The organism is Oricola nitratireducens (genome assembly GCF_014904745.1).
In the GTDB taxonomy this organism is placed as follows: Bacteria; Pseudomonadota; Alphaproteobacteria; order Rhizobiales; family Rhizobiaceae; genus Oricola; species Oricola nitratireducens.
Window position 1 is genome coordinate 1 of the sequence record NZ_JACZCS010000037.1, and the last position, 81,000, is coordinate 81,000.

Sequence of the window (81,000 nt, forward strand, 5' to 3'; positions counted from 1 at the left end):
ACCGCGATCGAAGCCACCGATATCTATGATGCGATCCTTCCGGCCGCGGCCGAACAGCTGAAAACCCGTCTGATCGCCAACAACGTGGATCTGGAAGACCAGATCACGAAGACGGTTGACGAACAGGCGCTGGCGCTGGTCTCGCGCCGCGCAGACCTGGAACAGGAAGCCGCACGCATCTATGCGGCCGCGTTTACCGAAGACGAGTTGAAGGCGATTGCCGCGTTCTACAACACCGAAGCCGGCAAGAAGCTGTTGCAGAACGGGCCGATCGTGTCGCGCGAAGTCAACAGTTCGGCCGCGATCTGGAAGCGCGGTATCGAGCGCGACCTGCTGGAAAACGTGACCAAGGCGCTGAACGACGCTGGCGTGCGCACGCCCGCGCCTCCGGCCGATACGCCGGCGGAAGCGCCTGCCGAAGGCGGCGACCAGGGCGCGGCGACCGACGCGCCAGCGCAGAACTGAACGAACACTTCAATGTGATCCCGATGGCAGGCCCGGTCCACGACCGGGCCTTTCGTTTTTGCGGTGCATTCACTATGTGGGCGGTGACCTGACCGGCGCTGTCCGGCGCGCAAGCGGAGATTTTTCATGACGCAATTCGACTACGACCTCTTCGTCATCGGCGGCGGTTCCGGCGGTGTTCGCGCTGCGCGGCTTGCCGGCGCCATGGGCAAGCGGGTCGGCCTGGCCGAGGAATTCCGGATGGGCGGCACTTGCGTGATCCGCGGCTGCGTGCCGAAGAAGCTGTTCGTCTACGCCTCGCAATATTCCGAGCATTTCGAGGACGCGTCGGGCTACGGCTGGTCTGTCGGCGAGACGTCTTTCGACTGGCCGACGCTGATCGCGGCGAAGGACAAGGAGATCGCCCGTCTCGAGGGGCTTTACCGCAAGGGGCTCGAAAGCAACAATGTCCGCGTCCACGACACGCGCGCGCGGTTGGTCTCCAGAAACGAGATCCTGCTGGAAGCGACGGGGGAGACCGTGACAGCCGACCAGATCCTGATCGCGGTCGGCGGGCGGCCGAACCTGCATGACGCGCTGCCCGGTCACGAATATTGCATCACCTCGAACGGCGCCTTTCATCTCGAGGCGTTGCCGAAGGCGATCGTCGTCGAGGGCGGGGGCTATATCGCGGTCGAGTTCGCCAACATCTTCCATGGACTCGGCGTCGATACGACACTCGTCTATCGCGGCCAGAAGATCCTGGGCGGGTTCGATGAGGATCTGCGCGACCACCTGCAGGAAACCATGATCGCCAAGGGCATCAAGGTGATCTGCCACCAGGTACTGGAAAAGGTCGAGAAACGCGCGGACGGCCGCCTCGAAGGGCATCTGTCCGGAGGCGACGCGCTGGTTGCCGACCAGGTGATGCTGGCACTTGGCCGCGTGCCGAACACGGAGAGCCTCGGGCTTCATCACGCCGGCGTCGAGATGGACCAGCGCGGCGCGGTGATCGTCGACGATTATTCGCGCAGCAGTGTCGACAATATCTGGGCCGTGGGTGACGTGACCAACCGCGTCCAGCTGACACCGGTCGCCATTCACGAGGCGATGTGTTTCCTGGAAACCGCCTTCAAGGACAATCCGACGAAGCCCGACTACGACACCATTCCGACGGCGGTCTTTTCGCAGCCGGAAATCGGTACCGTCGGTCTGACGGAGCATCAGGCGGCGGGGAAATACGCCGAACTGGATGTCTATCGGGCGAGCTTCCGGCCGATGCACAACATCCTGCCGGACCGGCAGGAAAAGATGATAATGAAACTGATCGTCGATGTTGCGAGCCGTGTCGTCGTCGGCGCGCATGTGATCGGGCCGGGGGCCGGCGAAATGGCTCAGTTGCTCGGCATTTCGCTTAAGGCGCGCTGCACCAAGGAGGATTTCGACGCGACCATGGCCGTACACCCGACGGCGTCGGAAGAGCTGGTGACGATGTATGCGCCGACCTACCGCCTGAAGGACGGGGAGAGGATCGACTGACTGCACGTCTTGAACCGGGCCGGGTGGACGCCCTATGTCAGGGTAATGGAAGCAATTTACCAATCGCAGACGCATGACACCCGAGCAGCTTGAAAAAGTCATGGAGGCGGCGGCGCGGGGCGAGCTTTTCGCCTATTTCGGCTATGGTTCGCTGGTGAACCGCGATACGCACCGCACCGACACGTTCGGCGCCGTGCGTGCGTCGGTGCGCGGCTGGCGGCGGTACTGGCAAGGCCGGTCGCGGCCGGTCGGAATTCCGATTTCGTTTCTGAGCGTCAAGGCGGAGACGGATCCCGAGCACGAATTGCCGGGTCTGCTTGTATTTGACCGGGTGGAGAACCTGCCGGCTCTCGACGAGCGCGAGGGCAACTATGACCGGCGGACCGTCGATCCGGAAAGGATCGCTGTTTCAAACGATCTCGCCGTGGACGTGCCGATCTATATCTACGAGGGCAAGCGCGAACACGCATCCGAAACCGGCCATGCGATCCTGCAGAGCTATCTGGATGCCGTGCTGCAGGGCTATCTCTACGAATACGGCGTCGAGGCGGTTCGCCGGTTTGTCGCCGACACGCACGCCTTCGACGACACGCCGGTCATCCGGGACCGGCACGCGCCGCGCTATCCTCGCCACGTGACGCTGACGCAAGAAGAGAGTAGGCTTTTCGATGATGCGCTCGACGCGCATGGCGTGACTTACAGGGATCCGGCCTAGTTCCGCAGCGATTTGCCCGCAATACGGGCTGGAATCACCGGGTGCTTTCCCGTATAGGGGCGCGACGGCCCGGGCGAGGAAGACGAAAGCCCCGCCGTTACCGAACCCTTCGATGCGAATGCGAGTAGTGACAATGGCACAGACGTGGACACCTGAGAGTTGGAGAAAGAAGCCAATCCTGCAGGTCCCGACCTATCCGGACCAGAAGGTCCTGGACGAGGTCGAGGGCCGTCTGCGCACCTATCCGCCGCTCGTTTTTGCAGGTGAGGCGCGCGCGCTCAAGAAACAGTTGGCCGATGTCAGCGAAGGCAAGGGTTTCCTGTTGCAGGGCGGTGATTGCGCCGAAAGCTTCGCCGAACACGGCGCCGACACGATCCGCGATTTCTTCCGCGTGTTCCTGCAGATGGCTGTCGTCCTGACCTTCGGCGGTTCCAAGCCGGTGGTGAAGGTCGGCCGCATTGCCGGCCAGTTCGCCAAGCCGCGCTCGTCCGACAACGAGACCAAGGACGGCGTGACGCTGCCGTCCTACCGTGGCGATATCATCAACGGCATCGATTTCACCGAGGCGTCGCGCACGCCCGATCCGAACCGGCAGGAAATGGCCTACCGGCAGTCGGCCGCGACGCTGAACCTGCTGCGCGCCTTCGCTCAGGGCGGTTATGCCAACCTCGAAAACGTCCACCAGTGGATGATGGGCTTCGTTTCCGACAGCCCGCAGGGCGAACGTTACGAGGCGCTGGCCGACCGGATTTCGGAAACGATGGACTTCATGCGGTCGATCGGGATCACGGCCGACAATTACGCGCGGCTGCGCGAAACCGATTTCTACACCAGCCATGAGGCGCTGCTGCTCGGCTACGAGGAGGCGCTGACCCGCGTCGATTCCACGTCCGGCGACTGGTATGCCACGTCCGGCCACATGATCTGGATCGGCGACCGCACGCGCCAGGCCGACCACGCCCATGTCGAATACTGCCGCGGCGTGAAGAACCCGATCGGGCTGAAATGCGGCCCGTCCATGGAAGCCGACGACCTGGTCAACCTGATCGAAATCCTCAACCCGGCCAACGAGCCGGGCCGGCTGACGTTGATCGCGCGCTTCGGCCACGACAAGGTGGAAGAACACCTGCCGCGGCTGATCCGCGCCGTCGAGCGCGAGGGCAAGAAGGTCGTCTGGTCGTGCGATCCGATGCACGGCAACACGATCACCGCCAATGGCTACAAGACGCGGCCGTTCGAGCGGGTGCTGGGAGAAGTGGAAAGCTTCTTCGAGATCCACCGCGCCGAAGGGACCTACCCGGGCGGCATCCATGTCGAGATGACCGGCAAGAACGTGACGGAATGCACCGGCGGCGCGCGCGCCGTTAGCGCCGAGGAGCTGAGCGATCGCTACCACACCCATTGCGATCCGCGTCTCAATGCCGACCAGGCGCTGGAGCTGGCGTTCCTGATCGCGGAAAACCTGAAACAGGGTCGCAGCAACGGCGAGAACAAGATCGCCGTCAACGCCTGAGGCGTTTGTCTGCCGAAGTGGTTCAAAGGCGCCGGGGCTTTACCGGCGCCTTTGACGTTTTCGTGAGCGAAAAACCGCCTTCCAACACGATGGCGTGAGATGACGCGGAGGTGATTGGCCGGTTAGCGGGCGGATATGCACCACTGGTTTCTGGCGCAACAGGCGCTGTCAATCAGAGGGAGAATTATCATGAAGCTCATCGTTCCGGTCGCCCTTGCGGCGACATTTGCCTTCGCCGGCGCGGCTTACGCGCAGGACATGATGAATTGTGACCAGGAAACCTTCGACAAGGTGATGATGGAGGTCGACAATTCCTCCGACGCCGCGATGAAGGAAAAGGGCATGATGGAACTGGACATGGCAAAGACCGCCATGGAAGCCGACAAGAGCGACGAGTGCGCCGAGCATCTCGACATGGCTGCCAAGGCCGTCATGATGGAGTAGCTCCGGCTGAAGTCCCGGTCTGGCGCCGGAGATTTTCCGGCGCCGTTTTTTCTTCGATGGCACGCGACCGGCAGGCTTGCGACGGACTGCGTCGCGCGGCAACCTATCCGGATGCGCGGGGACGGCTCATGATCGTCCCCGTCATGTTTATTCGGAGGGGATTATGGAAAAGCGGACGGGCGGGTGCCTTTGCGGGGCAGTGCGCTTTGCTGTGACAGGACCGGTGCGGCGCGTGGTCTACTGCCATTGCTCGCAATGCCGCAGGCAGACCGGGCATTTCGTCGCCGCGACGGCCTGCGACGACGCGCAGTTGCAGCTGGAGGGTGGCGGGAACCTGTCCTGGTATGCCGCGTCCGGCGAGGCGAAACGCGGTTTCTGCCGGATTTGCGGATCGCTTCTCTTCTGGAAGGGTAACGGCAGCGGTACGACGTCGATCATGGCCGGGTCCTTCGACCTTCCGTCCGGTCTGACCGAAAGCGGGCATATTCATGTCGCCGACAAGGGCGATTATTACCAGATCACCGACGGCCTGCCACACGAGTAACAAACGGTCGTTTCAAATTATTGAACGCAAAGTCGCCAATTGTCTTCTCGCGCGGCGGGTCCGGTCGTACTATCTGCCTGTGCAAGGAGAAAGTTCATGACCTCAATGCCCAGCGTCTTCGTTTCCCACGGCGGTCCGAACGTCGTTATCGAACCTTCGGAAGCGCATGATTTCCTTGCAACGCTCGCCAAGCGCCTGCCTCGTCCGAAGGCGATCGTCATCGTGTCCGCGCATTTCGAGACGGACGGACCGGTCGTCGTCACCGACCCGCATCCCGGCATGATCTACGATTTCGGCGGGTTCTCGCCGGAACTCTATGAAAAGATCTATCCGGCGCCGGGCGAACCGGAACTCGCGACACGGATTGCCCATATGCTCCAGGATGCCGGCCTGCAGCCGCGCATCGCGCCGGAGCGCGGTTACGATCACGGCGCCTGGAATCCGCTGATCCTCGCCTATCCCGATGCGGACATTCCGGTGGTGCAACTGTCGATCGACCCGCATCGCGACGCCGAATACCACTATGCGCTCGGCAAGGCGCTGGCGCCGCTGCGCGAGGAAGGCATCCTGCTGATCGGGTCCGGCCATATCACGCACAATCTGCGCGCCATCTTCGCCTCGATACGGCACGGAACCGATCCCGATCCGGAATTGCCCGGCAAGATCGAGGCGTTCACGGGCTGGTTCGCCGAGCAGTTCGAGAAGGGCGACAAGGACGCGATCCTCGACTGGCGTTCGCGTGCGCCTTTCATTGCCGAGAACCATCCGACCGACGAGCATCTGCTGCCGCTGTTCTTCGCCTATGGCGCGGCCGGCGAGGATCCGAAGCCGGAACGGGCGCATCATTCGCGCCAATACGGCTTCTTTGCCTGGGATTCCTGGTTCTTCCATTGAGTGCGCCCTTGAAAGGTTGGTTCAACCGGTCACATTGGCGTCCATGAGCGACATAGATCCGCAATTTGCCCTGGCCTCGCGCAATGGGTTGCCCGACGATCTGCGTTACCTCGTGGAGCGTTATCCGCGCGAGGACTGGGCGGGACACGCCAATCTCGGCGGCATGGCGCAGTTCTGGCTTGAACGTCACGCGATGTTCCGCGAGATCGGGGGGATGCTGACGCAAAGCCTCGGCGACTACCGGGAAGGGCGCTTGGAGGCTCAGCCGTTTGCCTCGTTTTTCGTGCCGCGGCTGCAATTTTTCCTGCAACAGCTGCACGGCCATCACCAGATCGAGGACATGCATTATTTTCCGGTCTTCGTGCAGGCCGAAGCCGGTCTGCGGCGCGGCTTCGCGCTGCTCGACAACGATCACCACGTCATCCATGAGGCGCTGGAGCGCAATGCGCACGGCGCCAACGCGTTTCTCGGCAAACTGCGCGAGGGGCGAGATGCCGCACGCTTCGCCGCCGACAGCTATGGCGACGACACCGAAAAGCTGGTGGCGATGCTGATGCGGCATCTGGAGGACGAGGAAGATCTGATCGTTCCGGTGATCCTCGACCGGGGCGAGGAGACGCTCGGGCTGATGTGATTGGGCTCAGTAGCGGATTTCGAATTCCGTAAAAGCATCCTCCGTATCGCGGTCCTCGATCTCGACGCCGGTGACCCGCGCGGCGGGAGGCCCACTCCACAGGAGCCGGACCATCGCGTCGACGGCGGCTACCGGGCCCGACAACAGGGCGGTGACCGCGCCGTCCGGTTCGTTTCGCACCCAGCCCGAAATCCCAAGATGCCTGGCTTGCTGGCGTGTCCAGGCGCGAAACGACACGCCCTGCACGCGGCCGGTCATCCGGACGAGAACGGTTTTGCGTGTTTCGTTCATGGTGTCTCCGCCTCGCTGGCTTACACGATAACACCGATTTCGACCGCAACGCGCCATGCCGCATCCCGTCCGGGCCAATCGAGGCGCGAGGGTCGCGGATCGTCCGGGGACATCGAATCGGCGGACGTCATATTTCTTTCATCGAAAGCTGAGTGGCGTAAGAAGACGCGCTTTCGATCACGCGAGAGAGCCGGAACGATCATGCGTCCCGAATGCGCCGGATCAATCAGAACGCGCCAGATCACGTTTAGAAAACTCTTTTAACTCATTGTTATAAAATACTTCACTTGGATATCAGTTCCCGAAAATCTTTTCGGAAAATCACCTCTCTTGCGGTTTCTCAGCCTGAAACGCTTTGTGGATTTCCATTAGCCGGCTTTGTTTCTGTTCTTGTGGATAACCCGGTCCCGCGTTACTTTTTGTCATGTTCGGGCGCGCTTGTTTCCAGCCGGACGAAAGCTCCATGGCTGTTCCGTGCGCATCGAAATCGCGAGTCGAAAGGAGCTTGGAGCGGACATGACGCATACAGGTCGAACGATTCTTGGCGCTGCCTGCGCGATCCTGCTGGCATCGGTTGCGGCCGAGGCGGACAGCTATCTCGTGCTCTCCCATGCGAAGGCGCTGGACGGAAAGACCATCGAGGACAAGGACGGCAAGCGGTACCGGCTGCAGGGAATCGACGCACCGGAACTGGGCCAGGTCTGCCTTGGATCCGACGGCGCGGAATATGCCTGCGGCGAGGCTTCGCGCGACGCGCTCGCCGAAATGCTGAACGGCGTCGTCACATGCGATATCCTCGAAAGCGGCGCGGGCGAACGGCAGCCGGTGCGCTGCTACAATTTCCTCGATCTCGACATCGGCGCAGAACTCGTCGCGGCCGGCTGGGCAGTGCCGGACCGGCCGAACGGCATGGACTACGTCTTCAACGAGATGGAGGCCGAGGCGCGCGATCTCGGCTTGTGGAAGGGCAAGTTCGTTCCGCCGAACCGCTGGCGCGCCGGCACCCGGCTCTAGCACGGCGCGCGTCGCTTTGGGTCACGCTTGGGCGCGCACGAAATGGCTTGCCAGGAACAGCAGACCTGTCACCAGGAAGGGGCCGCCGAGCATAAGGTTGACCCATCCCGGATTGGACAGAAGCAAAAACGGCAACAGGCCGGCCGCCACGAACAGGATGCCGCCGAGCCACTCGACGCGCCACGCAAGCACCAGAACCGCTGACAGCATGAAACCCGGCACGAAGTGCATGAACAGCGCCACCGCGATTTCCGGCCATGGTTTCCCCGGCTCGATCGCGTCCAGCGCGAAGATCGAGATGAACAGGATTGCGGCGACCCCGAGAAGGCGCGGCGTCCAGTAGATCAGTCTCGTCACATGTTCCCTCCGCGGTCGCCGCTTGCCGGATTTTGAGCCGGAAGTGGCCTTTTGGAACTTTTGCCTCTATACAGGCACTGTCCGGTTCGGCCGATGCGCGGAACCGGACTGTCGCGCAGGACGCCGGAAAAGCTTCCGGTTGCCGGTTACCGCCTCCGCGAAACGGCCCAGCCTATTTCGTATTTCCCGCGCGGCAAAGCGCCAAGCGCTTGTCGTCAAGCCAGACGATTTTGATGCTGCCAGCAAGTGCCGCCATACAGGCGGCCGGCAGCAATTCCCCGGCGCTGCGCACACGCCTGCGGCGCTTCAACACGAACCGAATGAGGAACCCATTGCGAGTTCTCGTCAGAGAAAACAATGTCGATCAGGCCCTCCGGGTCTTGAAGAAGAAAATGCAACGCGAAGGCCTGTTCCGCGAGATGAAGTCGCGGCGCGCTTATGAAAAGCCCTCCGAACGCCGCAATCGCGAAAAGGGCGAGGCCATCCGCCGCGACCGCAAGGCGGCGCGAAAGCGCGCCCAGCGCGAGGGCCTGCTTCCGGGCCGCAAACGAAGCGGCCGCCGGTAAAACTATAAACCGTCGAACGCAACGCATTCGATGCTGCTTGCGTTCGGCGCTCTTCGCCAGCTTCCCGCTTTCGCATTCTCCATCTCGCCGCGCCTGCAAGCGTCTGCGCAATTGCCTCCCTCGCTGGCGCGCGCTAATGCTCGCGCATGAGCCACGCACCTGACGTTCTGCGCATCGCTGTCGCGCAACTCAATCCGATTGTCGGCGATATCGCCGGCAACCTCGCCATGGCGCGCGAGGCGCGCGCCGACGCGGCGCGCCACGGCGCCGATCTCGTCTTCTTCACCGAGCTGTTCATATCCGGCTATCCGCCGGAGGACCTCGTCATGAAACCGGCCTTTCTGGCGGCATGCGAGAAGGCCGTGCGCGATCTCGCCGAAGACACGGCCGACGGCGGTCCGGGCGTCGTCATCGGCGTGCCGCTGGCGCGCGGAGAGTTGCGTCACAACTCCATCATGGTGCTCGACGGCGGCAAGGTCACGGCGGAGCGCCACAAGGTCGACCTGCCGAATTACGGCGAATTCGACGAAAAGCGCGTGTTCCATGCCGGGCCGATGCCGGGACCGGTCGATTTTCGCGGCGTGCGCCTCGGCATTCCGGTCTGCGAGGATATCTGGGGCGATCTCGGCGTCTGCGAGACGCTGGCCGAAAGCGGCGCTGAACTGCTGCTGGTGCCGAACGGATCGCCCTATTACCGCGGCAAGACGGATATCCGCCATCAGGTCGTCATCAGGCAGGTGATCGAGAGCGATCTGCCGGTCCTCTACGCCAATCAGCTCGGCGGGCAGGACGAACTCGTCTTCGACGGGGCCTCGTTCGCCTTTAATGCCGATCGCAAGCTCGCCTTCCAGATGAGCCAGTTCGAGGAACAGGTGACGGTGACGACGTGGAAGCGGGGCGAGGAGTCCTGGTTCTGCGAGGACGGGCCGATGTCGCGCATCCCGGAAGCCGAGGAAGCGGATTACCGCGCCTGCATGCTGGGGCTGCGCGACTACGTCAACAAGAACGGCTTCAAGAATGTCGTGCTCGGCCTGTCGGGCGGCATCGACTCGGCAATCTGCGCCGCGCTGGCCGTCGACGCGCTTGGCGAGGAGCGTCTGCGCGCAATCATGCTGCCCTACGCCTATACATCCGAGGAATCCCTGACCGATGCCGAGGAATGCGCCCGGCTGCTCGGCTGCCGCTACGATGTGGTGCCGATCTTCAAGCCGGTCGAGGGCTTCATGGACTCGCTGTCGGAACTGTTCGAGGGCACCAATGAAGGGATCACCGAGGAGAACCTGCAGAGCCGCACGCGCGGCACGATCCTGATGGCGATCTCGAACAAGTTCGGCTCGATGGTGGTGACGACCGGCAACAAGTCGGAGATGAGCGTCGGCTATGCCACGCTCTATGGCGACATGAATGGCGGCTTCAATCCGATCAAGGATCTCTACAAGATGCAGGTCTATGCGCTGTCGCGCTGGCGCAACGCGCACACGCCGCCGGGCGCGCTCGGGCCGACCGGCATGGTGATCCCGCAGAACATCATCGACAAAGCGCCGTCGGCCGAACTACGTCCCGACCAGACCGACCAGGATTCGCTGCCGCCCTATCCGGTGCTCGACGACATCCTCGAATGCCTTGTCGAGCACGAGATGGCCGTCGATGACATCGTCGCGCGCGGACACGACCGCGAACTCGTCCACCGCGTTGAGCACCTGCTCTATATAGCCGAATACAAGCGCCGCCAGTCGGCGCCGGGCGTGAAGATCACGCGCAAGAATTTCGGCCGCGACCGGCGCTACCCGATCACCAACCGTTTCCGGGATCGGACGTAAGGTGCTGACGTCACGTTAGCGATGCGCTAACCAACCACTGCAACCTGATGTTGAATTTCCCCGTCTAGACAGATCAGCCGGGCAGGGGACTTCACATGGACAGCGAAAGCCGCAGGGCGCATCCGGACAGGCTGAAGCGTGACATCTATGTCGCGGCGGGGCTGACCGTGGCGGCCTTCGTCGTTGCGCTGTTCTTCATCGTCGACCGGGCGAGCAACGTCGCCAACGGCCTTGCGCTCGATGACGATTTCAATCTTCTCACCGCCGAACTTGCCGATCAGCGGCATAACGCCGAATACTACATGAACGAGGGCACGACGACGCTGGACGGCTTCATGACGCTGAACCGGCGCCAACCCGACATGGGTTACATGGCCGACGAACTGAAGCGCTGGATGGCCAACAGCTATGGCCTGCAGCAGGTCGTCGTCGTCGACGCCGACGGCTCGATCCGGCTCGGACTGAAGGACGGCGTCGAGTTGGAAGATCCGGCGAGCCTCGACATCGCGCCGCTTGCGGCGCCGCTGGCGGAAAAGGCCCGGGATTATTTCAGGCAAGTGCTGCGGAGCCTGCCGGAACACTGGGAAGACGGAAACGCGGCACAGAACGTCCGCGACCGCTACGTGGTCAGCGATCCGGTGTGGATCGACGGCCAGTTCGGCTTCCTGATGGCGCAGCAGGTTTTGCCGTGGAACTACGACGGCAAGTTCGATTTCGGCGACGGCCATGTCCACGTCGCCTTCCGCAATCTCGACCAGGGCGGCATCGAAGACGCCGTCCAGCGGCTCGACCTCGCCAATTTCCGGATCAGCAAAATCGAGGACGCGCCGGACCAGGCCGCCCGCCTCGACGTCACCAATCTCGTCGGCGAGCCGGCCTACGCCCTGCTCTGGGACAAGCCCGATCCGCGCACGCCGATCCTGCTCGCCGTCCTGCCGCTCGGCGTCGCACTTATCTGCGCGATTACCGCGCTGCTGGCGATCATGCTGCGGCGCTATCGCATGGCGCTGCACGAACTCGCCGACAGCGAGGAGCGCAACCGGCGCATGGCCAATCACGACGCGCTGACGGGACTGGCCAACCGGGCGCAGTTCGACGCCCGCCTCGACTGGCTGATCGAACGGGCGCCGCGCGAGGGCTTTGCCGTGATGTGCATCGATCTCGACAAGTTCAAGGCGGTCAACGACACCTACGGCCACCATGCGGGCGACGCGGTGCTGGTCGCCGCCGCAGACCGGTTTGCCGAAAGGATCGGCGACAAGGGGCTCGTCGCCCGGGTCGGCGGCGACGAATTCGTCGTGCTGGTCAGCTCCGGCATCGATCCCCTGGTGCTCAAAATGCTGGGTGAATGCCTGATCGCGGACGCCACGATACCGGTCGCGTTCGAGGGCGTTGACCTGCAGATCGGGGCGTCGATCGGCGTTTCGATCTGGCCGGCGAACGGGCGCACGGCCAAGGACATCATCAATGCGGCCGACCAGGTGCTCTACGATTCCAAGCGGGCGGGGCGCGGGCGCTGCACGCTTGCCGAACCGCCGGATGCCGGAGGCGTCACCGCCGCCGCCTGACGGGAAGTCAGGCCGGTCGCATTTGAGAATGCTTCGGATTTCTGCGAGTTAGTGGGCTTGAGTCCCATGGATACACGAAGCATCTGCCACCGATGAGAATGCCCGTCTTTCTGCGCGATAACGCCCGCTGGCCTGCCGGCGGATTTCTGCTGACGCTGTTTTCCAGCTATGGCGAATTTCCGACCGGGCGATGAAACCGGAACCGGCGGCAATCGGCTGAAATCCTGCGCTATTTCCGGCGCCAACTTTCCGTGCCGACCTTGTCGGAGCCGCCATAGGTCCACACGCCGTCCCAGGTTCCGTCTTTCTGTTCGACGTAAAACGCGAGGCCGAAGCTTTTCCCCGACACGTAGCCGACGGCGAGCGTATCATCGCTCGAGTCGGCCGGGCCCATGATGGTGACGCCCTTGACCGGCGCGGCGCCGAGCGCCGATCCGACATAACGCGTGCCGGCAATGTTCCAGATCACCTTGTAGGTTTCGCCGGTGCGCGTCACCGATACCGTGCCCTTGTAGGTGCCGCTGCCGCCCGGATTGGTGCCGGTGACGGCATAGGTGCCCTCGGGGCCAGCGATTGCGCTCGCAACGCCCGCAAGGAGAATGACGCACGTGCCCAGTATCGATTTCATCCGGCGTTCCTCCGTCCCGCGTCCGATTTCGTCGAGCATGTTGGCATCGGCCGCCGGTTCCCGAAAGGGGCAATCGGCGTTTTGGCAAGCCGGTGCGCGAGCGGCTCAGCGCCTAGGCGGCGCCCCAGTCGCGCAGCAGGTAGCCGATCGCGAAGGCGGAGCCGGCCGCCAGCAGCCCGATGACGAGGGTTTCCAGTCCCGATGCCCACCAGCGCGTCAGCGCCCAGCGGCTTTTCAGCGAACCGATGGCGAAGAACACGATCGACGTCATCGTCAGCGCGATCGGCATCGCCATGCCGTTCGGCGCGATTACATAGGGCAGGAGCGGCACCGATCCGCAGATGACGAAGGCGGCAAAGGTCGACAGCGCCGATCGCATGGGATCGCGGACCGTGGTGCTTTGTCCGTGTTCCTCGGTCAGCATCATGGCGACCCAGCGTTCGCGGTCCGAGGTGATCGCCTCGACGGAGTGCTCGAGCGTGTCGCCGTCGAGGCCCTTCATGGCCATGATCTGGCGGATTTCCTCGCGCTCTCCTTCCGGGTCCTGCGCGATGTGTCGGTATTCCATGTCGCGCAGGCGCTCGCGATCGTCGACCTCGGTCTTGGTGCCGGAATAGTTGCTTGCCGCCATGGAGATGCCGTCGGCGAGCAGGTTCGCGAGACCGAGAATGATGACGACATGGGCCGACAGCGATGCGCCGACGACGCCCGCGACGATGGCGAAGGTCGTAACCGCGCCATCGATTCCGCCATAGACGAAATCGCGCAGATAATTCGGTTTCGCGCCCGTGGTCAGCCGCAGACGGATTGCCTCGACGGTGTGTTTGTGCTCAAGCGTCATGACGCGTTTCCGGTTCTCGTTCCGCCATTCATATCGTCCGGCGCGCATGCGAACAACGACCGCCGGGCCGCCGTTACCCGGAAATCCCCTGTCCAGGATCCATGATGCCGTTCCTCAATTTCATCATCGGCAATGCGCGCTGGCTTTTCGGCGGTTTCCTGCTGACGCTGTTCTCGGCCTTCGGACAGACCTATTTCATCTCGCTGTCGGCCGGGGAAATTCGCTCCGAATACGATCTCTCCAACGGCCAGTTCGGCGTGATCTACATGGCGGCCACGCTCGCGAGCGCGCTTTCGTTGACCTGGGTCGGTCGGATGGTCGACCGGTTCTCTCCATCAATGGTCACCATGATCATCGTGCCGCTGCTGGCGGCGGGATCCGTAGCGATGGCGCTGTCGCATCATGTTGTGATGCTGGTTGCGGTGATCTATCTCCTCCGCTTGTTCGGGCAGGGCATGATGACGCAGAACGCGATGACCGCGACCGGGAGTTGGTTCGCGGCCAATCGCGGGCGGGCGATCTCGGTGGTCGCGCTCGGCCAGAATGCAGGCGAGGCGGTCTTCCCCTTCATTTTCGTGCTGGTTGCCGGGCTGATCGGCTGGCGCATGACCTGGGTCGCCGGCGCCGTATTGCTCGTCGTCGTCGCGATGCCGGTGATCGTGGCGCTGTATTGGCAGGAGCGCGCGCCGAAAGCCTCCGATCCCGCGCCGAAGGTAACCGCGCCGCGCGAATGGACGCGCGGCGAGGTGCTCCGCGATCCATTGTTCTGGCTGATGCTCATTGGCATCATGGCGCCGCCCTTCATCGGCACGACGATCTTCTTCCACCAGGTCTATCTGGTCGAGTTGCGCGGCTGGTCGCTGGACCTGTTCGCAGCCTCCTTCGCGCTGATGTCGGCGATGACGATCGCCTTCGCGCTTATCTGCGGCGCATTGATCGACAGATTTTCCGCGGTACGGATGTTGCCGAGCTTTCTCCTGCCGCTCGCAGGCGCCTGCATCGTTCTCGCGCTGTCTCCGGCCGTGTGGGCGCCGTTCGTCTTCATGGGGCTGCTCGGGGTTTCCTACGGATTTTCAACCACGCTGTTCGGTGCGCTTTGGCCGGAAGTCTACGGTATCCGGCATCTGGGCTCGATCCGGTCGCTGATCGTTGCCGTGATGGTGTTTTCGACCGCCGTCGGGCCGGGCCTGACAGGGACGCTGATCGATCTCGGCGTATCCTATCCCGGCCAGATATTCGTCATGGGCATCTACTGCCTCGCGGCAAGCGCCGTGCTGCTGATCGCCAGCCGAAAGCTGGAGGCGCGCAACGCGGATATGGTGGCGGCTGCGGCGCGCAGCTTGCAATGACGCGGGGCGGGCGCTAACCGCTGCCCATATCTTTTAGCTTTGAAAGCCGATCCTCATGCCTGTCACCGTCCGTTTCGCGCCATCGCCCACCGGCAACATCCATATCGGCAATGTGCGCACCGCGCTGTTCAACTGGCTTTATGCCCTGAAGCATGACGGGCAGTTCATCCTGCGTTTCGACGATACCGACACGGCGCGCTCGAAGCAGGAATATGCCGACCAGATCGCCGCCGATCTCGACTGGCTGGGTGTGAAGCCGCATCGCGTCGAGTACCAGTCGAAACGTGGCATTGCCCATGACGCGGCAGTCGAGAAGCTGAAACAGTCGGGCCGGCTCTATCCCTGCTACGAGACTGCGGAGGAACTGGACCGCCGGCGCAAGATCCGCCTGACGCGGAAACTCCCGCCTGTCTACGGGCGCGAGGCGCTGAAGCTGACGGCCGAGGAGAAGGCGGCCTACGAAGCCGAGGGCCGCAAGCCGCATTGGCGCTTCCTGCTGCCGAACTACGCCGAGACGCCATTCGAGACTAAGCGTACGGAAGTCCATTGGGACGATGTCGTGCGCGGGCGCCAGACGGTCGATCTCGCCTCGATGTCCGATCCCGTGCTGATCCGCGAGGACGGAACCTATCTCTATACGCTGCCTTCGGTCGTCGACGACATCGACATGGGCGTGACGCATGTCATTCGTGGCGACGACCACGTCACAAATACCGGCGCGCAGATCGCGCTTTTCGAGGCGCTCGGTGCGGACGCACCGGCCTTCGGCCACCACAATCTGCTGACGACGACGACCGGCGAGGGGCTGTCGAAGCGATCGGGCGCATTGTCGATCTCGGCGCTGCGCGAAGCCGGCTACGAGCCGATGGCGGTCGCGTCTCTCGCCGTACTGATCGGGACGTCGGAGGCCGTCGCGGCGGCGTCCTCCCTGGAGGCAATGGCTGCGACATTCGAGCCGTCGTCGAGCTCGAAATCGGCAGCGAAATTCGATCCGGCGGAACTGGATGTCCTGAACAGGCAGATCGTGCACGGGCTGCCCTACGAGGCCGTCGCCGTCCGGCTTGCCGATGCCGGGATCGACACGAACGATCCGCGTACGGCAGCCTTCTGGCTTGTGGTTCGCGGCAACGTCGAAAAGGTTGCCGACGCGGCGGCTTGGTGGGCGATCGTCACGCAGGGGCCGGCGGACGAGGCGGCGCTGGAAGGCGACGATCTCGATTATGCGCGAACAGCGTTCTCGCTGCTGCCGGAAGGCGATGTCGACGCCTCGACCTGGAGCACGTGGACCGGCGCGGTCAAGGAGGCGACCGGCCGCAAGGGCCGGGCGCTGTTCATGCCGCTGCGCGTCGCGCTTACGGGAAAGACGTCGGGGCCGGAGATCGCAGATCTATTGCCTCTTCTGGGTCGGGAAGGAATTCTGGCCCGACAACCCTGACCTTGCGCGATGTATCCGCCGCATGGGCCTCTCCGGCGTTGACCGCGCCGGTCATCTCGCGAATGCGGTCTTTGGTCAGTCCCGTTGCGGCATTCATCTGGCTTTCCGGGTCGGCAAGCCCGTCGGGCCTGCGGCTCGGTGTCGGTATCTTTCCGGCCGCCAGCGGCTTCGGCTGATCGGCATCCTCGTCGGCGCGAAAGTTGGCCTCGGTCCGCGGCTTGCCACACGTGCAGGACGGATCTGCCTGGTCGGTCGGGCGCTGGCGATAGAGAAACGCGGTCGGCAACGCCGTATAGGGTTCGCCCTTCAACGAGATCATCGCCTCGCTTTCCTGATCGGGAACTCGATGGAAATAGAGCTTCGTTTCGGCGGCCGGGCACATGGCGGCGCAGGCCTTCGCGTCGCGCTCGAAGAAATCGCTGGTCGTCGAAAACGAGACCGGGAAGTAATATCCGTCGCATGTGCGCACGCACAGCGTCCGGAACGTGCCGGACATCTGCGGCACGGTAATCGCATCGGGATTGTCGAAGACTGCCGGGCCGTCCTGCGGCGCTTCGTGGATGCGCTTGCGGCCGATGCCGTCGCGCACGATCACGCGCGTGACACGGCGCGGATCGACATCATCCGGCTGAACCATCGTGACTTGCGGGCCATTGATCTGCTGGCGGACGACCCTTTGCGGTTCGTCGCATCGATTGGCCTTCAACCGCGCCTGAATGGCGCGCAGGCGTTGCTCGTTGTTGCGATTGCCGGCCAGTCGGTCGCGCTGGCGTTCCAGTTGGTCCAGGTTCGACTGCATCTGCTGGATCGTGCGGTTGAGTGCCTGGCAACCGGCCGTGGGATTGCGAAAGCATCCCTGCGCTTCCTGTATGGCGCGGGTTTTTTCGATTTCCGCCGCCTGGCGCGTTGCCGCGTCGGCATAGCGGGCGGCTTTCGCCGAAAACCCGTTATCGGTCCGCGACGCGGCACTGAGCTGTGCCTCCAGATCGGAACAGGTATCGGCGGTGGCCGGGATGACGGAGAGGGCGAGGAGGGACGCCGCACAGACGATGATGCGCGCGCGCATCCGCGCGGCTCGAACCGTCATGCGGCCGTTGCGGAATGGATCCGGCACGTTTGCATGCTCCCAATGCGTAGTCCCAACCACGCAACTATACACTGCAAATGTGGCGTCGGGCGCCTAACAGGCGGTATCCCGACACTAATTCGGGTTTAACCTTAATGCCCCGGCCCGCCGTGAAACACGGTCACTTGGCGGCGATCGCATCCTCGCGCTGGGCGGCTTCGACGACGGAGAGGGCGGTCATGTTGACGACACCGCGCGAGGTGACGGATGGCGTCAGGATATGCGCCGGCTTTGCCGTGCCCACCAGAATCGGCCCGACGTGGAGGGCATCCGTCATCGACTTGACCGCGTTCAGCGTGATGTTGGCTGAATCGAGATTCGGGAAGACGAGAAGATTGGCTTCTCCATTGAGCACAGAATCCGGATAGACACGGTCGCGCAGACGCGCGTCGAGCGCTGAATCGGCGTGCATTTCGCCGTCGACGCAGAGGTCGGGCGCGATGCGGTGCAGGATCGCGGTGGCCTTGCGCATCTTCAGGGCGGAATCGGAATCGCGCGAACCGAAATTGGAATGTGACAGCAGCGCGGCTTTTGGCTCGATGCCGAATCGGGCGATCTCGCGGGCGGCGAGCACGGTCATCTCGGCGATTTCCTCGGCGTCCGGATCGACTGTCACATAGGTGTCGGTAAAAAAGGTGACGCCGCGTTGCGAGATCAGCATCGACAAGGCGGAGAGGTCGCGGATTCCCGGTTCGAGGCCGACGATGAGGCGGACATGGCGCAATTGCCGGTCGTATCGCCCTTCCAGCCCGCAGATCATCGCATCGGCCTCGCCGCGCTCGAGCGCAAGCGCGGCGATCACCGTGTTGTTGGTGCGCACCAGGATACGCGCGGCATCGGGCGTGACCCCGCGTCGACCGACGACGCGGACGAGGTGATCAACATAATCGCGGTAGCGGGGGTCGTTTTCCGGATTGATCAGTTCAAAGTCTTCTCCGGGCCTGATGCGGAGGCCGAAGCGCTTCAGCCGGGTCTCGATGACCTCGGGACGCCCGATCAGGATCGGCTGGGCAATCCGGTCCTCCAACACGACCTGTGCGGCCCGTAATACGCGTTCGTCCTCGCCGTCGGCATAGACGACCCGCTTCGTCGTCCCGCTCTGGGCCGCTGCGAAAACCGGTTTCATGACGAGCCCGGATCGGAAGACGAAGCGGTTCAGCCGGTCGAGATAGGCGTCCATGTCCTCGATCGGGCGGAGCGCGACGCCGCTGTCGGCGGCAGCTTTGGCAACCGCCGGCGCGATGCGCAGGATCAGGCGCGGGTCGAACGGCGACGGGATGAGATAATCGGGTCCGAAGACCGGTGTGTCGCCGGAATAGGCGCGCGCGGCGACATCGGAAGGCTCCTCGCGGGCCAGTTGCGCGATGGCGCGGACGGCGGCGGCTTTCATCTCCTCGTTGATTGTCGTCGCTCCGGCATCCAGCGCGCCGCGAAAAATGTAAGGAAAGCACAATACATTGTTGACCTGATTGGGAAAATCGGATCGGCCGGTACAGATCATCGCGTCCGGACGGGCTTCGCGCGCGACGTCGGGCATGATCTCGGGCACTGGGTTGGCGAGCGCCATGACCAGCGGCCGGTCGGCCATTTCCTTCAGGCATTCCGGCTTCAAAACGCCTGCGGCGGACAGGCCGAGAAACACGTCGGCGCCGGGAATGACATCGGTGAGCTTCCGTTTGTCGGTCTTCTGCGCATAGACCGACTTCCACTGGTCCATCAGTTTCTCGCGGCCCTCATAGACGAGGCCCTCGATATCGTTCACCCAGATGTTTTCGCGTTTTGCTCCAAGAGAGACCAGCAGGTTGAGGCAGGCGAGTGCGGCAGCGCCCGCACCCGAGGTGACGATCTTGGCGGTCTCGATCGATTTTCCGGCCAGTTCTAGTCCGTTCAGGATCGCGGCGGTGACGATGATGGCCGTGCCGTGCTGGTCGTCGTGAAAGACCGGGATGTTCATCTTTTCGCGCAATTGCGCCTCGACCTCGAAACATTCCGGGGCCTTGATGTCCTCCAGGTTGACGCCGCCGAAGGTCGGTTCCAGCGCCGAGACCACCGAGACCATCGTGTCGATCTCCGGCGCGTCCATCTCGATATCGAAAACGTCGATGCCGGCGAATTTCTTGAACAGGACGGCCTTGCCCTCCATCACCGGCTTCGAGGCGAGCGGGCCGATATTGCCGAGACCAAGCACGGCGGTGCCATTGGAGATGACGGCGACGAGGTTGCTGCGGGCCGTGTAGTCGGCCGCCTTGCCGGGATCGGCCTCGATGGCGAGGCAGGGCGCGGCGACGCCGGGCGAATAGGCAAGCGCCAGGTCACGCTGGTTGCCGAGCGGTTTCGTCGCCTGGATCTCCAGTTTTCCGGGGCGCGGATACTGGTGGTAGAAGAGGGCGGCCTCCTCGAGGCTTGCCGTCGGGGGGCTGGCCTGTTCCGGTGCGTCGTCCTGCTGCATGTCGCTTCCCCCGATTTTCTTTCCGCACGGCGCGCGGGCGCACACGAGCCTAGTATGTCCCGGAACTGTTTGAAACCGTTCTCCCGGCATCACTGTTATTCCGTGACGGACGTGACGCCGGGAGGCATAGGCGCCGGATCAGAATGCGCTCGGATAAAGACCGCCGTCGAGGCGGATGTTCTGTCCGGTGATGTAACCCGCATGCGCCGAGCAGAGAAAGGCGCAGGTTTTGCCGAATTCCTCCGGCGTGCCGAGGCGTCCGGCAGGGATCAGTTTTTCCTGGCGGGCGCGTTCCTGGTCCAAAGAAATGCCGGCCTTGTCCGCACCGAACTTGAACGTGTCGCGGATGCGGTCCGTGTCGAGCTTGCCGGGCAGCAACTGGTTGATCGTCACGTTCTTGTCGGCGACGGAGCGGGCGATGCCGGCAAGGAACGAGGTCAGGCCGGCCCGCGCGCCGGACGAGAGGTCGAGGCCGAGGATTGGCTGATAGACGGACAGCGACGTAATGTTGACGATGCGGCCGAAGCCGCGCTCGGACATGCCGTCGATCACTTTCTGGATGAGTTCGATCGGCGTTACCATGTTCTGCGTCACGCCGGCGAGGATGGCCTCGCGGTCGAGTTCGCGAAAGTCACGCAGCTTCGGGCCGGCGTTGTTGTTGACCAGGATGTCGGGATCCGGGCAAGCCTCTATGAGCTTGGCCTGGGTGTCGGGATCGGAGACATCGCCGAGGATCACGGTGACGTTGACGCCGTGCTTGCGCAATTCGTCGGCGGTTGCGTTGGTGACATCGGGGTTACGGCCGTTGATGACGAGATCGACGCCTTCCCCGGCGAGCGCCATGGCGCAGCCCTTGCCCAGTCCGCGGCTCGAAGCGCAGATGATTGCCTTGCGGCCCTTCAGTCCCAGATCCATGGTGATCTCCTTTTTGGGGCCCTTATAGGATGCAAGATTGTTTCCCGGAAGGGTGAATTCCGTCTGTTTTCGCTAAGATTTTCAGCCCCAGAGTTCCGCGCGGGGCGGCGAGACAATGGTGCCGCTATATTCGAGCGACGGCGAGCGGTCATGCGCAAGGAGCAAGGGCCCGTCGAGATCGATATAATCCGCGTCCTGGGCAAGCAACACCGCCGGCGCCATGCCGAGCGAAGTGCCGACCATGCAGCCGATCATGATGCCGAAGCCGTGGTCGCGGGCGCGGTCGCGCATGCGCAGTGCCTCGGTCAGCCCGCCGGTCTTGTCGAGTTTGATGTTGATCGTGTCATAACGGCCGCGCAGGGACTCGAGATCTTCGGTCGTATGGGCGCTTTCGTCGGCGCAAATCGGTACGGGATGCGGCATCTCGGCGAGGATATCGTCCTTTCCGGCGGGAAGCGGCTGCTCGATCAGCGCGATACGGAGGCGCGCGGCCTCGCGCATCAGTTCCGGCAGGCGGTCGGGCGTCCAACCCTCGTTGGCGTCGACGATGATGCGGCTGCGCGGCGCGGCGGCGGCGACAGCGTGCATCGCCGCGATGTCATTCGTGCCGCCGAGCTTGATCTTCAGGACCGGCCGCCGCATCGCGCTGCGGGCGGCGTCAGCCATGACGTTGGGGTCGTCGAGCGAGATGGTGAACGCGGTCTCGACGGGCCGCGGCGGCTGCCGGCAGACGAGGTTGTGGACATGGTTGCCGGTCAGTTTGGCTTCGAGATCCCAGAGCGCGCAATCGAGCGCGTTGCGTGCGGCGCCCGGCGCCAGTGCACGGCCAAGCCGGTCGTGGCTAAAAGTTCCGCCGAGCGCCGACGCGGTGTCGTTGATCGCCTGAAGCACCGAATCGACGGTTTCGCCATAGCGCACATAGGGAACGCATTCGGCAATTCCGTGCCGGTTCTCGGACCTGATTCGGCAGACGACGACCTCGGCCTCGGTCTTGCTCGATCGCGAAATGCGGAACTGTCCGTCGATCGGATAGCGCTCGCTCCAGGCCTCTACGCTGCAACCGGCGAATTCCATCGCGTGTTCAACTCCAAATTCGCCACGAAATATCGGTTGATGTGGCCGGTATGTCGCAGACTTGCCACCCGAGCGGCGGTATTAATAGCCCGATGGCGGATGCAATGCATATGGAAATCGACGGGGACGGCGTGGCGTCGCCACAACCTCCACAGGTGAATGCCGAGGTTGTCGGCGATCAGTTCCGGCTGGTATTGTCGGGATCGTGGGCGACACATACCATCGCCGCCGTGGATGCGGTCATGCGCGATCACGAGCGTAAAATCGGCGGCCACTCCGTCGTCATCGACATGTCCGGCGTGACCTATTTCGATACCGCGGGCGCATGGGTCGTCTACCGTTTCACCCGGGCGGCCGAGAAAGCGGGAAACGCCGCCGCGCTGGAGGCGGTCCGTCCTTCGCACAAGGTGCTTTTCGACGCCGTGAAACACGCGATGGAGGAACTGGCCGAACAGGAACCGGCCGAGGAAAAGGAAAACCTCCTGACCCGGATGATTGTCGGCGTCGGCAAGGCCGTTTACGACTTTCGCGATGACGCGCTGATGGCGCTGCATATCCTCGGCGCGGCAGTGCGCGGGTCGCAGATGAAGCTCGGCCATGGCAGCGGGCTTTCCATCGCCGCCGTCGTCAATCAACTCGATCGCACCGGCGTGCGCGCGATCCCGATCATCGCGCTGATGTCGACGATCATCGGGGCCATCATCGCCCAGCAGGGCGCGTTTCAGCTACGTTATTTCGGGGCGGAAATATTCGTTGTCGATCTCGTCGGCATTCTGGTCCTGCGCGAGATCGGCGTGCTGCTGACCGCGATCATGATCGCCGGCCGCTCGGGCAGCGCGATCACCGCCGAGATCGGCTCGATGAAGATGCGTGAGGAAATCGACGCGCTGACCGTCATCGGCCTCAACCCGGTCGGCGTGCTGGTGTTCCCGCGCCTTGTGGCGCTCGGCATTGCCTTGCCGCTCCTCACCGTGATTTCCGACATTGCCGCGCTTGGGGGGGCGATGTTCGTAGCCAACACCTATTCGGGTATTTCGCCGGACGCTTTCATCACCCGGGTGCATGACGCCATCGACCTGACGACGGTGTTCGCCGGCTTCATCAAGGCGCCGTTCATGGCGTTGATTATCGGCATTATCGCCTCGGTGGAAGGCATGAAGGTCGGCGGCAGTGCGGAATCGCTCGGAGAGCGCGTCACCGCGTCCGTCGTCAAATCGATCTTCGTCGTCATCGTCGTCGACGGGATGTTCGCCATTTTCTACGCGGCGATCGATTTCTGATGGCACAGGAAAACGTCATCATCAGCGTGCGCGATATTCACGTGCAGTTCGGCAGTCATGTCGTGCTGCACGATCTGGATCTCGACGTCTATCGCGGTGAAATTCTGGGTTTCGTCGGCGCGTCGGGCACCGGCAAATCGGTCCTGTTGCGCACGATCCTCGGCCTCAACAAGAAACAGGCCGGCAACATCGTTGTCCTCGGGCGCGATCTTGACCGGATCAGCGAGGAGGAGCGGATCCAGGTCGACATGCGCATGGGCGTCCTGTTCCAGCACGGCGCGCTGTTTTCCTCGCTGACAGTACTGGAAAACATCCAGGTGCCGATGCGCGAATATCTGTCGCTGCCGAAACAGCTGATGGACGAGCTGGCGATGCTCAAGATCGAACTCGTCGGCCTGACGCGCAGCGCGGCGGAGAAATATCCGTCGGAACTTTCCGGCGGCATGATCAAGCGCGCGGCGCTGGCGCGGGCACTCGCTCTCGACCCGGATATCGTCTTTCTGGACGAACCGACATCCGGGCTGGACCCGGTGGGCGCGGCGGAGTTCGACGATTTGATCTCCAAATTGCGCGACACGCTGGGATTGACCGTCTATATGGTGACGCACGACCTTGACTCTCTTTTCACCGTCGCCGACCGAATCGCTGTACTCGGAAACAGGCGGGTGCTGATCGAGGGAACGATCGGGGACATGCTGAAAAGCGAAGATCCCTGGGTGAAATCCTATTTCAGGGGCAAACGTGCCCGGCGCATAGAGACGATCGAACAGGAAACCGCCGGGGTGGGTGGCTGAACCATGGAAACAAAGGCAAATTACGTAACCGTCGGCGCGTTCACGCTGCTCGTGTTCCTGGCGGGTTTCGCAATCGTCTTTTGGGTGGCGCGCACGGGCACGGGCGGTCAATCGGTGCGTCTCGACGTCGTGATCGAGGGTTCGGTGACCGGGCTCGGCGTCGGCAGCCTGGTCAAGTTCAACGGTATCGATGTCGGCAAGGTGACCGGATTGAGTTTCGACGAGACCAATCCGCGCATCGTCATCGCGCGCACTATCGTCAGCCGCAATCTGCCGATCACCAAGTCGACCAAGGCCGTCCTTGGCTTTACCGGGCTGACGGGTATCGCCTATATCGAATTCGAGGGTGGTGACACGGCCGAGCCGAACATCTTCCAGCTCGCCGAGGAACAGGGCAAGGTGGCGACCATCAAGGCCGATCCGTCGGCCGTCAACAATCTTCTTGCGACCGCGCAGGACATCTTCGACCGCACTGACAGGGTACTGACCGAACTCGAAGGCTTCGTGAAGGAAGCGCGCGGGCCGCTGGCGCAATCGCTCGAGAACACCCAGGTGTTCACCGAGGCGCTGAAGAACAACGCCGACCAAATCGACAGCTTCCTAGCCGGGATCGGCGGCGTCGGCGACGCGCTCAAGGACATGTCAGGCAAGCTCGACGGCACGCTGAAGGGGATCGAGGATCTGCTCGCCGCCGTCGATCCGAAGAAGGTCACGGCGATCGTGGACAATGTCGACACGTTCACCGCCAATCTGAACGCTGTTTCGACCCAGTTTCAGGACGTGACCGACAAGGTCACGAAGATCGCTGCCGACCTCCAGGACGTTGGAACTCGCGTCAACGGGACCTTCGACAAGGTTGATGCGTTGCTCGACGCGGTTCCGCCCGGCCAGGTGAGCACGGCCCTCGACGATCTGGTCAAGGCGGGGGATTCCGCGAAAACCTCGCTCGCCGAGGTCGAGAAGCTGACGCAGGGTCTGGGCGAACGTCAGCAGGATATTCAGGACACCATCACCAACGCCAAGCAGATGGCCGAAAAGCTTAACGCCGCGTCGGAGCGTGTCGACGGTATCCTGGCGAAGGCGGACGGCCTGCTCGGGTCCGATAACGGGCAGTCGCTGATGGCGGAGACGCGCAAGACGCTGGAGTCTTTCCGCAAGGCGGCGGACACGCTCAACGACCGCATCAACACGATTTCGGCAGGACTGGAACGGTTTTCGGGTCCGGGATTGCGCGACGTTCAGAGCCTCGTCAACGAGACGCGGCGCTCCGTCACCCGGATCGAGCGTGCGATCACCGATCTCGAGCGCAATCCGCAGCGGCTAATCTTCGGTGGAGACGGCGGCGTGAAGACCTATGACGGCCGCGAGAGGCGTTGACACTCCATGGCGAGCCGGTATCAAACGGATAGGACTGCAATCGGGGCACCGGGATTACCATCTCGGCGCCCGCTAGATGGCCGGCGAGGGATAATGGGGATATTGCGCACCGGATGGATTGCCGTGTTGCCTTTCGCACTCGCGGGTTGCGCGGCGATTGGCGGCGTGCGTCCGACGGCCGATACCTATGAACTCGGCGTTCCCACCATCAGCGAAGCGTCGCCGGTGCGACGCGGCACGCAGATTCTCATTGCCGAGCCGCAGGCTCTGAAGGCGCTCGACTCCCAGAACATCGTCGTCCGGACCGATCCGCTGACGATCCGCTATCTGGATGAATCGCAGTGGAGTGACCGGCTGCCGCGCCTGGTGCAGATGCGGCTCGCTCAGGGCTTCCAGAACTCGGGCCGTTTCAAGGGCGTCGGTTTGCCAGGCCAAGGGCTTGCGATCGACTACCAGATCGTTACCGAGATCCGCTCCTTCGGCATCGAGGCGGCCAGCAACACCGCCGATGTCGCGATTGCGGTCAAGATCCTCAACGACCGCAACGGCATTGTCGCCAGCGAGCGTATTTTCGAGGCGCGCGCGGTTGCGGCGGGCTACGGCAATCCGGCCTATGTGGCTGCGATCGACCGCGCCTTCGAAAGTGTCGCGCGCGACGTCGTTGCCTGGGTGACAAGCCGCATCTGACACAAAAAAGCCGCCGGAATTTCCGGCGGCTTTCGTTTTTCAGTTCTTCTTTTCCGACTAATGCAGCTTGCCGCTCGCATGCGCCAGCATGGTGTAGACCTTGCCGGTATCCGAGGTCAGGTACGTCTGCGTCATGATGTTGTCGCGGTCGTTCTTCGCAATGTCACGCAGCAGGCGCTCGAAATCGTTCACGTAACGATCGACCGATGCACGGAAGGTGCTGTCGCTTTCGTATTTGCGCTTGATCTCGTCGAAAGTCTGCTGGCCCTTTAGCGTATAGAGACGCCGCGTGAAGACGTTGCGCTCGCCGCGACGGTAACGTTCCCACAGGTCGATCGACGCCTCGTGATCGATGGCTCGGGCGATGTCGACCGAAAGAGAGTTTAGCGATTCGACCGTGTGGAGCGCTTCGCGCGGCTGGTCGATACGCTGCGGCGCGCGCGGAGCGGGCTCATCTTCCTTGGAGGCGCGGCGCAGCAGGTCGCTGACCCAGCCACCGGAGGCCTGTTCCGGTTCTTCCTCGCGCTGCGGAGCGGGGTCGCTCATGTTCAGGCTGCCACGCAGCACGGGTTCGCGCTGTGCGGGGGCTGCAGCGGGAACGGGCGCAGCCGGCGCCGGCTGTGGGCGCGGCGCAACGGCCACTGCGTCGGCGACAGGCGCCTGCCGCGTCTCGACGGTCGCCTGCGGGGCGGGCCTGCGTGCCCGGTTGCTGCCGCCATTACCGATGTCGAAGGCCCGGCCGGAATTCTCGACGATGCGAGACAGGTCTTTGAGCGCGTTGATCTGTTCGGACACGGCGCGCCGCATCGCGCTGGTGGATTCGCGCGTTTCCTCCGGTAGTTCGAAGATGCCCTTGCGAACCTCTTCGCGCGTCTGGGTGAGTTCGTGGTTCATGTCGGTGGCGACGCGACGCATCTCGGATGTCGCACCCTCGAAACGCTTGAGAGCGGCGTCGATTGCCTGGCCGACATTCTGTGTGACCGACTCGGCGGAAGACCGCGCCGTGCCTTCGGCTTCCTTCGCGGTCTGGCGCAGCTTGACCGACATTTCGTCGGCCGTATGGCGCGTGCGCTCCTCGACGGTGTTGAAAGCGTCGGTGACCATGGATTCGAAGGAGCGCATGAGCCGGGCGATTTCCTCGGACTTTCCGACCAGCCCGGTCGACAGCGACTCCAGCGCCTCGCGCCGTTCCTCGAGTGTGTTGGCGAGGCCCGATTGTGCCGTGCCGAGCAGTTCGGACGCGGAGGCGAGCACCCGTCCATGATCCTCGAAGCGGGACGCGATGGAGGAGACTTCCTCCAGCGTGCGGCTGGACACCTCTCCGAGCCGCGACATGTTGCCGTCGAGCATGTTGACCGACGAGGCGATCGAATCGGCGGCGCGAGTGGTCTTGTCGGCGAATTCCGACGTCGTCTTTTCGAGGCGGTTATCCAGCTGGCCGAGGTTCGACGCGGCGTTGCGGATGAGTTCGCCGAGATTTGCGTTCGACGAAGACAGGCGTTCGATCAGGGCGTCGACATTTTCCGACAGTCCGTTTTGCGCCTGTTCGACGGCCGAAACAGTGTCGGCTGTGCGGCGCGCCATGGCCGTGATCAGGGCCGCGTTTTCCGCCTTGAGCCGCTCGGTCGCCGCGGTCGTGGCTTCCTCGAGTTGCTCGGCGAGCTTGCGTCCGTCGCCCGTAAGGCGCTCGATGAGCGGCCGGGTGGAGTTCTCGATCAGGTTCTCCATGTCGCGGGTGTGCGTCGACAGGAGACTGGAGAGTTCGCCCGTGCGCTCGACAAAGGCGTTGACGGCCTCCTGCGCCTTGCCGCCCATGAGGTCGGTTGCCTCGGACGTGCGGGCTTCGAAAGCCTCCAGCATATTGGTGGTCAGACGTCTGATTTCGTCGGTCTGTCCGGCCAGGCGCATTTCGTTGGTTGCGAGCTCCTCGGCAATGCGCTGCTGGTTCTGGCTCAACTGCTCGGAGAGATGCACGGCAAAATCCTTGCCGTGGACGCCGATGGTATCGCCGGCCTTCGCAGCTTCCTCTTCGAGTTCAATGCGGGCCGTGGCGACACTGTCGCGCAGCGTGCGTGCGACGATACCGGCGCTGTCCTCTAGCGTGCGGCGTACGTTTTCGATGCCGAGCGTAAGAGCCTTCTGCATCGTCTCGGCGCGTTCGTCGATGATGCTGGTGTTCTGGGAGAACAGGTTGTCCAGCGCTTCGGTGCTGCGCGAGAGCGCGACAATCGCTGTGTTGGTGCGATCCTCGATCGCTGCCTGCAGTCCGCCGGCCTTGTCGGTCAACAGTTCTTCAAGCCGCGCATTGGTCTGCGACATGGCGCTTTCGACCGCTCCGGACGCCCGTGAAATCTCGTCGACGAGAGCGCTTGCACGCTGGCTGAGAGTGGCGCTGAGCCGCATTGTCTTCTCGTCCAGCGTTTCGTCGAGATGCGCTGTCTTTTCTTCGAGCACCGAGACGAGTTTGCCGGAGTTTTCCGCCAGGTTCTGGGCAAGCGTGTCGGCTAGGGTGGTGACATTCTGGTCGAAGCGGGAGGTCCGCTCCTCGAACTCGGCGGCGCGCTGCTGCAGCCGTTCGGCGACCGATTCCACTTTGGCCTCGATGGAGTCCCTGAAGCTCGACGCGCTGCTGTCGAGCATTTGCGACTTTTCTTCCAGCGTCGCCGAAATGCGGGCGGAGTGGCCGCCGACGCGATCGATGAGCATCTCCGACTGGCTCTCGAATGTCTGGCCGAACTGGGTCGCCGTGCGGGCGAATTCGTCGGACCGCGAATCGAGCGTCGCGCCGAACTCCCCGACCTTCTTGCCGAGTTCCTCGGAAAGCGCTTGCGTGCGGGATTCGATCGTTTCGCCGATGCGCGATGCTCCGGCATCGATCGTCGAGGTAAGCTTGTCCGTCGTGTGGCCGACCGCGCCATAGATCGCGGACGTCTTTTCGTCGAGACGCTGCAGGAATTCGTCGGTCCTGCCTCCGATCGCATCGGCCGTGCCGGACGTGATATCGTTGAGCTTCGTCGTGAATGCCGAGGATTTCTCCTCGAGGATCGCGGCGAGCGACGTTTCCATCGAGCTGGTCTGCTCCTCGAAGGCCTGGCGCGCCTTGTCGGCGATGACGCCGGCCTGCGCATTGCCGTGCGCATAGGTCTCGGCGATTGCGCGGGTGCGTTCGAGAAGGGTTTCGTTGATCTGGCGGGCCCGCGCATCGAGCGCCGAATTGAGCTTTTCGGTGCCGTGGTTGATGGCCTGGACGCGGGTTTCGAAATCGCCGAGCAACTGCTGGCCGCGTTCGGAGAAGGTCTTCTCCAAGCTGGCCATGCGCTCGTCGAACTCGTCGGTCATGTTCGTCGCGGTGCTGCCCAGCAACGTGACGAGGCCGGTCGCCCTTGCTTCCAATGTCTCGGACAGTTTGCGGCTTGCCTCGTCGGTCTGTTCGCTGAGATTGGCGATGCGCATGTCGATCAGGCTGGCGAATGCCTCGCCCGAATTGGAGATGCGGCCGGATACCTCGTCGAGGCGGGCGGCGATCGTTTCGTTGACGGCATTGCTGCTCTGTTCGAGGCGGTCGATCAGCGACTGGCCTGATTCGTTCAGCGACATCGACAACTGCGTCGAGGCATTGCGCACGTTGTCACGGATGAAGTCGGCGGAGCCGGTCAGTTCGTCGCGGAGCTGCTCATGGGCGCCGGCGATCGAGGCGCGCAGGCGTTCGGCATGGGTGACGATGCCTTCGCGCTCGTTGCCGAGATCGGTCAGCAGCGAACGGACCCGCACTTCGTTGTCGGTATAGGCGCGCTCCAGTTCGGAAACCTCGGACTGCATCAAGGCTTCCAGCTCGCTGGCGCGTGCGATCGTGCGCTCGATGCCTTCGCCCATTGCGGCGACTTCGCGGCGTACCGCCTGGCCGACGGTGACGATACGTTCCTGTGCAAGGTTTTCCGGTTCGGCGAGGCGCAGGGCGATTTCGCTCATCGAATGCGCGGTCAACCGCATTTCCTGCGACCGGCGAACCATGGCCGCGATCGCGAAGAACAGGAAGATCGGGACGATAATGGAGACGAGGATCGCGATCACGCCGGGCTGGGCGCGCAATTTGTCGAGAGAACTGATCTGCCAGACAGCGGGAGCATAAAGCAGATGCATCAGCGCGATGCCGCCGATCGCCCACACGACGCTTGCCACAATTGCCGCGGTATACCCGCCGCGCACCGACGTGCGGTTCAGGCGCGAGAGGATCGCCTGGTAGTCGCGCTGCGTGTCGTCGTCATTGGCGGGTTTGAAGCTGACCGACTGCCGCGTCGGCGCCGCGGGCGCCTCCGGCTCGTGAACGGACGGTTTTGCGGCGGTTGCCGGTTCCGGTTTTGATGATGGCTTGCTGTTGCCCACAGGCGGTGCGGGCGGAGCGGCAACATGCGTTTCGGGCGATTTCTTGGCCTGATCGCTTTCCTCCGCGAGTTCGCTTGCGGCTGCGGCGACCTGGCTTTCGAAATCGTCGAGCGACAATTCGTCGTCCAGGCTGATGTCGTCGTCGAGACCGGCTTCTAACGCTTCCTCCAGCGCTGCTTCCATGTCGCGATCGATGTTCGCAGCGTTCTTGTTCACAGCCATTGCCGCCTCACTCAACAAACTCGGCCTGCCTTCGGCAGCCCTTTCCTCGAATACCTATGTGACACACCACAATATGGGCGCAACTGTGTTCTCTGTACGCCCAAACGGTGATGCGTATCGTAACGGGACACCTCTCGAAATGGAACTCGCGATTGTCCCGATCCGCAAAAGTTTAAAGATAAAGTTAACGCGCCGGCTTGTCGCCTGATTTTTCAAAAATGGCGCCGGCGGGCATCCGAATGGCGGTTAACTCCCCGGCGACCTTTAGATGCCATCATCTTGAATTGCTCAATAGGCAAACGGGATGGATTGGATATGAATGAGACTCCTGTGTTCGCACCACCGGATTCGTCGAGCGCGCTGCCCGGCGAAACACGCCCGGTAGACCTTGCATTTCTCGCCCGCCAGACGGGCGGAGACCGGGCGCTCGAGGAAGAAGTACTGCGGCTTTTCGCCAGGCAGGCCTCGATTCTGGGGAATGAATTGCGCAGCCAGACGGACTGCGAAATCCGCAAGCGCAGTGCGCATACGCTGAAAGGTGCGGCCCGTGCCGTCGGTGCCTTCAGCCTGGCGGATCAAGCCTTGCGTATCGAAGAAGAACCGGAAAATCCGGCGCCGGTGACCGCCTTGCTTCGCGAGGTTGAAACCGTGCGCGATTATATCGCCTCGCTTCTGCGCTAGCCCTTTTCGGGTCAAAACGGCGATCTTTCCGGGTGCGAGCCGGTTGACATTGCCCGTCTTAAGGGTAAGTCGCGGCTCGTAAGACCTGTTGCTCCATATCCATTCCCGGAGACCGAGATGCCGAAGCTGACTGTCGTCGCGTTTGACGGCACACGATTTGACCTTGATGCCGAAACCGGCTCGACTGTCATGGAAAATGCTGTGAAAAACAGCGTTCCGGGTATCGAAGCCGAATGTGGCGGTGCCTGCGCCTGCGCGACGTGCCACGTCTATGTCGACGAGGCATGGACGGATATCGTCGGCAAGCCCGATGTCATGGAAGAGGACATGCTGGACTTCGCCTACGAGCCGAAGCCGGTGTCCCGTCTTTCGTGCCAGATCAAGATGACAGATGAACTTGACGGGCTTGTCGTTCACGTTCCCGAGCGCCAGGCCTGATCGTCCCGAAACGGAAAAACCGGCCGATGGCATTTTCCGCAGATGAAGCGTTCTCGGCGCGGAAATGGGCCCTGGCGCATTCGAAAAGCCTCGTGCTCGGGCCGTCCGGCGTCTTGATGGGGATCCTCAACGTCACCCCCGACAGTTTTTCCGACGGCGGCCAACTGGCCAACACCGGTGACGCCGTTGCGCGGGCGCGGGCCATGACCGAAGCGGGCGCGGGGATCCTCGATATCGGCGGCGAGAGCACGCGTCCGGGCGGCGATCCCGTTGACGCGGAGACCGAACAGGCGCGCGTGCTGCCCTCGATCTCGGCCATCCGGGACGCGATCGCCGGCGCGGTCATCTCTATTGACACCTATCGTGCCGATACGGCGAAGAAGGCGGTCGAGGCCGGCGCCCACATCGTCAACGATGTATGGGGGCTGCAGCGCGAACCGGACATTGCCCGTGTCGCCGCGGAAACGGGGGCGGGGCTCTGCATCATGCATACGGGACGCGAGCGCGAAAAACTCGCCGATGTCATCGCCGACCAGTTCGCGTTTTTCGAAACCTCGCTGGAAATCGCGGGCAAGGCAGGCGTGCAGCGCGAGCAGATCGTGCTCGATCCGGGGTTCGGTTTTGCCAAGGACCCGGAGGAGAATTTCACCCTAATGGCGCGGTTCGAAGCGCTGCACGCGCTCGGATATCCGCTTCTCGTCGGGACAAGCCGCAAGCGGTTCATCGGCGATGCGACGGGGCGCGACGCGGCCGAACGCGATGTCGGAACGGCGGCAACGACGGCATTGCTGCGCGCCGCCGGCGCGGCGGTATTTCGTGTCCACGATGTCGCAATTAATCGCGACGCGCTTGCCATAGCGGATGCTATGGTCGCCCGGCGGCCGTCGAATTGACCGGCCGCAACCAGGACACCGACCCATGATGTACCAGATCCGGATGATGAATTGCGCGTTTTTCGCGCGGCACGGCGTGTTCGACCAGGAGGAGTTTCTTGGCCAGCGTTTCTATGTCGACGCGGTTCTGACCGTTGATCCGGGCGATGCGCTGGAGAACGACAGCATCGAGGGGACGGTGGATTATGGCGTGGCGTTCCAGGAGATCGAGAAGATCGTCACCGGAAAGAGGCGCTTCCTGATCGAGGCGATCGCACTCGAGATCGCCAAGGCGCTGTGCCATCGTTTTCCGCAGATCGTGACGGCCGACATCACCGTGCGCAAGCCGAACGCACCGGTTCCCGGCGTGCTGGACCATGTCGAGGTGCGTGTCGTGCATGATGCGAAAGCCGGTCACGGTGGCTGAACGCGTCACCGCCTATCTCGGACTCGGCGGAAATGTCGGCGACGTCGCGGAGGCGATGCGGTCGGCGCTGAAACGCCTCGACGCGCATCCGGAGTGCCGGATCACGGCGATTTCGCGGGTTTTCCGCACACCGCCCTGGGGTCCGGTCAAGCAGGATTGGTATCTGAATGCCTGTGCCGAGATTGAGACCGGTCTCAGCGCGCCGGACCTGCTGGCGCTGGCGCTTGAGACCGAGCGCGCGCTCGGACGCGTGCGCGAAACGCGCTGGGGACCGCGCACGCTCGATATCGACATCCTGCTTTACGGCGATGCGCCGGTGTCTCTGGAAAACCTCACCATTCCGCATCCAAGGATGACGGAACGGGCATTCGTCATGGTGCCGCTTGCCGATATCGCGCCGGACATCGTGCTCGCGGGGCGGACCGTGCGCGAGCATGCGCAAACTTTCCGCGACGAGGGCCTTGAGATGACGGATATTCGCCTGAGCGTATGAAGCGGCGCTAGTCCGACGTTTCGGCGGCGAGGGAATTGATGCGGTCGAGCTTCATGCCGATCACCGGAACAAGAGATTTCCCGACATTCACCGAGACGGTGATGTTGAGCTGGTTGTCGGACGCCAGCCGCGCCAGCATGGCGCCGTCGAGTTGCTTTCGCTTCAGGGTCAGCACGACATGACTGGGCGACACGGCGCCGGCAACGACGTCGAGACCTTCGCCTTCGGCGCCATCGAGGAAATGGCCGACATAGGAGCGGCCCTTGCGCTTGACGGTGGCGTTCATTTTCTGCGTGAACACGCCGACGCGGCAGCCGCCGTCGAGCGTCATGCCGAGCTTGTCATCGGGCGTGAGACCGTTGAATTCGCAGGTGAATTTCGTGCCCTTGTATTTACCGGCGACGATCTCGCCGGGTCCGCGCCACTTGCCCTCGATCTGGCGGAAGAACCGGGCATCGCGATCATTGGCGCTCGACGGCGCGGCGGCGAAAGCCGTGGTCGCGAGGGCAAGGGCGGAAATGGCCATCGAACGAAGAAGCATGGCGGGTGGCTCTCATAATCGGCAATGCGGTAGGCGCATCATTAAGCGGAATGGTTAACACATGCTTTGTGAATCGCACCAGTCCCGGCCAAACGACACTCACGTTGTGTTACATGGCGCGTTCAGGCCTTTTTCCCGTTGTCTTTCGCGGCCGTCAGGTTTGACAGCACCGCCGACAGTTTCGGTCGCGCGACGGCGTGGAAAGGCGCGGGGCGGCATACTTCCATTGCCGATATGCCGACGCGCGCGGTCATCAGCCCGTTGAGGACGCCTTCGCCGAGGCGCGCCGACAGGCGTGACGCGACGCCATGGCCGACAACCTGCTGTACGAGGCCGTCGCCGATGCTGGCGACGCCGGTGACGGCGAGATGGCCGAGCACCTTGCGAAACAGGCGGAAATTGCCCAGTGCGCCCGTTCGCCCGCCATAGAGTTCCGACATGCGGCGCACGAGCCGGAAATTCTCGTAGATCACGTAGAGAATGTCGAGGAAGGCGCGCGGGCTGACCGCGGTGACGACCGATACGCGCCGGGATGCGCCCATGACCAGCAGGAAGGCATCCCGGTCGAGGCTGCGGAACAATTCGCGCTCGGCGAGCGCGTAATAGTCGGAGGCATCGAGGATCTCGCCCTGCTGTTCGGCGAGGATCGTGCGCCCGGCGGCCGATTTCGGATTGCCGGCCATGTGATGGACGAGCTTGCGCGTTGCCCGGGAGAGGGCCTTGTCGTCGGAGCCGGCGAGGGTGTCTTCCAGTTCCGTGCGCAGATGGTCGACGGACCGCAGTCGCATCATGGCGGCGATCTCGCGGATCACGACGAGCAGCACGGAGACCGCGATCAGGCCGGCCACGCCGAGCGCTAGCCAGCCAAGCCATTCGTTGCGCGCGAACAGGGCCCGGACGACGGAATCGATCCACAGTCCGGCGGCGAGGCTGGCGAACAGGCCGACGGCCGAGATCGCAACCGAGGCAAGCGAAAATCCGCGCTTCTGGCGATCGACCTCCTCGATCACGGCTTGGTCGGCGGTCAGGTCTTCGCGTTCGAAGAAGTCCTCCGGCTCCATTTCCAGTGCCGGGCCGGGCGCGATCGCTCGCGGTTTGCGCAGTGGCGCAGCCGTTTTTTCGGCGGAAATGGCGGAAACCGTTTCTTCCCTTTCCGGTTCGATCGCAAATGCGCGCGGTTTGCGGCGCGTCTTGTCTTCGGTCATGTCAGCCGGTCTCCGATCAGGAACTGCAGCGCCTTGTCGAGCCGGATATGCGGCAGCGACAGCGTCAGTCCCTCGGCGCTGCGTTCGAGTTTCGGCGGGCGGAAGCGCACGAAGCGATGCGCGCCGGCGACTGCGCCATCTTCAAAGATCGAATCCGGATTGTCCGGCAAGTCACCGGGAAATATGGCAGTTTCGGTTTTTCCGTCGAAGGACTCTCCGTCGATCGTCTCGCCTTTGATCGGTGTGCCGACGATGACGGGAAGTCGTTCCTTGCCTTCCTGGACGGTCGCCTCGCGCGTGGCGCGTACGGCGGCCAGCGCAAGCGTTTCCGCCCGGGCGCCGCTGAGCCCGGCCCTTGAAATGGAGCGCTGCACGAGGCGGCGCACGATTGCCTCCATCTTCGGGTGATCCTCGTGGTGAAGGTGATCCGCCTTGGTGGCGGCGACGAGCACGCGGTCGATGGTGCGTTTCCACAATCCGGTCAGGACGTTGCCGCCGCCGGGGCGAAAGCACGACATGATGTCGCCGAGCGCGCGCTCCAGGTCACGCACCGCCTCCGGGCCGGCATTCATGGCGTGCATGGCATCGATCAGCACGATCTGGCGGTCGAGCCGGGTGATATGCTGGCGGAAGAACGGCTTTACGACGAGCGCCTTGTAGGATTCGAAGCGGCGTTCCATCATTGCCTGGAGCGAGCCCGATCCTGGTTTTTCGACACGTTTCGGCAGTGGCGCGAAGGTAAGCGCGGGCGAGCCGTCGAGTTCGCCCGGCATCAGGAAACGGCCGGGCGGCAGCGTCGACAGGGCCAGGCCGTCTGTGCGGCAGGATTGCAGATAGTCCTTGTAGGCGTTCGCCAGCTTTTCGGCGAGGACTTCGTCGGCGTCGGAATCCGGGTCGGCGGTGCCGGCAAGAGCGTGATAGTCCGCGGCGAGTTCGGCGCGGCTGCCTGCGCCCGCGAGTTCCAGGGCCTCCTCGGAGAATTCCTCGTAGGTCTTGCCGAGAAGGGGCAGGTCAAGCAGCCATTCGCCGGGATAATCGACGATATCGATGTGCAGGCGCCCGCCGGATACCAGCCGGTTCCAGCCGCTCGCCGATTCGTACTCCACGGTCAGGCGCAATTCGGAAATGGCGCGCGTCGAGTCCGGCCAGATCCGGTTTTCGACGAGGTCGCGGACATGGTTCTCATAGGCGAAGCGCGGGACGCCGTCGTCGGGTTGCGGTTCGAGAAATGCCCGGGAAAGACGGTTGGAATGGGCGAGATCGAACAGCGGCAGCCGGCCGCCGTGAATGAGATTGTGGACCAGCGCGGTGATGAAGACGGTCTTGCCGGCGCGCGAAAGGCCGGTGACGCCGATGCGGACATTCGGCGCGAACAGGCCCGTTGCCCTGTCGGCAATCGTGTCGATGGCGATGAGGGCCTCGTCGCCAAGCGATACCAGTCTGGTCAATTGTCACTGTCCCCGCGCGCCGCGTTTCGTGCCAGCGATATAGGTATTCGGATGTCCGATTCAAAAAAGCGGTGTGCGCGGCGCGGGTTCAGGCATCGGCCGGCGTCAGATAGGCTTCGAGATATCCAGTGTCAGTCGTGAAGACCGAGGTCGGGCCGTCAAAGCGGATCACGACAAGCCCGGCGGTGCGAAATCCCATCTGCAGGGCTTCGAGCGCATCCTCGTCTCCAGCCTTTGCCAGGGCCAGCGCGGCGTCCTCCAGCATCGGATTGTGGCCGACCAGCATGACATCGCCGTCGAATCCGGTCGCGGCGGCGATTTCGAGATAGCCGGGCGCGTCGGTTGCGTAGAGATTTTGTTCGTAGCTGGTGACATCGTCGAGATTCAGCGACTTGTTCAGCGCCTCGAGCGTTTCGACGGCCCGGATCGCGGTAGAGCAGATCACCTTGTCGGGGACGAGCTTCCGCTTGCGCATCAGCTTGCCCATTGCTTCGGCTTCCTCGACGCCACGCTCGTCGAGCTCGCGGTCAAAATCACGCATTCCGGGCTGCGCCCATGCGGCTTTGCCGTGACGGAACAGGAAAAGGCGGCTCAATCGGAAACTCCCCCGCTGCGCAAGTCATCATGCGATTAACCCGATGCGCGCGGTATCGCAAATGATACGTTTGTGGAAGAACGGCTGCAATTCGCGCTTGGGCTCGAAAAGGCCGTGCGAAACGCGCTTTCGGACCGCGAATCTGGCGGATTTTGCACCTTTCCGGAAGGTTTTGCCGCGGTTTTCTTGCTTGCGGTAGCGTCGCATTTATTGTCGGCATCAAGGGTTTGATCACTTCATTGCGAATTCCCACAAACGGAACTTGCCGCTAGGGCGCGAGGCGATTATAGAGCGGCCAAAGGCACTATGCTGGAGTGAATCAGTGGCATCACACGACGTTCCTACTGACTATGTACCGGCCGAAGACGAGCCCTTCATGAACGAACGGCAGCGCGCTTACTTCCGTAAAAAGCTACTCGCGTGGAAAAACGACATCCTGCGCGAAGCGCGTGAAACCCTCGATCACATGCAGTCCGACAGCTCCAATCATCCCGATCTTGCCGATCGCGCGTCGTCGGAAACCGACCGGGCCATCGAGCTCCGGGCCCGCGACCGCCAGCGCAAGCTGATCAACAAGATCGATCTGGCGTTGCAACGCATCGACGAGGGCACGTATGGCTATTGCGAGGAGACGGGCGAACCGATCGGCGTGAAGCGGCTCGATGCGCGCCCGATCGCGACGCTGTCGCTCGAAGCGCAGGAGCGGCACGAGCGCCGCGAGAAAGTCTATCGCGACGACTGATCAACGAAAACGGCCCGCCTGAGAGCGGGCCGTTTCATTTCCGGCGATCACGGATCATTTCCTGCTGGTGAGTTCGGCCAGCAGCTTCTGCATTTCGTCTTCGAGCGAAGCATCCGCGGCCGGTTTTTCCGAAACCGCGGTGTCGACACGCGGTTCTGTCCGCGCTTCGTCACTGTGCGACGGCATGCGCTGATCTTCTTCCGCGACAAGTTCCGCCTCGGCTTCGTATACCGGATTTTGAAACGCCGGATGGGTTGCGAAGGGTACGGCCCTTTCCGGAACCGGAGGCTCGTATTCCGGTTCGTGCGCTGTCTCGGCGCGGGGCTGTACCGGCTCGACCGTTTCGGAGAACTCGACGGGCTCGGTCGGCCTGGCGACTTCGGTCTCGACGGTCTCTTCCCTAGTTTCCTTGCGGCGCAGCATGGAAAACGCACCTGCCACGCGTGCCGGTTCGGCAGCCGGCCGCGTCACCGGAGCGGATGGCTGTTCGGGCGCGGTTGTGTCGTGCTGGGCATAGTCTCCGGGCAATTCGCTCGCCGCGGGTTCGGGCCGGCGCACGGGCGCTGCGCGCGGCGGCGCCGATTCCGGTGCCGGCTCGGGCATGACGGCCTCGGGGGCCGGCGGTGTAGGTACGGGCGGCGGAACGACGGCGGCTTTCTCGCGCAGGCGCAGCTCTCTTGCGGGCGCCGGTGCCGGAGCTTCTTGCTGCGCGACCGGCATTTCGGGCGCGGGGGCGGATACTTCTTTTTCAGCCGGAGCCGAAATTGCCGGAGCCGGCGCTTCCTTGCCGATGTCGCGTTCGATCACGAAGTCATTGTGTCCGCCGATCATGACGAGATGTTCGACATCGTCGCGGCGTACGAGAACGATCCGCCTGTGGCTGTCGATCGCCGTGGCGTCGACGACGGCGAGGCGGGGCTGGCGACTGCGGCTCCCATGGATGAATACGCCGCCGGAAACGCGCCGTGTCCAGAACCATAATACCCAGGCAAGAAGGATAACGACGATCGTTCCGATACCGTAGGTCACGTATGTCGCATTTTGTGCGCCGAGGGCTTCGGTCAACCAGGCATACATTCAAAGCTACTCCATGATGCGGCGTTTTCGCCAAGCCTAACACGCGAAGGTGTTAGCAACGACAGGTCGGAATGACAAATTTCCCCGGCAGGGCTTTCGCCCCGTACAGGTTTGTGATTCAAACCAGAAAGAAGCCGCATTGCGGCGATTTGAGGGGAATGGCGTAAGCCGGGAAAACTGCAATGGCGGGTGAGTACAGGGCGCTTGGTCACAACAACAACCCTCCGAGCGCGGCGGTCCGGTTGCTTATCCTCGGTGTTGCGTCGCTCGGTGCGGCGGCTTTCCTGTTCTTCTACCGCGAGAACCTGAACGACACCTTCCTTCTGGTGATGCTCGGCCTGCTTGCGATGGTCGGCGTATTCTATCTGTTCGCCTCTGCGATCGGTTTCGTCGAATTCGCCCAGGGCGGGCGGGCCGAGGATATCGGGCGCAGCTTTGCCGATGCGATGGCGGACGGGATCTGCATTCTCGATGCGAAGGGCAGCATCGTCTATTCCAACAAGGCCTATAGCGAGATGACGGGTGCGGCCGCGGCAGAGGACCTGCAGGCGCCGGAGGCCGTCCTGTCGCGCCACGACGATGCCGCGAACGCCGTCTACCGGCTTGCCAACAACGTTATCAGGGGTCTCGAGGCGGACGAGGAATTCCGGCTGCAAAACGGCCTCAAGCGCGATGACACCGGTCCGCGCTGGTACCGGGCGTCCACCCGGCTCCTGAAAATGCCGGGCAAGGGCGGGCCGCTCAGGGTCTGGCGGCTTGCCGACATCACCGCGGAGCGCGACGACCAGGAGCAGACCTTTCTCGAATTGCAGAAGGCGATCGATTATCTCGACCAGGCGCCGGTCGGTTTCTATTCGGCCGATAGCGACGGGCGAATCCAGTATATCAATGCGACCCTGGCCGGCTGGCTCGGCATCGACCTGACCACGTTCCTGCCCGGATCCATCCCGGTGACCGACATCGTTGCGGGCGACGGCATGGCGATGATCAACGCCGTCAGGGCGGAAGCGGGAATGGCGCGCACCGCGACCATCGATCTCGAACTGGCCAGGGCCGACGGCGTCAGCCTGCCGGTGCAACTGATCCACCGTGTCCAGGCAGACCGCGACGGGCTTATGGGGGCGACGCGCACGATTGTCCTGAACCGCTCGGAGGTGGGCGAATCGGCGGACGACCTGCGCCGTTCCGAAGTCCGTTTCACGCGGTTCTTCAATTCCACGCCGATGGCGATCGCGGCGCTCGACAAGGACGGGCGGGTGCTGCGTACCAATGCGCCGTTCCTCAACCTGTTCGGTGGGGTCACCGATCCGGATGCACTGGAAGGCCATATCAAATTCGAGGCGCTGATGCAGGGCGACGCCGTCGAACGATTCCAGAAGGCCTTTGCGGCGGCGCGCGCCAACCAGGCCAAGATCGAGCCGTTCGACACCGTCCTGAAATCCGGCACGGACGAGCGGCACCTGCGCGTCTTCGTCAACGCGGTTGCCGGCCATGGCGGCAGCGCGGAAGGTACCGCCTCGGAGGAGGCGGCGATCGTCTATGCCATGGACACGACCGAGCAAAAGGCGCTGGAAGCCCAGATGGCGCAGAGCCAGAAGATGCAGGCGGTCGGACAACTTGCCGGCGGCATCGCGCACGACTTCAACAATGTGCTGACGGCGATCATCATGGCCTCCGACCTGCTGCTGACCAGCCACAGGCCGTCGGATCCGTCCTTCCCGGACATCATGAACATCAAGCAGAACGCCAACCGGGCGGCTTCGCTGGTACGCCAGTTGCTGGCCTTCTCGCGCCGCCAGACGCTTCGACCCGAAGTGCTGGCGCTGACCGACGTGCTCGCGGACCTGCGCATGTTGCTGTCGCGGCTTGTCGGCAATTCGATCCATCTGCAGGTTGAACACGGGCGCGACCTTTGGCCGGTCAAAGCCGATCTGGGGCAGTTCGAACAGGTGATCGTCAACCTCGCCGTCAATGCGCGCGACGCGATGCCGGACGGCGGCGACCTGACGATTCGTACGCGCAACGTCTCGACCGAGGAATGCAGCGAACTCGGCTATCGCGGTTTCTCGCCCGGCGACTACGTGATGATCGAAGTCGAGGATACCGGCACCGGTATCGCGCCGGACGTCCTGGAAAAGATCTTCGAGCCGTTCTTCACCACCAAGGAAGTGGGCAAGGGTACGGGGCTCGGGCTTTCGATGGTCTATGGCATCGTCAAGCAGACCGGCGGCTTCATCTACGCCGACTCGAATCTCGGCCGGGGAACCGTCTTCCGGATCTTTCTGCCGCGGCACATTGCGGCCGAGACCGACGCGCCGGCGGAAAAGCCGCTCGAGCCGGAATCGGAAAAGAAACGTGATCTTTCGGGAACGGCGACCGTGCTGCTCGTCGAGGACGAGGATGCGGTGCGCATGGGCGGCGTGCGGGCTCTGACGTCGCGCGGCTATACCGTGCACGAAGCATCAAGCGGCGTCGAAGCGCTTGAAATCATGGAGGAATTGGGCGGGAAGGTCGATATCGTGGTATCAGACGTCGTGATGCCGGAGATGGACGGGCCGACGCTGTTGACGGAACTGCGCAAGACCCATCCCGACATCAAGTTCATCTTCGTGTCGGGCTACGCCGAGGACGCGTTCTCCAAGAACCTTCCCGAGGACGCCAAGTTCGGGTTCCTGCCCAAGCCGTTCTCGCTCAAGCAGCTGGCGACGACCGTCAAGGAAATGCTCGAAGACGGCGCCTGACGGGCGCTGAGCAGAAGTGTTGCCGGGAAAGTCAGGCGGCTTCGCGGTGAAATTCCATCAGGTTTCCGGGCTGACGCGCCGCGATCAGCGTGCGCAGTTCGGTTGCGCGCCGTTCCATGCCGTTGGCTTCGGAGATGCGGCCGGCCCTGCGAAGCAGGCCTGCCTGTTGGTGGATCGCGAATGCGATGTTCTCGAGTTTCTGCGGTTCGACCATCATGGCGTTTTCTTCTTTTTTGACCCGATCCATTCCGGGCTGCCGTGACAGTAAGGCATGCGCTGCTTGCGCGAACCTTGTTGTTTTCCGCGGCGGAAGAACGCGATGGTCGCCGAAATCAGCGGCGACGCGCCTTCACAGGTATCGGCTGAAGCCGCATGGACGCGTGGCCGACATGGTTGAGTTCGATGGCACGGCGTGCCATTCCGCGCGCTTCGGAAAACAATCCCTGGGCCTTCAGAAGCTTGGCCTGCTTGATCATGATCCGGGCAAGATCGAGGAGGAGGTTGGGACGGGTGGACATGGCGTTTCTCCTTTGCCTGTCGTCCTGATGCATGTGGCACCTCGGTGCGGGCATCCAATGCGCGTGCCGGTTGACGCAGTGTCAACGCTCCATCTTTGGAACGGTTCCTGCAAGCAACGCTTTTTCACGTCTGCGTTACGATGCAGCGTCTCACCGACCCTGTTTACGTCGCTTTAAATTATCCGGATCAGCCCGAGCGGTCACGTTAATCTTTCGTAAGCCGCGTCCGCGCAACGAAACGGGGCGCCCCGTCTCCGAGGCGCCCCGTTCATGTCCGTTGTCGTGTCTCGCTGCGCTCAGGCGCGGCGGAACAGGCGTGCGGCAAAGCTCGCCTTGCGGCGGCGCGAGTGCGGCGCGGCAGCATGGCCGGCGTCTTCGCGGCGCGCGGCAGTATTCAGCATGCCCGTATAGGCAATGAAGATGCCACGATTGCTCATCGTTGTTACCCCGTCATTTTTCTTTTTTGATGCGGCCCGGTACACCTTCCGGTGGTTGGCGACCAGAGCCGTCGGCGCATCCCTGCCATGCCGTGCGGGCATGTATCGTGTCGCTTCGGGACACACCTTGTCTTGAAAGCGACGCGTTTCGAATTGTCAGCCGACCGGAGCCGTGCAGTCGGGCGGGACGAGGCCGGAGCCTTGGCGGACGCCGTTCCAGGGATAGCGGTCGGGGCCGTTGGTGCCGGTCCAGAACCCGTCGAAACGGGCGCCGTCGCTCGAAAAGACGAAGGACGCGGATCCGGTGCCGTAAACGTCACTCCACGAGAAAACGAGACGGTCATCGTCCCCGCGCGCGGCCAAAGCGAGCTTTCCCGGCACCCATCGGCCAGGTGTTTCGATGAAGACGTAGTCGCCGGAAACCGTCTCTCCGGTCACCGTCAGGGTCGTCGCGATCGGCACCCATTCATCGGCGCTGACGGCGCAACCGACATATTTTCCCTCGAAACGGGAAAGCTCGCCGGCATGGGCGGGGCTGACCGAGGCCAGAGCCAGGCAAATGGTGAACCGGATCATGCGGCAAAACCTGCCACGTATTGCCCGGCTCGCAAAGATCATCCACGCCCGTCGTCAGCCGGGCGCGCGTACTCCCGCAAATCAGAAGTTGCGGAACTTGCCGCGCTCGATTTCCTGTATACGGCGCTCGAGATCGTAGATCGAGGCCGAACCGTTCAGATATTCGGTTTCGATCTTTTGGCGCGACTGACCTTGCAGCGCATCAGCGATGCGTCCGAAGGTCCTGGAAAAGCGGTTCTTGCTCATCATTCTTCTCCTTTGTTTGCAGCCAATATGATGCTGCGCCGCAGCAATTTACAGGCATGCAAATGCACGGCAGCCATGCAGTTTGCGTATGGCGGCCCGAATTCTTCCCGCGATTGACGACAAGGTCGGCGGATATTTTCATGCTCGCGGTGGTGGCCGTCGTGTGGTTTTCGCTTTATTCCGTGAGGGTAGTTTGAAACCGGGGGCGGCGGGAATGGCGAGTGGGCGAGGGCGTTTCGCGATATTGGCGATCATAGCCCTTGTCGTTTTCCCAGCTACCGGGGCAAGCGGTGGCGAACGGTCATGGTGGCTGAACGTCTTCTTTAACGTGAATGGCGAATGGCGCCCCGGTCACGAGATCGATGGTTGGGCGGCGCGCAGATACGATACGCGCGAGGAATGCGCCCGGCGCAAGGCCTTTGCCGAGACCGAGTGCCGCAAGGCGCCGCTCGATTATCCCGCGGTATGGATTTGCTCGCCGGACGGGCCGTTGGAAGAACCGCCTCCACCTTTGCAGGGAACCTATTGCTGGGACGTCCCTTCCGATCGCTAGAGGGAAGCGGGCGCCTCGCCATTTGCCGACCGAACATCCTTGCGCCAAATCAGCATTGCCTGGGCGCGATCCTGCCCGGGGGGCAAATCATGAACGCGCACCGCTTCGCGTTCCCGGTATCCGCGTCGTGCTTCACGCGGCAAGAATTTACGCCGTCATGCCTTTTTCAGAAACTCGGTGCGCAGCACCAGGCCCTTGATCTTGGCAACGCGGCATTCGACTTCATCCGGATTACCGGTCAGGCGGATCCCCTTGACCAGCGTGCCGCGTTTGATGGTCGACGACGTGCCTTTCACCTTCAGGTCCTTGATCACGGTGACATTGTCGCCGTCGGCAAGGATCGTGCCGTTGGAATCGCGGGTTTCATCGCTCATGTGATAATTGCCTCTGCTTGTCGTTGCCGCGAGCCATAACGGGCCGGACAGGGCAGGGAAAGGGCTTCGTGCCGTCCGGCCGCCGAAAATCAGCGGTCCGCATGGCCCCCAAGTCTCGATTGATATAGTTTGGAAGACGCGGGCCATATGCCAAGCGCATCGTCCGCGGGGTTGTGGTTTGAGGGGACAATTCCGTTCGGGCCTGAAATCGACGCGCCGAGGCGCGCAGATCTCGGTTAGGGGAGGATAAGATGGATATTTCGGACCGGATGTTCGTGATCCTGTTTTTTCCAAGCTTATTCATCAGCATGGGCGTGTTTTTCATCGGTGTCGGATATCTGTGGTGGATATCGATCCGAAACCGCGAACTGAAAAGGAAAAACGGCGGGTAAGGGCGCCGGCCGGCGGCAGCCCGGATGACGCCGTTGCGCCGTGGCTTTACCGCAGCGCCACATGCGGTGGCGATGACGCGAATGTAGCGGGGCGGACCTCGGTGACTTCGATCGTCGGGCCGTGATCGTCGGTGGCGAGAAAGCGCGGCGGCAAATCGCTCTCGTCGAGGAACGCGCAGGTGAGGTGACCGGAGAAAACCGCACCGGTGTCGATCCCGATACGGTTGGCGTGGACTTCCGGCAGGAAGGAGTCGGTCGGGGTGTGGCCGTGCACGACGACCTTCGGCAGCGGTCCGGTAAAATCGAGGAATTCGTGCCTGATCCAGCGGGTCGTCTCCGGATCCTGCCGGTCGAGGCGGACCTGCGGGTCGACCCCGCCATGGACAAGGAAATAGCGCTCGGTTTCGACCCGCCACTCCGCCGACCGCAATGCCTCGACATGTGCAGGAAATTCCTCGGCGAGGCGCGCGGCGATCTCGTCCGGGGAGATGCTGAGGTCGATGCCGTAAGAGGCAAGTGTCTCCTCGCCGCCATTGCGGAGCCAGAGCTCGCCGATCTGCCGACGCTCCTCCGGCTGATCGAGGAAGCGCAGCAGGAACTCCTCATGATTGCCGAGGATGAGCTGCGAGCCGGGAACGCCATGCAGGGTGCGTATGACGAGATCGATCGCCTGGCGGCTTTCCGGGCCGCGGTCGATGATGTCGCCGAGGAAGACGATCCGCCACCGTGCGCCGTGCCGGGCGGCGTCATCCTCTATCGCCAAAAGCAATCTTTCCAGCAGGTCGCGCCGTCCATGGACGTCGCCGATGGCATAGATGACAGAGGACGCAGAGGGCATGGGGTTTCGTGCTTTTCAAATCTCGCGACAATTTCACTATGCCATGCTTGCGCGCAGAATGGGGCGGGCGAGCCGGCGCTCAGATCAGGCGGCTGCCTGTTTGCGCGCGAACTGGCTCAGATCGTCCTCGCCGAGCGTTTCCTTTTCCAGAAGCAACTCGGCCGAACGTTCCAGTTCGCCGCGCCGCTCCTTCAGGATGGCGACGGTGCGCTCGAACGTATCGTCGACGATGCGGCGCACCTCCTCGTCGATCTTTGCCGCGGTCTCGTCGGAATAGTCGTGCTCGGTGGTGGCCGGAAAGCCCTCGCTCGGTCCGAGCATGGTCCTGCGGTCGCGATCGAGCGCGACGTGGCCGAGCTTTTCGGTCATGCCGTAGCGTGTGACGATGGCGCGGGCGATGTCGGTGACCTTGACGAGATCGTCGGCGGCGCCCGTCGACAGGTGGCCGTAGATTATCCATTCGGCGGCGCGGCCGCCAAGCAGCACGGCCATCTTGTTTTCCAGTTCCTTCAGCGTCATCAGGAAGCGGTCCTCGGTCGGGCGCTGGATGGTGTAGCCGAGCGCGCCGACGCCGCGCGGGATGATCGACACCTTGTGGACCGGGTCGACGCCGGGAAGAGACATGGCGACGAGGGCGTGGCCCATCTCGTGATGGGCGACAATCTCGCGTTCCCTGGGATTGAGCAGCCGGTTGCGCTTCTCCAGCCCGGCGACGATGCGTTCGACGGCGTTGTTGAAATCCTCCATCGTCACGGCATCCGCCCTGCGCCTCGTCGCCAGCAGCGCCGCCTCGTTGACGAGATTGGCGAGGTCCGCGCCGGTGAAGCCCGGGGTCAGCGCCGCGATCTTTCCGGCATCGACATCGGGGGCGAGCGTCGCCTTCTTCAGGTAGATGTCGAGGATCTGCACGCGGCCGATCTTGTCGGGCCGGTCGACAAGGACCTGGCGGTCGAAGCGGCCGGCGCGCAGCAGCGCAGGATCGAGGATTTCGGGGCGGTTGGTGGCGGCCAGCAGGACAAGGCCGGAGGACGGGTCGAAGCCGTCGAGCTCGACGAGCAACTGGTTGAGCGTCTGCTCCTTCTCGTCATGGCCGCCGGAAAGCGGGCCGATGCCGCGGGCGCGGCCGAGCGCGTCGAGTTCGTCGATGAAGATGATCGCCGGCGCCTTGCCGCGGGCCTGCTCGAACAGGTCGCGCACGCGCGCGGCGCCGACGCCGACGAACATCTCTACGAATTCCGAGCCGGAAATGGAGAAGAAGGGCACGCCCGCCTCGCCGGCGACGGCCCTTGCCAGAAGCGTCTTGCCGGTGCCGGGCGGGCCGACGAGAAGCACGCCCTTCGGCATCCGGCCGCCGAGGCGGCCATAGGATTTCGGGTCCTTCAGGAAGTCGACGATTTCCTTGAGCTCGTCCTTGGCCTCGTCGACGCCGGCGACGTCGGAGAAATTCACGCCGGTGTCAGACTGGACATAGACCTTGGCCTTCGACTTGCCGATCTGCATCAGCCCGCCGATGCCGCCGCCGCTGCCCATGCGCCGCAGCATGAACATCCAGATGCCGACGAACACCGCGATCGGGACCACCCATGACAGGAGGTCGCGCAGGAAGGTGCTTTCGACCTGCCCGGTGACGACGATATCGTGCTTCTTCAGCGCATCGGCGAAAGCCGGGTCGACGCGCGTCGTGACGAACATCGGCTTGCCGTCCTGCGGTTCCTTGAAGCGGCCCTGGATGAAGCGGTCGGAGACGGCGACCGAGGCGATCTTGTCGTCGGCCAGATAGGTCTCGAACTCGCTATAAGGGATTTGTGCGATCTGGGTGGTCGAGACATAGACATACTGGAACAGCATCACGGCGAGAAAGGCCGCAATCCAGTACCAGACGTTGAACTGTATCTTCTTGTCCATGTCCGTTCTCCGGTGCGCGGGCGGGGTAGTCGTGACCGAAGATAGTCTCGGGAGCGCTTGCGCTGCCAGTGCGGCGCGCAGATTTTTTACACCGGCGGCGAAGCGTGCGATCAGCGCGCCAGCCAGGCGCGGACTTCCGCCAGCAGGCCGAAGACGTGCGGATCGTCGATCTTCAGCGCCTCGAAATGGCTGGCGAGGTTTTCGAGATATTCCAAACTCGTGCCGAGCCGTCCGGAGCCGGTGGCGATGAAGCAGACCCGGTCCTCGTGCGCGATATCGGTGCGGATATTGGCGGAGTCGTGATTGGCGACGAAGGTCAGCGCCTCGACCGTGCCGTGATCGGTATCGACGGGGACGAAGGCCGGCACGTAGGAACCGGAGAGCATTTCGCGCCTGAAGAGAATTTCCGTTTCATGGTCGGCGATCCGGGCTTCGATTCGATAGGCGAGGCCGTTGCAATGGCCGTCCGCCTTGTCGAGCGCCGCCATCAGGCCGGGCCTCTCGCTGTTGCCGCGCGCGCCGCGCGTGTCCTTGAGGCAGAAGGAGCGCTCGTAGCCGTCGACGCGACCGCGCCGGACCTCGGCGAACAGGAAGGCCGGGTTCCACATCAGCGAACCATAGGCGAAGACCCAGAGGTCCTCGCTGAGCCGCCCCTCCAGCGCCTCGCGGCGTATCTCTTCGCGCCTGGCGTCGCTGTAGCGCCAGGTCTCGGGCATGCCCTGCGCCTTCATCTGTTCGTCGAGGTCGGACGGATCGAAGGTGCGGAAGGCGGACGCCTGCGGATCGATGATCATGTCGCGCAGGACGGGATGATGGACGAAGGGGTCGGGTGTCTCTGTCACGGCGTCATATGTGGTCCGTCCGGTGCGGTCCTTCAATAGAGCGGCGCCGCGCGGTCTGTCATCCGTGCGGGGAGGAATATTTGCGCCAAATCCGCCGGGCGGGGTTGTACTTGGGCCTCCGGGACGGCAGATAACCCCCGGACCGCCTTCCCGGCGGCTTGCCGTACCGGCATCAAATCCAACCAGGGATAACTTTCGTTTGAGAAACCAGGCACACACGAACTTCACCGACCGCCGTCAGGACGCAGCCGAGGCCAAGAAAAAGCTTCTGGAGAAATTCAAGACGGCGCCGAAGGTCGACGATCCGGAAGTGGTCGCCAAGCGCGCCGAGCGCGCGGCGATGACGAAGGCGCGCGAAGAGCGCCGCGCCGAACGCGAGCGGGCGAAGATCGAGGAGCAGGAACGCAAGGCCGCCGAGGCCGCTGCCGAAGCGGAAGCTGCCTATGCCGCCGCCAATGCGGAAGCGATCGCCCGCGAGGCGGAAGAAAAGGCCCGCATCGAGCGCACCATCGCCGATGCGGCCGCCATGAAGGCGAAGCGGGACGAACGTTACGCGGCGCGCAAGGCCCGCCAGCGCTGATCAGCCCGGTTTTGCGGCGATCCAGATGACGTGGCGCGCGCCGCGCTTGCCGCGCGCTCGCGTCGCGACCTCTTCCACGAGATAGCCGGACGCACTCAGCCGCCTGGTGAAGCCCGGGCTGCGGTGCGACGACCAGACGGCGAGCACGCCGCCGGGGCGCAGCGCCCGGTGCGCGGCGGCAAGGCCGTTATAGCCGTAGAGGCTGTCGTTTTCCGCGCGGGTCAGCCCCTCGGGGCCGTTGTCGACATCGAGCAGGATGGCGTCCCAGCCGGCGTCTTCCCGGCCGATTAGCTCGCCGACATCGCCTTCATGAATTTGCACACGCGGATCGTCGAGGCTGCCGGCGAAAACCGGGGCCAGCGGCCCGCGCGCCCAGGCGATCACCGCCGGCACGAGTTCGGCGACGGCGATATCGGCGCCGTCTCCCGTTTCCGCCAGCGCGGCGCGCAGCGTGAAGCCCATGCCGAGGCCGCCGATCAGGATTTTCGGGTTTTTGCGGCTGCGGATCCTGTCGCAGGCAAGTCGCGCCAGCGCTTCCTCCGAGCTGGAGAGGCGGCTGTTCATCAGTTCGATGGCGCCGGCCATGATCGAGAACTCGTCGCCGCGCCGTTTCAGCCGCAACTGCCCGCCGTCTCCGGGGACGGTCGCGGTGTCGAGCTCGATCCATGGCTGCATGTTGGCGGGTTCCTTGTGTGCGGGGCTTCCTTAGCAGCGCCGCGCAAGCGGTGTCACCTCCGCGCTCTCCCGGCGAGCCGGAGTTGAAGAAGCAGATAGGGCGGGCGCGTTACGACGTATCCTCGCGCTGCGCGTCATGCGCCAGCGAATGGCACTCGCGCAGGACATCGTCGACTTCGTGAAACGCCCGCTTGCGTCGGCCGGGCGGCCAGCCGGGGCGCATTGGCGAGAAATATTTGCTTCGGTTCAATCCGAGATCGCGTTTGGCGCGCCAGCGGGCGAGGCGTTTGGCATGGCCGTCGAGATCGTCCAACGCTGCTTTCAGCCCGGCAAGCCGGCGGTGGAGGCGGGTGGCGTCGATCTCGTCGTCGGGCGTGGGGTTCCGGATTTCGGGGATCGGGCGCGGCTCGGAAATGCCGATGACGCAGATGCGCGGGAAGGATTTCGCGCGGCGGCTGGGCGGGCGGAAATCGAAGCGCTTGCGCGGATCGAGCAGGGGAAGGGCGAGAACTGCGGGGGTGGATGTGGTTGTTGTGGTGGATGGTGTGGTGGCGGGATTGCGCGGTTTCACCGCCACCACTACAACAACATCGCGCGCGGCGATCACGATGAGGCGGCGGACGGCGGATTCGGCCGCACGGAGAATGCGCAGGATGTGATTGTGGAGATGGCGCGGCAAAGTCGCGCCGGACTCCCCGTCAACCAGACCGGCCATGGCGAACAGCGCCGCGAGAATGCGCAGAAGCGCATCGCGGTTGCGGGCAATCGCCCTGTCCCAGTTGATCGTGCTTCCTTGCGCGTTCGTCATTCGGACAAGGGTAAGGGAGGCGGGAGGACGGTGGATTAGTTTTCTGCGGAATCCCTCGCCTTACACGTCGAGGCTCCGCTTGGCGGCTTATGCCAACTCCGGCTTTCCGGCAAACGCATCCTCCACCTCGCGCAGCATGCAGGCCTCCTCGCCGGCATAGCGCGGCGAGAAGTGGAAGGGGATGACGCGGACGGCATTTGCGAGACGGGCCAGTTCGCCGGCCTGCGCCGTCGTCAGGTGCGCCCGGCCGGCGGCGATCTCCGCGTCTTGCGCGGCGAAAGCAGCCTCTATGAAGAGCGTGTCGGCGTCGCGCGCCAGATCGACGATGGCGCGGCGGTTGGGAGGCGAAAAGGCCGCGTCGGCGACGTAGGCGATCTTCTGGCCGGCGGTGATGGTGACGAGATCCCGGCGCAGCTCGCCGAGCGGCAGCGCCCGCTCGCCGCCGGAGGCGAGCCCGACGCGCATCGGCGTGTCGTCGGGCTTGCGCTCGAAGATTGCCGCCTTCAGTTCCGCCAGCCACGGCCCGGTGACGAAGCCGCGCTCGTCCAGCCGGTTCTTCCAGACATTGATATGCTCCGGCTCCTGCAAGGCAAAGGCGAGGCAGGGCGTACGGTGCTCCAGCATGGCGGCTCTCACGGAAAGCGACGGTTCGTCGAGCAGCACGCCATCGCGCAGCTTCCGGCTGCCGAGGTCCTCGCGAGCAAAGCGCCTGGTCAGGCGAAAGCGCGCCGCGCGGCAGTTCTCGGCATCCTCCAGTTCGACGACCTCAAAGACGAGGTCGTCGACAAAGGTTTCGGCGAGGTTCCAGGTATAGGCGGCGAGCTTCGCCTCGACATTGGCGATGAAGCGCGGCGGGCCATAGAGGCGGATCAGCCGATCGCGGCCGACGGACAGGCGCAGCAGGCGATCGAAGCCTGCGAAATGGTCGATATGGGTGTGCGAGACGAAGACGTCGGAGACGCGCAAGACCGAGCGGGCGGGCAGCGCATGGATGTCGCCGAGATCGAACAGGATGGCGCGGCGTTCGAGAAGGAAATCGACGAAGACGACCGGATCACCGAAGCGGTCATTGACGAGGGAAGGGTAGAACTTGGGCCGCATGGCGGGAGGCCTAGCGCAGCGGCGCGCGGCTGCGGTCGGGCGTGAGCGCGAGCGCGGCGACCGCGACCAGGGCCGTGACGGTCATGTAGAGCGCGGGCGCCGTGGCCGCGCCGGTGACGGCGATCAGGCTGGTCGCGATCATCGGCGTCAGCCCGCCGAATACGCCGACGCCGACATTGAAGGCCACGGAATAGCCCGACAGGCGGTCGCGCTCGGGGAACATCTCGACGAACAGGGCCGGGGCGGAGCCGAGCGGCACCGAGAGCAGCGCGAAGGCGAGGAAATGGGTGGCGAGGATCGCGGCGAGCGATCCGCCGGAGACGAGCATCCATTCATGCAGCGGCCAGGCGGCAAGCGCCAGGCCCGACAGCGCCAGCGCGATCCAGGTGCGGCGCGGCAGCCACCGGTCGCCGACGACCGCGAGGAGGGGCATGGCGGGAATGACGAGGACCGTCATGCCGGTGTTGATGGCGAGCGCCGTGCTGCGCGCCATCAGGCCCTGCGCCGACAGCCATTCGGGCAGATAGACAAAGGCGATGTAGAAACAGGTGCCGTAGCTGGCCGCAAAGGCGAGCGCCAGCAGGGTCTCGTGGCGGTTGGTGGTGAAGGCTTCGAGAAGCGGCGAGGTTTCGTCGCGGCCCTCGTGATGCTCTTGGAAACGCTGCGAATTGTGCAGGTTGCGCCGCAGCCAGATCGCGGCGGTGCCGATCAGCGCGCCGCCGAGAAAGGGCAGGCGCCAGGCCCAGTCGGCCACGGTCTCCGGCGAGAAGACATTGGTGACCAGCGCCGCTGTGCCGACGCCGAGCAGCGAACCCGACATCGAGCCGATATTGGCCCAGCTGCCGGTCAGGCCGCGTTTTCCCTCGGGCGCGGTCTCGACCAGATAGGTGACCGAGGAGGAGAACTCGCCGCCGACCGACAGGCCCTGCAGCAGGCGGACCAGCACCAGAAGAACGGGGGCGATGACGCCGGCCGTGGCATAGGAGGGCAAAAGGCCGAGCAGCAGCGTCGGCAGGGCCATCATCACCACCGAAATCTGCATGGTGCGGGCGCGGCCGTAGCGGTCGCCGAACCAGCCGAAGGCCGCTGCGCCGAGCGGGCGCATGATGAAGCCGGCGGCGAAGATTCCGTAGGTCGCGATCAGCCCGGCCGTCGGGGCGTCGGAGGGAAAGAAGACGGGCGCGATGATGCCGGCCAGGTAGCCGTAAAGCGCGAAGTCGTACCACTCGACCACATTGCCGATGAACCCGGCCATGATGCGGTGCCGGAGTTCCGGCGGTTGCGCTTTGCCCGTGCCCGGCGCCATCGAGGAAGACTCTCCCATCGCTTGTGGCCTTTCGGGATAAAGGTCACGGGGCGGGGGTGCAAGGCGGGGGCGGCGGCGATCTCCTGACAAACGAGGATTTATCTCTTTGCTCGCAGGCGATAGGGAAGCTGTGTGTCCGGGACGGAGGGGAGCGGCAACATGCAGAAGGCCACGAGAGGCGCGCCGTCGCAGACGGTCACCGGCATCGGGCTGATGGCGGCCGGCGTCGCCTGCCTGTGCGTCAATGACGCCATCGCCAAGGCGCTGACCGCCGGCTACCTGCCGATCCAGATCCTGTTCATCCGCAATCTCGTCGCCCTGCCGATCGCGATCCTGATCGCGTGGCGAATGGGCGGCCGCTCGGCGTTGCGGTCGCACCGGCCGGCCACCCATCTGGTGCGCGGCGCGTTGTGGATCGGCGCGGCGACGCTGTTCTTCACCGGGCTCAGCTATCTCGGGCTCGCCGAGGCGACGGTGCTGATCTTCGTGGCGCCCGTCTTCATCACCGCGCTGTCGGCGATCGTGCTCAAGGAGCATGTCGGATGGCGGCGCTGGACGGCGGTTCTCGCCGGGTTCGCCGGCGTGCTGATCGTCGTGCGCCCCGGCAGCGCCACGTTCCAGGCCGCATCGCTGTTTCCGGTGGCGACCGCCTTCCTCTATGCGGCGCTGATGATCAGCGCGCGCTGGGTCGACAGGCGCGAGTCGGTCTGGACGCTGATGCTCTACCTGACCGGGGCCGGGGCGCTGGTCAGCGCGCTGGTCGTGCCGTTTTTCTGGACGCCCGTGCGGGCCGAGGATGTGTGGCTGTTTTTCGGCATCGCGCTGTTCGGCACCGTCGGCATCACCATGATGACGCAGGCCTTCCGCTTCGCGCCGGCGGCGGTGGTCGCGCCGTTCGACTATACCGCGCTGATCTGGGCGACGCTGTTGGGCTGGCTGTTCTGGGGCGAAATCCCCGACGTGCTGACCTATGCCGGCGCGGCGGTGATCATCGCCAGCGGCGTGTTTATCGTCTGGCGGGAGAGCAAGGTGGCGACGCGCGAGGCGGGGTGAGGGTGCAGTGTTGGCGGCCCCACGCTTCGTCATCCTCGGGCTTGACCCGAGGATCCACGGCAACGATGCTGAATGGAGTAGCAAGGACAGAAATGGTGCGCAAAATACACTACGCTGATCGGCGCAACGAAATAATTGCGATACTCCAGCAATGTGCAAACGAAGGTCGCACAATCACCTACGGCGAGCTGGGTGAGGCGCTGGGTATCCCGCCACGGGGGCCTTGGAAACCTATTCTTGACGATATCTCGAGGGGAGAGACAGCGGAAGGCCGGCCGGACATCTCCTATCTCGTAGTGTCAAAGAGAAATGGCTTGCCTGGACAGATTGGATTCGAGGCGGCCAAACCGCCCACAGACCAGCAGCGACGTTTGGCGGATAAGACAATATCCGAAGTCTTCAACCACTATCGGGGCGGTAGCCGCCAGTGACAGAACAGGTTGATCGAGGCGATGAACCCGGACTGGAACGATCTTTATCTGGTGTTGGGTAACTGAATTTCCTTGGCCGTGGGTCTTCGGGTCAAGCCCGAGGATGACGGAGTGTGGGTCAGATGTAGTGGCTAATCGTCAGCATCTGCATTCAATAGGTTGCATCACCTCTATTGAGGTGTCGGACGAAATGGAATCTTCGACGAGCGGACCTTCCTGACTAATTCGGGTCTGCCGAGCAGTTGCAACATTCTCTTGAAAGAACTTTCGGCAAGCTTTGATGCCCCCGTGGGGCCGAGAAGCAATGAGTGAATGATATTCTCAAATACAAAATTGTCGGCTGTCACGCCTGGCATTGCCTCAATTTTAAGGCGCATTTTGGGTTCGATGCCTCGGGGACCGTGGTGATAGCCGATCATAGGCACTAGAATTTTCTCTTTATCTTCAGACGGCAAGTATACTATACGCCATTCGTTTTCTTCTGCAAATCCAATATGTTTAGTGAATATAGAATATAATAAAATGCGTTGAAAAAATGAAAATGCGGCGAGATAAATATAACGTCGTTCCCACTCTATTTTGGAAATTATTGAGCAAAAATAATTCACACGAGCAGATAGGTAATCTACTCTGTCTTTTGTTGATGCGTAATGAACTGGTGCAAGCGTGAGCGGGCTTCCTTGCAGGGCGGTAAGCTCACTGCTGTCGAAAATCAATGCGATGCCTTTTCCATTGTGCCCATACCCTCGCCACATTGAAAGGATGCCATCTTCGTCCTCTCTATTTTGCATGGAGAGGCACGCGACAAATACATTTAACGCTTCTTCTTGTTCAAATCTATCGTAATATCCTAGAAAATTGGATATGAATTCAAAATATAGATCGCTATCTGCGAAGGCGGATTTGAGTTCTGTAGACTCCTCTATAAGTTTCTTTCCCATCTCTAGCCCGAACGATAGTTCCTCGTAATCGTTCATAAATAACGGATTGGAGAGCCATATCTCGCTATTCCTAAGAATGCTCTCCCCAACTTCTAGAGAGGTGTAGTGGGCCAAAATTGGGCGCTGTGTTGGGAAATGTATATTTGGATCTATATCATCATAGATCTTTCGTACTTTTCCCAAGATCATTTCGGCCTTTTGGTCTGTCAAAGGCACTCCTCACGAGGAACGGTCTGAAAGCAATCAGCCCGGGTTGCCCCGGGCTGCGATTATTATACCCTAGAACCTCAACTACACCCTGACGTGCTCCCACACGTGTCGCACTTCAAACACGTGCCGTTCCTCACCATGGTGAAGTTGGAGCATTCCGGGCACATGTCGCCGGTATAGCCCTGCATCATCGCCTTCATGCGGCGGTCGGCCTCGATCTTCTTGAGCTCGGCCTGCGCCTCGCGCTCGGAGACCGGCGACAGGCCGGTGGCTTCGGCCCTGGCGGCCTCGGCTTCCGTCACCGCCCCGGTTTCGGCCTGGAAGTCGGCCTGGCGCTCCTCGTAGTCGCGCTTGAAGGCCGAGGTTTCCTCGAACAGTTCGGAGACCGGCTTGGCGGCAAGCGACGACTTGGCCGAGACGCCGGCGACCGCCGTCACGGTGTTGACGTTGGAGGCCTTGGGCGCGGTGGCCTTGGCCGGGACGCCGCCGGCCGAGCCGGCCGGCGCATCCGACTTGCCGGAGACGACGGAGAGCTTGTGGCCGCGGGTCAGGCCGCTGGACACCGGCGTCTTGCCGTCGGCGATGCCCTTGCCGAGCGTCGTCGTCGAGAATTCCGACTGGTCGACATGGGCGAGGTCGTGGCGGCCGAGATAGGAGATCGCCAGTTCGCGGAAGACATAGTCGAGGATCGACGTCGCCGACTTGATGGCGTCGTTGCCCTGGACCATGCCGGCCGGCTCGAACTTGGTGAAGACGAAGGCGTCGACATATTCCTCCAGCGGCACGCCGTATTGCAGGCCGAGCGACACCGAGATGGCGAAGTTGTTGATCAGCGCCCGGAGCGTCGAGCCTTCCTTGTTCATGTCGAGGAAGATCTCGCCGAGGCGGCCGTCGTCATATTCGCCGGTGCGCAGGAACACCGTGTGGCCGCCGATCTTGGCCTTCTGGGTGTAGCCCTTGCGGCGCGTCGGCAGTTTCTCCTGCTCGCGCACGACCTTCTCGATCACGCGCTCGACGATGCGCTCGGTGATCTCCATGGCGCGCTGTGCTGCGGGCGCCTCGGCGATCGCCTCGACCACGTCGTCCTCGTCCTCGTCGTCCTCGATCAGCGAGGCGTTGAGCGGCTGCGACAGTTTCGAGCCGTCGCGATAGAGCGCGTTGGCCTTGAGAGCGAGCTTCCAGGACAGCATGTAGGCCTGCTTGCACTCGTCGACGGTCGCATCGTTGGGCATGTTGATCGTCTTGGAGATGGCGCCCGAGATGAAGGGCTGGGCGGCGGCCATCATGCGGATATGGCTGTCGACCGAGAGATAGCGCTTGCCGACCTTGCCGCAGGGATTGGCGCAATCGAAGACCGCGTAATCCGCTTCCTTGAGGTGCGGCGCGCCTTCCAGCGTCATCGCCCCGCAGATGTGGATATTGGCGGCCTCGATGTCCTTCTTCGAAAAGCCCAGATGGATGAGCAGGTCGAAGGCGGGATCGGAGAGCTTCTCCTCGGGGATCATCAGCGCGGCCATCTGCTCGTCGCCGATGGTCCAGCGGTTGAAGACGAACTTGATGTCGAAGGCCGATTTCAGCGAGGAATTGATCTTGTCGATCGTCGCCTCGGAGAAGCCCTTGGCGCGCAGCGTCGTCGGATTGATGGCCGGCGCCTGGTCGAGCGTGCCATGGCCGACGGCATAGGCCTCGATCTCGGCGATCTCGTGCTCGGCATAGCCCAGCGTGCGCAAGGCTTCCGGCACGGCGCGGTTGATGATCTTGAAGTAGCCGCCGCCGGCGAGCTTCTTGAACTTGACCAGCGCGAAATCGGGCTCGATGCCGGTGGTGTCGCAGTCCATGACGAGGCCGATCGTGCCGGTCGGCGCGATGACGGTGGCCTGGGCGTTGCGGTAGCCGTTCTTGCTCCCGAGCTCGATCGCCTTGTCCCAGGCGGCCCTGGCGTGGGCGATCATCTCGGCGTCCGGGCAGTCGGAGGCCTTGAGCGGCACCGGATTGACGGCGAGATCCTCGTAGCCCTGCGCCTCGCCATAGGCGGCGCGGCGATGGTTCTTCATGACACGCAGCATGTTCTTGGCGTTCGGCTTGTAGCCGGGGAAGGGGCCGAGCTCGCCGGCCATTTCGGCCGAGGTCGCATAGGCGATGCCGGTCATGATCGCGGTCAGCGCGCCGCAGATGGCGCGGCCCTCGTCGCTGTCATAGGGAATGCCAGAGGTCATCAGCAGGCCGCCGATATTGGCGTAGCCGAGGCCGAGCGTGCGGTACTTGTAGGACAGTTCCGCGATGCGCTTCGACGGGAACTGCGCCATCATGACGGAGACTTCCAGCACGATCGTCCACAGCCGCACGGTGTGCTCGTAGGCGGCGATGTCGAACTTGCCGGACTTCACGTCGCGGTACTGCAGCAGGTTGACCGAGGCCAGGTTGCAGGCCGTGTCGTCGAGGAACATGTATTCCGAGCACGGATTGGAGGCGCGGATTGGGCCTTCCGCCGGGCAGGTGTGCCAGTCGTTCATCGTGGTGTTGAAGTGGATGCCCGGATCGGCCGACGCCCAGGCGGCGTAGCCGACGCGCTCCCACAATTCGCGGGCAGCAACCGTCTTGGCGACCTTGCCGTCGCGGCGGTTGATCAGGTTCCACTCGCCATCGCTCTCGACGGCGCGCAGGAACTCGTCCTTGACCGAGATCGAGTTGTTGGAGTTCTGGCCGGAGACGGTCAGATAGGCCTCGGAATCCCAGTCGGTGTCGTAGGTCTTGAACTCGATGTCGGTGTAGCCCTGACGCGCGAACTGGATCACCCGCTTGATGTAGTTCTCGGGCACCATCGCCTTCTTGGCGGCCTTGATCTCGCGCTTGAGCGCCGGGTTCTTGCCCGGATCGAAGCAGTCGTCATTGTCGGCCTCGCAATTGACGCAGGCCTTCATGACGGCGGTCATGTGCTTCTTGACGGTCTTGGAGCCGGTGACGAGGGCGGCGACCTTCTGCTCCTCGTTGACCTTCCAGTCGATATATTGCTCGATATCGGGGTGGTCGATGTCGACGACGACCATCTTGGCGGCGCGGCGCGTGGTGCCGCCCGACTTGATGGCGCCGGCGGCGCGGTCGCCGATCTTCAGGAAGCTCATCAGGCCTGACGACTTGCCGCCGCCCGACAGGCGCTCGCCTTCGCCGCGCAGCTGCGAGAAGTTGGAGCCGGTGCCGGAACCGTATTTGAACAGGCGCGCCTCGCGGACCCACAGATCCATGATGCCGCCGTCATTGACGAGGTCGTCGCCGACCGACTGGATGAAGCAGGCATGCGGCTGCGGATGCTCGTAGGCCGAATCGGATTTCTTCAGCTTGCCGGTGAAGGGGTCGACATAGAAATGGCCCTGGCCGGGGCCGTCGATGCCATAGGCCCAGTGCAGGCCGGTGTTGAACCATTGCGGCGAGTTGGGCGCGACGCGCTGGGTGGCGAGCATGTAGCAGAGCTCGTCGAAGAAGGTGCGGGCGTCGTCCTCGGAGTCGAAATAGCCGCCTTTCCAGCCCCAGTAGGTCCAGGTGCCGGCGAGCCGGTCGAAGACCTGGCGGGCGTCGATCTCGGAGCCGAAACGCTCGTCCTCGGGGAGCTTGGCGAGCGCCTTTTCGTCGGGCTCAGAGCGCCACAGCCAGGACGGGACGGAATTCTCCTCGACCTTTTTCAGCCGCGCGGGAACGCCTGCCTTGCGGAAATATTTCTGGGCAAGGATGTCTGCCGCCACCTGGCTGAACTGCGAGGGCACGTCGATGTCTTCCAAGCGGAACACGATGGACCCGTTCGGGTTCCTGATCTCGCTCGTGGCCTTGCGGAAGGCGATTTCGGCGTAGGGTGACTGACCTTCTTTGGTAAACCGGCGTTCAATGCGCATGGTCTCTAACCTTCGTCCCTCTATATATAGTGTGTCTGCATCTCCGGCAAAAGCCGATATTGCGGCACACGCGTTCCCGTTCGGGCCGTTCGTACGGCCCGGTCCCACTCCGCTGGCGCAAGAGCATGTCCCTTCGGACGAATTCTTACGCGCAACACATACTTAAATTGAAAGCCGCCCGGTTTTTTCGGCGAACCGATTCCGTTTGGAGCGGTCACCTTATGTTGTGTCAAAATTGGACGCAAACACTAAATATAGTATTAACAGCCTCTTTTCACACCTTATCGACCGACCGGCCAAACCCCCTCACGCGCACGCAGCTTCCCTGTCCCGCGGAGAGTACGAAACCCCGGCCGCCGGGCCGAAAACACAGATGAAATTGAAAAGCGCCGGCAGAAAAGAAACATTCCGGCACGGTGACTCGTGTCACGCTCAGGTCATAAAAGGCGACTCGGGCCAGCCGGTCAAGGGCTAGGTTTCCTCAAAAGCGTTAACGCAATATGTTGTGGGTGAGTGTGTGGAAGCTGGGGATAACCTGCTCGGCGGGGTTTGCCCGCAAAACAGGCGGTTTTCCGTGGCGCGGTGGCCTGACGGTATTGCCGCGCGACGCCGCGCTTGCGGCGAAAAATCTCTGCTGGCGGACGATTTTCGGGATTGGCGAGGCGGTACGGCGGACCGGAGACGGCATGATCGGCGCCGCCCGCCGATGACGCGAAATTGCCCGACGCAACTTTCGCCGTGATCTGCGGGCGGTCCTGGCGATGGGGCCCCGGCTGTGGATATCGTCGCGGTCAGCGAGCACGCGCCGGTCCCGAGATGGCTCATATATGCGCTCGTCGGCGATCGCCGTGACGTTGTCAGGATTTTCAGCCGGGCGCGACCCGCCGTTGCCGACCGGAAAATACAACCTTCGGTGCGTGCCGGTGGCCCGGCCTCTCCTGCTTTTTCCAGGCGCCAAAAACTGATTTCTTCCGTTGCGTCGCTTGTATGGGCCGGGGTAATTGTCTGATTTCATTATAAAAATTATCCCTTCACCGGTTTTTAACGGGTCGGACGGTCTGCTGAACCAACGCGCATCGGCACCTCGCCGACCGGCCCATGACAGGCCCTTCCACTTCAGCGTGCATGTTTTTCAGAAAACTGGGATCGGTCCGCGCCTGTTCATGGCTGCCCGACCGATTGCGAGGGGGCAATCCGGTTAATGTTCGAGAAACTCAACAAGCTGTCGCTCACCGCCAAGATTGCAGCTTTCATGATCGCGGTGAACCTTTGCGGTATCGCCGTTCTGGCAGGATATACGTGGACCACCGAGACGCGCTCGTCGATTGCCAATGCGGTCGACAAATGGTCGCGTGACACCGAACAATTCGCAACGCTGGCTGCCGGCGGCATCAAGTGGGGCAAGGCCGAGGTCATTCAGGACGCCTATGCCCTGTTCCGCGACGACGCATCCCTGAACATGGTGCAGTTCGCCGCGTTCAACCGTGACGGCAAGATGGTCGACAGCTGGACCCGCGACGGCGCGGATGCCGTGCTGAGCGACAGCCAGATCGCCGAACTCTCGAAACAGACCATGGCGGATCCGAAAACGGCTACCGAACTTGGCGACGGTGTCGCATCCGTTGTCGTGCCGCTGCCGAAGAATGCCGCCGGCGAAAACACCGGCCTTGTGCTGACCGTCTGGACCACCGCGCCGATCTACACGGCGGCGGAGTGGAACGCCGTCATGTTGTTCGCGATCCAGAGCGTGATCGTGGCCGTCGGTTTCGGCCTGCTGCTGGTGGTGATGCGCCGCCTGATCGGAACGCCGCTCAACACGATTTCCGCGAGCATCGGCCGCATGCAGGAGGGTGATTTCCAGTCGGAGGTACCGTTCCAGACGAAGGGCGACGAGATCGGCTTCGTGGCCCGCGCGCTGGAAACCTTCCGTGGCGAGTTCATCGCCAAGCAGGAAGAGGGCCGCCTTGCCGAGGAACAGCGCCAGAGCTTCGAGGCCGAAAGGTCGCAGAACGCGGAACGCACGGTTGCCGCCGCCGAAGCGCAGGCAAGCGCGGTGAGCCGCGTCGCCGAAGCGCTCGAACAGCTCGCCGACGGCGATTTCACCTGCCACCTCGACGATCTCGGTCCCGAGTTCGAGAAACTCGCCACCGACTTCAACCGGATGGTGGAAGCCGTTTCGGCAACGCTGGCCGATGTCCGCGCGGCGTCCGAAGCCGTGGATACCGGCTCGGTCGAACTGGCGAACTCCGCCGACACACTGGCCACGCGCACCGAGCAGACGGCCGCGTCGCTGGAAGAAACCGCGGCGGCTCTCCACGAGATGACGTCGACCGTCAAGCAGTCTTCCGAGCGTGCGGAGGAAGCCGGCACGATGGTCATGAAGGCGAAGCAGGATGCCTCATCTTCGGCCGCCGTCGTGCGCGACGCGATCGGAGCCATGGACCGGATCCAGCAGTCGGCCGGAAAGATCGGCCAGATTATCACGGTCATCGACGAGATCGCGTTCCAGACGAACCTCCTGGCGCTCAACGCCGGTGTCGAGGCAGCGCGCGCCGGCGAGGCGGGCGCCGGCTTTGCCGTCGTCGCCCAGGAAGTGCGCGAACTGGCCCAGCGGTCGGCCGCCGCCGCCAAGGAGATCTCGCAGCTGATCGGCGAATCCGGCCGCGAGGTGGAGTCGGGCGTCCAGCTGGTCAACCAGACGGGCGAGTCGCTTCTGTCCATCGAGACGCAGGTGAACGACATCACCGACCGCATCGAGACGATCATCAGCGGTTATCGCGAGCAGTCGACCGGCCTCGACGAGATCAACACCGCGGTCGTCAGCATGGACCAGACGACGCAGCAGAACGCGGCAATGGTCGAGGAGACCAACGCGGCCTGCCAGGAACTGCGTGCCCAGGGCGGCAAGCTGAACAAGATCGTCGCACGGTTCCGTATCGCGGGAGCGCAACCGGCGCGGGAAGTGCCGGAGGAAACTCCGGCTGCCCCGCCGCGGCCTGCAAGGGCAAAGATTCCGGCCGTTTCCGGCAACACGGCGCTCGCCGTGGATCCGAGCGACTGGGAGGAGTTCTGATCCACTCCGGGTCGGACACAACAATAATAAACCGAGGAGAAAACAATGAAATCAACAATGCTTGGACTTGCGCTTGCGGCCTCCGCATTCGCCTTTGTCGCCACTCCGTCGCTTGCCGACGGTGAACATATCCCGGCGGTGACCGATTATGCCAACGCCAACATCAAGCCGTGGCTTTCCGACGCCTCCGTCATCAGCGCGGTCAAGGCGCAGAACGAGGCCAATGCCGGGCTGAGCCAGGACGATATCGACGCGCTCGACAAGAGCTGGCGCGCCGGCGTCGACGGCGGCGACCATGCGCTGATCGACAAGGTGCTTTCCAATTCGCTGTCCGAGTTTCTGCGCGACAAGCAGATGGGATCGAACGGCGTCATCACCGAGATCTTCGTCACCGATGCCAAGGGCCTCAATGTCGGCCAGAGCGACGTGACGTCGGACTACTGGCAGGGCGACGAAGCCAAGTGGCAGAAGACCTACGGCACCGGCGCCGCCGATGCGATCTTCGTCGACGAGGCCGAGAAGGACGAGTCGACGCAGATGCTGCAGAGCCAGGTTTCGATGACGCTCGACGACGAGTCCGGCGCGCCGATCGGCGCGATCACGGTCGGGATCAACCTGAACGCGCTGTAAGCCGTTCCGCATCCCCGAGACATGAAGGGCTCCCGCAAGGGAGCCCTTTTGTTTTGAACAGCGAGCCGATTACGCGCCGGATCAGCCCTTGTGGCCTTCGGCGATCGGTTCCTGGTAGGTGAAGCCGAGATCCCAGGGAAAGTAGATCCAGGTGTCCTGGCTGACCTCGGTGACGAAGGTATCGACCAGCGGCCGGCCCTTCGGCTTGGCGTAGACGGTCGCGAAATGGGCCTTCGGCAGCATGGCGCGCACCAGGCCGGCGGTCTTGCCGGTGTCGGTCAGGTCGTCGACGATCAGGATGCCTTCGCCGTCATTGGCGAGAAGATCGGCGTGGACCTCCTTGAGCACCTGGATGTCGCCCTGCGTCGTGTAGTCGTGATAGCTCGCCACGCAGACCGTCTCGACGATGCGGATGCCGAGTTCGCGGGCGATGATGGCGGCGGGCACGAGACCGCCGCGGGTGATGCAGACGATCGCCTTCCAGCTGTCGCCGGCGCCTGAAATCCGCCACGCCAGGGCGCGCGCATCGCGGTGAAACTGGTCCCAGGAAACGGGAAAGGCTTTTTCGGGCAGGGCCATGCGGGATTTCCGATCTTCCGTATGAAAAGTGGACACGCACATAGCCGGATTGGCGGTGTCCGGCAAGGCGCGGGGGCCGGGCCGCGTCCGGAAGCTGTGGAGCATGCGGCCGGATCAGGCCTGCAGCGCGGCGATCATCGCGCCGACAGCGGCGGCGGCGGCGTCGAGACGCGCCTCGTCGGCGCCGCGCAGAACGATATCCGTCCAGAACTTGCCGCTATCGTATTTCGGATAGGAACCAATGGCGATGTCGGGATAATCGTCCTGGATCTTTCCAAGCGTCTCGCCGATCATGCCTTCGCCGAAGGGACAGTGCACCGAGCGCGACAGCAGGACCCGGCCGGTGCGCAAGGTCGGCACGACATTGTCGAGCATCGCCTGGAAGACCGCCGGAACGCCGGCCATGACATGGACATTGCCGACAACGAAGCCGGGCGCCTTCGAGATCGGGTTGTCGATATGCACCGCGCCCTCGGGCATGCGGGCCATCCGCTTGCGCGCCTCGGTGAATTCAATACCGCGCTGGGCGTAGTGGTCGCCGAGCAGTTTCATCGCCTGAGGGTCGTGATCGCAGGGCAGGCCGAAGGCCTTGGCGATGGCGTCCGCGGTGATGTCGTCATGGGTCGGGCCGATGCCGCCGGAGGTGAAGACGTAGTTGTTGCGCGCGCGCAGCGCGTTGACCGCCTCGATGATCGCCGCCTCGTCGTCGCCGACGATGCGCACTTCCCTCAGGTCGATGCCGATCGCGGTCAGGACGGCGGCGAGATGGCCGGCATTCTTCTCGCGAATCCGGCCGGACAGGATCTCGTCGCCGATGACGACGGCGGCGGCGGTGACGATCGAACTGTCTTCGTTTCCGGCCGTTTTCGAAGGCATGCGCGGGCGCTCCATAGCTTGCGTCATTCTTATGCATGTTCGCATTGGTTGTGAAGCGCGCTTCGGCGCTCGGGCGGGGCGTTTGCGCTTGATCGGGCAAGCCGCGTCGGATAGCGATGGCCGCGGGCCCCCTTGGCGGAACTGGTAGACGCAAGGGACTTAAAATCCCTCGGCCTTTGGCCGTGCCGGTTCGAGTCCGGCAGGGGGCACCAAGCTGCCGAACGAAATGCGGGCTTGGGAATTTGCATGTCATAATTGAATAAAATCAAAGCATATTACCGCGAAAATTGTATGCATCGCGGCGGCGAAATGGCTGTCGGGCGGGGTGCGCAGCCATCTATCAAACCGCTCCTGCGCGAATTCCAAAGAGAAATAATCAAACAAACCATAGTCTTGTGCGCGATTTTTTATGTGCGATGCATTTGCCGTGTCCGCACTTCCAACCGTCGCAGCGCATGCCCGGCGAGGTTTCGTCTGCAAAAACGCTCTTTATGCTTTGTTAATCGGTGACTGCAAGAAGTTGGCATACCGGTCGGCTATCGCTTACCAAGCGATGCCCGCATGACGCCGCGACCGGGCCGTTGGTACGCCAACATGCGACCTTTCCGCATTTCATGTGACGATCGAGGGATCCCCTAACGGGCGATCGAGGTCGATTATTTTTCAGGACGCTTCGGGAGAAATCTTCATGTTTAACAGCCTCGGCAAGGGCGACGACGCCAAGACGGTACTCGCCGCGATGGACAAGTCGCTGGCCATCATCGAATTCGATCTGACCGGCAAGATACTGACCGCGAACGAGAATTTCTGCGCGGCGCTGGGATATGAGCGCTCCGAGATCATCGGCAAGCATCATTCGATGTTCGTCGATCCGGCCTATGCGCGCAGCAACGATTACAAGGAATTCTGGGCCAAGCTCAACCGCGGCGAGTTCGATGCGCGCGAATATATGCGCATCGGCAAGGGCGGCAAGGAAATCTGGATCCAGGCGTCCTACAACCCGATCCTCGGCCGCAACGGCAAGCCGTACAAGGTGGTCAAGTTCGCGACCGACATCACCGAGGCGAAGCTGAAAGCCGCCGACGACGAGGGCAAGATCGAGGCGATCTCGCGCGCCCAGGCGGTCATCGAATTCGACCTGCAAGGCAATATCCTGACCGCCAACGAAAATTTCTGCACCGCGCTCGGCTACGACCTGTCCGAGATCAAGGGCAAGCATCATTCGCTGTTCGTCGATACGGCCTATGCGCAGAGCGGCGACTACAAGGCGTTCTGGGAGAAGCTGCGCGGCGGCGAATTCGTCGCCGAGGAGTTCAAGCGGATCGGCAAGGGCGGTAGGGAAATCTGGATCCAGGCGTCCTACAACCCGATCTTCGACATGAACGGCCGGCCGATGAAGGTGGTCAAGTTCGCGACCGACATCACCGAGCGCGTGCGCGCCGTCAACGAGATCGGCGGCGGGCTGCAGAAGCTGGCAGACGGCGACCTGGAACAGCGTATCGAGCGACCATTCATTCCGTCGCTCGACCAGTTGCGGCTCGACTTCAACAATTCGATCGGCAAGCTGCAGGAAGCGATGCAGCGCGTCGGCGACAATGCCGGCGCGATCCGCAGCGCATCCGACGAAATACGCTCGGCGGCCGACGACCTGTCGCGGCGCACCGAGCAGCAGGCGGCTTCCGTCGAGGAGACCGCGGCGGCCGTCGAGGAAGTGACGGCCTCGGTCAAGGAATCGGCGTCGCGCGCCGACGAGGCGGGCTCGCTCGTCCTGCGCACCAAGACTTCGGCCGAACGGTCGGGCGAGGTGGTCAAGCAGGCGGTCGCCGCGATGGAACAGATCGAGGCGTCGTCGCGCGAGATCGGCAACATCATCGGCATTATCGACGAGATCGCCTTCCAGACCAACCTGCTGGCGCTCAACGCCGGCGTCGAGGCGGCGCGGGCGGGCGACGCCGGCAAGGGCTTCGCGGTCGTCGCCCAGGAAGTGCGCGAACTGGCGCAGCGCTCGGCCAATGCGGCGAAAGAGATCAAGTCGTTGATCGATACCTCGGCGCAGCAGGTCAAGGCCGGCTCGGAACTGGTCAGCGAAACCGGCACCGCGCTGGAGACGATCGTCGCCGAGGTTCAGGAGGTCAACACCAATGTCACGGCCATCGTGGAAGCGGTGAAGGAGCAGTCGACCACCCTGCAGGAAATCAACCAGGCGATCGGCGAGGTCGACAAGGGTACGCAGCAGAACGCGGCCATGGTCGAGGAATCGACGGCGGCCAGCCACAGCCTCGCCAACGAGGCCGGATCGCTCAACGACCTGCTGCGGCAGTTCAAGCTCGGCTCGGCGGCGACGCACGCTCCGGCCGCCCAAGCGGCGGAACCGCGCGCGGCGGCGAAATCCTTCGCCAAGCCGGCGCGATCCTTCCCGGTCAGCGGCAATGCCGCGCTGAAGGCCGACGATTGGGAGGAATTCTGATCGGATCGGCCGGTAGAGCTCCAATCCGAAACGGCGCCCATCGCGGCGCCGTTTTTTTGGATACCGGTGGGGGCTTCCGGAACTTTTCACGGAACCGGCGGCGATTGGCAGGAGACTACTGCCTGGCTTTTTCCTCCGGAAAAAACACGCCGTTGATGCTGTCTTTGTGACCTAGTCTCGCCAGCACATTCTCGCTCGACAGCTCGTACATCTCATTCGCATCGTAGCCGCGATATCCTTTCGACGTCAGGAGGTCGACGATATCTGTGATGCTGTAACCATTTACCTGTTGAGCATTCTCGGACAACTCCACGTAAATCAGCGGCCGGAATTTTTCGATCGCGCCCCTTGCGCCGAGCAATGCGCGGTAGTCGTATCCGTCGATATCGATCTTCAACAGGTCGAGGCGAGTCAGGCCCCAGTCGTCGAGCAGTCGGTCGATCGTCGATACGGGCGACGATACGTGCTCTTCGGGTTGCCAGGCCATGCTGGCCTTCGCCGGCCATGACGAGCGGATGTCGCGCCGCGGATTTTCCTCGATGGAATCGCTGATCAGAAAATTGTGCACCTTTACGCGTTTTTCCAAGTCCGGATTCAGGCTTGCGTTTTTCAACAGTTTTGATCGGGCGAATTCAGTCGGCTCGATAGCGTGAACCAATCCTTGGTTGCCGGATTTCTTTGCGATCAACAAGGTATGGGCGCCGATATTCGCTCCGACCTCGACGGTTACAAAGCCATCCCCGATATAGTTCTCGATAAAGTCGTGCGTATCCTTCTCCCAGAAGCCGAGATAGATATTGTAATCAATGAGCTGCCGGCAATCGAGTTGATATTCAATGCCGTCACGGCGAGCGTGCTTTAGCGGCCGGAGCAAATGATAGCGCCTCTTGAGAGATCTCAGCTGTTTTTCAAACATGCGGCGTGTCCGTGGGTATTTTCCTGATTCATCCGGGGCCTGAAACGATAGAGTGACGGGAAACGGCAAGGTCACAGACGCAAGCTCGACTGTTGACCTCTACCCCTTTGAAAACTGCTCGACAACGTCCTACTGCCGATGAACCGCCACACGGCCAGGGATCGGCGACATCATAGGCATGACCCGACGAGATCGCCCTCCAAACCGGTCTTCCGTGCTAGATTCCAGTATTAAAGCGGCATGGGCGGGTGATGACTGCAAGACCATTGCAGTCGATGCGCGAGACTGGCGTGGACTGACGCAGCATACGACCCATGCGGCAAAGAAGATATCGTCGCCGATCTGATCCGGCCGGCCTGGCCCACGAATCTACTGCGCCGTCGAACGGCGCGCACGGGCGCTGTTCGCTTGGGCGGTCATAAGCTGGATGTTGGATCAGGCGGGCTGTTTCGCCTCGACCGGGAAGAAAACCCCGTTGATGCTGTCCTTGTCGCCAATCAACTCGAAAACGTTGGAAGTTGTCAGCGGCTGCATGTCGCTCGCATAATAGCCATTATACCCATGCGAGGCGAGAAACGAGATGATGTCTGTGACGCTGAAGCCGTTTTCCTGTTGGGCCCATTCACACAACTCGACGTAGATCAGAGGCCTGAATCTGCCGATGGTATCGATCGCACCACGCAAGGCACGAAAATCATAGCCATCAATATCGATTTTGATAAGGTCAAGCCGGTCGAGCTCAACCTCCTCGACCAAGCGGTCGATTGTGGTCACCAGCGAGGGGACAGTTTCCAATGGTTGCGAGGCCATGTAGGATCTTGTCGGCCAAGAGGAGCGGATTTCGCGTCGAGTATTTTCTTCTATGACGTCGCTGATCAGCAGATCATGAACTCGAACCCGCCCCGCGACATCCGGATTCAAATCCATATTTCTGAGTAATTTATTCCTGGCATATTTCGTAGGTTCGACTGCGTGGACAATTCCGGTCGGGCCGGAGTTTTTCGCAATCAGCAGCGTATGGGCCCCGACATTCGCGCCTATCTCGAGGGTTACGAAACTGTCCTTTACATATTTTTCAATGAAATCAGAGGTCTCGGCCTCCCAACTTCCCAGAAAAATACTGTAGTCTATTAGCTCGCGGCAATTGATGTCATACATAATGCCGTTTCGACGTACCCGCCTTTTCGGCTGTATAAAATAGTAGCGCCGTTTCAGCGATCTTATTTGTTTTTCGAACATGTAAAATTCCGTCAGGCCGGCTTCTCAAACCGGGGCTCCGGAGGTCTACCTTTTCCGACCGAGTTCGGCAATGACGAAAGTTCGATGATAATCTCTCCGTTCGCAGATGCGTGATGTCGTGACGAATAGCCTCGCATAACGGTCACGGAAACAGCCATTTGTAGCCCCGTGTTAAAAATTTTGGCGGTATTGCATCCGTCCACAATTTCGCTTCCGCCGAACGAGGTGACGCTCCCCGGGGGATCGACCATCGCGAACCTGTCGCAGAGTAATTCCGAGTATGTTGTTTCGATGGCGCGTTTCTATTTGTGGAGCGCTTGCCCCCGTTATTCCCGCTTGCAAGTTCAAAAACAATGGGTCACTCATAAATTTCGGCGGCAAATTTGGGTTGAATCCGTTTCAGCGCAAGCCATTTGGGCCTGTCTTAACAAGCTCCGCACAAATGCGGATATTACAATTTATCTTTGGCCTTGGGTGGCTTTGGAAAGGCGCGAGGATCCATATTGAGCGTATATCCAAAAATAACTGTAGTGACACCCTCGTATAATAGTAAAAAAACCATAGAGGAAACAATTAAATCCGTTGTCTATCAGGGTTATCCAAATCTCGAATATATAATAATTGATGGTGGTGGCGACGACAGCTTTAGAATAATTCAAAAGTATGAAAAACATTTGGCGCATTGGGTAAGTGAACCTGATGAAGGCCAGTATCATGCGATAGAAAAAGGCTACTCCTTAGGGAGTGGTAAGATATTATATAGTATAAATGCAGACGATATAATGCTCCCTGGCAGTCTTTTCGTCGCGGCCGAAATTTTTAGCAAATTCGATGGAGTGGACTGGCTGTCAACTTTGAGACCCGGCCGTTGGGACGCGTCCGGCCGACTTTCGGGAATCGGCGCGTTACCGGGTTTCTCGCGCGAGGCGTTTTTGGACGGCTTTTTCCTCCCGGGAACGCGCAGTTGCGGCCACTGGATCCAGTATGAATCGACTTTTTTCAAATCGTCGCTTTGGCGGAAGATTGGGGCGAAGTTTCCAACTCACGGTTTGGCCGGTGATTTTGCGCTGTGGTGCGAAATGTACAAGCATGCCGACCTCTATGGGTGCGGGTATCCGCTTGCCGGTTTCCGATTTGTAAGCGGGCAACGAAGCGAGGCAATGAACCAATATTTAAAGGAGGGGAAGGCCGCTCTCGACCAATTGCGAAGAGACCTCGGTTGGTCGCCCTATCGTATTCGATCCGTTTTGGGTGGGATGCGGCTGAAGAAGTATTCGAAGGTTGGTGAAGGAGTCGCGAAAGCAATCGGTTATCGCGGGAACAGGATCGTGAACAGGGATCCAAGAAGTTTACCGCCTCAGTGGGAAATCGAAACTTATCGATGGCTCCCGTGAGTTCATCGAAGAAGGCTTTTTTCATTCTCGTCTCTGCAGGCAATGGGAGAATGAAATACATTCGAAAGACGCCCTTGGCGAAACCTCCTATGATAACCGCTCCTAAAACACTTTAGAGACCTCATCTCTTTCTCGGAGTCAGTTTCGACGGCCCTATGTATTGTCTATTGTAGTAGGTATGGGGATGGGTTTCCTGTTCAAATCCGCGGTTTGTTGGATGAAGCCGGTGTGGGACTTGTTAATTTGGAATGCGGGATTGGTGCAACGACTGACGCACCGCGGTTGAGCGATCGCGGTAGTACGGCTAAAGGGGGGCTGCCGGACCGCATCTCGTGACCGCCCGGTTTCATCGATCGGTGTCCATATGGTCAGCTTTTCCATTATTACTCCCGTTTTCAACCTCATTCGCTCTGGCCGTGAAGACACATTCCGCCAGACCGTAAACTCTGTTGCGGCGCAGAGTTGGCCAGCGGTCGAGCATGTTGTTGCTGACGGGGTGTCGAATGACGGCACGGTCGAATTCGTAGAACACGTGCTCGCCGAAAAATCGCGATCGATCTTTGTCTCCAAAAAAGACCGAAATCTCTATGGCGGGAAAAACAACGGAGCGGAGGCTTCGACCGGCGACTATCTGATGTTCATCAATTCCGATGACTACCTGATCGACAGTCGCATAATCGAAACGCTGACCCGCGCGGTCGAAAAGGAAAGGCCGTCCCTGGTCTTCGGCTCGATCCAACGGCTGGATGAAGCCGGCGTTTTCCAGCGGTCATGCCCCCCGGGCACAAATATATTTTTGCGGCAGATGCCCTTCTCCACGCAGGCGATGGCGGTCAGGCGGGACGTATTCTTCTCGCTCTCGGGCTTCGACGAGTCGTTTCCCATCCTGGGAGACTATGATTTCTTCTGGCGTCTGTTGTTCCGGTATCCGGATGTCATGCAGATAGACAAGGACATTGCGGTGTTTCGGACCGGCGGCGTCTCCGAGGATTATGAAGCGCGGCGCCGGGAAATCATGGACGTGTGGGCAAAAAACTATGGTCGGTTCACGTCCGGTTTCGATGTGGACTGGGAACGCGCGCAGCGCCGCAGATGTTTTCCGTTCCGGCTGCTGTGGGCGATCTGGCGTGCGTCCGGCGATAACGCGATCGTTCGAAGTGCGGTTGCGCATGAACTTGGCAGGAGCCTCCGGCGAATGGTTGTGGTGTAGAGGACCTGCGCAGGCGTGGCGGAACGGGACATGGAACCGGCTAAACAGCGGAAAACGATGCAGAACGGGGAAAGCGGCAAGGTCACCGTCTCGAATCTCGGCACGCGCGGGCGGTTCGGCAATCATGTCTTTCAGTACATGTTTCTGCGCTGCTACGCGAAGGACCGGGGCCTTGCGGTGGAGACGCCGGACTGGATCGGGCGCTACCTGTTCGGCGTCGACGATCCGCTGCTCGCCGACCCGTCCGCCTTCATGGAAGTCAGGCAGACCGGCCTGACGCTCGAGGATTGCCACATCGCGAACGCGACGGAGGATTTTTCCTTCGCCGACTTCAACGGCTTCTTCCAGTACCGCACGCGTTACTACGAACCGCACAAGCCGTTCATCCGTTCCCTGTTCGCGCCGTCGGAGGAGGTCCGGCGCCAGCTCTCGGAAGCGCAGAATGCCTTCGACGCGCTCGAGGGACCGGTCGCCGGCGTCCATATCCGGCGCGGCGATTACGGCTACGGCCCGTATTTCATCGCGCCCGTGGAATGGTATCTCGACTGGCTGGACGAGTTCGGTGGCGGCCGGCCGGTCAGCGTGTATCTGGCGAGCGACGCGCCGGAGGCGGTGCGCAGCGCGTTCGGCAAACATCGCGTGGTCACCGCGGCGGATCTCGGCGCCGACCTGCCACGGGCGCCGTATTTCCCCGATTTCCATTTCATGACGCAATGCGACGCGCTCGCCATTTCCAATTCGAGCTTTTCCTTCGCGGCGGCCATGCTGAACGAGAAGGCGGATGTCTTCATGCGGCCCGATCTGGCGCAAAGAAAGCTCATCGCGTTCGATCCGTGGGATGCCGAGCCCTTGCTACGAAACGCCATGGCCGAGGACCACGGCGCCGCCTTCATGCATCCACGGCGCAACGCCAAACTCAAGACCCGGCTGAAACGCCTTTTCGGACTTATGCCCAAGTGACCCGCGCAAGCAAAGGGCCCGGCCGCCGATGAAGTGCCTTGTCATCAATCTCGACCGCGTGCCCGCGCGCTGGCGGTTCATGCAGGAAGGGCTGCGTGCCGCAGGACTCGAGGCGGAGCGGTTCGCCGCCGTCGACGCGGCCATGCCGGGCGCGGCCAACGATACGCATTACCGGCCGCATAGCGGCGACCGCTGGGAACTGACGGACAGCCTGGTCGCGTGCTTCGAAAGCCACCGGCGTGTCTGGCAGTTGATGGTGGAGCGCGACCTCGCCGCAGCGGCGATCTTCGAGGATGATATCGTTGCGGGCGAGGGGCTCAAGGCGGCGATCGACTGGCTGGATCAGGGAACGGCCGCGTTCGATGTGGCGAAGCTGGACACGGCGCGCCGCCAATTGCGGCTGGGGCCGGTGACGGCGGAGGCGGACGGAGTGGCCTGGCGCCCGCTTCTCTCCGGCGCGGCCAGCGCGGCGGCCTATGTGCTGACGCAGGCCGGCGCGCGTAAATTGCTGGCATGGTCCGATCCGTTCTGCGACCACACGGATGATTTCGTGTTCCGGCCGAGGCCCGGCTTCCGGATATTGCAGGCGGTTCCAGCGGTCGCGGCGCAGGCGATGTTCCTGACCGCAGAGGAGCGCGATCGCCTCGATCTGGCGGACCCGGCGATCGTCGGCAGCGAGCGGTCGAGCGACCGCCGTCTCAATCGCAGGACAAATCGCGGGCCGCTCTGGTACCGTCTTCGCAAGGAGCTTCGCCGTTCGGGCCGGAAACTCTCGCAGAGGCTTTTCGCGGACAAGACGCTTGTCACGCGAGGCGGGTTCGTCGGGATTGTCGACTTCACCCCGGACGAACGCCAAACGACCGGACATCAGCCCGGCGGCTGACGCGGAATCGCCGCAATTGCGCACTGGAAATCGGCGGCGTTCGCGGGCATGGTCGGTGCAACATCCGGAGACCGACATGCCGCAAAACCCACGATCCTTTTCCCCGCCGAAGCCCTGGACGGAATGCGCCCGCGACCTCGTCAATGTCGCGATGGGACGCAAGGCAGCCGACCTCGTCGTGCGCAACGGCAAGTGGGTCAACGTCCATTCCGGCGAGGTGATCGCGGCCACCGATCTGGCGATCATCGGCGGGCGCTTCGCCTATTGCGGATCGGACGCCTCGCATTGCATCGGCGACGGCACCAAGGTGGTCGATGCGCGCGGGCGCTATCTCGTGCCCGGCCTGTGCGACGCGCATATGCATGTCGAAAGCGGCATGGTCACGGTCACCGAATTCTGCCGTGCGGTGATCCCGCACGGCACCACCTCGATGTTCATCGATCCGCACGAGATCGCCAATGTGCTGGGGCTTCCCGGCGTGCGCATGATGCATGACGAGGCGGAGGCGATGCCGACCAACGTCTTCGTGCAGATGCCGTCCTGCGTGCCGTCGGCGCCGGGGCTGGAACATGCCGGCGCGTCGCTCGGACCGCAGGAGATCGGCGAAGCGATGGCATGGCCGAACATCATCGGGCTCGGCGAGGTGATGAATTTTCCGGGCGTGGCAGCGAACGACCAGACGATGGTCGGCGCGATCGCGGCCACGGTGAAAGCCGGCAAGACGGTGGGCGGGCATTATGCCTCGCCGGATCTCGGCCGCGCCTTCCACGGCTATGTCGCCGGCGGGCCGGAGGACGACCACGAGGGCACGCGCGCCGAGGACGCGATCGCGCGGGTGCGCCAGGGCATGAAGGCGATGCTGCGGCTGGGCTCGGCCTGGTACGACGTCGCCGAGCAGATCAAGGCGGTGACCGAGCAGGGGCTCGACCCGCGCAATTTCATCCTGTGCACCGACGACAGCCATTCCGGCACGCTGGTCAGGGAAGGCCACATGGACCGGGTCGTGCGCCACGCGATCCAGCAGGGCCTGGCGCCGGTGACGGCGATCCAGATGGCGACGATCAACACGGCGCAGCATTTCAAGCTGGAGCGCGAGCTGGGCTCGATCACGCCGGGCCGCCGCGCCGATTTCCTGATCGTGTCGAACCTCGCCGAACTCGAAATCGACGAGGTCTACGGGCGTGGCGTGCAACTCGCCAAGGGCGGCAAGCTGACGGTCGAGATCCCGCCCTACGACTATCCGGTGGAAGCCAAGAACACGGTCAGGCTCGGCAAGGAGCTGCTGCCCGACGATTTCGTCATTCCGGCGCCGAAGGGCAAGGCGGAGGTCGACGTGCGCGTCATCGGCGTGATCGAGAACCAGGCGCCGACGCGGGCGCTGGAGGCGCGGCTGCCGGTCGAGGGCGGCATCGTCGAGATGGACCGGCCAAACGACATCTGCCAGATCGCGCTGGTGGAGCGGCATCGCGGCACGGGCGCGGTGGCCAACGCCTTCGTCTCCGGCTTCGGCTACACGCAGGACTGTGCCATGGCCTCGACCGTGGCGCATGACAGCCACCACATGATCGTGGTCGGCACCGACCGCGAGGACATGGCGATCGCCGCCAACCGGCTTGGCGAGGTCGGCGGCGGCGTTGTGATGATCTCCAAGGGCGAGGAACTGGCGCTGATCGAGATGCCGATCGCCGGGCTGATGTCGGACGAGCGCGCCGAGATCGTCGCCGCCAAGGCCGAAATCCTGAGCGCGGCGATGCGCGAAATGGGCTGTACGCTGAACAACGCCTATATGCAGCACTCGCTGCTGGCGCTGGTGGTGATCCCGGAACTCAGGATCTCCGACGTGGGCCTGGTGGATGTGCGGACCTTCGAGAAGGTGGACGTGTTCGTGTAGACCAGCTTACCGGTCATGCATTCCCCTGCCGGCGAGGATCCTCGGCGCGGCCTTTTCGATCCGCGATGCCCGCGTGGCCGATTGCTTCGCGCCGGAGAAATGCAGCACCCAGCCGCGCTGGCGGCCCGGCGTCAGCGCCTCGAAGGCGGTCCTGAAGTCCGGGTCGCCGTCGAGCCTGTCGACGAGTTCTTCGGGGTAGTCGAGATCATCCTTCGGGAAATCCACCTTGCGCCCGGCCTTCTCGTTCTCGACTGCCTCGCGGATATAGTCCTTGAGGACGGCTTCCATCGCGGCGATTTCCGCCAGGCCGGTGAACTTGACCATGCGCACCGAGCGCGAGTTTTCGCCCGGCGCGAGGAGGATGCCCTCAGGATCCCTCAGCAGGACGCCCTTGAAGAAGGAGAGGGCGGCGTTGTCCTTCAGGCCCCAGACGGTAGCGACGTTGCCGCCATGGGCGGTGTAGACCGGCGAGCGCCACTTGAAGTCCTCGGTTAGCGGGCAAGCGAGCAGGATCGTGCGAAGGGCGGCCAGTTCATCGCGCCACCGACCGTCCCTGGCGTAGAAGATTTCGACTTTCGCATTCACGCCATCTCCGCCTTTTGCTCGTAGCGCGCCTGCGCCTCGGCCACCTTGTTCTCGTTTTCCACCGCCCATACGCCGAGCGCGTGGATCGGTTCGAGCAGCGATTCGCCGAGTTCGGTGAGCTGGTAGTCGACGCGCGGCGGAATCGACGGCGTCACGGTGCGGTCGACGATGCCGTTGCGTTCAAGATCCCGCAACACACTGGTCAACACTTTCTGGCTTATCGTGCCGATTTCGCGTTTCAGTTCGGAGAAGCGCTTCGGCCGCTCCGACAGGCGAATCAGCACCAAAACCACCCATTTCGAGCCGATTGCGGCCAGCAACTGACCGACGGGGCGGCAGACTTCGCCGATTTCATTGATGTGACTTGGTTTCATTCTTGTAACCCGGTTGCAAAAAAGTGCCGTCTTGTGCGCTGCGGCATGACCTCTACATAGGGTCCCGGTATCAAAAAGCGACGACGGTATCAAATCAATACCGCAGTTTCTTTTTTCTACCGGCATGACCGGCCCGCGCCGGGGACAGCGAAACAGAAGCAGGAAATCCTGACCCGGAACAGCGGTTCCGGGAACGCAATCGCTCGTGCCCGAAGCCGGCCATGTACGGACCAATTCGATCAAGGAGAAACCATCATGACCCTCAAGCTCAACGTCATCGTCACCTCCACGCGGCCGGGCCGCAACGGGCCGAAAATCGGCAAGTGGATGGCCGACTTCGCGAAGGAAAATTCGGATTTCGAGGTGGAACTCGTCGACCTCGCCGATTTCGACCTGCCGCTGCTCGACGAACCGAACCATCCGATGATGCAGGACTACCAGCACGAGCACACGAAGCGCTGGAGCGAAAGCGTGGCCTCGGCCGACGCCTTCGTCTTCGTCTCGCCGGAATACAACTATTTCCCCGCCGCCTCGACCGTGAACGCCATCCAGGCGCTACACAAGGAATGGCACAAGAAGCCGGCCGGCCTCGTCGGCTATGGCGGCGTGTCGGGCGGCGTGCGCGCCATGCAGAGCACAAAGATCCTGCTGAACACAGTCTCGGTGATGCCGCTGCCGCAGGAAGTGCCGATCCCGTTCGTGTTCAACTTCTTCGGCGAGGACGGCACGTTCAACCCGGCGCCGGAAGTGGAGCAGGGCGCCAAGGCGATGCTCGCCGAACTCCACAGCTGGGCCGAGACGCTGGCGCCGGCCCGCAAGGAACAGGTGAAGAAAGCCGCCTGACCCTGTTCTCATCCCGAAGCGGCGATGCTATTCGCCGCTTCGGGGCAATCGAGACAGGACAGGCACATGACGGACAGGGCGGAACGGTTCGGCTGGCTGGAGCGGCCCGGCGACGACTTTCCCTTCTACAACGGCGAACCGGTAACGATTTCGGGCGGCCAGTGGTGGCTGGTGATGGCCGCGATTCTCGCCGGATTTCTCGTCCTGACCCTGTCGAACCCGCTGCTGACGGGGGCTTTCCTGGGCTTCGTTCCCATCGTGGCGTTTTTCGCGCTGCCGCTGGCGGCGCTGAAATATGTCGCGCCGCGCGGCTGGACGGCGATCTTCCGTCGCCTGCGCTTGCGCGACGTCTTCGTGATGACCGGCTTCGCGCTTCTCAACATCTTCGTCACCGGCATTGCCGGCGCGATCCTGATCAGCGTCATCGACACCACGGCCAATCCGGCGATTGCCGGCCTCGCCGCGCAGGACACGCCGGCGCGCATCCTGTTCTTCGCGAAATCCGTGCCGCAGCTGTTCGGGGAAGAGGTGCTGACGATCCTGCCGTTCCTGGCGCTGCTTACCTGGCTGACCGGCAAGCGCGGGGTGGGGCGCAAACGGGCGATCGTGATCGCATGGCTCGCGGTCGCCGTCCTCTTCGCCGCCGTGCATCTGCCGACCTATGGCTGGAACGTGATCCAGGTGATCGGCGGCGTCGGCGTCGCCCGGCTGGTGCTGACGCTGCCCTATATCATGACCAAGAACATCCTGGTGTGCACCGGCGCGCATATCCTCAGCGACTGGTTCCTGTTCGGCGCGACGATGGTGCTGAGCGGGGCGGCGGCTGGTGGGGGGATTGGCGGCGGGTAGGGGGCGGTATTCAGGGTGGGTTGGTATTGTTCACAACCATCGTCATTCTTTTCGCCGGTTTTCGTATCCTGTGCCTTTTACTGGCTCAATCGGGGAAGCCGGTTCTCTATCACGTTGTTGCTTTGCGCGTTCGATAACCACTTCTACTGAGTGGCGAATGTCCGGCTGATTGCCTTTTAGATATTCCAACACCGCGGCTTCGTTTTTTGCCAGAAAGTCTCCTGCTTTTTGTACGACGACTGATTTCTCTGTAAAATCGGAAGCGATGGAGCCGCTATAGAATGTGGCAATCGAAGCAGCGGCCACTATCAAGTTTTTAACTGTAAATATCCCGCGCTTGACTGACTTGTCCGAGAGGTGGCCGCGCGTCTCCAAAATGGAGAGTAAGTCCTTTAGTAGCTGGCGATCCTCGTCCGATATTAGCTGCTGTTTTCCGGCTTCCGCGACCAGTTGAGTGGCTAAAAGCCTGTCAGGGAGATTTTCAAAATATGATCCCGCATCGTCGTCAATTCCCCGTGCCGTTGGAAAACGACGCAGCCAAGGGCCGGTGGCGACAATTAGGTTTTCAAGTTCGCGCCGCCGACTCGCATCAAGCGCTGATGCGTTACCCCATGGCTCTCGCCGCAGATCATCGTCAAAATCTAGATACGAAGCAATCTCGAGTGAGCAGTCGTATATATGTCCAATGTTTTCAGGAACAAACGCGGTGGTGCAGTTTAGAGAGTTCGCAAAGCGTCGAAACTTATCCGCGAATCGGTCCCATCCGTAGATTTCTTCGATTTCTTGCGCGATTAGCGCAAATTCGCCGATGCGGCGCTTGATTCCGTCGTGTAGTTGAACAGTGATCTTGTTTTCTGCGATTTCGTCATCGCTCTTGTCGCCGTGCTGCGAGAGAAAAAGATTATGCTCACTTTCTTTCCATGTGTTTCCAATAGAGGATTGCCCGATATGTTTTACGTGTTCAGCCGCAGCCCAGCCAATTATATCTTTGTTGACGATATTCGGACTTTGATCCCACCAATCATTTCCTTCAGTGATCATCCTCGATGTTAAATACTTTTCTCCATCCTCTCCAATATGCTTTGAATAACCTCCATTTACACGTACATTATACCAGTCTAGCCAGAAGCTCCAATTTTCGCTGAGCTCTAGCATTTCTTTAGATAGCATTCGAAGAGCCGAATCGAACCAATAGGGATTCTCATCTGGCCAAAGCGGGGCAATCGATAACTCCTGAGTAGACATGCCTGCGTCTATTAATGATGCATCCAATGCAATCATACCCCAAATGGAATCTTTGCTATTAAATGAATTTTGACTAATACTGGCAGTTGCGCCAACAGAAAAATTTATGTCTACAGGATTGCTTGGAAGTAAATATGAAGAAATAGACTGAATTGCAAGGCGCGATAACTCGCTTTCTCTTTTAATGCTTAGGATGTCGTCTAGGCTAAAATGTTTACTATTTAAAATGGATTCCCGTATTGATCTAATGTCAATATCTAAAACTTGATCTTCAAAATCGCCAATGCGATTTGACAGAGTCCAAGAGCAAAATGTTGCGCGAAAAATCCCTAGACAGAAAGACTCTTTTATAGGCGGATCTACTTGAGATTCCTCTAGCATCCTTCCGATGTGAGGGATGGTTCTCAGTAATAGCCGTGTCGTCAGGTGCGGCACGCATCTTTTCTTACTGGCGGCCCATTCTTGGAACTCACCGGATGCGCTGAAGGAAATCCTGTTTGCCAAACTCTGCCCTTTTTCGTCTTCAACAACCCAACGAGCGCAGGCATAAATTGCCATAAGACCAATAACAGATGGGATCAGAGGATACTCAACTTATCTTTTTCGTCCGGGTTTATCCACCGTGTCCCTAACTCCAATCTTCTCACCGGGATTTGATCACGTGTCGATTGGACTTCGGAGACGCATGGCACTGAGCGTCTCCTCAAAGCCTACCGCAATCGCATCGGTCGCCACACGATGATGTCCGGCCTTCGGTCGCGGTCGTATTCGCTGGCCATGACTTTGCACTCCTTGCCGCCGCACTCGCCGCAACGGAACGGCAGCAACTCTATCTCCCGCGTCGGATTGACGAATTGCGCGACGTCGCTTGCCATGAAGCGGGCGACATGGCCGCAGGCCGTGCAGCTGACGGCGAGGAGCATTCCGTGACGGGCGGCTTGGCGAAGCGTTATGATGGGTCCTGCCATGCGTCGATGCTATCGAACAAACAGGGAACAACGTCAATCGACCCCGGGTGGTAAAATCTTTGTCCGGTTGCGCGAAAACGCGAAAACTTGCCCACCTTTTTCTCCGGCACCTGATCGTGGTCGTCGCGCGGAATATCGAGATTGTGCCCGAGCCGTCCCATGCCGTCATCCTCGGGCTTGGCCCC

At 62.3% G+C, this 81,000-nt stretch carries 76 protein-coding genes and 1 tRNA gene; 39 read left to right on the top strand and 38 right to left on the bottom strand.

What is annotated here, in order from left to right; genetic code table 11:
- From IG169_RS17450 to IG169_RS17485, 8 genes are all read left to right on the top strand, one after another.
- Positions 1–465, top strand: a 465-nt coding sequence (locus IG169_RS17450; protein ID WP_193177524.1) for a DUF2059 domain-containing protein, incomplete at its 5' end; no start/stop codon positions are given.
- Between the two features lie 126 nt (positions 466–591).
- Positions 592–1,983, top strand: a complete 1,392-nt coding sequence (gene gor, locus IG169_RS17455) for a glutathione-disulfide reductase (protein WP_193177525.1) — start codon at positions 592–594, stop codon at positions 1,981–1,983.
- Positions 1,984–2,056: 73 nt separating this feature from the next.
- The gene (locus tag IG169_RS17460; RefSeq protein ID WP_193177526.1) at positions 2,057–2,698 is read left to right on the top strand and encodes a gamma-glutamylcyclotransferase family protein; all 642 of its coding nucleotides are present in this window, start codon (positions 2,057–2,059) and stop codon (positions 2,696–2,698) included.
- Positions 2,699–2,831: 133 nt separating this feature from the next.
- Positions 2,832–4,211, top strand: a complete 1,380-nt coding sequence (locus tag IG169_RS17465; RefSeq protein WP_193177527.1) for a class II 3-deoxy-7-phosphoheptulonate synthase — start codon at positions 2,832–2,834, stop codon at positions 4,209–4,211.
- A 189-nt stretch (positions 4,212–4,400) separates the two neighbouring features.
- Positions 4,401–4,655 carry a hypothetical protein gene (locus tag IG169_RS17470; RefSeq protein ID WP_193177528.1) on the top strand — a complete coding sequence of 85 codons (255 nt, stop codon included), beginning with the start codon at positions 4,401–4,403 and terminating at the stop codon, positions 4,653–4,655.
- A 163-nt stretch (positions 4,656–4,818) separates the two neighbouring features.
- The gene (locus IG169_RS17475; protein WP_193177529.1) at positions 4,819–5,199 is read left to right on the top strand and encodes a GFA family protein; all 381 of its coding nucleotides are present in this window, start codon (positions 4,819–4,821) and stop codon (positions 5,197–5,199) included.
- A 96-nt stretch (positions 5,200–5,295) separates the two neighbouring features.
- Positions 5,296–6,093, top strand: a complete 798-nt coding sequence (locus IG169_RS17480) for a DODA-type extradiol aromatic ring-opening family dioxygenase (protein ID WP_193177530.1) — start codon at positions 5,296–5,298, stop codon at positions 6,091–6,093.
- 43 nt (positions 6,094–6,136) lie between these two features.
- Positions 6,137–6,727 (top strand): hemerythrin domain-containing protein, encoded by a 591-nt coding sequence (locus tag IG169_RS17485; protein ID WP_193177531.1) that lies wholly within the window; start codon positions 6,137–6,139, stop codon positions 6,725–6,727.
- Between the two features lie 6 nt (positions 6,728–6,733).
- On the opposite strand, the gene IG169_RS17490 is transcribed toward IG169_RS17485, so the two are convergent.
- A complete protein-coding gene (locus tag IG169_RS17490) occupies positions 6,734–7,018 on the bottom strand; it encodes an acylphosphatase (protein ID WP_193177532.1) in 285 nt (94 codons plus the stop codon).
- A gap of 516 nt (positions 7,019–7,534) precedes the next feature.
- On the opposite strand from IG169_RS17490, the gene IG169_RS17495 reads away from it, so the two are divergent.
- Entirely contained in the window at positions 7,535–8,032 is a 498-nt protein-coding gene (locus IG169_RS17495; RefSeq protein WP_193177533.1) for a thermonuclease family protein, read from the top strand.
- Between the two features lie 21 nt (positions 8,033–8,053).
- Here the strand turns inward: IG169_RS17495 and IG169_RS17500 are convergent, their stop codons facing one another.
- The gene (locus IG169_RS17500; RefSeq protein ID WP_193177534.1) at positions 8,054–8,389 is read right to left on the bottom strand and encodes a DUF7670 domain-containing protein; all 336 of its coding nucleotides are present in this window, start codon (positions 8,387–8,389) and stop codon (positions 8,054–8,056) included.
- A 332-nt stretch (positions 8,390–8,721) separates the two neighbouring features.
- On the opposite strand from IG169_RS17500, the gene rpsU reads away from it, so the two are divergent.
- From rpsU to IG169_RS17515, 3 genes are all read left to right on the top strand, one after another.
- Positions 8,722–8,955: a 30S ribosomal protein S21 gene (gene rpsU, locus IG169_RS17505; RefSeq protein ID WP_193177590.1), complete on the top strand. Its 234-nt coding sequence runs from the start codon at positions 8,722–8,724 to the stop codon at positions 8,953–8,955.
- Between the two features lie 146 nt (positions 8,956–9,101).
- On the top strand, positions 9,102–10,775 hold the full coding sequence (locus IG169_RS17510; protein WP_193177535.1) for an NAD+ synthase: 1,674 nt from the start codon (positions 9,102–9,104) through the stop codon (positions 10,773–10,775).
- Between the two features lie 95 nt (positions 10,776–10,870).
- Complete coding sequence (locus tag IG169_RS17515; RefSeq protein ID WP_193177536.1) at positions 10,871–12,343, top strand: GGDEF domain-containing protein; 1,473 nt, start codon at positions 10,871–10,873, stop codon at positions 12,341–12,343.
- 229 nt (positions 12,344–12,572) lie between these two features.
- On the opposite strand, the gene IG169_RS17520 is transcribed toward IG169_RS17515, so the two are convergent.
- On the bottom strand, positions 12,573–12,971 hold the full coding sequence (locus IG169_RS17520) for a hypothetical protein (RefSeq protein WP_210326089.1): 399 nt from the start codon (positions 12,969–12,971) through the stop codon (positions 12,573–12,575).
- 112 nt (positions 12,972–13,083) lie between these two features.
- The gene (locus IG169_RS17525) at positions 13,084–13,812 is read right to left on the bottom strand and encodes a VIT1/CCC1 transporter family protein (RefSeq protein WP_193177537.1); all 729 of its coding nucleotides are present in this window, start codon (positions 13,810–13,812) and stop codon (positions 13,084–13,086) included.
- 104 nt (positions 13,813–13,916) lie between these two features.
- On the opposite strand from IG169_RS17525, the gene IG169_RS17530 reads away from it, so the two are divergent.
- Together IG169_RS17530 and gltX are read left to right on the top strand one after the other, a co-directional pair.
- On the top strand, positions 13,917–15,161 hold the full coding sequence (locus IG169_RS17530) for an MFS transporter (protein ID WP_193177592.1): 1,245 nt from the start codon (positions 13,917–13,919) through the stop codon (positions 15,159–15,161).
- A gap of 55 nt (positions 15,162–15,216) precedes the next feature.
- On the top strand, positions 15,217–16,596 hold the full coding sequence (gene gltX / locus IG169_RS17535; RefSeq protein ID WP_193177538.1) for a glutamate--tRNA ligase: 1,380 nt from the start codon (positions 15,217–15,219) through the stop codon (positions 16,594–16,596).
- On the opposite strand, the gene IG169_RS24385 is transcribed toward gltX, so the two are convergent.
- From IG169_RS24385 to dgcA, 4 genes are all read right to left on the bottom strand, one after another.
- A complete protein-coding gene (locus IG169_RS24385; RefSeq protein ID WP_193177539.1) occupies positions 16,514–17,710 on the bottom strand; it encodes a DUF2865 domain-containing protein in 1,197 nt (398 codons plus the stop codon). The two genes, gltX and IG169_RS24385, sit on opposite strands and share 83 nt — an antisense overlap.
- A gap of 133 nt (positions 17,711–17,843) precedes the next feature.
- Entirely contained in the window at positions 17,844–20,171 is a 2,328-nt protein-coding gene (locus IG169_RS17545) for an NADP-dependent malic enzyme (RefSeq protein ID WP_193177540.1), read from the bottom strand.
- A gap of 138 nt (positions 20,172–20,309) precedes the next feature.
- A complete protein-coding gene (locus IG169_RS17550; RefSeq protein ID WP_193177541.1) occupies positions 20,310–21,086 on the bottom strand; it encodes an SDR family oxidoreductase in 777 nt (258 codons plus the stop codon).
- A gap of 81 nt (positions 21,087–21,167) precedes the next feature.
- Positions 21,168–22,160 (bottom strand): N-acetyl-D-Glu racemase DgcA, encoded by a 993-nt coding sequence (gene dgcA, locus IG169_RS17555; protein ID WP_193177542.1) that lies wholly within the window; start codon positions 22,158–22,160, stop codon positions 21,168–21,170.
- A gap of 110 nt (positions 22,161–22,270) precedes the next feature.
- On the opposite strand from dgcA, the gene IG169_RS17560 reads away from it, so the two are divergent.
- The 4 genes from IG169_RS17560 (at position 22,271) to IG169_RS17575 (ending at position 26,298) form a co-directional block, all read left to right on the top strand.
- Positions 22,271–23,440, top strand: a complete 1,170-nt coding sequence (locus IG169_RS17560) for an MlaE family ABC transporter permease (RefSeq protein WP_193177543.1) — start codon at positions 22,271–22,273, stop codon at positions 23,438–23,440.
- Positions 23,440–24,234, top strand: a complete 795-nt coding sequence (locus tag IG169_RS17565; protein ID WP_193177544.1) for an ABC transporter ATP-binding protein — start codon at positions 23,440–23,442, stop codon at positions 24,232–24,234. The genes IG169_RS17560 and IG169_RS17565 overlap by 1 nt, the downstream gene beginning before the upstream one ends.
- Before the next feature lie 3 nt (positions 24,235–24,237).
- The gene (locus IG169_RS17570; protein WP_193177545.1) at positions 24,238–25,611 is read left to right on the top strand and encodes an MlaD family protein; all 1,374 of its coding nucleotides are present in this window, start codon (positions 24,238–24,240) and stop codon (positions 25,609–25,611) included.
- A gap of 123 nt (positions 25,612–25,734) precedes the next feature.
- The gene (locus tag IG169_RS17575) at positions 25,735–26,298 is read left to right on the top strand and encodes an ABC-type transport auxiliary lipoprotein family protein (RefSeq protein ID WP_343225670.1); all 564 of its coding nucleotides are present in this window, start codon (positions 25,735–25,737) and stop codon (positions 26,296–26,298) included.
- A gap of 57 nt (positions 26,299–26,355) precedes the next feature.
- On the opposite strand, the gene IG169_RS17580 is transcribed toward IG169_RS17575, so the two are convergent.
- Positions 26,356–30,903: an apolipoprotein A-IV repeat region-like domain-containing protein gene (locus tag IG169_RS17580; protein WP_193177547.1), complete on the bottom strand. Its 4,548-nt coding sequence runs from the start codon at positions 30,901–30,903 to the stop codon at positions 26,356–26,358.
- Between the two features lie 315 nt (positions 30,904–31,218).
- Between IG169_RS17580 and IG169_RS17585 the strand changes: the two genes are divergently transcribed.
- From IG169_RS17585 to folK, 5 genes are all read left to right on the top strand, one after another.
- Complete coding sequence (locus IG169_RS17585) at positions 31,219–31,584, top strand: Hpt domain-containing protein (RefSeq protein ID WP_193177548.1); 366 nt, start codon at positions 31,219–31,221, stop codon at positions 31,582–31,584.
- Positions 31,585–31,701: 117 nt separating this feature from the next.
- Positions 31,702–32,022, top strand: coding sequence for a 2Fe-2S iron-sulfur cluster-binding protein (locus IG169_RS17590; protein WP_193177549.1), 321 nt, complete (start codon positions 31,702–31,704; stop codon positions 32,020–32,022).
- 26 nt (positions 32,023–32,048) lie between these two features.
- Complete coding sequence (folP, locus tag IG169_RS17595; protein ID WP_193177550.1) at positions 32,049–32,915, top strand: dihydropteroate synthase; 867 nt, start codon at positions 32,049–32,051, stop codon at positions 32,913–32,915.
- A gap of 28 nt (positions 32,916–32,943) precedes the next feature.
- Positions 32,944–33,321 (top strand): dihydroneopterin aldolase, encoded by a 378-nt coding sequence (gene folB / locus IG169_RS17600; RefSeq protein WP_193177593.1) that lies wholly within the window; start codon positions 32,944–32,946, stop codon positions 33,319–33,321.
- Positions 33,293–33,814, top strand: a complete 522-nt coding sequence (gene folK / locus IG169_RS17605) for a 2-amino-4-hydroxy-6-hydroxymethyldihydropteridine diphosphokinase (protein ID WP_210326090.1) — start codon at positions 33,293–33,295, stop codon at positions 33,812–33,814. Before folB ends, folK begins: the two co-directional genes overlap by 29 nt.
- A 7-nt stretch (positions 33,815–33,821) precedes the next feature.
- Here folK and IG169_RS17610 read toward each other — a convergent pair whose 3' ends face one another.
- From IG169_RS17610 to IG169_RS17625, 4 genes are all read right to left on the bottom strand, one after another.
- Positions 33,822–34,355 carry a hypothetical protein gene (locus IG169_RS17610; protein ID WP_428982262.1) on the bottom strand — a complete coding sequence of 178 codons (534 nt, stop codon included), beginning with the start codon at positions 34,353–34,355 and terminating at the stop codon, positions 33,822–33,824.
- Positions 34,356–34,477: 122 nt separating this feature from the next.
- A complete protein-coding gene (locus IG169_RS17615) occupies positions 34,478–35,560 on the bottom strand; it encodes a YcjF family protein (RefSeq protein WP_193177551.1) in 1,083 nt (360 codons plus the stop codon).
- Complete coding sequence (locus IG169_RS17620) at positions 35,557–37,008, bottom strand: YcjX family GTP-binding protein (protein WP_193177552.1); 1,452 nt, start codon at positions 37,006–37,008, stop codon at positions 35,557–35,559. Before IG169_RS17620 ends, IG169_RS17615 begins: the two co-directional genes overlap by 4 nt.
- A gap of 88 nt (positions 37,009–37,096) precedes the next feature.
- The gene (locus IG169_RS17625; protein ID WP_193177553.1) at positions 37,097–37,603 is read right to left on the bottom strand and encodes a SixA phosphatase family protein; all 507 of its coding nucleotides are present in this window, start codon (positions 37,601–37,603) and stop codon (positions 37,097–37,099) included.
- Between the two features lie 376 nt (positions 37,604–37,979).
- Between IG169_RS17625 and dksA the strand changes: the two genes are divergently transcribed.
- Entirely contained in the window at positions 37,980–38,345 is a 366-nt protein-coding gene (gene dksA, locus IG169_RS17630; RefSeq protein ID WP_193177554.1) for an RNA polymerase-binding protein DksA, read from the top strand.
- A 54-nt stretch (positions 38,346–38,399) separates the two neighbouring features.
- Here dksA and IG169_RS17635 read toward each other — a convergent pair whose 3' ends face one another.
- Complete coding sequence (locus tag IG169_RS17635) at positions 38,400–39,422, bottom strand: flagellar biosynthetic protein FliO (RefSeq protein ID WP_193177555.1); 1,023 nt, start codon at positions 39,420–39,422, stop codon at positions 38,400–38,402.
- Positions 39,423–39,604: 182 nt separating this feature from the next.
- Here IG169_RS17635 and cckA point away from each other — a divergent pair, with 182 nt between their 5' ends.
- Complete coding sequence (cckA, locus tag IG169_RS17640; RefSeq protein ID WP_193177556.1) at positions 39,605–42,163, top strand: cell cycle histidine kinase CckA; 2,559 nt, start codon at positions 39,605–39,607, stop codon at positions 42,161–42,163.
- A 31-nt stretch (positions 42,164–42,194) separates the two neighbouring features.
- On the opposite strand, the gene IG169_RS17645 is transcribed toward cckA, so the two are convergent.
- The 5 genes from IG169_RS17645 to IG169_RS17665 form a co-directional block, all read right to left on the bottom strand.
- The gene (locus tag IG169_RS17645) at positions 42,195–42,380 is read right to left on the bottom strand and encodes a hypothetical protein (protein ID WP_193177557.1); all 186 of its coding nucleotides are present in this window, start codon (positions 42,378–42,380) and stop codon (positions 42,195–42,197) included.
- Between the two features lie 115 nt (positions 42,381–42,495).
- Entirely contained in the window at positions 42,496–42,681 is a 186-nt protein-coding gene (locus IG169_RS17650) for a hypothetical protein (protein WP_193177558.1), read from the bottom strand.
- A gap of 296 nt (positions 42,682–42,977) precedes the next feature.
- Entirely contained in the window at positions 42,978–43,118 is a 141-nt protein-coding gene (locus tag IG169_RS17655; protein WP_193177559.1) for a hypothetical protein, read from the bottom strand.
- Positions 43,119–43,274: 156 nt separating this feature from the next.
- Entirely contained in the window at positions 43,275–43,694 is a 420-nt protein-coding gene (locus tag IG169_RS17660) for a hypothetical protein (protein WP_193177560.1), read from the bottom strand.
- An 81-nt stretch (positions 43,695–43,775) separates the two neighbouring features.
- Positions 43,776–43,943, bottom strand: a complete 168-nt coding sequence (locus IG169_RS17665) for a DUF3563 domain-containing protein (RefSeq protein ID WP_246717433.1) — start codon at positions 43,941–43,943, stop codon at positions 43,776–43,778.
- 211 nt (positions 43,944–44,154) lie between these two features.
- On the opposite strand from IG169_RS17665, the gene IG169_RS17670 reads away from it, so the two are divergent.
- The gene (locus IG169_RS17670) at positions 44,155–44,493 is read left to right on the top strand and encodes a hypothetical protein (RefSeq protein WP_193177561.1); all 339 of its coding nucleotides are present in this window, start codon (positions 44,155–44,157) and stop codon (positions 44,491–44,493) included.
- 155 nt (positions 44,494–44,648) lie between these two features.
- Here the strand turns inward: IG169_RS17670 and IG169_RS17675 are convergent, their stop codons facing one another.
- From IG169_RS17675 to IG169_RS17690, 4 genes are all read right to left on the bottom strand, one after another.
- Positions 44,649–44,867 carry an alkylphosphonate utilization protein gene (locus IG169_RS17675; RefSeq protein WP_193177562.1) on the bottom strand — a complete coding sequence of 73 codons (219 nt, stop codon included), beginning with the start codon at positions 44,865–44,867 and terminating at the stop codon, positions 44,649–44,651.
- 438 nt (positions 44,868–45,305) lie between these two features.
- Entirely contained in the window at positions 45,306–46,097 is a 792-nt protein-coding gene (locus IG169_RS17680) for a metallophosphoesterase (protein WP_193177563.1), read from the bottom strand.
- An 84-nt stretch (positions 46,098–46,181) separates the two neighbouring features.
- Positions 46,182–48,002 (bottom strand): ATP-dependent zinc metalloprotease FtsH, encoded by a 1,821-nt coding sequence (gene ftsH / locus IG169_RS17685; protein ID WP_193177564.1) that lies wholly within the window; start codon positions 48,000–48,002, stop codon positions 46,182–46,184.
- A 110-nt stretch (positions 48,003–48,112) separates the two neighbouring features.
- Positions 48,113–48,844 (bottom strand): gamma-glutamylcyclotransferase, encoded by a 732-nt coding sequence (locus IG169_RS17690; protein ID WP_193177565.1) that lies wholly within the window; start codon positions 48,842–48,844, stop codon positions 48,113–48,115.
- A 199-nt stretch (positions 48,845–49,043) separates the two neighbouring features.
- Here IG169_RS17690 and IG169_RS17695 point away from each other — a divergent pair, with 199 nt between their 5' ends.
- Complete coding sequence (locus tag IG169_RS17695) at positions 49,044–49,424, top strand: DUF6481 family protein (RefSeq protein ID WP_193177566.1); 381 nt, start codon at positions 49,044–49,046, stop codon at positions 49,422–49,424.
- On the opposite strand, the gene IG169_RS17700 is transcribed toward IG169_RS17695, so the two are convergent.
- The 4 genes from IG169_RS17700 to IG169_RS17715 form a co-directional block, all read right to left on the bottom strand.
- A complete protein-coding gene (locus IG169_RS17700) occupies positions 49,425–50,099 on the bottom strand; it encodes a spermidine synthase (RefSeq protein WP_193177567.1) in 675 nt (224 codons plus the stop codon). It abuts the gene before it with no gap.
- 109 nt (positions 50,100–50,208) lie between these two features.
- Positions 50,209–50,907, bottom strand: a complete 699-nt coding sequence (locus tag IG169_RS17705; RefSeq protein WP_210326091.1) for a hypothetical protein — start codon at positions 50,905–50,907, stop codon at positions 50,209–50,211.
- Between the two features lie 87 nt (positions 50,908–50,994).
- Positions 50,995–52,008 (bottom strand): ribonuclease Z, encoded by a 1,014-nt coding sequence (locus IG169_RS17710; RefSeq protein WP_193177568.1) that lies wholly within the window; start codon positions 52,006–52,008, stop codon positions 50,995–50,997.
- 10 nt (positions 52,009–52,018) lie between these two features.
- A complete protein-coding gene (locus tag IG169_RS17715) occupies positions 52,019–53,332 on the bottom strand; it encodes an MFS transporter (RefSeq protein WP_210326092.1) in 1,314 nt (437 codons plus the stop codon).
- 141 nt (positions 53,333–53,473) lie between these two features.
- Between IG169_RS17715 and IG169_RS17720 the strand changes: the two genes are divergently transcribed.
- Positions 53,474–54,367, top strand: a complete 894-nt coding sequence (locus IG169_RS17720) for a DMT family transporter (protein WP_193177569.1) — start codon at positions 53,474–53,476, stop codon at positions 54,365–54,367.
- Positions 54,368–54,968: 601 nt separating this feature from the next.
- Here the strand turns inward: IG169_RS17720 and IG169_RS17725 are convergent.
- Together IG169_RS17725 and IG169_RS17730 are read right to left on the bottom strand one after the other, a co-directional pair.
- The gene (locus IG169_RS17725; RefSeq protein ID WP_193177570.1) at positions 54,969–55,949 is read right to left on the bottom strand and encodes a DUF2971 domain-containing protein; all 981 of its coding nucleotides are present in this window, start codon (positions 55,947–55,949) and stop codon (positions 54,969–54,971) included.
- 77 nt (positions 55,950–56,026) lie between these two features.
- Positions 56,027–59,833 (bottom strand): vitamin B12-dependent ribonucleotide reductase, encoded by a 3,807-nt coding sequence (locus IG169_RS17730; RefSeq protein WP_193177571.1) that lies wholly within the window; start codon positions 59,831–59,833, stop codon positions 56,027–56,029.
- 1,201 nt (positions 59,834–61,034) lie between these two features.
- Here IG169_RS17730 and IG169_RS17735 point away from each other — a divergent pair.
- Together IG169_RS17735 and IG169_RS17740 are read left to right on the top strand one after the other, a co-directional pair.
- A complete protein-coding gene (locus tag IG169_RS17735) occupies positions 61,035–62,906 on the top strand; it encodes a methyl-accepting chemotaxis protein (protein WP_193177572.1) in 1,872 nt (623 codons plus the stop codon).
- Between the two features lie 45 nt (positions 62,907–62,951).
- Complete coding sequence (locus IG169_RS17740; protein ID WP_193177573.1) at positions 62,952–63,536, top strand: hypothetical protein; 585 nt, start codon at positions 62,952–62,954, stop codon at positions 63,534–63,536.
- A gap of 81 nt (positions 63,537–63,617) precedes the next feature.
- On the opposite strand, the gene gpt is transcribed toward IG169_RS17740, so the two are convergent.
- The gene (gene gpt, locus IG169_RS17745; protein ID WP_193177574.1) at positions 63,618–64,115 is read right to left on the bottom strand and encodes a xanthine phosphoribosyltransferase; all 498 of its coding nucleotides are present in this window, start codon (positions 64,113–64,115) and stop codon (positions 63,618–63,620) included.
- Between the two features lie 114 nt (positions 64,116–64,229).
- Positions 64,230–64,991, bottom strand: a complete 762-nt coding sequence (locus IG169_RS17750; protein ID WP_193177575.1) for a competence/damage-inducible protein A — start codon at positions 64,989–64,991, stop codon at positions 64,230–64,232.
- 126 nt (positions 64,992–65,117) lie between these two features.
- Between IG169_RS17750 and IG169_RS17755 the strand changes: the two genes are divergently transcribed.
- Positions 65,118–65,203, top strand: a tRNA-Leu gene (locus IG169_RS17755).
- 476 nt (positions 65,204–65,679) lie between these two features.
- Entirely contained in the window at positions 65,680–67,458 is a 1,779-nt protein-coding gene (locus IG169_RS17760; protein WP_193177576.1) for a methyl-accepting chemotaxis protein, read from the top strand.
- A gap of 115 nt (positions 67,459–67,573) precedes the next feature.
- Here the strand turns inward: IG169_RS17760 and IG169_RS17765 are convergent, their stop codons facing one another.
- Positions 67,574–68,374, bottom strand: coding sequence for an FkbM family methyltransferase (locus IG169_RS17765; RefSeq protein ID WP_193177577.1), 801 nt, complete (start codon positions 68,372–68,374; stop codon positions 67,574–67,576).
- 435 nt (positions 68,375–68,809) lie between these two features.
- Positions 68,810–69,613 carry an FkbM family methyltransferase gene (locus IG169_RS17770; RefSeq protein ID WP_193177578.1) on the bottom strand — a complete coding sequence of 268 codons (804 nt, stop codon included), beginning with the start codon at positions 69,611–69,613 and terminating at the stop codon, positions 68,810–68,812.
- 503 nt (positions 69,614–70,116) lie between these two features.
- On the opposite strand from IG169_RS17770, the gene IG169_RS17775 reads away from it, so the two are divergent.
- The 5 genes from IG169_RS17775 to ade all read left to right on the top strand — a co-directional run bounded on the left by IG169_RS17775 (position 70,117) and on the right by ade (position 75,951).
- Positions 70,117–71,007: a glycosyltransferase family 2 protein gene (locus tag IG169_RS17775; protein ID WP_193177579.1), complete on the top strand. Its 891-nt coding sequence runs from the start codon at positions 70,117–70,119 to the stop codon at positions 71,005–71,007.
- Between the two features lie 364 nt (positions 71,008–71,371).
- Entirely contained in the window at positions 71,372–72,217 is an 846-nt protein-coding gene (locus IG169_RS17780; protein ID WP_193177580.1) for a glycosyltransferase, read from the top strand.
- A 30-nt stretch (positions 72,218–72,247) separates the two neighbouring features.
- On the top strand, positions 72,248–73,177 hold the full coding sequence (locus tag IG169_RS17785) for an alpha-1,2-fucosyltransferase (protein WP_193177581.1): 930 nt from the start codon (positions 72,248–72,250) through the stop codon (positions 73,175–73,177).
- Positions 73,178–73,205: 28 nt separating this feature from the next.
- A complete protein-coding gene (locus IG169_RS17790) occupies positions 73,206–74,060 on the top strand; it encodes a glycosyltransferase family 25 protein (protein ID WP_193177582.1) in 855 nt (284 codons plus the stop codon).
- A 76-nt stretch (positions 74,061–74,136) separates the two neighbouring features.
- Entirely contained in the window at positions 74,137–75,951 is a 1,815-nt protein-coding gene (gene ade / locus IG169_RS17795) for an adenine deaminase (protein WP_193177583.1), read from the top strand.
- 6 nt (positions 75,952–75,957) lie between these two features.
- Here ade and IG169_RS17800 read toward each other — a convergent pair whose 3' ends face one another.
- Both IG169_RS17800 and IG169_RS17805 read right to left on the bottom strand, forming a co-directional pair.
- Positions 75,958–76,536 (bottom strand): YdeI/OmpD-associated family protein, encoded by a 579-nt coding sequence (locus tag IG169_RS17800; RefSeq protein ID WP_343225671.1) that lies wholly within the window; start codon positions 76,534–76,536, stop codon positions 75,958–75,960.
- Positions 76,533–76,910: a winged helix-turn-helix transcriptional regulator gene (locus tag IG169_RS17805; RefSeq protein ID WP_193177585.1), complete on the bottom strand. Its 378-nt coding sequence runs from the start codon at positions 76,908–76,910 to the stop codon at positions 76,533–76,535. Before IG169_RS17805 ends, IG169_RS17800 begins: the two co-directional genes overlap by 4 nt.
- Before the next feature lie 255 nt (positions 76,911–77,165).
- Between IG169_RS17805 and IG169_RS17810 the strand changes: the two genes are divergently transcribed.
- Together IG169_RS17810 and IG169_RS17815 are read left to right on the top strand one after the other, a co-directional pair.
- On the top strand, positions 77,166–77,753 hold the full coding sequence (locus IG169_RS17810) for an NADPH-dependent FMN reductase (protein ID WP_193177586.1): 588 nt from the start codon (positions 77,166–77,168) through the stop codon (positions 77,751–77,753).
- 66 nt (positions 77,754–77,819) lie between these two features.
- The gene (locus IG169_RS17815; protein ID WP_193177587.1) at positions 77,820–78,602 is read left to right on the top strand and encodes a CPBP family glutamic-type intramembrane protease; all 783 of its coding nucleotides are present in this window, start codon (positions 77,820–77,822) and stop codon (positions 78,600–78,602) included.
- Between the two features lie 42 nt (positions 78,603–78,644).
- Here IG169_RS17815 and IG169_RS17820 read toward each other — a convergent pair whose 3' ends face one another.
- The 3 genes from IG169_RS17820 to IG169_RS23900 form a co-directional block, all read right to left on the bottom strand.
- Entirely contained in the window at positions 78,645–80,405 is a 1,761-nt protein-coding gene (locus tag IG169_RS17820; protein WP_193177588.1) for a hypothetical protein, read from the bottom strand.
- 152 nt (positions 80,406–80,557) lie between these two features.
- A complete protein-coding gene (locus tag IG169_RS17825; RefSeq protein WP_193177589.1) occupies positions 80,558–80,815 on the bottom strand; it encodes a hypothetical protein in 258 nt (85 codons plus the stop codon).
- Positions 80,797–81,000: hypothetical protein (locus IG169_RS23900; protein ID WP_210326093.1), on the bottom strand; the 204-nt coding region annotated here is incomplete at its 5' end. The genes IG169_RS17825 and IG169_RS23900, both read right to left, overlap by 19 nt.

What these genes read in the sequence shown, in the direction of transcription:
- IG169_RS17705 (WP_210326091.1), bottom strand. Translation starts at nt 50,907, where the DNA reads ATGACGAACGCGCAAGGAAGCACGATCAACTGGGACAGGGCGATTGCC.
- IG169_RS17465 (WP_193177527.1), top strand. Translation starts at nt 2,832, where the DNA reads ATGGCACAGACGTGGACACCTGAGAGTTGGAGAAAGAAGCCAATCCTG.
- folK (WP_210326090.1), top strand. Translation starts at nt 33,293, where the DNA reads ATGATGCGAAAGCCGGTCACGGTGGCTGAACGCGTCACCGCCTATCTC.
- IG169_RS17765 (WP_193177577.1), bottom strand. Translation starts at nt 68,374, where the DNA reads ATGTTTGAAAAACAGCTGAGATCTCTCAAGAGGCGCTATCATTTGCTC.
- gpt (WP_193177574.1), bottom strand. Translation starts at nt 64,115, where the DNA reads ATGGCCCTGCCCGAAAAAGCCTTTCCCGTTTCCTGGGACCAGTTTCAC.
- IG169_RS17590 (WP_193177549.1), top strand. Translation starts at nt 31,702, where the DNA reads ATGCCGAAGCTGACTGTCGTCGCGTTTGACGGCACACGATTTGACCTT.
- dksA (WP_193177554.1), top strand. Translation starts at nt 37,980, where the DNA reads ATGAACGAACGGCAGCGCGCTTACTTCCGTAAAAAGCTACTCGCGTGG.
- IG169_RS17615 (WP_193177551.1), bottom strand. Translation starts at nt 35,560, where the DNA reads ATGACCGAAGACAAGACGCGCCGCAAACCGCGCGCATTTGCGATCGAA.
- IG169_RS17580 (WP_193177547.1), bottom strand. Translation starts at nt 30,903, where the DNA reads ATGGCTGTGAACAAGAACGCTGCGAACATCGATCGCGACATGGAAGCA.
- IG169_RS17550 (WP_193177541.1), bottom strand. Translation starts at nt 21,086, where the DNA reads ATGGATCTGGGACTGAAGGGCCGCAAGGCAATCATCTGCGCTTCGAGC.
- IG169_RS17490 (WP_193177532.1), bottom strand. Translation starts at nt 7,018, where the DNA reads ATGAACGAAACACGCAAAACCGTTCTCGTCCGGATGACCGGCCGCGTG.
- IG169_RS17480 (WP_193177530.1), top strand. Translation starts at nt 5,296, where the DNA reads ATGACCTCAATGCCCAGCGTCTTCGTTTCCCACGGCGGTCCGAACGTC.
- IG169_RS17700 (WP_193177567.1), bottom strand. Translation starts at nt 50,099, where the DNA reads ATGCAGCCATGGATCGAGCTCGACACCGCGACCGTCCCCGGAGACGGC.
- IG169_RS17530 (WP_193177592.1), top strand. Translation starts at nt 13,917, where the DNA reads ATGCCGTTCCTCAATTTCATCATCGGCAATGCGCGCTGGCTTTTCGGC.
- IG169_RS17475 (WP_193177529.1), top strand. Translation starts at nt 4,819, where the DNA reads ATGGAAAAGCGGACGGGCGGGTGCCTTTGCGGGGCAGTGCGCTTTGCT.
- IG169_RS17650 (WP_193177558.1), bottom strand. Translation starts at nt 42,681, where the DNA reads ATGTCCACCCGTCCCAACCTCCTCCTCGATCTTGCCCGGATCATGATC.
- IG169_RS17510 (WP_193177535.1), top strand. Translation starts at nt 9,102, where the DNA reads ATGAGCCACGCACCTGACGTTCTGCGCATCGCTGTCGCGCAACTCAAT.
- IG169_RS17720 (WP_193177569.1), top strand. Translation starts at nt 53,474, where the DNA reads ATGCAGAAGGCCACGAGAGGCGCGCCGTCGCAGACGGTCACCGGCATC.
- ftsH (WP_193177564.1), bottom strand. Translation starts at nt 48,002, where the DNA reads ATGGACAAGAAGATACAGTTCAACGTCTGGTACTGGATTGCGGCCTTT.
- IG169_RS17785 (WP_193177581.1), top strand. Translation starts at nt 72,248, where the DNA reads ATGGAACCGGCTAAACAGCGGAAAACGATGCAGAACGGGGAAAGCGGC.
- IG169_RS17460 (WP_193177526.1), top strand. Translation starts at nt 2,057, where the DNA reads ATGACACCCGAGCAGCTTGAAAAAGTCATGGAGGCGGCGGCGCGGGGC.
- IG169_RS17565 (WP_193177544.1), top strand. Translation starts at nt 23,440, where the DNA reads ATGGCACAGGAAAACGTCATCATCAGCGTGCGCGATATTCACGTGCAG.
- gor (WP_193177525.1), top strand. Translation starts at nt 592, where the DNA reads ATGACGCAATTCGACTACGACCTCTTCGTCATCGGCGGCGGTTCCGGC.
- IG169_RS17545 (WP_193177540.1), bottom strand. Translation starts at nt 20,171, where the DNA reads ATGCAGCAGGACGACGCACCGGAACAGGCCAGCCCCCCGACGGCAAGC.
- dgcA (WP_193177542.1), bottom strand. Translation starts at nt 22,160, where the DNA reads ATGGAATTCGCCGGTTGCAGCGTAGAGGCCTGGAGCGAGCGCTATCCG.
- IG169_RS17645 (WP_193177557.1), bottom strand. Translation starts at nt 42,380, where the DNA reads ATGATGGTCGAACCGCAGAAACTCGAGAACATCGCATTCGCGATCCAC.
- IG169_RS17760 (WP_193177576.1), top strand. Translation starts at nt 65,680, where the DNA reads ATGTTTAACAGCCTCGGCAAGGGCGACGACGCCAAGACGGTACTCGCC.
- IG169_RS17680 (WP_193177563.1), bottom strand. Translation starts at nt 46,097, where the DNA reads ATGCCCTCTGCGTCCTCTGTCATCTATGCCATCGGCGACGTCCATGGA.
- IG169_RS17820 (WP_193177588.1), bottom strand. Translation starts at nt 80,405, where the DNA reads ATGGCAATTTATGCCTGCGCTCGTTGGGTTGTTGAAGACGAAAAAGGG.
- IG169_RS17710 (WP_193177568.1), bottom strand. Translation starts at nt 52,008, where the DNA reads ATGCGGCCCAAGTTCTACCCTTCCCTCGTCAATGACCGCTTCGGTGAT.
- folP (WP_193177550.1), top strand. Translation starts at nt 32,049, where the DNA reads ATGGCATTTTCCGCAGATGAAGCGTTCTCGGCGCGGAAATGGGCCCTG.
- IG169_RS17525 (WP_193177537.1), bottom strand. Translation starts at nt 13,812, where the DNA reads ATGACGCTTGAGCACAAACACACCGTCGAGGCAATCCGTCTGCGGCTG.
- IG169_RS17670 (WP_193177561.1), top strand. Translation starts at nt 44,155, where the DNA reads ATGGCGAGTGGGCGAGGGCGTTTCGCGATATTGGCGATCATAGCCCTT.
- IG169_RS17790 (WP_193177582.1), top strand. Translation starts at nt 73,206, where the DNA reads ATGAAGTGCCTTGTCATCAATCTCGACCGCGTGCCCGCGCGCTGGCGG.
- IG169_RS17655 (WP_193177559.1), bottom strand. Translation starts at nt 43,118, where the DNA reads ATGAGCAATCGTGGCATCTTCATTGCCTATACGGGCATGCTGAATACT.
- IG169_RS17750 (WP_193177575.1), bottom strand. Translation starts at nt 64,991, where the DNA reads ATGCCTTCGAAAACGGCCGGAAACGAAGACAGTTCGATCGTCACCGCC.
- IG169_RS17495 (WP_193177533.1), top strand. Translation starts at nt 7,535, where the DNA reads ATGACGCATACAGGTCGAACGATTCTTGGCGCTGCCTGCGCGATCCTG.
- IG169_RS17740 (WP_193177573.1), top strand. Translation starts at nt 62,952, where the DNA reads ATGAAATCAACAATGCTTGGACTTGCGCTTGCGGCCTCCGCATTCGCC.
- IG169_RS17825 (WP_193177589.1), bottom strand. Translation starts at nt 80,815, where the DNA reads ATGGCAGGACCCATCATAACGCTTCGCCAAGCCGCCCGTCACGGAATG.
- IG169_RS17585 (WP_193177548.1), top strand. Translation starts at nt 31,219, where the DNA reads ATGAATGAGACTCCTGTGTTCGCACCACCGGATTCGTCGAGCGCGCTG.
- IG169_RS17560 (WP_193177543.1), top strand. Translation starts at nt 22,271, where the DNA reads ATGGAAATCGACGGGGACGGCGTGGCGTCGCCACAACCTCCACAGGTG.
- IG169_RS17485 (WP_193177531.1), top strand. Translation starts at nt 6,137, where the DNA reads ATGAGCGACATAGATCCGCAATTTGCCCTGGCCTCGCGCAATGGGTTG.
- IG169_RS17735 (WP_193177572.1), top strand. Translation starts at nt 61,035, where the DNA reads ATGTTCGAGAAACTCAACAAGCTGTCGCTCACCGCCAAGATTGCAGCT.
- IG169_RS17665 (WP_246717433.1), bottom strand. Translation starts at nt 43,943, where the DNA reads ATGATGAGCAAGAACCGCTTTTCCAGGACCTTCGGACGCATCGCTGAT.
- gltX (WP_193177538.1), top strand. Translation starts at nt 15,217, where the DNA reads ATGCCTGTCACCGTCCGTTTCGCGCCATCGCCCACCGGCAACATCCAT.
- IG169_RS17635 (WP_193177555.1), bottom strand. Translation starts at nt 39,422, where the DNA reads ATGTATGCCTGGTTGACCGAAGCCCTCGGCGCACAAAATGCGACATAC.
- IG169_RS17810 (WP_193177586.1), top strand. Translation starts at nt 77,166, where the DNA reads ATGACCCTCAAGCTCAACGTCATCGTCACCTCCACGCGGCCGGGCCGC.
- IG169_RS17805 (WP_193177585.1), bottom strand. Translation starts at nt 76,910, where the DNA reads ATGAAACCAAGTCACATCAATGAAATCGGCGAAGTCTGCCGCCCCGTC.
- IG169_RS17730 (WP_193177571.1), bottom strand. Translation starts at nt 59,833, where the DNA reads ATGCGCATTGAACGCCGGTTTACCAAAGAAGGTCAGTCACCCTACGCC.
- IG169_RS17675 (WP_193177562.1), bottom strand. Translation starts at nt 44,867, where the DNA reads ATGAGCGATGAAACCCGCGATTCCAACGGCACGATCCTTGCCGACGGC.
- IG169_RS17570 (WP_193177545.1), top strand. Translation starts at nt 24,238, where the DNA reads ATGGAAACAAAGGCAAATTACGTAACCGTCGGCGCGTTCACGCTGCTC.
- IG169_RS17520 (WP_210326089.1), bottom strand. Translation starts at nt 12,971, where the DNA reads ATGAAATCGATACTGGGCACGTGCGTCATTCTCCTTGCGGGCGTTGCG.
- cckA (WP_193177556.1), top strand. Translation starts at nt 39,605, where the DNA reads ATGGCGGGTGAGTACAGGGCGCTTGGTCACAACAACAACCCTCCGAGC.
- IG169_RS17610 (WP_428982262.1), bottom strand. Translation starts at nt 34,355, where the DNA reads ATGCTTCTTCGTTCGATGGCCATTTCCGCCCTTGCCCTCGCGACCACG.
- IG169_RS17815 (WP_193177587.1), top strand. Translation starts at nt 77,820, where the DNA reads ATGACGGACAGGGCGGAACGGTTCGGCTGGCTGGAGCGGCCCGGCGAC.
- IG169_RS17715 (WP_210326092.1), bottom strand. Translation starts at nt 53,332, where the DNA reads ATGGGAGAGTCTTCCTCGATGGCGCCGGGCACGGGCAAAGCGCAACCG.
- IG169_RS17515 (WP_193177536.1), top strand. Translation starts at nt 10,871, where the DNA reads ATGGACAGCGAAAGCCGCAGGGCGCATCCGGACAGGCTGAAGCGTGAC.
- IG169_RS17780 (WP_193177580.1), top strand. Translation starts at nt 71,372, where the DNA reads ATGGTCAGCTTTTCCATTATTACTCCCGTTTTCAACCTCATTCGCTCT.
- IG169_RS17470 (WP_193177528.1), top strand. Translation starts at nt 4,401, where the DNA reads ATGAAGCTCATCGTTCCGGTCGCCCTTGCGGCGACATTTGCCTTCGCC.
- IG169_RS17660 (WP_193177560.1), bottom strand. Translation starts at nt 43,694, where the DNA reads ATGATCCGGTTCACCATTTGCCTGGCTCTGGCCTCGGTCAGCCCCGCC.
- folB (WP_193177593.1), top strand. Translation starts at nt 32,944, where the DNA reads ATGTACCAGATCCGGATGATGAATTGCGCGTTTTTCGCGCGGCACGGC.
- ade (WP_193177583.1), top strand. Translation starts at nt 74,137, where the DNA reads ATGCCGCAAAACCCACGATCCTTTTCCCCGCCGAAGCCCTGGACGGAA.
- IG169_RS17770 (WP_193177578.1), bottom strand. Translation starts at nt 69,613, where the DNA reads ATGTTCGAAAAACAAATAAGATCGCTGAAACGGCGCTACTATTTTATA.